Source organism: Pseudomonas sp. S2_A02, assembly GCF_054668495.1.
In genome coordinates this window covers 4,940,634-5,055,976 of record NZ_CP162776.1, presented here as the reverse complement: position 1 = coordinate 5,055,976, position 115,343 = coordinate 4,940,634, and the positions used below count along the sequence as shown (strand labels likewise).

The following is a 115,343-nucleotide window of genomic DNA, read 5'->3' as shown; positions in this document are numbered from 1 at the left end:
TGCTTTCACGGTTATTGGCGAAACTTTCATTCGATGGCCTCTGGCCCCTGCTGCTGGGGAATGCTGGGGTGCTTGGGCTGACGTTGCTCAACGCTCAAGACGACAAGGGAATTTTCCACGCCATAGCCCTGAGCCTTGGCGCCGGGCTGGGTTTCTGGCTGGTGCTGAGTCTGTTCAGCGACTTGCGCCAGCGCACACTCGATAACGATATCCCCCTGCCTTTTCGTGGACTGCCGATCGAATTGATCGGCGCCGGATTGATCGCGGTGGTTTTTCTCGGATTCAGCGGGCTGATCAAAACATGAGTCTGATTCAACGCATCGACGCCCTATTGCCGCAGACCCAATGCGGCAAGTGTGGCCACCCCGGATGCAAACCCTACGCCGAAGGCATTGCCAGCGGCGAACCGATCAACAAGTGCCCACCCGGTGGCAGCGAAACCATCGCGGCCCTGGCCGACCTGCTGAAAGTGCCGGTGCTGGAACTGGACGTCAGTCGCGGTTCGGCACCGGCGCAGATCGCTTACATCCGTGAAGCCGAATGCATCGGCTGCACCAAGTGCATTCAGGCCTGCCCGGTCGACGCCATTGTCGGCGCGGCGAAATTCATGCACACGGTCATCGTCGACGAATGCACCGGTTGCGACCTCTGCGTGGCGCCCTGCCCGGTGGATTGCATCGAGATGCATCCGTTACCGCTGGCCACGGTGCTGCCGATTGTCGGCGGGCTGGCGTTCAGCCTGGAGGAACAACAGGCTCGGGCCGCCAAGCGCAATCACGCGCGACGCCGTTTCGAACAGCGCAATGCCCGTTTGCATCGCGAAGAGCAACAGAAACTCGCCGAACGCCAGGCCCGTGCCCAACGTGCTGTGCAGCCCAGCGAAGTGACGCTCGACCCGGTTCAAGCTGCACTTGAGCGCGTCCGCGCACAGAAAGCCGCCAATGCCGATGCGGCACTGAAAAAGGCCAAGGTCGATCTGGCGATGAGTCGGGCGCAGCTGAACAAATCGCTCAAGGCCTTCGGGCATCCGCCAACCTTCGAACAGCAATCGCAACTGATCGTGCTGCAACAGCAGTTCGAAGCCGCCGAACAGGCGCTGGCGCAACTGGAGATCAGCGCACCGCCGGTCTCTGCGCCACCTGCCCCGACAAAAGATGCCGAGTTGAAACGGGCGAAGATCCAATTGGCCATGCGCCGCGCCGAACTCAAGAAAGCCCAAACAAGCCAAGCGCCGGCCGAACAGATCGAAGCGTTGCAACATGCGCTCAGCGAAGCCGAGCGTCAGGTGGATGCCTATGTCACCCCTTGAATCGGTGGACGAACGCCTTCAGCAAGCCATGAAGCTGGTATTGCTGGCCACTGTGCCGGGGATGCTGATGTTGTTTTGGCTGTACGGCTGGGGCGTATTGATCAACCTGATTCTGACGGCGGCTACTGCACTGGCCGTGGAAGCGGCGGTGTTGCAGTTGCGCAAGCAACCCTTGAAACCGACATTAAGCGACGGCAGTGCGCTGGTCAGTGCGACGCTGTTGGCACTGGCCTTGCCACCTTATTGCCCGTGGTGGCTGACAGTCAGTGCTGCGGCGCTCGGACTGTTTTTCGGCAAGCACTTGTATGGCGGCGTCGGCAAGAATCCGTTCAATCCGGCGATGCTCGGTTTCGCGCTGGTTCTGGTGATGTTTCCCCTGCAAATGACCCATTGGCCGGCATCCCATGGCATGGATTTGTTCGGTGGGTTGCAACAGGTGCTCGGCTTCAGCTTCGGTCAGACACCCGATGCGTGGGCCCAGGCCACGGCGCTGGACAGTCTGCGAATCAACAAAAGCCTGACCATGGAAGAACTGTTCGCCGGCCATCCGGCATTCGGCCATTTTGGCGGCAGAGGCGTGGAATGGGTCAACCTGGCGTTTCTGGCCGGCGGTGCGTTTCTGCTACAGCGGCGGGTATTCAGCTGGCATGCACCGGTCGGCATGCTCGCCAGCCTGTTCATCATCAGCCTGTTGTGCTGGAACGGTACGGGCTCCGACTCTCATGGCTCGCCACTGTTTCATCTGCTCACCGGCGCGAGCATGCTCGGTGCCTTCTTCATCGTGACAGAACCAATATCCGGTGCGAAAAGCCCCACTGCCCGCTTACTGTTCGGCGCAGGCGTGGGGTTACTGACTTACCTGATTCGGACGTGGGGCGGGTATCCGGATGGCGTGGCCTTTGCGGTTTTGCTGATGAACCTCTGTGTACCAGCGCTGGAACGGTTTGCCGCGTCCAGACAGGAGCAGGTTGCCTGATGAACCGAGCGACGAGCGTTGTGATCCTGCTAGTGCTGGCAGGCCTGGGGATGGGCGCGACTTACCTCGTGCAGCACACCAGCGCCGCGCGCATTGCCGCCGAACAACGCCTGATCGACAGCCGTCAGTTACTGGATCTGCTGCCGCCCGACAGCTACGACAATCAGCCACTGGAACACCCCCTCAGCCTCGAAAGCACTCGCCTGGCCAACAGCACACTGTTGGGGGGCTACCTGGCCTCCAAGGCCGGCCAACCGAGCGCTATGTTGCTGCGCAGCCAGACACTGGGCTACGTCGGCGCCATCGACTTGCTGATCGCCATCGACCCCCAGGGCAAGTTAGTGGGGGTCAAAACCCTCAAGCAATCGGAAACCCCGGGGCTGGGAGGCAAGCTCGCCGACTGGCCCAATGCCTGGCTTCAGGTGTTTACCGGCAAGTCGCTAACCGACCCCGATGACAATGGCTGGGCCTTGAAAAAGGACCAAGGGCAATTCGATCAGATCGCGGGCGCGACCATCACCTCAAGAGCGGTGATCAATGCCAGCCATGACGCGTTGCGCTACTTCGATGAACACCGGCAATCGCTGATCGGGAGCAGCGCCCATGAATAAGTCATCGACCCTGCAGAACTCGCTGATGCTTACGCCGCTGATCGGCGTCACTGATTCATTGGTAACGGCCCTGGGCCTGTGGCTGATGTTTGCTCTGGTACTCAGTGTTTACGGTGCGAGCATGGGCATCTTGCGCTCGCGACTGATTCCGGCAACACATTTGCTGGCCTGCCTGCTGCTGGCTGCCACGCTGAGCAGTTGCGCGGAACTTGCCATTCAAGCCTGGTCGCTTCAATGGCACCAGCATCTGGGTTTCTATGCAGGATTGATCGCCTTGCAATGCGTCGTGCTGGAACACAACGGTTTTTTCCAGAGCCCACGGCGGGATCGACTGCGTCTGTGTGGCCTGTTCGGCGCCTTGATGGTGGGCCTGGGTGTGCTGCGCGAGTTCATCGGCAACGGGACTCTCGGTAGCCATCTGTCCTGGATGGCCGGTGCCACGCAACCGGACTGGCAAGGCTGGACGCTGATCGCCGACGGTGGCCTGCATCTGGCCATACTGGCCCCTGGCGGGTTTACTCTGCTGGGACTGCTGATCGCCGCACATCAAGCCTGGACCCGCCGCCCGGCTACCCCACATTGACCGCCTTCGAGGAAACGCATCGCCCATGAATGCCGCAAAACGTCTTGAAATTTTCCGCAGGTTTCACGAAGACAACCCTGAACCGAAGACCGAACTGGCCTATTCCTCGGCGTTCGAATTGCTGATCGCCGTGATTCTCTCGGCGCAGTCGACCGATGTCGGCGTGAACAAGGCCACCGCCAAACTGTTCCCGGTGGCCAATACGCCGGCGGCGATCCATGCCTTGGGCGTCGAAGGGCTGTCGGAGTACATCAAGACCATCGGCCTGTTCAACAGCAAAGCGAAAAACGTGATCGAAACCTGTCGCTTGCTGGTGGAGCGCCATGGAGGCGAAGTGCCGCAGACCCGCGAGGCACTGGAGGCATTGCCCGGCGTCGGTCGCAAGACCGCCAACGTGGTGCTCAATACCGCCTTTCGTCAGCTGACCATGGCCGTAGACACCCACATTTTCCGAGTCAGTAACCGTACCGGCATTGCTCCGGGCAAGAACGTGGTCGAGGTGGAGCAAAAACTGATGAAATTCGTGCCGAAGGAATATCTGCTCGACGCTCATCACTGGCTGATTCTTCATGGGCGCTACGTTTGCCTGGCTCGCAAGCCGCGGTGTGGCAGCTGCCGGATCGAGGATTTGTGCGAATACAAGCAAAAGACCTCGGACGATTGAGGCGCTATTAGTTTTTTTGATTGATCGATTGAAAAAATCTTTTTTACCCGCCGGGAAATTGTCGATATAAGGAGCGCCAAAGGGCAGCCTTAGCCTGGAGTTAACCTTATGAGCACTGGCAAAGAGCAATTGGACGTAGAAGACGACTTCACCCCCGTTGAGGCCGATGACGCAGAACCGGTAGTGGAAGTGGCGAAGACCAACCTGAGCAAACGCCGCACCATCGACAATCTGCTGGAGGAGCGCCGACTGCAGAAGCAATTGGCCGACTACGATTTTGACCTGTGACACTTAAAAGCCTCCCGAAACGGAGGCTTTTTACTAAGTGCCGATCCCTGATAAACGCCCGTTCATCGCGCCTCGTCAAACGCTGGCAGCGTCATACCAGGCCATTGCGTTGGGCCAATTCGATCAGGTCGACCAGTGAGCGAGCATTGAGCTTTAATAAAAGTCGAGTCTTGTAAGTACTAACGGTTTTATTGCTGAGGAACATTCCATCGGCGATCTCCTTGTTTGTCTTTCCTCGGGCTAATTGTTGCAGAACCATCATCTCTCGCCCGGACAAACGATCCACCATATCAGCTTCACTGGCATTCCCAAGACTGGAACGCACGGTATGCAGAGCCTGATTAGGAAAGTAGCTATAGCCTGACAGTACGGCTTTTATTGCACTGAGCAACTCAGTGAGATCTTGTTGTTTGCAGACATATCCGGCGGCACCCGATTGCATGCAACGCATGGAAAAGTGCCCTGGTGCCTGAGAAGTCAATATCAGTACTTTTAGAGGCATCGCCGTTGATGTCAGGCGCGCGATGACTTCCAACCCATCCAGTTTCGGTATTCCAATATCCAGTATGACAATATCCGGCATTAGATCACGGGAAAGTTGTAATGCGTCCACGCCATTATCTGTTTCTGCAATGACTTCGTAGCCATGACGTTCCATTAGCATACGCACCGCAAGACGAATGACGGGGTGATCATCCACGATCAGCACTTTATTCATGGGCAAGTCCAATTTTCGCTGTTCGAATTTTTTAGAGCCCGCACCATAGCCTAGTCGTTTCACCCATGGCATGCCGTCACCCCCGGCCACTCGCAGCGAGAGACATAGCCTACAAACAACGCGGATTATTCCTACAAAAATTCATTGCCACACGAAGAGCCAGAGACTTTACTGGCCCAATATCGCTCAGCGCTTCGACATTTTTTTGTATCGCCTTACAACAAAAAAAACACAAAAACAGGGTTTGATGCCGATAATCCAACACACATCGACTATTGAGCTACCCTTAAAAGTAACGGGCATTTTCCAATACTCTTCGAGACCTGACTCAAACAATCAAGAACAAACTCACACACTGTAACACTTCACTAACAACAGCCCCCTACAAATCTAAAAAAACAAGTAGCCACACCCACCCCTTCACAACAACACAGTTACTATAACAGCCTCCATTATTGGAGCAAAAAAAGAGTTCACCATAACAGCATAAAAACCTAATATATTAGTTATTACCACTCTTACAAACCCATCGAGAGAACACATACTTCATGAGTAGAAAATATGATAAAACTCAGAAAAAAAATCACCAACCCGATGACAATCATCGCAATCTTTGCAGCATTATCTGAAACTTCGGCCGCTGTATCTCTCCCCTTTCTTGATAACGAGGAGAGAGCGCTCTATGTCTGGTTTCTGATTAGCTTCCCCCTTTTATTTACTTTTTCTTTTCTTTGCCACACTCAATTTCAACTATCGGTCGCTTTACGCGCCCTCCGATTTCGAGAAGGAAGAACATTTCATAAAAGCCATGGACAACGCTGATCACTCGGAAAACACCCCATCCAGGGTAACGCACGAAAGCTCGGCGCCACACCATGTGCGCCTGCCTGTTCCCCTAAAGGATCTGCACATCGTTGATGCGCGGTGGATACACAAAAAAATGGCGTTAAGCGCCCTGGTGGAAAGTATTCAGCATCCTCCGGATAATCCTGCACAAGTGATCGTATTTCTCACGTGTACCGACTCGGATAAATTACTGAAGGACAATACACTCAAACATTGGAAACAAATAAAGAAACAGAACAGCTCAACATTCTGTATTTCCTACAACTTGAGTTCACAGGGCGTGACGGTTGTGGGCTAGGTATTGAATGGCCGCACACCAGAAGACAGTCCTTGAAGCTAGATCAAGGACAGGAAGCAGAAGGAACGGTTAGCAGAAACAAGAAGAAAGCGAATACACAATATGCAGCAGCCCCCTTTCAGATGTGTGGCCCTGTCATCGACAGGGCCACACATCCATTACCGACTCAAAGGTCTCAGAAAAGCTTCCGGCCTTTGTTCGCCGCAATGCGCATACGCAAGGCGTTGAGCTTGATGAAGCCCGCCGCATCGGCCTGGTTGTAGGCGCCGCCATCTTCCTCGAAGGTCGCGATGTTGGCGTCGAACAACGACTCGTCGGACTTGCGGCCGGTGACGATCACGTTGCCCTTGTACAGCTTCAGGCGCACTACGCCGTTCACGTGGGCCTGGGAAGCGTCGATCATCTGTTGCAGCATCAGACGCTCTGGGCTCCACCAGTAACCGGTGTAGATCAAGCTGGCGTATTTAGGCATCAGCTCATCTTTGAGGTGAGCCACTTCGCGGTCCAGGGTGATCGATTCGATCGCACGGTGAGCGCGCAGCATGATGGTGCCGCCAGGGGTTTCGTAGCAGCCACGGGACTTCATGCCCACGTAACGGTTCTCGACGATGTCGAGACGGCCGATACCGTGTTCGCCACCGATACGGTTCAAGGTCGCCAGCACGGTGGCCGGGGTCATTTCGACGCCGTCCAGTGCGACGATATCGCCGTTGCGGTAGGTCAGTTCCAGGTACTGTGGTTTGTCAGGAGCGTTCTCCGGGGAGACGGTCCATTTCCACATGTCTTCTTCGTGCTCGGTCCAGGTGTCTTCCAGCACGCCGCCTTCATAGGAGATGTGCAGCAGGTTGGCATCCATCGAGTACGGGGATTTTTTCTTGCCGTGACGCTCGATCGGGATCGCGTGCTTCTCGGCGTAATCCATCAGCTTCTCGCGGGACAACAGGTCCCATTCGCGCCACGGAGCGATCACTTTTACGCCTGGCTTCAAGGCGTAGGCGCCCAGTTCGAAACGAACCTGGTCGTTGCCCTTGCCGGTCGCGCCATGGGAAATGGCGTCAGCGCCGGTTTCATTGGCGATTTCGATCAAGCGCTTGGCGATCAACGGACGAGCGATGGAAGTACCCAGCAGGTACTCGCCTTCGTAAACGGTGTTGGCGCGGAACATCGGGAACACGAAATCGCGCACGAATTCTTCGCGCAGATCGTCGATGTAGATTTCTTTTACGCCCATGGCCTGTGCCTTGGCGCGGGCCGGTTCGACCTCTTCGCCCTGACCCAGGTCAGCGGTGAAGGTCACTACTTCACAGTTATAAGTATCCTGCAGCCACTTGAGGATCACCGAAGTGTCCAGGCCGCCGGAATACGCCAGAACGACCTTGTTTACGTCCGCCATGCCATCACTCCACGGGGTTCTACGGAAAGCCGTCAAGTCTACCGCTCATGCAGGACAATTTACAGAGGCGCGACAGCTTATGACGACGAAGCGACAGATTATGTCGAGCGAGCGACGAATTAGCAGGTTCAGGAGGTCTTCGGGCTGCCCACGGAAGCAGTGGCTGGAGGCGCCGGTTTCTCGGTCGGCGCTACCCGTTCAAGGCGTACGGCTACCCGGCGGTTCTTCGCCCGGTTGGCGGCATTGTTGTTCGGCACTAAAGGATAGCGCTCACCGTGAAAACGCAGGGTGATCTGCGATTCCTGAATACCATTGGCCTTGAAGAAGTCCATCACGGCCAGCGCCCTGCGTCGTGACAGTTCACGGTTGGTCAGGCGATTGCCGCTGTTGTCGGAATGGCCGTCGAGCTCAATGTGATTGACCGTCGGATCGGCTTTCATGAATTCCAGCATGACCTGCAGATGGGCCTTGGCTTGAGCGTCGAGATCGATGCCCTCCCCTGGAAAGCCGACTTCGGACTGCTTCACCTGCTCGAAATTCTGCGGCAGCAACTTGGCCACGCAACCCTGATAGTCACTATAGGCCTTGCTGAATTTGACCGGCAGCAGACGGACTTCAGATACCCGACCGTCGCCCGAGGAGTGTCGAACCAGCGGGCTGCGGCCATCCATCAAACCGCTTATCAGGCGCCCGGCCTGAACTTGCGAGCTGTTGAACAGCACGTTACCACGGCCGATTCGCACCGAGCCCAGGTTGATGTCACCACGTCCCGGTTGCCAGGGCGCAGCGGCCGCAAGCAGGGTTGCCGAACCGCCACCGATCATCGAGTTGTAGGCCTTCAGACGAAATGTTGCCTGCTCGCCGGCGCGACGCACGAACTCACCCGAGCCGAAATCAGTGATCGGTTGAGCCAGGCGGCATTCGAACTTGTCACCTTCGACCGTCCACTCGATGCTCTCCAGACGGGTCTGGAAAGTGAGCGCCATCGCAGGAAGGCTGGCAAACACACTGAGCAAGGCTAAATAACGCTGGCGCACGGGAGGCTCCACTGGCTTCTGCAACAAAAAGACCAACACACATATTTACGGCGTACCTGTTGGATATCGGAAGCTTGCCGTAAAACTTGATAGCGAGTGCCTGGAAGAGTCTTTTCCGGTAGCATTCCCCTGAGTTTGACCCGCCTGGAATCCCCTCATGTCCGACCGCCTGACCCTGCTGCGTCCCGACGACTGGCATATTCATCTTCGCGATGGTGCTGTGTTGACCAATACCGTCGCGGATGTCGCGCGCACCTTTGGTCGCGCCATCATCATGCCCAACCTGGTGCCTCCGGTGCGCAACGCTGCTGAAGCCAATGGCTATCGCCAGCGAATTCTCGCTGCTCGCCCGGCCGGCAGCCGTTTCGAACCGCTGATGGTTCTGTACCTGACCGACCGCACCCAGCCCGAAGAAATACGTGAAGCCAAGGCCAGCGGTTTCGTTCACGCCGCCAAGCTGTACCCGGCCGGCGCGACTACCAACTCGGATTCTGGCGTCACCAGCATCGACAAGATTTTCCCCGCACTCGAGGCCATGGCCGAAGTCGGGATGCCCTTGTTGGTTCACGGTGAAGTCACCCGTGGCGATGTCGACGTTTTCGATCGCGAAAAAATCTTCATCGATGAGCACATGCGTCGTGTGGTCGAGCGTTTCCCGACCCTCAAAGTGGTGTTCGAACACATCACAACCGCCGACGCCGTGCAGTTCGTCAACGAGGCTTCGGCCAACGTCGGCGCAACCATCACCGCGCACCACCTGCTGTACAACCGCAACCACATGCTGGTGGGCGGGATTCGGCCGCATTTCTACTGCCTGCCGATCCTCAAGCGCAATACCCATCAGGAAGCCCTGCTTGACGCCGCCACCAGTGGCAGCGACAAGTTCTTCCTTGGCACCGACTCGGCGCCCCATGCCCAGCACGCCAAAGAAGCGGCTTGCGGCTGTGCCGGTTGCTACACCGCTTATGCAGCGATCGAGATGTATGCCGAAGCCTTTGAACAGCGCAACGCGCTGGACAAGCTCGAAGCCTTCGCCAGCCTCAACGGCCCGCGTTTCTACGGCCTGCCAGTGAACACCGATCGCATCACCCTGGTCCGCGATGAGTGGACCGCCCCAACCAGCCTGCCGTTTGGCGAGCTGACCGTAATCCCGCTGCGCGCCGGTGAAAAACTGCGCTGGCGCCTGCTGGAGGAACACGCGTGAGTGAAGACCATTTCGACGACGAACAGGACGGTAATGGCGGCGGAGGCGGTTCTCGCCATCCAATGGCAGCCAGGTTCCGTGGTTACCTGCCGGTTGTTGTCGACGTAGAAACCGGTGGCTTCAACTCGGCCACCGATGCCCTGCTGGAAATCGCCGCCACCGTGATCGGCATGGATGAAAAAGGCTTTGTGTACCCTGAGCACACCTATTTCTTCCGGGTCGAACCGTTCGAAGGCGCGAACATCGAAGCGGCGGCCCTGGAGTTCACCGGGATCAAGCTTGATCACCCGCTGCGCATGGCCGTGAGTGAAGAAGCGGCCCTGACCGATATCTTCCGCGGTGTGCGCAAGGCTCTGAAGGCCAACGGTTGCAAACGGGCGATTCTGGTCGGGCACAACAGCAGCTTCGACCTGGGCTTCCTCAACGCCGCTGTCGCGCGCCTGGACATGAAACGCAACCCGTTTCACCCGTTCTCCAGTTTCGACACCGCAACCCTCGCCGGCCTGGCTTACGGTCAAACCGTATTGGCCAAGGCCTGCCAGGCAGCGGATATCGACTTCGACGGTCGCGAGGCCCACTCGGCCCGCTACGACACCGAGAAGACGGCTGACCTGTTCTGCGGCATCGTCAATCGCTGGAAACAAATGGGCGGCTGGGAAGACTACAACGACTGATGCCAGTCGCCGGTTTATCCCGCCCATAAAAAAACCGGCCTTATCAGCCGGTTTTTTTATGCCTCGAACGTGCCTTACAGCGCAGCAGCGTTCTCGGTCAGGTAAGCCGCAACACCTTCGGTGGAAGCGGTCATGCCTTTGTCGCCTTTTTTCCAGTTGGCAGGGCAAACTTCGCCGTGCTCTTCGTGGAATTGCAGAGCGTCGACCAGACGGATCAGCTCTTCAATGTTACGGCCCAGCGGCAGGTCGTTGATGATCTGCGAGCGGACAACGCCTTTGTCGTCGATCAGGAACGCGCCACGGAAAGCCACGCCGCCTTCGGACTCAACGTCGTAGGCCTTGGCGATTTCGTGCTTCAGGTCGGCCGCCATGGTGTAGCGAACTTCGCCGATGCCACCATTGTTGACCGGGGTGTTGCGCCAGGCGTTGTGGGTGAAGTGCGAGTCGATCGAAACGGCTACCACTTCCACGTTGCGTGCCTTGAAGTCAGACATGCGGTTGTCCAGAGCGATCAGCTCGGACGGGCAAACGAAGGTGAAGTCCAGTGGGTAGAAGAACACCAGGCCGTATTTGCCTTTGATGGCCGAGGACAGGGTGAAGCTGTCTACGATTTCGCCATTGCCGAGTACGGCCGGTACGGTGAAGTCAGGGGCTTGTTTGCCTACGAGTACGCTCATTGGATATCTCCTGGTGTAATAACGGTGAAGAACAGGGTTCGTATCAGCCTGCCACCTCAGGCGACAGCCCTGTGACACGATCCCCCTTCGCAAAGGCCGACCATCATACACCGCGTTTTTGGCCTGTCCTCAACGGTTTTTTCTGCCAGATGAAAGGCCGCCGTTATATTTTCTTCAGGGAAGGTCTTAGAAGACGCCGTTCGTCAGTCACACGCCTTTATGAAGAAAAGCTTTCAGAAACCACTTTGACAATCATTCTCGTTAACATTAAGATCCATCGCAATTGAGTCACAACCAGCGACGGTTCTCACTTATGTATGTCTGCCTCTGCACTGGCGTCACCGACGGTCAAATCCGCGATGCAATCTATGAAGGTTGCTGCAGCTATCGGGAAGTACGTCAGGCCACCGGCGTTGCCAGCCAATGCGGTAAATGCGCCTGCCTTGCCAAGGAAGTGGTCCGTGAAACCCTGGGCAAACTGCAATCGGCCCAGGCGGCGATCCCCCTTCCCCGCAGAATTTACCGCCGCATAACTATCGTATTTCAAAGAACCGGACTTGATGTCCGGTTTTTTTATGTCTGCAAATCAATCGCTTAGATGCCAGACGCGGAACAAAAACATTCTTATTCCGATTAATTTTCATTTAAGTTTCAATAACTTAGGTTTGACACCCTTAATTACGCGGCTCAAACTCTGCCTTTATAGACAGCTAATACAGGGCAGGACCCCATCATGAAAGGCGACATTACAGTCATCCAGCATCTCAACAAGATCCTTGCCAATGAGCTGGTCGCGATCAATCAATACTTTTTGCATGCGCGCATGTATGAAGATTGGGGCCTGAACAAGCTCGGCAAGCACGAGTACCACGAATCCATCGACGAGATGAAGCACGCGGACAAACTGATCAAGCGCATCCTGTTCCTTGAAGGTCTGCCGAACGTCCAGGACCTGGGCAAGCTGCACATCGGCGAACACACCAAGGAAATGCTTGAGTGCGACCTGAAGATCGAACGCGACGGCCATGCCGATCTGAAAGTCGCTATCGCTCACTGCGAAACTGTCGGTGACTTCGGTAGCCGTGAACTGCTCGAAGACATTCTTGAATCCGAAGAAGAACATATCGATTGGCTGGAAACCCAACTGGGCCTGATCGATAAAGTCGGTCTTGAGAACTATCTGCAATCGCAGATGGGCGAAGAGTAAATGCTACGCCGCTAATCGCGATGCAATAAAAAGCCCCGCTCTCTTTTAAGAGGCGGGGCTTTTTAATGACCGGATTTCAGGCTCACCCTAGAGCAAATGTGGGAGCGGGCTTGCTCGCGAAAGCGGTAGGTCAGTCAACTTATCTGTTGAATGTTGTACCGTCTTCGCGAGCAAGCCCGCTCCCCACAGCGAATCAGGCGTCGGTCTTGTTGGCTGCAGCAGCTTCAACAGCAGCCTTGATCGTCGCTTGCAACGAACCGTCAGCAGACATTTCGGTCATGATGTCGCTACCGCCGACCAGCTCACCACCGACCCACAATTGCGGGAAGGTTGGCCAGTTGGCGTACTTTGGCAGGTTGGCGCGGATTTCCGGGTTCTGCAGGATGTCCACATAGGCAAACTTTTCGCCACAGGCCATGACAGCCTGAGCGGCTTTCGCGGAGAACCCACACTGTGGGGCATTCGGCGAGCCTTTCATGTAAAGCAGAATGGTGTTGTTGGCAATCTGCTCTTTAATCGTTTCGATGATATCCATGGAGCACCTCGGCTGAACTTTCCGACTCAGTGGTCGGCACGGTGGCGCATTGTAACGGAAACCCGAGCGCCATGCTCGGCCTCCCCGACAGTCATGTTCACGCCGCCGCCACGGTCACCGGTACGCCATTCAACGCCGCATTACCCGACAACTCATCGAGCTGACATTCGTCAGTCAAGTCATTGGCGCTGGAGCCGGGTTGGCCGCTGGCAATCGTCATCTGCACACCCGGTCGCGCATGACCCCAACCGTGAGGAAGGCTGACCACACCTTTCATCATATCCAGGCTGGCGATCACTTCAACCTCGATCACGCCGACTCGCGAACTGACGCGCACCCGCTGCCCATCGCAGAGCCCGCGGCTGGTCAAATCGTCCGGGTTCATCAGCAGTTGATGGCGAGGTTTGCCCTTCACCAGACGGTGATAGTTGTGCATCCATGAGTTGTTGCTGCGCACATGACGGCGGCCGATCATCAGCAGCTCATCGGCGGCCGGTGCTTGCAGTACCGCGAAGCGCGCCAGGTCGGCGAGGATCTCGACAGGCGCTGCCTGGACTCGCTGATTGGCCGTTTTCAAGCGTGGCGCCAAGTTGGGTTTAAGCGCGCCCAGATCGATACCGTGAGGATGATCGAACAAGGTCGCCAGCGACAACTTGTGTTCCGAAGCGTCGCCATACAGACCCATCCGCAGCCCTTGGTCGATCATCTGCGCCGGTGCGATAGTCGGTTTCAGTTCCTTGCCGGTCTTGGTCGCAAAGGCTTTGGCCAGCCCCACGAAGATTTCCCAGTCATGCAGCGCGCCTTCAGGCTTGGCGAGGATCGCCCGGTTGAAGCGGGTGACGTTGCGCACCGCGAACATGTTGAACGTGGTGTCGTAATGATCGTTTTCCAGCGCGGAGGTCGACGGCAGGATCAGGTCGGCATAACGCGTGGTTTCATTGATGTACAGGTCGACACTGACCATGAACTCCAATCCATCCAGTGCCTGCTCCAGTTGCCGGCCATTGGGCGTGGACAGCACCGGATTACCCGCCACGGTAATCAGCGCGCGGACCTGCCCTTCCCCTTCGGCGAGCATCTCTTCGGCCAGTGCCGATACAGGCAATTCTCCAGCGTATTCCGGACGCCCGGACACCCGGCTCTGCCACCGGTTGAAATGCCCGCCCGAGGTCGATGCCACCAGATCCACTGCAGGCTCGGTGCACAACGCACCGCCCACCCGATCGAGGTTGCCGGAGACCAGATTGATCAATTGCACCAGCCAATGGCACAGGGTGCCGAAAGCCTGAGTCGAAACGCCCATGCGGCCGTAGCAGACCGCTGTCGGCGCTGCCGCGAAGTCCCGTGCCAATTGACGGATCTGCTCGGCAGGCACTGCGCACAGCGGGCTCATGGCCTCGGCGGTGAAACCGGCGATCGCCTCACGCACGTCATCCAGGCCGTCGACCGGCAAATGACTGTCACAGGTCAAGCCTTCGGCGAACAGGGTATTGAGCAGCCCGAACAACAGCGCCGCATCGCCACCGGGGCGCACGAACAGATGCTGATCGGCAATCGCCGCCGTTTCGCTGCGACGCGGATCGACAACCACCACTTTGCCGCCCCGGGCCTGAATCGCCTTGAGGCGCTTCTCTACATCCGGGACGGTCATGATGCTGCCGTTGGAGGCCAGTGGATTGCCACCCAGGATCAGCATGAAATCGGTGTGATCGATGTCCGGGATCGGCAATAGCAAGCCGTGGCCGTACATCAAGTGACTGGTCAGGTGATGGGGCAACTGATCGACCGACGTCGCGGAAAACCGGTTACGGGTTTTCAACAGGCCGAGAAAATAATTGCTGTGGGTCATCAACCCGTAGTTGTGCACGCTGGGGTTGCCCTGATAGACCGCCACCGCGTTCTGCCCGTGACGCTCCTGAATCGCCGCCAAGCGTTCGGCCACAAGGCTGAAAGCATCTTCCCACTCGATAGGCTGCCATTCGCTGCCTACTCGCAGCATCGGCTGACGCAGGCGATCCGGATCGTTCTGGATATCTTGCAGGGCAACCGCTTTGGGGCAGATATGCCCGCGGCTGAAGGTGTCTTGGGGGTCACCCTTGATCGAGGTGATCTGTACGCCGCTGCCTTCGACCTCGGTGGTCTCGATGGTCAGGCCGCAGATGGCTTCACACAGGTGGCACGCACGGTGGTGGAGAGTCTTGGTCATGGCCAGTCTCTGTTTTGTTCTGGGCGGGCAATATCGGCCGCGGGAACAAAACTATGGCGCGCGACTCGCCCCTTTGCCAGCGACGTTCGTCTTGTGAATCGGCGACTATCAGGCCAGCCGATGGCAGCAAGGGATCAGTTCGATGGCAGACTCGGCGGCGCCTGCAACTGGATCTCCTCGATGGTTTCGATCTGCTCGTGGGCAACATGCACGCCGGTGAGTTCGCCGATCAGTCGCCAATGCTCGTCGAGCCCGGCGCTGATGGTGGCCATGCGGTCGATCATGCGCCGGCCGGCCACCTTCGTGACTTCGTCTTCACTACGCATCAATTCGAAAGACATCGAGGTCATGGAAGCAGTGAGGTGGGTCAGGGAGCGCGCCGTAAGGCCGAGTAGCTCCATCAACAACTGTTCTTTCGATTCCATTCCAAAGGCTTCCTGCGTCGCTCGTGCTCTAGTTATAACCTAGCACCTTGCTTTAGCAAATGTTTCGGACAAGACACATTGCCCGCCAAAGGCCCGAATGACAGGTCAAAAACCGACCGCCAGCGTGTCGCCCGCGTCCTGTTTGATTGCCAAGCCCGGCGAACGCGGTGTACAAATGGTTAGCTGCTGTCAGGAAACAGGCTTCAAAAGCGCTACTGCGGTCTCCCCGTAGCCCCTCTGAAATCCCCTAAACACCGTAGCCTATTGGCGTAACGCGACATTTAATGTCAATATCGCGCCCACCCCTATTTCGTCGCCCCGTGCGGCTTACGCCGCAGGTCTCGCCCGTTTTTCAGTTAAACAAGGCTTTGAGTATCTGCGGTCTGTTGCAAAAAGGTAGTCAATGATGAGCGCAAGGCACTTTCTCTCCCAGATGGATTGCACGCCCGAAGAGCTGGTCAGCGTGATCCGTCGAGGCGTTGAGCTCAAGGACCTGCGTAACCGCGGCGTACTGTTCGAGCCTTTGAAGAACCGCGTCCTGGGGATGATCTTCGAGAAATCCTCGACCCGCACCCGTATCTCGTTTGAAGCCGGCATGATCCAGCTCGGTGGCCAGGCGATCTTCCTGTCGCCACGCGATACCCAATTGGGTCGCGGCGAGCCAATCGGCGACTGCGCCATCGTCATGTCGAGCATGCTCGATGCGGTGATGATCCGTACCTTTGCCCACAGCACCCTGACCGAATTCGCCGCCAACTCCCGCGTGCCGGTGATCAACGGCCTGTCCGATGACCTGCACCCGTGCCAGTTGCTGGCCGACATGCAAACCTTCCTTGAACACCGCGGTTCGATTCAAGGCAAGACCGTGGCCTGGATCGGCGATGGCAACAACATGTGCAACAGCTATATAGAAGCGGCGATCCAGTTCGACTTCCAGTTGCGCATCGCCTGCCCGGAAGGTTACGAACCCAACCCCGAGTTCGTGGCTAAAGCCGGCGATCGGGTGACCATCGTCCGCGATCCGCAGGAAGCCGTGCGCGGCGCGCACTTGGTGAGCACCGACGTCTGGACCTCCATGGGCCAGGAAGAGGAAACCGCCAAGCGCCTGAAGTTGTTCGCACCGTTCCAGGTCAACCGTGCCCTGCTCGACCTGGCCGCGCCGGATGTGCTGTTCATGCATTGCCTGCCGGCCCACCGTGGCGAGGAAATCAGCCTCGACCTGCTCGACGACTCGCGCTCGGTGGCCTGGGATCAAGCCGAAAACCGTCTTCATGCACAGAAGGCCTTGCTCGAATTCCTCGTCCCGCCTTCGTACCACCACGCATGAGCCAGCCATTACTGCTGAACCTGCGCAACCTGGCCTGCGGTTACCAAAACCAGCGGGTTGTGCAGAACCTCAACCTGCATTTGAATGCCGGCGATATCGGTTGCCTGCTGGGGTCTTCGGGCTGCGGCAAAACCACCACCCTGCGGGCGATTGCCGGTTTTGAACCGGTGCACGAAGGGGAAATCCAGCTGGCGGGCGAGACCATCTCCAGCGCTGGTTTCACCCTCGCCCCGGAGAAGCGCCGGATTGGCATGGTGTTCCAGGATTACGCACTGTTTCCGCATTTGAGTGTGGCCGAGAACATCGCTTTCGGGATCCGCAAGCACCCGCAAAAGGATCGCATCACCGAAGAGCTGCTCGAACTGGTCAACCTGAAAAACCTCGGCAAGCGCTTCCCTCATGAGTTGTCCGGTGGCCAGCAGCAACGTGTCGCCCTCGCCCGCGCCCTGGCGCCGGAACCGCAGTTGCTGTTGCTCGACGAACCGTTCTCCAACCTCGACGGCGAATTGCGACGCAAGCTCAGCCATGAAGTACGCGCCATTCTCAAGGCTCGCGGCACCAGTGCGATTCTGGTGACCCACGATCAGGAAGAAGCCTTCGCGGTCAGTGACCACGTGGGCGTTTTCAAGGAAGGTCGCCTGGAGCAGTGGGACACGCCCTACAACCTCTATCACGAACCCCTGACGCCATTCGTGGCCAGTTTCATTGGCCAGGGTTACTTCATTCGCGGTCAGTTGAGCAGCCCGGAGTCGGTGCAGACCGAGCTGGGTGAATTGCGCGGCAATCGTGCCTATACCTGGCCAATCGGTTGTGCCGTGGACGTATTGCTGCGCCCGGACGACATCGTCTATGCGCCGGACAGCCCACTGAGGGCACAGATTGTCGGCAAGAGCTTCCAGGGGGCATCAACCCTGTACCGCTTGCAGTTGCCTACGGGCGCGCAGCTGGAGTCGATTTTCCCGAGTCATGCCGATCATCTGGTCGGTGCTGAAGTGGGCATTCGGGTAGCGGCTGAACACCTGGTGCTGTTCCAGGCGTCCGGCAGTACGGCGGCGCAGATTCCGGTGATCGAATCCGGTGTTCGGCGGTACAGCACCGCCAGTTGACAAAACACGGACTGAATAATGTGGGAGCGAGCCTGCTCGCGATAGCGGTGGATCAGTCAACATCTCTGTTGAATTTGAAACTGCCATCGCGAGCAGGCTCGCTCCCACATTGGACTTTGGTTAACCCAACATCAGTGTTCCGCTTGCGACCAGCGTTGCATTCCCGCCAATACTCACCCGATCCCCTTCCAGCTGGCAAAACAACTCCCCGCCCCGCGCCGAACATTGATAAGCCGTCAAACTCAACTTGCTCAAACGTTGCGACCAATACGGAATCAGGCTGCAATGGGTCGACCCGGTCACCGGGTCTTCGTTGATGCCGATTGCCGGCGCAAAGTAGCGCGACACAAAATCATGCTTGTCGCCCTTGGCCGTCACAATGGCACCCGGCCACGGCAGTTTTGCCAGCGCAACCATGTCAGGCTGGCAATCGAGCACCGCTTGCTCGGACTCCAGCACCACGAACAATTCTTTCGAACCCAACACGTCGACTGTTTTCACACCCAAGGCGCGCTCGACATCCAGGGTCACGCCCACTTCTGTCGGCACGACGGCCGGGAAATCCAGCCACAAGCGCTTGCCCTCACGACTGACACTCAGCGGGCCGGACTTGCAGATGAAGTCCAGCCGTTCGACCGGCTCCTTATAGAGTTCAAACAGAACATAGGCGCTGGCCAGGGTCGCATGGCCGCATAGCGGGACTTCGGTGGTCGGGGTAAACCAGCGGATGTGCCAGACGGCCCCCTCACGAACCAGAAATGCGGTTTCGGCGAGGTTGTGTTCGGCGGCGATCTTTTGCATCAACTCATCGTCGAGCCAGGAATCGAGCCGGTACACCATCGCCGGGTTGCCACTGAACGGCCGATCACTGAACGCGTCGACCTGATGAAACTCTAGCTGCATGCCAGTTCTCCCTTTTTAGGTCGACGAGCATGCAGCCACGAAGAGTCCTTCACCAGTGACAGAACCCATCAATTTCCACCATACAGAGCCGGGCTGAACGCCCGAGGCCCTCTGCTCAGGCGCGACCGATATCGGCGAACTTCGCCTGGGTGTGTTCGGCCAACACGGCGGGCGCCAGTTCAACTTCCAGGCCGCGCCGTCCGGCGCTGACGAATATGCTGGAAAAAGGCCGAGCTGAACTATCAATAAAGGTACGTAGGCGCTTCTTCTGCCCGAGCGGGCTGATACCACCCAACAGATACCCCGTCGAACGCTGTGCAGCCGCAGGATCAGCCATTTCGACTTTTTTCACACCTGCGGCCTGCGCCAGTGCCTTCAAGTCCAGACTTCCGACGACCGGTACCACCGCCACCAACAATTCCCCCTTTTCGCTGGCCGCCAGCAATGTCTTGAACACCTGAGCCGGGTCCAATCCCAGTTTTTCCGCGGCCTCCAGACCATAGGACGCCGCCTTCGGATCATGTTCGTAACTGTGCACGCGATGTTCGGCACGAACTTTTTTCAACAAATCCAATGCGGGGGTCATGGCAACTCCAAACTTGGCGGCAGAAGAAAAATACTGCGCTGGATTCTAGGCCATTGATCGATAAAAGGCTCTATTTCGGCTCTATTTCAAAGGCTTTGCCGGGCTCCTCTGCCGTTCGTCCACGACCGGCCTGCCTGATGAACGATGCGGTCATTCACGTGACTAATAGTTGAAATGTGACCGACAGTTCACTTTCGACCTTTGACAGCAGCGTTTCTTGTCTATATTTTTTCGAATCTGAATACTGTACGAATGTCTCACCGCAGCACCCAGCAGTAAGCCGAGCACAGGATGGGGATCCTGCCTCGGTGAAAATCGCGCTTTGACCATGATGAAAGAAGCGCCAGACAACAACAAAAAAGAGGTTTTCAATGACAACTGCTTTACAACAACCGTCGCTCTCGAGCCAATGCATGGCCGAGTTTCTGGGTACTGCGCTGTTGATCTTTTTCGGTACCGGCTGCGTTGCCGCGCTCAAGGTGGCGGGTGCCAGCTTCGGATTGTGGGAAATCAGCATCATCTGGGGGGTTGGTGTCAGCATGGCGATCTACCTCACCGCTGGCGTTTCCGGCGCGCACCTCAATCCTGCCGTGAGTATCGCGCTGAGCATTTTCGCTGACTTCGAAAAGCGCAAACTGCCGTTCTATATCCTCTCCCAGGTGGCCGGCGCCTTCTGCGGAGCCTTGTTGGTTTACACGCTATACAGCAACCTTTTCTTCGATTTCGAACAAACTCACCAAATGGTTCGTGGCACCCAGGCCAGCCTTGAATTGGCTTCGGTATTCTCCACTTTCCCAAACCCTGCCCTGACCACAGCCCAGGCCTTTTTGGTTGAAGTGATCATCACCGCCATCCTGATGGGCGTGATCATGTCGCTGACCGACGACAACAATGGCCTACCCAAAGGGCCGATGGCACCATTGCTGATCGGCCTGCTGATTGCCGTGATTGGTAGCTCGATGGGCCCGCTGACCGGTTTCGCAATGAACCCGGCCCGTGACTTCGGTCCTAAACTAATGACTTTCTTCGCAGGCTGGGGTGAAATTTCCTTCACTGGCGGGCGCGATATCCCGTACTTCCTGATCCCGATTTTTGCACCGATTGTCGGTGCCTGCCTCGGTGCTGCAACTTATCGCGGGCTGATTGCCCGTCATCTGCCCAGCGCCATACCTGCTACAAAGGATGCAGCACCGGCCATTGACGGCAAACCAAGAACGTCTTGAAACCGTTGGCGCATGATCCTGCCCATTTGGTCCCGCGCCTGATCTCACTTCCTAATTTTCGTCCAAGGCAATCGACATGACCGATATACAGAATAAGAACTACATCATTGCCCTCGATCAGGGCACGACCAGCTCCCGCGCGATCATTTTCGACCGTGACGCGAACGTGGTCTGCACCGCCCAGCGCGAATTCGCACAGCATTACCCGCAAGCCGGCTGGGTCGAACATGACCCGATGGAAATCTTCGCCACCCAAAGCGCCGTGATGGTCGAGGCCCTGGCGCAAGCCGGCCTGCATCACGACCAGGTCGCGGCCATCGGCATCACCAACCAGCGCGAAACCACCGTGGTCTGGGACAAGACCACCGGCCGCCCGATCTACAACGCGATCGTCTGGCAGTGCCGTCGCAGCACCGAAATCTGCCAGCAGCTCAAGCGCGATGGCCACGAGCAATACATCAGCGACACCACTGGCCTGGTCACCGACCCGTACTTCTCCGGCACTAAACTCAAGTGGATCCTCGACAACGTCGAAGGCAGCCGTGAGCGTGCGCGCAAGGGTGAACTGCTGTTCGGCACCGTCGATAGCTGGCTGATCTGGAAATTTACCGGCGGCAAGGTGCATGTCACCGACTACACCAACGCCTCGCGCACCCTGCTCTTCAACATCCACACGCTGGAGTGGGACGCGAAGATGCTGGAAGTCCTCGACATCCCGCGCGAGATGCTGCCGGAAGTTAAGTCCTCGTCCGAAATCTACGGCCACACTAAAAGTGGCATCGCCATTGGCGGTATTGCCGGCGACCAGCAGGCGGCCCTCTTCGGCCAGATGTGCGTCGAGCCAGGCCAGGCGAAAAACACCTACGGCACCGGTTGCTTCCTGCTGATGAACACCGGCGACAAAGCCGTGAAATCCAAACACGGCATGCTCACCACCATCGCTTGTGGCCCGCGCGGCGAAGTGGCCTACGCCCTGGAAGGCGCGGTGTTCAACGGTGGCTCCACCGTGCAGTGGCTGCGTGACGAGCTGAAAATCATCAACGACGCCCACGACACCGAATACTTCGCCAACAAGGTCAAGGACAGCAACGGTGTGTACCTGGTGCCGGCCTTCACCGGCCTGGGCGCTCCGTACTGGGACCCGTATGCCCGTGGCGCATTGTTCGGCCTGACTCGCGGCGTACGCGTGGATCACATCATTCGTGCCGCGCTGGAGTCGATTGCCTACCAGACCCGCGACGTCCTGGACGCCATGCAGCAGGATTCCGGTGAACGCCTCAAGTCCTTGCGCGTGGACGGCGGCGCAGTCGCGAACAACTTCCTGATGCAATTCCAGGCCGACATCCTCGGCACTCAAGTCGAGCGCCCGCAAATGCGCGAAACCACAGCGTTGGGCGCGGCTTACCTGGCGGGTCTGGCATGTGGCTTCTGGGGCAGCCTGGACGAGTTGCGCGGCAAGGCGGTGATCGAGCGCGAGTTCGAACCGACACTGGACGAAACCGCGAAGGAAAAACTCTACGCTGGCTGGAAAAAAGCTGTCAGCCGTACTCGCGATTGGGAACCGCACGAGGGTGCTGAATAAGCCAAGGACCGGACCCAAACAGGGTTCGTCCAAACATCGTGAAACGTAGCGAGCGAAGGGAAGACAAGGCAAAAACAGGCGAGGACGCGGAGTTTACGGGTTTGTAAATCAGCAGTCCGAGCCTGTTTTTAACGCAGTATTTTCGAGCGCAGTAGTTTTCACGTTGTTTGGAAACTGGTAGGGAGCGGATTCCTGCGTCATCATGGGCGAATTTTGCACGGCAGCCCAAAGGAAGCCCCATGAATCTGCCTCCCCGTCAGCAGCAAATCCTCGAACTGGTCCGCGAACGCGGCTATGTCAGCATCGAGGAAATGGCTCAGCTGTTCGTCGTTACACCGCAAACCATCCGCCGCGATATCAATCAACTGGCGGAAGTCAATTTGCTGCGTCGCTACCACGGTGGCGCAGCCTATGATTCCAGCGTCGAAAACACCGCCTACGCCATGCGCGCCGATCAGATGCGCGATGAAAAGCAGCGCATCGGCGAAGCCATTGCCGCTCAGATTCCCGATCACGCCTCGCTGTTCATCAATATCGGTACCACCACCGAATCCATTGCCCGGGCGCTGCTCAACCACAACCACCTGAAGATCATCACTAACAACCTGCACGTCGCTTCGATGCTCAGCGCCAAGGACGACTTTGACGTTCTGCTGACCGGTGGCAACGTACGGCGTGATGGAGGAGTGGTCGGTCAGGCAAGTGTCGACTTCATCAACCAGTTCAAGGTCGACTTCGCCCTGGTCGGCATCAGCGGTATCGATGAAGACGGCAGTTTGCTGGACTTCGATTATCAGGAAGTACGGGTATCCCAGGCGATCATCGCCAATGCCCGGCAAGTGATTCTGGCGGCTGACTCCAGCAAATTCGGGCGCAACGCCATGATTCGCCTGGGACCGATCAGCTTGATCGATTGCCTGGTTACTGACCAGCAACCCTCGCCAGCCTTGGCGCAGTTGTTGAGCCAGCACAAGATTCGGTTGGAAGTGGTTTAACCCCCTTCGAAAACAGCGCGCTCCCTTGTGGCGAGGGAGCTTGCTCCCGCTCGGCTGCGCAGCAGACGCAAATCAGACAATTTGTACTTCCTGAAAACCGCGTTCACCGGTTTTAGGACTGCTTCGCAGCCCAGCGGGAGCAAGCTCCCTCGCCACAAAAGCACTCCCACGCTCATTCAATGTTCGTAAATTTTCCTTTAACCGCCCTTCGATCAGTATTTTCAATCGAAGTTGACTGGCTGCGGGCGTCTTTATGGGCTAGTATTTTCGCAAATGAACATTAATGTTCGAATTCCAATATAGAAATCAAAAGCCTGAGGCCAGCCGATGCCCACTTCTACCTTGCCTTCGCCCCCTCTCGCCGAGGTCTACGATATCGCCGTCATCGGTGGTGGGATCAATGGCGTGGGGATCGCAGCGGATGCCGCCGGTCGCGGTCTTTCGGTGTTCCTTTGTGAAAAGGATGACCTGGCCAGCCACACCTCGTCCGCCAGCAGCAAGCTGATCCACGGCGGCCTGCGCTACCTCGAACATTACGAATTTCGCCTGGTGCGCGAAGCCCTCGCCGAGCGTGAAGTGCTGCTGGCCAAGGCACCGCACATCGTCAAACAAATGCGTTTCGTGCTGCCGCACCGCCCGCACCTGCGTCCGGCCTGGATGATCCGCGCCGGCCTGTTCCTTTATGATCACCTCGGCAAACGGGAAAAGCTCGAAGGCTCGAAAAGCCTGAAGTTCGGCCCGGACAGCGCGCTGAAAAGCGAAATCACCAAAGGCTTCGAATATTCCGATTGCTGGGTCGATGACGCACGTCTGGTTGTGCTCAACGCCATGGCCGCCCGCGAGAAAGGCGCTCATGTCCACACCCAAACCCGTTGCGTCGGCGCCCGTCGCACCAAAGGCCTTTGGCACCTGCACCTGGAACGCGCCGATGGCAGCCTGTTTTCGATCCGCGCCAAAGCGCTGGTGAACGCAGCCGGCCCGTGGGTCGCCAAGTTCATTCGTGACGACCTGAAGATGGAATCGCCGTACGGCATCCGTTTGATCCAGGGCAGCCATTTGATCGTGCCGAAACTATATGAAGGCGAACACGCGCACATTCTGCAAAACGAAGATCAGCGCATCGTGTTCACCATTCCGTACCTGAACCACTTCACCCTGATCGGCACCACCGACCGCGAGTACACCGGCGACCCGGCTGCAGTTGCGATCACTGAAGGCGAAACCGATTACCTGCTCAAAGTGGTCAACGCCCACTTCAAGAAGCAAATCAGCCGCGACGACATCCTGCACAGCTATTCCGGCGTTCGTCCGCTCTGCAACGACGAATCCGACAACCCGTCGGCCGTCACCCGCGATTACACCCTGGCATTGTCGGGCAGTGGCGAAGAGGCACCGTTGTTGTCAGTGTTCGGCGGCAAACTGACGACTTACCGCAAATTGGCCGAGTCGGCGTTGGCGCAACTGACCCCGTACTTCACGCACATCAAGCCAAGCTGGACCGCCAGCGCCCCCTCCCTGGCGGCGAAGACATGACCACTGCGCAGGCCTTGAGCTCGCGGATCCGCGACAAGTTCGACTGGGTGCCCACCGAGATCGCTCGACGCTGGGCCACCACTTACGGCAGCCGCACCTGGCGCATGCTCGAGGGCGTAGAAAACCTCAGTGACCTGGGCGAACACATCGGCGGCGGCCTCTACACCCGCGAAGTCGATTACCTGTGCAGCGAAGAATGGGCGACCACCGCCCATGACATTCTGTGGCGCCGCAGCAAGCTTGGGCTGTTCACCACACCGGACGAGCAGCAGAAGCTGGCTGACTATCTGAACAAGGTTGAGCAGAACCGCAGCAAGATCGAAGCAGCCTGATCGGCAATCCGGTTGAACGAAAGCCCCTGAATCTCACGATTCAGGGGCTTTTTTGTATTCCGAACACATCTCGATCCCCTGTGGGAGCCGGGCTTGCCCGCGATGACGCCAGCACAGTCAATAATAATGTCGACTGATACACCGCTATCGCGGGCAAGCCCGCTCCCACAGGGTTTGAGTAAAACCCAAGATTGTATTCGGTTTTCCGAACGCGACCTGTCGGTCGATTCGGATAACCGGATTACTGATCGTGAAAAAATCACGCCATAAATATTTAATATCCTTATAAATCAATAACTTGATCTATATCGCCTGGCCTGGCACGAGTCATGCTCTACACTCTTGGACGAATGCCTGTTGCGCCAACACTTCAGGAGCCGTCAGGCATTCGAAGCACCAAAAGGCCGATGAACTGGCTCCATAAAAAAAACAATGTCGAGGAAAATTTGATGCGCATCGTTCCCCATATCCTGGGCGCAGCCATTGCTGCCGCTCTGATTAGCACTCCAGTTTTCGCTGCCGAACTCACCGGCACACTGAAGAAGATCAAAGAGTCCGGCACCATCACCCTCGGGCATCGTGACGCTTCCATTCCGTTTTCCTATATCGCGGACGCTTCCGGCAAACCGGTTGGCTACTCCCACGATATCCAGTTGAAAATCGTTGAAGCCATCAAGAAAGACCTGGACATGCCCAACCTCCAGGTCAAATACAACCTGGTCACCTCGCAAACCCGTATCCCGCTGGTGCAGAACGGCACCGTGGACGTCGAGTGCGGCTCCACCACCAACAACGTCGAACGTCAGCAGCAAGTTGACTTCTCCGTCGGCATCTTCGAAATCGGCACCAAGCTGCTGTCCAAGAAAGATTCCCCGTACAAAGACTTCGCCGACCTTAAAGGCAAGAACGTTGTGACCACCGCCGGCACCACGTCCGAGCGCATCCTCAAGTCGATGAACGCCGACAAGCAAATGGGCATGAACGTGATCTCCGCCAAAGACCATGGCGAGTCCTTCCAGATGCTGGAAACCGGCCGTGCCGTGGCTTTCATGATGGACGACGCCTTGCTGGCCGGTGAAATGGCCAAGGCCAAGAAGCCAACCGATTGGGCCGTCACCGGGACTGCACAGTCCAATGAAATCTACGGTTGCATGGTTCGCAAAGGCGACGCGCCGTTCAAGAAAGCTGTCGACGACGCCATCATCGCGACCTACAAGTCCGGCGAGATCAACAAGATCTACGAAAAATGGTTCATGCAGCCAATCCCGCCAAAAGGCCTGAACCTGATGTTCCCGATGAGCGAAGAGCTCAAGGCTCTGATCGCCAATCCGACCGACAAAGCGGCTGACGAAAAGAAATCCTGATTTCTGACTAACCTTATCCCCTGAGAGGGCCTGCGCCCTTTCAGGGATTTGTCACTCCCTGCTGGCATTTCTGGAAACACTCGAACCGGTGGCTGTCGAGCCGCTCGTGTGTGCCTGAACTTCAAGGTTCGGGCGGGAACGGAGCTTCCCCAGGCGGGCATTTGCACATCGAACGAATCCGAGGGGAGACCCTAATGAATTACAACTGGGACTGGGGCGTGTTCTTCAAGTCCACCGGCGTGGGCAGCGAGATTTATTTCGACTGGTACCTCTCCGGTTTGGGCTGGACCATCGCCATCGCCGTCGCCGCCTGGATCATCGCGCTGCTGCTGGGCTCGATTCTGGGCGTCATGCGCACGGTACCGAATCGCATCGTATCGGGCATCGCGACCTGCTACGTCGAACTCTTCCGTAACGTGCCGCTGCTGGTTCAGCTGTTCATCTGGTACTTCCTGGTGCCCGACCTGCTGCCTGCGGACATCCAAGAGTGGTACAAGCAGGATCTCAACCCGACCACTTCGGCCTTCCTCAGCGTCGTCGTGTGCCTGGGTCTGTTCACTACTGCCCGGGTTTGCGAACAAGTACGTACCGGTATCCAGGCGCTGCCTCGCGGTCAGGAATCAGCTGCCCGTGCCATGGGTTTCAAGCTGCCGCAGATCTACTGGAACGTGCTGCTGCCCCAGGCTTATCGCATCATCATTCCGCCGCTTACCTCGGAATTTTTGAACGTGTTCAAGAACTCGTCCGTGGCCTCGCTGATCGGCCTGATGGAGCTGCTTGCGCAGACCAAACAGACTGCCGAGTTCTCCGCCAACCTGTTCGAAGCCTTCACCCTGGCAACGCTGATCTACTTCACGCTGAACATGGGCCTGATGCTGCTGATGCGCGGCGTCGAGAAGAAAGTCGCCGTACCGGGCCTGATTTCCGTAGGGGGTAAATGATGGAATTCGACTTCTCGGGCATCATCCCGTCCCTGCCGGGTTTGTGGAACGGCATGGTCATGACCCTCAAACTGATGGCTCTGGGCGTGAGCGGCGGGATCATCCTCGGCACCATCCTCGCGTTGATGCGCCTGTCCCACAACAAACTGCTGTCGAACCTTGCCGGCGCCTACGTCAACTACTTCCGCTCGATCCCGCTGCTGTTGGTCATCACCTGGTTCTACCTGGCGGTGCCATTCGTACTGCGCTGGATCACCGGTGAAGACACCCCGATCGGCGCGTTCGCCTCGTGCATCGTGGCGTTCATGATGTTCGAAGCGGCGTACTTCTGCGAAATCGTCCGGGCCGGCGTGCAGTCGATCCCCAAGGGCCAGATGGGCGCCGCCCAGGCATTGGGCATGGGCTACGGCCAGATGATGCGATTGATCATCCTGCCGCAAGCGTTCCGCAAGATGACCCCGCTGCTGCTGCAACAGAGCATCATCCTGTTTCAGGACACCTCGCTGGTTTACGCGGTGGGTCTGGTGGACTTCCTCAATGCTTCGCGCGCCAGTGGCGACATCATCGGCCGCTCCAATGAGTTCCTGATCTTCGCTGGTTTCACATACTTCATCATCAGCTTTGCCGCCTCGCAGCTGGTCAAGCGTCTGCAAAAAAGGTTTGCCGTATGATCTCTATCAAGAATGTCAACAAGTGGTATGGCGACTTCCAGGTACTGACTGACTGCAGCACCGAGGTCAAAAAAGGCGAAGTGATCGTGGTGTGCGGGCCATCCGGTTCCGGAAAATCCACCCTGATCAAATGCGTCAACGCGCTGGAACCGTTCCAGAAAGGCGACGTGATTGTCGATGGCACGTCCATTGCCGACCCGAAGACCAACCTGCCGAAACTGCGTTCGCGCGTCGGTATGGTGTTCCAGCATTTCGAACTGTTCCCGCACTTGAGCATCATCGATAACCTGACCATCGCGCAAATCAAGGTGCTGGGCCGCAGCAAGGAAGAAGCCACCAAGAAAGCCCTGCAACTGCTTGAGCGCGTCGGCCTCTCTGCCCACGCCAAAAAGCACCCGGGCCAGCTTTCCGGTGGTCAGCAACAGCGTGTGGCGATTGCCCGTGCGCTGGCGATGGACCCGATCGTCATGCTGTTCGACGAACCGACCTCGGCGCTGGACCCGGAAATGGTCAACGAAGTACTCGACGTGATGGTGCAACTGGCCCACGAAGGCATGACCATGATGTGCGTGACCCACGAAATGGGCTTCGCCCGTAAAGTGGCGGACCGGGTGATCTTCATGGACCAGGGCAAGATCATCGAAGACTGCAAGAAAGAAGAGTTCTTCGGCGACATCAACGCCCGTGCCGAACGTACACAGCACTTCCTCGCGAAAATTTTGCAGCACTAAGGAAGGCACCGCTCCCCAACGTGGGAGCGGGCTTGTGTGGCGATGGGGCTTGCCCCCGTTCGGCTGCGAAGCAGTCGTAAACCCGTTGCATGCGGTTTGACTTCTAAATGCCGGGGCCGCTTCGCGACCCAACGGGGCGATGCGGCGTTCCGACAAGCCCCCTCACCACAGGCCGCTCCCACAGGGGGGCCGTGGGTATATGGATATTTGTGTTGTGGTTGACCCAAGGCATCTGTGATGAAATGCGACTCCACTCTCTATCGCGCCGCGCCGCCATCACTCGCCGTGAAACCCCGTTTGATTCGCCATCTGTTCCTGCCGCCACTGATCATCGCCCTGATGATCGGATTGGGTTACATCGGCTTCTGGGTCAGTGAACACTACGGAATTCGCGGTCTCAGCGAGAACGGCCAGCGTCAGCTGGAACTGCACGCCCGCGCCGTCGAGAGCGAAATCAGCAAGTACACCTACCTGCCCAGCCTGCTGGAACTCGAATCCAGTGTTTCCAGGCTGCTGGCCGACCCGTCTCCAGAACTGCGGCAGACGGTCAACGAATACCTTGAAGGCCTGAACCGGCGTAGCCGCAGTCGGGCCATTTATGTGATGGACACCACCGGTCGCGTACTGGCCACCAGCAACTGGCGCGATGTCGACAGTTATCTGGGTGAAGACCTGTCCTTCCGTGCCTATTTCCAGAACGCCGTGCGCGGTCAGCCGGGGCGTTTCTACGGCATCGGCAGCACCAGCGGCGAACCCGGCTATTACTTGGCTCATGGCCTGGAAGAGCACGGCAAGATCATTGGCGTCGCCGTGGTCAAGGTCCGCCTCGAAGCCATGGAAGAACGCTGGCAACGTGCGCGCCTGGAAGCCTTCGTCAGCGACGAGAACGGCATCATCATTCTCTCCAGCGATCCGGCGCGGCGGCTTAAATCGGTTGTGCCATTGAGCGAGGAAACCAAGGAAAAACTGGCCCGCAGTCTGCAGTACTACTGGTTTCCACTGAACGAACTGCAACCGCTGGCGCGGGAGAAACTCGCCGAAGGCGAGGAAAAACTGACCTTTCCCGCCAACAGCGAATTGATGTCCGATGAAGAGAACATCAGCTACCTCTCGCAAACCCGGCCGCTGAGCGACACCCCATGGAACTTCACCCTGCTCACCCCTTTGCAGGATTTGCGGCGTGAAGCGATCAATCAGGGGATTCTGGTGGCGGTGGCGTTTGCCCTGGTGGCGTTTCTGCTGATCGCCTGGAACGAACGGCGCAAGGTGATCGCCACCCGTCTCGCGGCGCGGGAAGCCCTGCAGGAAGCCAACAATCAACTGGAGCGTCGGATTTCCGAACGCACCACCGACCTGCGTGCCAGCAACGAACGGCTCAAGGGCCAGATCCGCGAACGCCGACAGGCGGAAGAGACGTTGCGCCGCGCTCAGGATGAACTGATCCAGGCCGGTAAACTGGCCGCCATCGGCCAGATGTCCACCAGCATCGCCCACGAATTGAACCAGCCGCTGGCAGCCTTGCGGACCTTGTCCGGCAATACCGTGCGCTTTCTGGAACGCGGTCAGCTTGATGTGGCCAGCACCAATCTCAAGACGATTAACGAACTGATCGACCGTATGGGCCGGATCACCGCCAGCCTGCGTTCCTTCGCCCGGCGCGGCGATGACAAGGGCCAGGCCAGCCTCGGCAAAGCCGTGGACGCCGCCCTGCAATTGCTAGGCGGCCGGATGGAAAGCGCTCATCTGCAATTGCACCGTGACCTCGAAGACGTGCAGGTGCTGATCGACCAGACCCGTCTGGAGCAGATCCTGGTCAACCTGATCGGCAACGCGCTCGACGCCATGCAGTCGCAGCCCCAGCCGGCGTTGTGGCTCGAAGGCGAGGCGTTTGACGGCAAATATCGTCTGCGGGTACGCGACAACGGCCACGGCATCGATGCCGAAGCGCGCAAGCATCTGTTCGAACCGTTCTTCACCACCAAACCCGGCGAACAAGGCCTGGGCCTCGGCCTGACCCTTTCCGCGAGCCTGGCCGCTGCCACCGGCGGGCATCTGGGTGTCGAGCACCCGGCCAGCGGTGGCACCACCTTCGTCCTCAGTTTACCGTTGGTAAGCCCCACTCCCGCCGAGCCGATATGAACAACGACCTTAGTGTGCTGATCGTCGAAGACGACCCCCATGTCCTGCTTGGTTGCCAACAGGCGCTGACCCTGGAAGACATTCCTTGCGTGGGTGTCGGCAGCGCCGAAGAAGCGCTGGAGCGGGTCGGTGATAATTTCGCCGGCATCGTCATCAGCGACATCCGCCTGCCGGGCATTGATGGCCTGGAACTGCTGACCCGGCTCAAGGCCCGCGATCGCAGCCTGCCAGTGGTGCTGATTACCGGCCACGGCGACATTTCCATGGCCGTCGGCGCGATGCAGAAAGGCGCCTACGATTTCATGGAGAAACCCTTCTCCCCCGAACGCCTAGTGGATGTGGCGCGCCGAGCGCTGGAGCAACGCAGCCTGGCGCGGGAAGTGTCGTCGTTACGTCGACAACTGTTCGAGCGCGACTCCCTCGAAGGCCGGATCATCGGGCGCTCGCCGGCCATGCAGAACCTGCGGGAACTGATCGCCAACGTCGCCGATACCTCGGCCAACGTGCTGATCGAAGGCGAGACCGGTACCGGTAAAGAATTGGTTGCGCGCTGCCTGCACGACTTCAGCCGTCGGCACTCCAAGCAGTTCGTCGCGCTGAACTGCGGCGGCCTGCCAGAGAACCTGTTCGAAAGCGAAATTTTCGGCCACGAGGCCAATGCCTTCACCGGTGCGGGCAAGCGGCGGATCGGCAAGATCGAACACGCCGACGGCGGCACGCTGTTCCTCGACGAAGTGGAAAGCATGCCGCTGCCGCTGCAGATCAAACTGCTGCGGGTGTTGCAGGAACGCACCCTCGAACGCCTCGGCTCGAACCAGAGCGTGGCGGTGGATTGCCGGGTGATCGCTGCGACCAAGTCCGATCTGGATCAATCGAGCAAGGCCGGCGAGTTTCGCAGCGACCTGTATTACCGCCTGAACGTGGTAACCCTGGAACTGCCGCCGCTGCGCGAACGCCGCGAAGACATCCTGCAATTGTTCGAACACTTCCTGCAGCAGTCATCCCTGCGCTTCGACCGCGCGGTGCCGGAGCTGGACAATCAGACCCTGTCGACCCTGATGAGCCACGACTGGCCGGGCAACGTACGCGAATTGCGCAACGTCGCCGAACGCTTCGCCCTCGGCCTGCCGGCCTTCAAGAAATCCGGTGCCAGCGGCAGCAACCAGGGCCTGGCCTTCGCCGAAGCGGTGGAAGCGTTCGAACGTAACCTGCTCAGCGACGCCTTGCAGCGCAGCGGCGGCAACCTGACCCAGGCGAGCCAGGAACTGGGGATGGCCAAGACCACGCTGTTCGACAAAGTGAAGAAATACGGACTGAGCCACTGATGGACCTGATGCTCAAAGCAGCTTTGGGCGCGGCAGTGGTGGTGATCCTCGCCATGCTGGCCAAGACCAGAAACTATTACATCGCAGGCCTGGTGCCGCTGTTTCCGACTTTTGCGCTGATCGCTCATTACATCGTCGGCAAGGGGCGTTCGCTGGATGATCTGAAGACCACCATCGTGTTTGGCATGTGGTCGATCATTCCGTACTTCGTCTACCTGGCGACTTTGTATGTGATGGTCGACCGAATGCGATTGGAGGCCTCGCTGGCGGTGGCGGCGGTGGCGTGGTTGATGGCGGCGACGGTGTTGGTCAGTGTTTGGGTTCGCGTCCATGGATAACCCCTCCGTTCTGTAGGAGCGAGGCTTAACTGATCGTTCCCACGCTCCGCGTGGGAATGCAGCCCGTGACGCTCCGCGTCACTGGACGCGGAGCGTCCCTAGAGGCATTCCCACGCAGAGCGTGGGAACGATCGAGCGTGTAACGTCCATTCAACCGTTGACTGTACCGCCCCTGGCTTCACTCATGATCTGGCGAATCGCGCCAACAAACGTCTCCACCGGCTGCCCGCCACTGACGGCGTACTGCCCGTTGAACACCACCGTCGGCACCGAACTCACCCCGCGCGACAACCACAACTGTTCTTCTTCGCGAACCTCTTTGGCGAATTCATCGGACGCCAGAATCGCCTCGGCCCGCTGCCGGTCCAGCCCCACGCTTTCAGCGATCTGCGCCAATTGCCCGTGATCGGAGGGATTGCCTCCCTCGGTGAAATACGCCTTGAACAGTGCGTCTTTCAGGTTGAACTGCAACCCTTGCAACCCCGCCCAATGCAGCAAGCGGTGAGCATCGAAAGTGTTGTAGATACGGCTGTTGCCGTCCGTGCGAAAGGCAAAACCCACCTCGGCGCCACGCGCGCGGATCATTTCGCGATTCTTTTGCGATTGCTCAGGCGTCGAGCCGTACTTTTCGCTGATGTGCTCGGTGATGTTCTGGCCTTCGGGGCTCATCTTCGGGTTCAGTTCGAACGGCTGGAAACGGATCTCGGCCAGGACTTCGTCGCCGAGCAAATCCAGGGCACGGGTCAGGCTATACAGACCGACGGCGCACCAGGGGCAGGACACGTCGCTGACGAAATCGATTTTCAGGGGGGGACTCATCACACACCTCGCAGGCTTGGGTAGCGCCGGAAAGTTTGAACGATACACCCGAAGGCTGAGCCCGTGTGGCAGCCGTTCCACTATCCCTGTGGGAGCCGGGCTTGCCCGCGATGACGGTGCTCAAGACGACATCTGCGGTGACTGACACGCCGCCATCGCGGGCAAGTCGAATCGTCGCACCGCCGCTCCCACAGGTTTTTGGGTGTTTGGGAGAGCGTGTTTAGTTCTGTTTAGCGTTACTTCCTGAAAGCTACAGCGCCTTGCGTCATCGCCTACAACCACGTCAGAATCCGCCGGCTTGTGCGCCTGGAGGCCTGTCGGTAACTTGGTTCGTATCACTGATTCCCAGTGATCGGGTTTAGTAGCCCGGCTAAGTTTATCCACGGTTGCACAAGTGTCATCCAGTCAGGTTTCGACCTGCGCTTGATGGTAGCTGTGCGCATGGCGCCCTCGGGCGCGCCGGGTTTTTGGGTGATCTTACCGGTCTACTAACTTGCGCACAGCTGCCACCCTTCCGTTTAGTAGCGAGACGGGTTGCAGCTCTACTATTAGGAAGAATACCCATGTTTAAGATTACGCCGAACCCACCGGAAACCGACGACGTTTCCCCCTACGAAACCCCAAACTCCAAAAAGCTCAACGAAGCCGCCGACCGCGCCCTCGATTACTACCTCAAACCGGTCATTCCCAAAGACACCCCACGCAAACCCAGCACCCTTTACTCCGTCGCCCCCGACGCCGATAACGAAACCCTGCTGGTCAACGCCTGCGAATCGCTGGCGGCGGCGAGCGTGATGTTGAGTGATTTCGCGGGGATGCTGAACGGCCCGCAGCGCAACACCGTGCTCGGCATCCAGAACTCCGTCATGTTGGGTGAACTGGCGGTGAACCGGATGCTTGATAACTTCGTTCCAACGTAAAACAGCCTCCACTGTAATCGAGGCGCTTTTGTGGCGAGGGGGCTTGCTCCCGCTCGGCTGCGCAGCAGTCGTAAACAGGTCAATGCGGATTACCTGAGACTCAGCAGCCTGTGCAGGATTGGGGCTGCTTCGCAGCCCAGCGGGAGCAAGCTCCCTCGCCACAAGAGCCCGCTCACACAATTGGATTTGGGTGTTACAGAAGATTGTGTTCGGCCACTGGATCGATTTGTGCCCAGTGCGAGGTGTCTTCACGGTGGGCCTGCAAATACGGCAACACCGCCGCCAACAACGGCGCCTTGAACGCTTCTTGAAAACGATGGGCCAGACCCGGAATCAGCTTCAACTGACTGCCGCGAATGTGCGCCGCCAAGTGCACGCCATGCATCACCGGCAACAACGGATCGGCGGTGCCGTGAACCACCAGCGTCGGCACCCGCAATTGATTGAGCAGCGCCACGCGGCTGCGTTCAGCGAGGATCGCCATGATCTGACGCTTCACGCCCTCCGGGTTGAATGCCCGGTCGTAGGATTGCGCCGCCTGCTGCAACAACGCCTGCCGGTCATCGCTCACCGCCGGGCTACCCAATGCCGCCAGCAAATCAGCCTGTTGCTCCAGTGCCACCTCGCGATTCGGCGCGCCGCGTCGCGCGAGTAACTGCACCAGCGCCGCACTCGGCGCCGGCAAACCTTCGGCCCCCGAACTGGTCATCAGCAACGTCAGGCTCTCGACCCGTTGCGGAGCCATGGCCGCCATATGCTGGGCGATCATCCCGCCCATGCTCGCGCCCAGCACGTGGAATTGCTCGACGTGCAAGGCATCCATCAGCCCAAAGGCATCGTCCGCCATGTCGGTCAAGGTGTACGGCGCCGATACCGGCAAACCGAGTTTGTAGCGCAGCACTTCGAAGGTCAGGTTGGCGTCGACAGGCGTCTGCCGCCAGGTCGAGAGGCCAACATCGCGATTGTCATAGCGAATCACCCGAAAACCCTGCTGACACAACGCGACCACCACCTCGTCCGGCCAGTGAATCAACTGCCCGCCCAGGCCCATCACCAACAACAACGCCGGGTCCGAGGCACGGCCAATACTCTGGTACGCCAGGCTCACCTGATCCAGATCGACCCGTTCGGTCGGAACATTGACATCGCAACGAGACGCCGCAAGAGACGGAAAATTGAACAACACAGCGGCCAGAAAGACCGCTGTGGATAAAAATCGTGCACGCATGAAAAACACCGAAACGCAGAACTCCAGTAGAGCGCGAGTCTGATGAAGTTTGTTCAAGCGCGCTGCCACAGTTACGTGACAGTTTGATGAAGAGTGCTGAACGGTAATGTCCGAGACCGAGTCGCCTGCATCGCGAGCAAGCTCGCTCCCACAGGATTGATGCCGTACACAAAATCTGTGTTCGGCCCCTACCCTGTGGGAGCGGGCTTGCCCGCAAAGGCGCCAGATCGGGCGCCGCAGAGTTAAGCCAACTGACTACGCAACTGTCGCGCCGCCGCGACCATGTTCACCAGTGCGGCTTCTGTTTCCGGCCATGCGCGAGTCTTCAACCCACAATCGGGATTGACCCACAACCGCTCTGCCGGAATGCGTTTGACGGCTTTGCTCATCAACTTCACCATCTCGGCCGTATCCGGCACCCGTGGCGAGTGGATGTCATAAACGCCCGGCCCGATGTCGTTCGGGTAGTCGAAGGCTTCGAAGGCCTCCAGCAATTCCATGTCCGAACGTGAGGTTTCGATGGTGATCACGTCGGCGTCCATGGCGGCGATGGACTGGATCACGTCATTGAATTCGCTGTAGCACATGTGGGTGTGAATCTGGGTTTCGTCGCGCACGCCCGATGCACTCAGACGGAAGGCTTCCACCGCCCAATCGAGGTATTCCTGCCATTGCGCCCGGCGTAGCGGCAGTCCTTCGCGGAAGGCGGCTTCGTCGATCTGGACGATTTTGATGCCGGCGTTTTCCAGGTCCACCACTTCATCGCGCAAGGCCAGGGCCAGTTGCTGCGCCTGAATTTTGCGCGAGACGTCTTCGCGCGGGAACGACCACATCAGCATGGTCACGGGACCGGTAAGCATGCCCTTCATAACCTTATCGGTCAGGCTTTGGGCATAGGTGATCCAGTCGACCGTCATTGGTTTCGGACGGCTCAGGTCACCATAGATGATCGCCGGTTTGACACAGCGCGAACCGTAGCTCTGGACCCAACCGAACCGGGTGAACAGGTAGCCGTCCAGTTGCTCGGCGAAGTACTCGACCATGTCGTTGCGCTCGGCTTCACCGTGTACCAGCACGTCCAGGCCCAGGCGTTCCTGGATTTGCACGGCGTGGCGGATTTCGCTGTGCATGGCATCGGTGTAATCGTTGGCCGACAGCTTGCCTTGCTTGAAGGCCTGGCGCGCCAGACGGATTGCTCCGGTCTGCGGAAACGAGCCAATAGTGGTGGTCGGGAACGCCGGCAGTTTCAGCCGTGCCTGTTGTTGTTCGATGCGTTTGGCAAACGGCGAGTGACGCTGGCTGTCTTTAGCGCTGATCGCTTCTATCCGCGCTTGCACCTCGGCTTTGTGGATACGCGGCGATTGGGCACGACCGGCCTGAATCGCACGGCTTTCAGCCAGGGCTGCTTGCACTTTTGGCGCTTGCGGGTCGTTGAGGGCATCACGTAGCACGGCGATTTCACCGCACTTCTGCACGGCAAACGCCAGCCAGCTTTTCAATTCCGGGTCGAGTTTGTCTTCACGGTCCAGGTCCACCGGGCTGTGCAGCAGCGAGCAGGAGCTGCTGACCCACAAGTTATCGCCAAAACGCTCCTGGGCTGGTTGCAGCTGCGCGAGCGCTTGCTCCAGTTCGCAGCGCCAGACATTGCGGCCGTTAACCAGGCCCACCGAAAGAATCTTGTAGGTCGGCAGACGATCCAAAATCTGGCCAAGCTGATCCGGTGCGCGCACCGCGTCGATGTGCAAGCCTTGCACCGGCAGGCCGACCGCCAGGCCGAGGTTGTCTTCCAGGCCACTGAAGTACGTCGCCACAAGTTTTTTCAACGGCGAGTATTGAAGGATGTGATAGGCGCGTTCGAAGGCGTTTTTCCAGGCCTGTGGCAGGTCGAGGGTGAGGATCGGTTCGTCGATCTGCACCCACTCCACGCCTTGGGCAGCGAGGCGACCGAGGATTTCGCCGTAGATCGGCAGCAGGCGCTCCAGCAGGTCGAGTTTGTCGAAGTCATCACCCTTCGCCTTGCCCAGCCACAGGTAAGTCAGCGGGCCGATGATCACCGGTTTGACGTTGTGGCCCAAAGCCTTGGCTTCATCGACTTCATCGAATAGCTGTTCCCAGCTCAGTTTGAACTGTTGATCAGCGCTGAATTCCGGGACCAGATAGTGGTAGTTGGTGTCGAACCACTTGGTCAGTTCCTGAGCATATTGCGCTTTGGTGTGTTCACCGCCGCAGCAGGCTGCGGTAGCACCACGGGCCATGGCGAACAGGGTGTCGAGTGTCGGCAGGCCACGGGAATCCTTGGCACTGTCGAAACGCTCGGGGATGACACCGAAGGTCAGAGAATGAGTCAGTACCTGGTCGTACCAGGCGAAGTCGCCCACCGGCAGCAGGTCGATGCCGGCGTCTTTCTGCAATTGCCAGTGAGTGGCGCGCAATTGGCGGCCGACGCTTTTCAGTGCGTCCTGATCGAGATCGCCCTTCCAGTAGGATTCGAGGGCTTTTTTCAGTTCGCGGTCGGCGCCGATGCGCGGGAAACCAAGTGTGTGGGCCAAGGCCATGGTGAAAGTCCTCCCTATAAAAGATGGTGCTATTGTCGACAGCCCACCCAACATGAGACAAACTCAACCTTTTCGTGTTGATCACAAATTTTCCTCATGGAGCCCCCGGTGCTTGAAATCCGTCACCTGAAAACCCTGCACGCCTTGCGCGAGGCCGATAGCTTGGTGGATGCGGCTGACCGCTTGCACCTGACTCAGTCGGCGCTGTCCCACCAGTTCAAAGAGCTGGAAGAACGCATGGGCATGCCGCTGTTCGTGCGCAAGACCAAACCGGTGCGCTTCACCAGTGCCGGCTTGCGCCTGCTGCAACTGGCCGACGCCACCTTGCCGTTGCTGCGCGGCGCCGAGCGGGACATTGCGCGGTTGGCCGGTGGCACTGCGGGGCGTTTGCACATGGCGATCGAGTGCCACAGTTGCTTTCAGTGGCTGATGCCGACCATCGACCAGTTCCGCGATGCCTGGCCGGAAGTCGAGCTGGACCTGGCCTCGGGTTTCTCCTTTGCCCCGCTGCCGGCGCTGGCCCGAGGCGACCTGGACCTGGTGGTGACCTCCGATCCACTGGAACTGGTCGGGATCACTTACGTGCCGTTGTTCACTTACGAGGCCATGCTCGCGGTGGCTAATCAGCACCGCTTGGCGAGCAAGCCGTACATCGTGCCCGAAGATCTGCTCACGGAAACCTTGATCACCTACCCGGTGGAGCGTGATCGGCTGGACATCTTCACCCGTTTTCTGGAACCGGCCGACATCGAACCGGCACAGGTGCGCACGTCGGAACTGACGGTGATGATGATGCAACTGGTGGCCAGCGGTCGCGGCGTCTGCGGCATGCCTCATTGGGCGCTGCATGAATACAGTTCACGGGGTTATGTGAAGGCCAAGCGACTGGGGGAAAAAGGCTTGTTCGCGACGCTCTACGCCGGGATTCGCGCCGACATGCTGGATGCGCCGTACATGCGCGACTTCTTGCTGACGGCCAAGGACACGTCGTTTTCGACGCTGGATGGGGTTAGTGCTGTCCGATAGAGCGACCTATTCCCTTTAGGAGCGAGCAGCGACAAGTCTAGGATGATCGTTCCCACGCTCCGCGTGGGAATGCCTCAACGGACGCTCTGCGTTCGGCTCTGGAAGGGACGCGGAGCGTCCCGGGCTGCATTCCCACGCAGAGCGTGGGAACGATCAATCGGGGGGGGCAGAGCTCGCGCCACATATGGATCTTGTCGAAGTAGTCTTCGCCGACCCGCACTGCCAGCGGCTCAAGCCCGAATTGCACGAAGCCGCAACGCTGATACAGCTTGAATGCCGCTTCATTGCCGGCGGTGACGGTCAACTGGATCAGCCGCAGCCCCTGATGGGTCTGCGCTTCAGCCAACGCGGCCTGGACCAGTTGATAACCGAGCCCACGCTGTCGAACCGCCCCTGAAACGTACATGCCAAACAACGTCGCCTTGTGTCGGGCCTTTTCCCGAGGTTCGAACGCCAGGCCGACGATGCCCGCCAACTTGCCCTCCTCGAACGCCCCGAACACTATGTCCAGCTTGCTGGTCAGGCGCGATTCCCACCAACTCAATGGCATCACGGCGCGCTCGCGCACGCTGGAAGTGAACGCCTGGGGATGCAAGTCATAGGCCTCAAGCATCAACGCCCGGTAATCCAGAGCATGGCTGGCATCAAGCCGATCAATCCACATCTTCAGGCCGCTCGCCGCTGCTCAAGCATCAAGCGCACCGCCAACCCGGACAGCACGAAGCCCATGAAGTAACGCTGCATCGCCAGCCAGTTCGGATTGTTGACGAACCAGGACGCGATGCCCGCGGCGAACAGCGCGATCAGCAAATTGACGCTGAAGCTCACGCTGATCTGGGTCAGGCCGAGGATGATGCTCTGGGTGAACACCGAACCGTGCTCAGGGGTAATGAACTGCGGAAACACCGACAGGTAAAACACTGCAATCTTCGGGTTCAGGGCGCTGGTGAGAAAGCCCATGGTGATCAACTTGCGCGACGAATCCGCCGGCAGCTGCTGCGCCTCAAACGGCGAGCGCGCACCAGGCTTGACCGCCTGCCAGGCCAGCCACAGCAAGTACAGCGCGCCAGCCCACTTCAATACTTCGTAAGCCATCGGCACTGCCACGAACACCGCGGTCAAACCCGCGGCGGCCGCGAACAGGTGCACTAAAAACCCCGCGACCACGCCGAGCAACGAAGTCACTCCGGCCTTGCGCCCCTGGCAGATAGAGCGAGAGATCAGGTAGATCATGTTCGGCCCGGGCGTGAGCACCATCAGCAACGCCGCGGCGGCAAAAATCAGCAAATCTTGAAGTGGGATCATGGGCATCCTCCGTCCTTGGACGATCAGGCAGTTTCGATCAGTGAGGCTCGATAAAACGGCAAGATCAGGTCCCGTGTCAATGGCGCCAGCGTGATTTCGCCATCAGTGGCTGGATCGATCCAGCGCACCTCTTCGATCTCCGCCGCCGGGCAAACGTGCGAATCGATGGTCAGCTGAAAGAGTTCGGCCTGTACGACATAACCCGGCTCATTGGCGGCCGGTGCCGAGAATTGTCCCAGGTAGGCGGCTTGCGCCGGATCGATGACCAGCCCCAGTTCCTCTTCCAGCTCACGGGCGAGGGCATGGACCGGTTGCTCATGGGGCTCGATCTTGCCCCCCGGCTGCATGAACGCCTGGGTTCCGCGCTTGCGCACCAGCAGGGTGCGACCGTCGGGGCCGATCAGCAGGGCAGCGGCAATGCGGATGAGGCGGGGCGAAGCGGCGGATGAAAGCGTCATGGATCAGGATTGGCCTTGGGTAAAAGCAGCAAGGATCACATGAGGGCCGGTTCTTCGTCACGCCGAAAAAATCTCCCCAGTCCTTCCTGTAGGAGCGAGGCTTGCCCGCGAAGAATGCACCGCGGTTTTTCAGGTACTACGCGTCATCGTTCTTCGCGGGCAAGCCTCGCTCCTACAGGTTATGCGTCTTACTTACGGCCTGAAGGCTCAACTCGTCTCCAGAAGCGCGCCCTCCACTTCCTCCGGCACTTTCACAAAAATGCTGTACTTGGCACTTTCCATCGCCTCGAAAGCGATCAACTTCTCCACCAGCGGCCCATTCAACACCTTGCCGGCATTGAGCAGCAGCATGCCGTTGTCGGCATTGAGATTGCGCGCCAGGATCATGCCCGCCACCAAATCCCGGGTGGCCAGCACCTTGACCGTCGGATCGGCCAGCGTCACGTCGCTCAGATAAGTGGCGCAGACCTGAATGAAATCCTCCACCAGTTCCGGGTCGTAGAGGCGACCGGCGTATTGGCGGATATAGACCAGGGCTTCGTCACTGTTCATCTGTCGTTCGAGGATCAGCCCGCGCTGCAACTCGATGAAATCCACCGCCAGTTTCAGCAACCGTGAACCGAACGGAATCGTTTCACCCTTGAGCCGATCAGGAAAACCGCTGCCGTCCCACCGCTCCTGATGATGCAGGATCAGCCGCGCGGCATCCTTCATCGGATCGAGGGTCATCAGCAGCGATTCACTCTGCTTCGGATAACCCCGATAGCGCTCGCGGTCATTGTGATGCAGCAGGTCCGAGGGCGTGCTCATCATGCTGTCGGTCCAGCTCAACTTGCCGATGTTGTAGAGCGCCGCTGCCATGGTCAGGTCACGACTGGTGCCTTCGTCCAGGCCATGGAGTTTGCAGTACACCCGCACCAGTTCAATGATCTGCCGGTTGGTCTGTTTGGCGGGCGGCAGGCGCAGGTTGGCCAGCAACGAAAACACTTCGGTACCGGTGACATAGCTGCGTTTGAGCTCTTCGTAGGCCAGGTCCAGCATGTCGGCGGTCTGTTGCAGCTCGCTGGTGCGGGCCGCGACGTGTTTTTCCAGGGTGGCGTTGAGCTGCTTCAGTTTCTCGTTCTGATCCCATGTCTCTTGCACCAGACGCAAGCGCTCACGCTCGGAATGCTGATAGGCAAGTGATTGTCGCAGCGTCAGCAGCATTTCCTCATCGTGCCAGGGTTTGCTGATGTAACGATGAATCTGCCCTTCATTGATGGCTTTGATAATGGCCGACGGATCGGCGTAACCAGTCAGCATGATCCGGGTGGTGTCGGGATAGCGCTGGTGGACTTGAGCCAGCAGCGTGGCGCCGTCCATATTAGGCATACGCGCATCTGTCATTACCAGATCGATCGGCTGCTGGGCCATGATCTCCAAGGCCTGGGCACCGCTGGTGGCCAGCAGTACCTCGTAAGGCTGACCGCGCAGCAGGCGGCGCAGACTGTTGAGAATCGACTCCTCATCGTCGACCAGCAATAACTTGGGTTTATCGGTCACAGTCGTGGGGAGTTGCTCTTCCATGGCATTACCTCAAGAAAACGTGTGTCTTTATGGCGCGCGCGGGGCAAACGTCCTGGCGTTCCCGCGCCTGACTTACAGGCTAGATGATTTTCAGCCCGACCCAGGAAATGATTCGTTTCAGTCAACCGGGCGAAGTGCCGGCCGGGCGACTATGCTCAGATCACTCGGATCCAGAACGATACTCGCTCCATCCAGCGATCAGGGAAGGGATACCCTCTATGAGCTCATTGCACCAACCTGCTGTCGGTACAGGCGCATGTCAGTGAATACGCTGCTTGCGCGCATTAATCGGCGGATTCTCATCGTCGATGACACCGCGTCGATCCATGAGGATTTCGCCAAGATTCTCAGCCCGCCATCGATCGAAGACGACAGCCTGATCAGCGCCGAAAACGCCCTGTTCGGTACCTCGGCGTCGGTATCGTTGCAAAGTTTCGTCATCGATTCCGCGTTTCAGGGCCGCGAAGCGCTGGACAAGGTCGAGACGGCGCTGGCGAATGACTCGCCCTACGCGATGGCCTTCATCGATATGCGCATGCCACCGGGCTGGGACGGTCTGGAAACCATTGAACGCTTGTGGCAAGTCGATCCCAAGTTGCAGGTGGCGCTCTGCACCGCGTATTCCGACTATTCCTGGGAAGACATCGCCGAGCGTCTGGAGCTGGGCGATCGCCTGCTTATCCTGAAAAAGCCTTTCGATGCCATCGAAATTCGCCAGATGGCCAGCGCATTGACCGCCAAGTGGCAAATGACCGAAGACGCGGCGCTGAAAATGTCCTTGCTGGAGCTCGCGGTCGAAGAGCGCACCCGGGAGCTGTCCGACGCCAACATCATCGTGCAGAACAGCCCGACCATTCTGTATCGGCTGCGAGGCGAACCGTCGTTTCCGTTGATGTACATCTCCCACAACATCACCAAATACGGCCACGTTGCGGCGGCCCTGGTGGCATCCTCCAACTGGGCGCAGGAGCTGATCCATCCCGACGATCAATCAAAAGTCGATACGGCCATGGCCCGGGTGCTGGACCGCCATGCGGCAGGTGCTTCCATCGAATTCCGGATGCGCACCGGCGACGGCGACTGGCGCTGGGTCGAAAACCGCTATATCCCGGTGCGTGACGATGAAGGCCGCTTGCTGGAAGTCGAAGGCATCATCATCGACGTCACCGAACGCAAACTGGCCGAGGAAAAAATCGCCCTGTTGGCCCGCACCGACGGGCTGACCGGGTTGGCCAACCGCGCGACGCTGATCGAACGGCTGCACCAGGCATTCGCCGCCGCCCGGCGCGGGGCTACACCCTTCGCCATGTTTTACCTGGACCTGGATCACTTCAAACGCATCAACGACACCCTGGGCCACCCGGTGGGCGATCTGTTGTTGCAGGAGGTCGCCAGGCGCATCAAAAACTGCGTGCGCGAAAACGATGTGGTTGCCCGCCTGGGTGGCGACGAGTTCGCGATACTGCAACTGGATGTCGGCGATCCGACCCAATCAGCGGCCCTGGCCGCCAAGGTCCGCGATGCACTGGTGCTGCCCTACTCCCTGGCCGGCAATGATGTGCGGGTCTCGGTCAGCATCGGCATCAGCAGTTACGCGCCGATCAGCTTCAGCGCCGACAGCCTGTTGACCCAAGCCGACATGGCGCTGTATCGCTCCAAGGAAAAGGGCCGCAACCAGTACCACTTCCACTCCGATGAGATCAATCAGGAAGTGGTTGAGCGCATGACCATCGCCAACGACTTGAAAACCGCCATCGAACACGACGAACTCGAACTGCGTTATTGGCCGGAAGTAGACCTGAGCACTGGCAAGATCCTCGGCATGGAAGCGCAGGTCAGCTGGAACCACCCTCAGCGCGGGTTGCTGGAAGCCCAGGCGTTTCTGCCCGCGGCGGAAAAGACCGGCACCATCATCGCCCTCGGTCACTGGGTGCTGGAGCGTGCCTGTCGGCAAATGCGCCAGTGGCGTGACGAAGGCATGGCGCCGCCGGTGGTGGCAATAAAACTGTCCCTGGCTCAGCTCAAGAGCGGTCCCGAGCTGATCTATGATGTGTTGCGCACCACCGCGCGTTGGGAACTGTGCCCGTGGGACTTGCGCTTCGATGTCACCGAAGCGACCCTGGCCCAGACCAAGTGGACGCACAACGACGTACTGCCGCGCCTGCGTGAGTTGGGGGTGAAAATCGCCATCGACGACTTCGGCACCGAATACTCCTCGTTCGATTACCTCAAGACTTATCAGGTCAATCACCTGAAACTCGCCCAGACCTTCATCGACATGGCCGCACGCGACCCGGCCAGTGCAACCACCTTGCGGGCCATCATCAACTTCGCCCGCGAAGTAGGGATCGGCATTATCGCCGAGGGCGTCGAAACCCAGGAGCAACGCAGTTCGTTGATGGCCACCGGCTCACCGATGAACGCCCAGGGTCACTACTTCAGCCAAGCGGTCAGCAGCCAACAGGCCGCCGAGTTGCTGAAGGCCGGGAGCATCGTGCATGCCAGCCACGAAAGCGGAGCGATGCCCGACGACCCGCGGCGTGCCATGGAGGACAAGGAATGAAAACTCCGTTCGCCCAGGCTAACCGGCGCATTCTGATCATCGACGACACGCCTTCGATCCATCAGGACTTTCGCAAGATCCTCGGCCCGGATACCGACGACGAACAAACCATCGCCGGCACAGAAGCAGCGCTGTTCGGCAGCCAGCAATCTACTCGGCTGATATTCCAGCTCGACTCGGCCTATCAGGGCCAGGAAGCGCTCGAACTGGTCAAGCGTGCCCAGGCTCAAGGTCGCCCTTACGCCATGGCGTTCACCGACATGCGCATGCCCCCCGGCTGGGACGGTCTGGAAACCATCGAACAGCTCTGGAAGGCTGATCCTCACCTGCAAATCGCGCTGTGCACGGCCTTCTCCGATTACACCTGGGAAGCCATGGCCGAACGACTGGAGTTCGGCGATCAGTTGCTGGTGCTGAAAAAACCCTTCGACAGCCTGGAAATCCGCCAGATGGCCAGCGCCCTGACCTGGAAGTGGCAGATGGCGCAGGACGCGGCCATGAAAGTGCTGACCCTGGAGCAAACCATCGAGGCCCGGGTCCACGAGCTGCTCAAGGTATCGCACTTGTTGCAGTACGACGTATTGACCGAGTTGCCCAACAGCACCTTGCTGGGCGACCGGCTGAACCAGTCACTGGCGTTGTCCAGACGCCATGACAAACAACTGGCCGTGATGTTTCTGGGGCTCGATCGCTTCAAGCGCATCAACAATGCCTTGGGTCACCCGACCGGTGACGAGATGCTCAAACGTGTCGGGCACAATCTTGTGGCCTGCGTGCGCGAGTCCGACTCGGTGTTTCGTTACGGCTCCGATGAGTTTGTGGTGATCTTGGCTGACATCCACCACCCCCAACAGACCAAGGGCATCGCCGAAAAGCTCCTGAACGCCATAAGCACGCCTCAACACATCGCCGGCCACGACCTGAGCGTGACGGCCAGCCTGGGCATCAGCATCTATCCCGAGGACGGTTTCGATGCCATCGCACTGATCAAAAAAGCCGAAACCGCCATGCGCAACGTCAAGGACAGCGGCCCGAACGATTTCAGCTTTTTCATCGATGAGATGAACCAGCGCGCCCGGGAACAGCAGAGTATCGAGTCGGGTATTCGCCTGGCGCTGGAACGCAACGAATTTGTCCTGCACTACCAACCCAAACTTGATCTGGGCAGCGGCAAGGTGGTCGGCGCCGAGGCTTTGATCCGCTGGCAAAAGCCGGGGCAAGGCTGGGTTTACCCGACAGATTTCATCGGTGTAGCCGAGGACAGCGGCTTGATCGTACCGTTGAGCAAATGGGTGCTCGCCCAGGCCTGTCGACAAGCCCGCACCTGGCAGGCAAAAGGCCTGACGAAGCTCTGCATGTCGGTGAATGTGTCGGCCATCGATTTCCGCCAGCGGGACTTTGTCGAAGGTATAGAGCAGATACTCAAGCAAACCGGTATGGACCCCACATTACTGGAGCTGGAAATTACAGAAGGCGTATTGATGCAGAACGTCGACGCCACGATGCTCGCGCTGAATCGACTCAAGGCATTGGGCGTACGGCTGGCCATCGATGACTTTGGCACCGGCTACTCCAGCCTGAGTTACCTGCAACGGTTTCCCATCGATGTGTTGAAAATCGACCAGTCATTCATTCGTGGCCTGAGCCGCGACAGCAATGACGCGGCTCTGGTCAGCGCCATCATCAGCCTGGGCAAGAGCCTCAAACTGACCGTCATTGCCGAAGGGGTGGAAACCCTCGAACAGTTGAATTTTCTCAAGGCCCTCCAGTGCGAGGAAGGCCAGGGTTATTACTTCAGCAAAGCCGTGGAGCCGGATGCCTTTGTGCAATACCTGACGTCTGTGCAGTCCGCTCCATCCAGCACCAAATGAATGATGTGTAACGACACCCAGGCCCCCTGCGCCAAGGAATCATAAGATGTCGAGCCCCTTCTACTACCTGCTTCTTGCGCCTCTACTCGGATGTTGCCTGATAGCCAACGGCGCACCGCTGGACGAGCCACTCAAACCCTTGCCCGCAGTGCCCCAGCAGAATCCATTGCAAGTTGAACTCGGTCGCCAGTTGTTCAACGAGCCACGCCTGTCGGTCAACAACAGCCTGTCCTGTGCCAGTTGCCATCGCCTGGAAATCGGAGGCGCCGACGACAAAGCATTGTCTATTGGCTTCAAAGGCGATCCCCTGACGATCAACACTCCCAGCGTCTTCAACTCAAGTCTGAATTTCCGGCAATTCTGGAATGGCCGCGCCGATACCCTGGAAACGCAAGCCCACGAAGTGGTGCAGAGCCCCAGCGAAATGGGCAGTCATTGGGAGCATGTCGTTCAGACACTGACCGCCGACCCGGCTTACAAAAGCGCTTTCGCCAAGGCCTACCCGGACGGCGTGACGATGAGCAATGTGCAAAATGCCCTGGCTACTTACGAGCGCACGCTGATCAGCGCCAACTCGCGTTTCGACCAATACCTGTTGGGCAATACCGAGATTCTGACGATCGATGAGAAGTACGGTTACCAACGCTTCAAGGACTACGGCTGCATCGCTTGCCATCAAGGGGTAAACATCGGCGGCAACATGTTCCAGAAGTTCGGGGTCATGGGCGATTACTTCCAGGTGCGGGGCAACCCCACCGAAGCCGATCTGGGCCGCTATCTGGTCACCAAGGCTGAAGAGGATCGCAACGTGTTCAAGGTTCCGAGCCTGCGCAATGTCGCCGTGACCGCGCCGTACTTTCACGACGGCTCGGCCAAGACGCTCGAAGAAGCGGTAGACGTGATGTTCAAGTTCCAGCTCGGTCGCGTGCCCTCTGACCAGGACAAGACCTTGATCATCAAATTCCTCAAGACCCTGACCGGTGAGTGGGGAGGCAAACCTTTATGAAAACATACCACCGTCGCAACCTGGCATTGCTCAGTGGAGTGGCCTTGCTATTGGCCTCGACATTGTTGTTTCTGTACCTCAAATCAAGCTCCGACCAGACCTCGACGTACGCCGAGTCCCGGGGCCTGATCGGTCAGATCAAACAGCTCAATGCGCAGTGGGAAACCGAGATTCTCAAGGCCAGAATTGCCATCAGCCACAATTACGATCCGCTGGTTGCACCGCTGAACGAGATGACCCAGTTGTGGGAGCAATTCGAGACCATGGAGTCCAATCACGGCCGCAATGACCCCATCTGGCATTCCGGCCATGATGCATACCGCGCCGCCGTTAAGGAAAAAACCCGGCTGGTGGAGCAGTTCAAATCCCACAACGCGGTGCTGCGCAACTCACTGGCGTTTTTGCCCACCGCCGAAGACGACATCCAGGAGCCGCTTACCCGGTTGCTCGACGAAGACAAACTGCAACTCCAGAACATTGCCACCGACACCTACGACTTGCTGCTCAGCAGTCTGGAGTTCGCCCAGGTCACCTCCGACGACAGAGCGGCCGACATCCTGGTCGGGCTGAACAAACTGGGGGTGAACAAGGAGCGATTACCGGAGCAGTTTCATAGCCCTATCGATATTTTGAGCAATCACATCGCGCTGATCCTGCGTGAACAGCCGGTGGTCAATCGGTTGCTGGAAAACATCGAAGCCGTGCCTGTGGCCGAACGGCTGGACGACATCACCAATCTGCTGAATCAGGATCAGCAACGCGCCGACGCGGTGGATCGACGCTATCACTTTTACATGCTGGTCTTTTCAACGCTGCTGGTACTGGTGCTGGTGTACCTGGCGATTCGCCTGATGCGCAGCTTCGGCGAAATCAATCGGGTCAACAAAGAACTGCAAACTGCCAACGACGTCCTCGAACAACGGGTCGAAGAACGCACTCGCCAACTCAAGGACACCCAGAGCGAACTGCTCGACACCGCGCGTCAGGCCGGCATGGCTGAAATCGCCACTAACGTGCTGCACAACGTTGGCAACGTGCTCAACAGCGTGAACATCTCGGCCGACCTGGTCACCCGCAAGCTGCGTAGCAGCAAGGCCCAGGGATTGGGCAAGGCGATGCAACTGATCAACGCGCATCAGGACGATCTGGGCATCTTTCTGACCCAGGACGAGAAAGGGAAAATGCTGCCCGGCTACCTGAATCAACTGGTGGAGGCCATTGCCCTGGAACAACAAGGCATGACCGACGAACTCGCGCAACTGAGCAAAAGCGTCGACCACATAAAGGACATCGTCGCCACCCAGCAGTCCTACGCAGGCGCCAACAGCCTGATGGAACCGCTGCACATCAGCGAATTGCTGGAAGACGCCTTGCGAATGAACGCTGGCGCCCTGAGCCGGCATCACGTCACGGTGGTCAAGGAGTACGGCGACGTACCGCAAATCATGGGCGACAAACACCGATTGTTGCTGATCCTGATCAACCTGATCAGCAACGCCAAATACGCCATGACCGACCTCAGCAATCGCCCGCGGCAAATGATCCTTGGGGTGAAAGTCGTCGAGGACACGATCCTGCAAATCAGCGTCAAGGATGACGGCGAAGGCATCGAGCCGGAGAACATGACGCGGATCTTTGCCCACGGTTTTACCACCCGCAAGGAAGGTCACGGCTTCGGCCTGCACAGCTGTGCCCTGGCCGCGATCGAGATGAACGGCCACCTCACCGCCCACAGCGATGGGCCAGGCAAAGGTGCACTGTTCACTTTGCAGATCCCGTTGAAACCGGTCATGGAGGAAGCATGAGCGAACTTTCGAACCGACGCATTCTGCTGATTGACGACACGCCGTCCATCCATGAAGACTTTCGCAAAATCCTCACCCCGACATCGGCGCAGCATGTAGAGCTGGACGAAATGGAGGCCGCGCTGTTCGGCAGCGAAGTGAAGTCCGCCAGCGCCTTGTTCGAACTGGACTCTGCCTATGGCGGTCAGGAGGGTCTGGGCAAACTCATCCAGGCATTACAGGATAACCGCCCCTACGCGCTGGCCTTCGTCGACATGCGCATGCCTGAAGGCTGGGACGGCGCGCAAACTATCGAACACCTGTGGCAGCAAGACCCGCAGCTGCAAGTGGTGGTGTGTACCGCCTATTCCGACTATTCCTGGGATGAACTGCTGGACCGCTTGCACGCCCACGACCGCCTGCTGATTCTGAAAAAACCGTTCGACAACATTGAAGTCCAGCAGATGGCCAACACCCTGCTAACCAAATGGGAAATGACCGAACGTGCGTCCATTCAGATGAGCCATCTGGAGCATCTGGTGGATCAACGCACGACCCAGTTCAAGCAGGCCAGCGAGGCCTTGCAGCGAGAAATCGACGAGCGCAAACAACTGGAAAGCCAACTGGTGCAGTCGGAAAAACTCGCTTCGCTGGGGCAACTGGCGGCAGGCGTCGCCCATGAAATCAATAACCCCATCGGCTTCATTTCCTCCAACCTCGGCGCCCTCGATGGCTACTTCAAGCAACTGCAGGACATGCTCGATGCCTATCGGGAGGCGGAAAAAGCCATTGGCTCAAGCGAGGTCATTGACCGTCTCGGTCAGTTACGTGAACGGGTGGAACTGGACTTTCTGCGCGAAGACATTCCGCTGCTGATCAAAGAATCCAAGGAAGGCATCGGCCGCGTCGGCCAGATCGTCAAAGACCTGAAGGACTTCTCCCGCGTGGACTCCAATCAGGAATGGCAGTGGGCTAATCTGCAACAAGGCATCGAGTCGACCCTGAACATCGTCGCCAATGAACTCAAGTACAAGGCCGATGTGGTGAAGGAGTTTCAAAAGCTGCCCGACATTGAATGCCTGCCGTCGCAAATCAATCAGGTGATCATGAACCTGATCGTCAACGCTTCTCAGGCGATGGGGCCGGAACGGGGCATCATCACGCTACGCACCGGGCTTGAAGGTGAAACGGTGTCGATCGAGGTCGCGGACACCGGAATAGGCATCGAGCCAGACAACCTGCAGAAAATATTCGACCCGTTCTACACCACCAAACCGGTGGGCCAGGGGACAGGGCTCGGGTTGTCCCTGTCCTATGGCATCGTGAAAAAACACCAGGGCGATATTTCGGTGCGTAGCGAAGTCGGGGTGGGCAGCACCTTTCGGGTTGAGTTGCCGGTACGGCAATCGAAAATGGCTGTCTGACCAGCCGAGCAACGGATTGATCTCAATCCGGGCTGTTTTCGATTTTTCTCCAGGCGCAGAATGTCTGCCGCGTAACCATTGTTTGAACGCCAACCTCATCGAGAGGCGGGCTTAACACCAAGGAAGGACACTTTGCTTAAAGTAATCGCTCAAGATTTCATCAAACCCGAATACATTGAAACCGTTCGCCCGTGGTACGCCGAACTGGTCGAGAAGACTCGACTGGAACCTGATTGCATTGCTTACGACCTGTTCATCGATCAAAAAGACCCCGGGCACTTTATCTTCGTCGAACAATGGCCGGATAAGGCGGCGCTGGATGCTCATTGCCAGTCTGAGCATTTTCGGCGTCTGGTGCCGCAGATCAACGGTTACCAGGCGAGGGATTGTATTGTTGTGCTGATGGATGCGTTCTGACGTCAACCTCAAGGGGGGGGGCTGCTGCGCCGAGAATGAACAGACGAGCTTCGCTGTCCCCTTCCTTTAACCTCTGCACTTGCTTCCACTGCTTGGGAAACAATGCGTCATGTTCAGGACGGGCGTAGCCCGTTACCCACCAGATCCTCCTGGCATTCAGTTCCAAGGTTGAAAAATCGTCGAAGAGAATCGAGTGCAAGCGACGGGGAATGAGTGCCCAACCACCGTATTCGGCGGTTCCCCAAAGGGTGCCTGTCGGTGGTTTGAAGGCGTATAACCTCGGTTGAATACCGGTCGAGTTGTAGTACGTGAACGGCAAGTACCAATACAGGTTATCCACGATGATTTCGTCACCCTGACGAACTTCGCGGCCGAGACCTGCGATCACGGCGTCCAGTCTTGCGTCTTTGCGAATGCTTGTCCCGTTCATCTCATCCGTTTGCGCGTAGACCGCCGAAAGCCCGTGTACTTCTGCCAATAAAACCAAAGCCATGGCGACAGCGGCGAGAACGGCGTGACGCTGGCTCCATGCGTCCAGCGCGAGCGCAACGATCAGGGGTAACGCGGCGGCGGCGAACACCAGGTATCTGGCGTTGAATACCGGAACGATCAGCGACACCAGAAAAACGGTGAGCACCGGCACAAAAAAATAGCTCACCAGCAAGACGCTGAAAGGTCGCTCATGGCGCGCCTTGAGCAGCACCGCAGCGGCGCAAACGACGATCAATACCGAGGGCAGCACACGCCATAAAGATGAATAAGTGGTCGAATCCCCCATCATCATCAGCTGCCAAACGAGGGTCAGCGCTGTTTGCCAGGTGAGCGGTGGTATCCACTCGAGCCCGTCCATCCGCAGCAATTGATCGATGAAATAAGGTAGCCACGGCAGGTACAACACAACAATTGCACTGTTGGCCAAGACCCAGGCACGAATGGGTATTGCCGTGGACCGACCGCCATTTCGCACTCGCCACCAACAAAGCCAATGCACCAAAACGCACAGCGCGGCGAAGTAATGAGTGTAGAAAGCAGCCGTCATCAACAGCACGTAAAAAACCGGATAACGCTTTTGATCCGGTGCCTTGATCCAGCAAACCAGCGCCACAGCCGCACCCATCAGCCAGAAGCCGAGCAAGGTGTACATTCGCACTTCCTGGCTATAGCGCACCGACATCGGCAGCAACGCCAACAACACTGCGGCAATCCATGTCGCCTTTCGCGTTGTCACCAGACTCATCAATTTAATGCACAGCAACAGCGTGCCAACATCGGCCAGTGCACTCAGGGATCGCGCAGCCAACACGCCATTGCCGAACAGCAACATCCAGAAATGCAGCAAGACATAGTAAAGCGGCGGATGAACATCCCGAGCTGTCGTGGCCCAGATATACGCAGGCGAGCCCTCGGCCAGCAGCAGGCTGTAGGCCTCGTCGTACCAGATGACCGGCACGGTGATGGAGTGAAACCTTGCGAACAACGCGAGGACGATCACCGCCACCAGACCTGTCCTGTCGGCCATCCGGGATGAAAAACTTTCGGGAGGGATCGAAGAGGTAGTCACCAGGCTCACCACTGCAGCGTGGTGACCGGGGTCGGCTCTTTCATGACGATAAAACCGTAATCGCCCAGCAGATAGATGCGATAGAACTTGCTCTCCACCAGCGGCGAATAACCCTGGTAACCCACCAGGGTCGCGTTACGCCGTTCCCTTTCCACCTCCACATTGGTGATGCCCGCCTTCGGCAGGTTTTCGGCCAGCATGAAGAAGTTGATGTTCAACAGATAATGCAAGACCGGCATCTGCTTGAACGAGCCCGCAGCCCCCACCAGCCAGTGATCGGAGTAACTCACCGACAGGTAAATACGCTTGGCCTCGTGCAGTTGCCGATGGGCCGCAATGTCATGCCCCAGGGAAAACAACGCGCTGGACGCAAAGGTGTTCTGCACCGTCAGCACGCGGCCATAGGCGTAAGACAACGAAAGCATGGCCAGCAGAGGCACCGCCAACAGCATCGGCAGCCGCTCATGAATCGATGCCAGCGCCAGACGGCTCAAATAGAACAACAGCACCAGCAACACCGCGAAACCCATCAAGGTTCTGGCGCCTTCATTGAAGTCGCGGAAAAACAGCGCAGCACCCGACACCAATAAAGTCACGACCGGCACCGTCAGCACGCACACCAGGCCCATCACGATTTTTCTCAGCCCGGTGTCGTGGCGTTCAATCACGTTGCGGGCCAACCCTGCGCTGCCCACCAGGGCACACAACAGCAGCACGGCGAACACCCAAGTGAATCCACCGTGAAACAGCAGCGCGACTTTTTCCAGCACCCGGCCGATGTTGATTTCAAGTTGCAGCAAAGGCGCCGCTACCCAGTTCAGCAATAAGACGCGATCGTGATGCATGTATGGATAGGCCGTGACGCTGTAGATAAACCCGCCGAGCCCTGCCTGCGCGATTTTCCAGCCGATCAATTCGTACCACTGCCGCCAGGCCCATTTGTCATTCGCGCCCCTGAGCAATTCCAGGCAACACAGGCCCAGAAACACATTGAGGCTCACCTGATAGAGCCCCAGCGCCAGCGCAATCAGGAAGGCCGGCACCAGCCATTGCAGAATGCGCGAGGGATGACGAAAAGTGATCGCGTAGATCACTGCCACCAGACTCAAGGCATTGGCCGGCCCGTCGTATTGATAAGACAGGTTCTGCAGGAAGAACGGGTTGTACCAGAGCGGTAACAGCACCAGGCAGCAGGATATCGTCGGCTGCGGGTAGTAATGGAATGTCAGGCTGGTCAACGCCGAGGCCATGGCCAGCGTGGCAATCAACAGCGGCAACGGAAAGATGTTCGGCGCAGCATCGCTGAACGTCAGCAGGTTGTAGAACAGCTCGGTGAACAACCGCCCCTGCCCCGCCCAGGCAGTACCCGCCGACAGCGAGCGCCAGTTGTCATCGATGTAGGGATAGTCCGCGAGGATCAGCGGAATGACATAAATCAGGGTCGCGATCAGGAAAAACAGCCAGACCCGACGACGCCCGAGTTCTTTGCTGAAAAAGTCGTCCAGTCTGCCCATGCTAAAGCCCGATCCGGTCTTTGCCGCCAATGACATCTTTGACCACATAACGCGGCCGGTGCTTGGCTTCGATGTAGATGCGGCCGACGTACTCACCGAGGATGCCGATGCCAATCAATTGGACGCCGCCGAGAAACAGAATGGCCGTCATCAGCGAGGGGTAACCGGGGACGCTGTTGCCGAAGAAAATCTTGTCCAGCACCATGTACACCGCATACAGCACCGCGAAGATAGAAATGCCGCCACCGATGTAAGTCCACAACCGCAACGGCACCGTGCTGAACGAGGTAATGCCTTCCAGTGCCAGGTTCCACAGTTTCCAGCCATTGAACTTGCTGCGTCCTGCCACTCGCCGGGCCCGTTCGTATTCGACCACCGCTGTGGTGAACCCGGCCCAGGACAGAACGCCCTTCATGAACAACTGATGCTCGGGAAGCGCGCGAATCACATTAACCACCTTGCGGTCCATGAGCCGGAAATCCCCGACGTTTTCTTCGATCCGTGTGTAAGAAATTCTGTTCAGCAAATGATAGAAAAGCGATGCGCTGTGGCGTTTCAAATAACTGTCACTGTCACGATTCCGGCGTTTGGCGAGCACCACATCGGCACCCTTTTGCCACTCGGTAATCAACCGCGGGATGACACTGATCGGATCCTGCAGGTCGACGTCCATGGGAATCACCGCATCGCCGGTGGCGTATTCCAGCCCGGCAAACAACGCCGGCTCCTTGCCAAAGTTGCGCGAAAAGTTGATCAGCAATACCTGTTCATCGACCTGTGCCAGCGCCTTGGCTTGCTCAGCCGTCCGGTCGGTACTGCCATCGTTGATGAACACGATCTCGACCTCACACGGGTCAAGTTTCAATTCGCGACGCACCGCCTGATGGAACAGACTGATCGCCTGCTCTTCATTGAATACCGGGACAATCAGCGAAACTTTCACATTTCACACTCCTGAAAACGAAGTGTAGATGTTCGGCAGACGCCCATCAGGGGGCGTTCTGGTGCGCGAACTGCCCGGCAGACCGACGGGCATGGGTTCAATTCGTTCGCTATAGACTGCTGAGACATTCGGTAATATCCAGCCTTTTGCAATTACCCGCGAATCACGCCACCCTGCGCGCCGCCCCCGCTCACGAGCCTGCTGTCATGACGTTTGAACGCGATCACCGAATCGACTTTTTTCGCGGCCTGGCGCTGATCTTCATCTTCTGGGATCACGTGCCGCAAAACCCGCTCGCGCAGTTCACGGTGCGCAATTTCGGTTTCAGCGATGCGGCGGAGATTTTCGTGTTCCTGGCCGGGTACGCGGCCGTGCTGGCCTACGGCAAAATCGCCCGGCGCGACGGTTTCATGGTCGCCACGGTGAAAATCCTGCGACGCGCCTGGGTGCTTTATGTGGTGCATATCTTTTTGCTGGCGCTGCTGATGGGCATCGTATTCTTCGCCAACAGCCACGTGGAAACCCGTGATCTGGTGCAGGAAATGGGCTTGCAATATTTCCTCGGCAATCCGCAGCAGGCGTTGATGGATGAGTTGTTGCTGCGCTTCAAGCCGAACCTGATGGACCCGCTGCCGCTGTATATTTTGTTGCTGCTCGGCCTGCCGCTGGTGCTGCCGATGCTACTGCGCAAGGCTGAATACGTGGTGGGGTTGTCGGTGGTTTTGTACCTGCTGGCGCCATGGCTTCAGTGGAACCTGGCGGGCACCGGCGGTGGCGTGTGGTTTTTCAATCCGATGGCCTGGCAGCTACTGTTTATTCTCGGTGGCGCGGCGGCGATTCATGGGCAAAGGCCTCGGGTGCAACAACCTCGGCAGCTGACTCGGCAGCCGGTTTTTATCGCCGCGTTGACCTATCTGATGGTGACCGGGCTGATCGCAGTGTCGTGGAAGTGGCCGAGCGGGCATGACGCCTTCATGCCCCAACGACTCGGCGAATGGCTCTATCCGATCAGCAAGACCAACCTTTCACCGGCGCGCCTGCTGCACTTCCTCGCCCTTGCCTACGTCACCGCCAGGTTGTTGCCGGGCACGGGCTGGACGCGACACTGGCTGGCGCAACAAAGCTGTCGCATGGGCAGTTATTCGTTGGAAGTGTTCTGCCTTGGTGTGTTGCTGGCGCCGTTGGCTGACATGCTCAATGCCTTGGGCGGGAACACACTGGCAATCCAGATATTCAGTGCACTGCTGGGAGTCGGGTTGATGGCGTTGCTGGGGGCCTGGCTGGATTTCAACAAGCGGTTGAATCGACCAGCTCAAACCGCCGTCGTCTAGACAAGCCATTATGGCGAGGGAGCTTTGTGGCGAGGGGGCAAGCCCCCTCGCCACAAAAGCCCATCACCACAAAAGCTCGCTCGCCACAGAAGATCGCGTCAACCAATAAAAAGCCCCAGTCATCTCGACCGGGGCTTTTTGTATTTCTGGCGTTACAGACTCAAGAAGCCGAACGCACCGCACCTTGCGACACATTGGTCGGTTGCAGCTTGAACACGTAGAACAACACTGTCAGCAGCACCAGGAAAGCAGGCCCGACATACAGTGCCACGCGAGTGTCCGGGAAGTACGCCATCAGGCCAACCACCAGCACCAAAAAGGCCAGTGCCAGGTAAGAACTGACCGGGTACAGCCACATGCGGTATTTCAGGCCGGCACGTTCACTGGCGCTCAGGCCTTTGCGGAACTTGAGCTGGGCCAGCAGGATCATCACCCAGGTCCAGATCGCGCCGAAGGTGGCAATCGCGGTGACCCAGACGAAGACTTTCTCAGGCACCAGATAGTTGAGCAGCACGCCCAGCAGCAAGGCACCGATCGACAGCAGCAGCGCACGACGCGGCACGCCGTTGTTCGAGGTCTTGGCGAAACCGGCCGGGGCCTGGCCATTCTGCGCCAGGCTGTAAAGCATGCGCCCGGTGCTGAAGATGCCGCCGTTGCAGGACGACAGCGCAGCGGTGATCACCACGAAGTTGATGATGCCCGCAGCGGTCTTGATGCCCAGACGCTCGAAGGTCATCACAAACGGGCTGCCCTGGGTGCCGATTTCGTTCCACGGGTAGATCGACAGGATCACGAACAAGGCGCCGACGTAGAACAGCAGAATCCGCCAGAACACCGAGCCGATCGCATTGGGAATGGTCTTCTGCGGGTTCTTGGCTTCACCGGCAGTCAGGCCGATCATCTCGACGCCGAGGTAGGCGAACATCACCATTTGCAGGGACATCAACACGCCTTGCACGCCATTGGGCATGAAGCCGCCATGGGCCCAGAGATTGGAAATCCCCAAGGCGACGCCGTCGTTACCGAAGCCAAAAGCGATCACGCCAATGCCGCCGACCACCATCGCAATGATGGTGACGATCTTGATCAGGGCGAACCAGAACTCGAACTCACCGAAGGCTTTCACTGCGATCAAGTTGATTGAGCCCATGCTGATCAACGCAGCGAGAGCCCAGATCCAGCGCGGCACGTCGGGGAACCAGACGCCCATGTACACCGCCACCGCGGTGATTTCCGCGACGCAGGTCACCAGCCACAGGAACCAGTAGTTCCAGCCGGTCAGAAAGCCTGCCAATGGGCCGAGGTAATCTTGTGCATAACGGCTGAACGAACCGGCGACCGGGTTGTGCACAGCCATCTCGCCGAGGGCGCGCATGATCACCAGGATCGCCAGACCGCCAATGATGTAGGAGAGCATGATGGCCGGGCCGGCCATTTCGATGGCCTTGGCCGAACCCAGGAACAGGCCGACGCCGATACAGGCACCGAGCGCCATCAAGCGAATATGCCGTTCGCCGAGTTCGCGTTTAAGCGGGCCGCCCTGAGCGGTCTCGCCGTGAGGCAGGTGATTGCCGACTGGCATAGGTACAACCTCGTCTTGTTATTGGATGTGACCACCGAGTGTCGAAGCACCGACCGATAAGCCAGCGCTTCTGCGAAACCGGGCCTGCTTCATGGGCAGACACGTCTTGCAGGACCAAAACCTGCAAGATCAGCGGGCGTGCAGTATAAAAATCTTCCGGCAGGGTTTTTCACTCTATAAACCACAACATTCAGCCATAACTCTCGGCAAAAGCGCGGTTTACGGAGGGGCATTACCTGACTTATGTAGGATTATTCGCCACTGAAACGGCGCCGAGTATTGCACAGCAATGGTGCATCGTCATGCCCCTACCTAGGCAGCATTTACCTCTTTGATGCGTCTAGCTCGGCCCTTTCAGACGATACCACTTCTGTGGCGAGGGGAGCTTGCTCCCGCTCGGCTGCGTAGCAGTCGCAAACCCAACACACCGGTTTTACCTGACAGATCACGATTGCAGGGATTGGGGCCGCTTCGCAGCCCAGCGGGAGCAAGCTCCCTCGCCACAAAAGCGCCTGGATCCTTCAGGGATCTCGGAAATTTCAGTCAGAAGTTGCAGCTTCAGCTATGTAAAGAGGGAGCTAAGGTCAAATGAGGATCACTACAAAAGGACGCAAGGAATGCATCCACATCCCAATTCCCATTTGCTACGCCATGGACGCTGTTCAGAAGAGGGTCGAGCCTATCTCATCACTGCGGTTGTGCATCAACGCCGCCGAATATTCACTGATTGGCGGTTGGGGCGCCTGTTGGTCGCCGAGTTCAAGCGAGCCCACGACCAAAAGTGGATCAACTCAATAGCTTGGGTCGTCATGCCAGATCACTTCCATTGGTTGGTACAACTCGAACAACACTCCCTGGCGCAACTCATGCAAGCCACCAAATCCCGCAGCACCCTCACCATCAACCGAGCCTCAAACAATGAAGGGGCTTTCTGGCAGACCGGCTATCACGATCGGGCAATACGCGATAGCGAAGAGCTTCTGCCTTTTGCTCGTTACATTGTTGCCAATCCGTTACGGGCAGGATTGGTCAAGAAAATTGGCGATTACCCACTCTGGGATGCCTGCTGGCTTTGAACTGCGACACAACCTTTGTGGCGAGGGAGCTTGCTCCCGCTCGGCTGCGAAGCAGTCGCAGAACCGGCGAATGGTATTTATCAGACAAACCGCGATGGTCAGGGTTGGGCTGCTTCGCAGCCCAGCGGGAGCAAGCTCCCTCGCCACAGACCACAGACCACAGACCATAGGTCACCAGTCACCAGTCACCAGTCACCAGTCACCAGTCACCAGTCACCAGTCACCAGGAATAGTGCATACCCGATATTTGGTTATTCACAATTTTTTCACCAACGCCAACCACCGTCTAAGCTTCAAACAAGTCCGATCAATCTGCGTGAATGGATCAGTCGACTATGGGCGCTTTGTGGCAAACCGATTCGAGTAAAACTGTGGTTCCGACTGAACGTGTGGATGAAGCGCCTTTACCTGAGAAACCCCGTCGTTCCCGACACGGCTGGGGGGCGTTCTGGTTGTTGCTGCTGATTATCCTGATTGTCCTGGGCCTCGCCGCGGCCAAGGAAATGCGCACCTCCAAGTTTCAGGCGCGGGAAATCAGCAAATATGCCACCTCGCTGAAGTACGAGCTGCAACCCGGCCCCAGCGATGCTATTCGCTATCCTGGCGCAGGCCCGTTCGATCAGCGCTTGGGTTACAGCGCTCTGGATGAATTTCTACCGCGCCTGCTCAAACGCGATTACGTGGTGTCGGCACAAACCCGCTTTTCCCCGGCGCTGATGAAGTACAGCGACAAGGGCTTTTTCGTGCCCTATGCAGAGAAAATCCAGGCCGGGCTGTCGATCACCGATTGCCGCGCGGCACCGCTGTACCAGTTCAAATACCCACAACAACTCTATTCAAGCTTTGCGACAATCCCTCCGCTGGTGGTCAGCAGTTTGCTGTTCATCGAAAACCGCTTTTTGCTCGATCCCCACCAGCCTTTGGCCAACCCTGCCGTGGACTGGCCACGATTCGGTATGGCAGCGTGGTCCCAGGTGGCCAAGTTGTTGCGTCTGCCCGGTCAGTCGGCGGGTGGCAGTACGCTGGCAACGCAGCTGGAGAAATATCGACACTCGCCTGATGGCTTGACGATGTCGGGCGCGGAAAAGATCCGGCAAATGATTTCCGCCAGCGTGCGGGCCTACCAAGCGGGGCCGGAGACCCTCCAGGCCCGGCAAAATGTAGTTCGTGACTACCTCAATAGTGTTCCGCTGTCGGCGGTACCGGGCCACGGTGAAGTGCATGGAATGGCCGAAGGCTTGCGGGTCTGGTATGGCGCCGATTTCAACAAGGCCAATGAACGTCTGGCCAGCCCCGATACGGATCCGAAAAGCCTGTCGGAAAAAGGCTTGGCCCTACGTGAAATGTTGTCACTCATGATCGCTCAGCGTCGCCCTTCTCATTATTTGACCAAGGGCCGTGATGAACTGGCCAGCCTCACCGATAGCCATATTCGCCTGCTGGCACAAAATGGCGTGATTGATGCGCCACTCGCGGCGGCGGCATTGGCCAGCCAAGTGACTTACCGCGACTGGGCCACCCAACCCACCATTCAGCCAATCGAAACCAACAAGGGCATCAGCGTGGCGCGCAGCCGTCTGGCCGGTTTGCTCAACCGTCCGCTGTATGACCTCGACCGCCTCGACCTGTCCGCTACCAGCACGCTGCAAGGCGAACTGCAAACCCAGGCCACCGCGTACCTCAAACATCTGGCCGACCCAACCTATGCAGCGGAAATCGGCCTGATTGGCGAACGTCTGCTCACCCCCACTAGCACCACACAGGTGCGCTACAGCTTCACTCTGTTTGAACTGACCCCGGACGGCTCGCGAGTACGGGTGCAGACCGACAGCACTGACCAGCCGTTCGACATCAATGAAGGCAGCAAGCTCGAACTGGGCTCCACCGCAAAAATGCGCGTGCTCACCACCTACCTGCAGATCATCGCCGAGCTGCATGATAAATACGGGACGATGACCATCCCTGAACTGAAGAAAGTCGACGTCCCCGACCAGGACCGTCTGAGCCGTTGGGCCGTCGATTACCTGATTCAGAACAACGACCGCGACCTGCCGAAAATGCTCGGCGCCGCGCTGGATCGCAAATACTCCGCCAGCCCCGGCGAGGCCTTTTTCACCGGCGGCGGGCTGCACACCTTCGTTAACTTCCGCAAGGAAGACAACGGCCGCCTGCCAACCCTGCGCGATGCCATTCGTGAGTCGATCAACCTGCCGTTCATTCGGCTGATGCGTGACCTGGTGCGCTACACCACCTATTCCGGCCCAAACAGCAGCGCCGAATTGCTCAAGGACGATCGCGACCCTCGGCGCCAGGAATACCTGGCCTCATTCGCCGACAAAGAAGGCACCTCGTTTCTGCTGAAGTTCTGGAAGAAATACCGCAACAAAGACACCCAGGCGCGGCTCGAAACCTTTCTCGACGGCATGCGCCCGACCCCGATTCGCATGGCTGCCGTGCATCGTTATCTATTCCCCCAGGCCGACCAGGAAAGCTTCAACACCTTCGTACGCTCGCACCTCAAAGGCGCCAAACTCAATGAAAAACTGACCGACGAACGCCTCGAACGCCTCTACCTGAGCTACGGTCCCGGAAGCTACGATTTGCCGGACCAAGGCTTCATCGCCAAGGTCCACCCGCTGGATCTGTGGTTGATCGGCTACCTGCTGAGTAACCCCGACGCCAAGTTCAGCCAGATCGTCAAAGCCAGCCAGTACGAGCGTCAGGAAGTCTATAGCTGGCTGTTCAAGAGCCGCCACAAGGGCGCCCGCGACAGCCGCATCCGCACCATGCTGGAGATCGAGGCGTTCCTCGACATTCACCAGCGCTGGCAGAAAGTCGGCTATCCGTTCGATCACCTGGTGCCCTCGCTGGCCACCGCCATTGGCAGTTCCGGCGACCGTCCGGCTGCATTGGCGGAACTGATCGGCACCATCCTCAACGACGGTGTGCGCATGCCGACGCTGCGTATCGACAGCTTGCACTTCGCGGCCAACACACCGTATGAAACCAAATTGATCAACGACCCGGACGTCGGCAAACGGGTCATGCCATCCGAAGTCGCCACGGCCATGCGCGAAGCCTTGTCGCAAGTGGTGGATGCCGGTACGGCCAAACGGGTGTCCGGCAGTTTTGTAACGCCGGATGGCAAACCATTGGCCATGGGCGGCAAAACGGGCACTGGGGACAACCGCATTGAAGCCATCGGTTCAGGCGGACGGATTCTAAGCTCCAAATCCATCAACCGGACGGCGACGTTTGTCTTCTACATTGGCGATTCACACTTCGGCACCTTGACCGCATTCGTGCCCGGGCGCACGGCCGAAGCCTTCAAGTTCACCTCGGCGTTGCCGGTACAGGTGCTCAAAGGCATGGCACCGATTCTCATGCCGTACCTGCAACCCGGCAGCAAAACAGGTTGCTTGCCGACTGAAGTCGCGCGGCGTTAACAGAACGATTACGTTGCACAGGTGGTAATTAATTATTTTCGGCATGGATTATTCCAATGCATTAGCGGTGCAAGCGCTGATCAAGCAACAGGAATTGCGGCTTTTACTTTGGGCCTTGGGCGTTAGGCTGGTGACTCCCATTAACGCTCAAGGTTTTATCAAAGCATGCCTGACTTACATGGACGTATGTCTGAACGAGCGACCTCCGACACTAAAGGTCGCCACTACGAATTGATCAAAAGCCGGATCCATCCGGTTTTCCAACGCGCTTCATTGCGAAATATCCGGGAACTGGGCCGCGCCGAAAAAGCGCCCGCGCCCTGGATCAAGACAGCCTCCGCACTCGATCAATCCCGATTACAAAAAGCCAGCCTCGAACTCTGGTCTTCCCGTAACAAGGCGGATCGGTTTCTCGACGTATTGCAAAACGTTTACGAATTTGCCGAGCCCCTACTCACCGATGCGCTGAAGAAACTGGATATTGATGTCGACATTACAAAAACGTATTTGCACCTTTATCTTCCCAAAGAACGCCCTTGGTATGTCATCGATACGTCCGGGGGTGTCGTCACCCGTACTGTTTCGCTGATCGACGCCGCACTGCACAACTTCGCGCTTGGCGAAACCTGCGAACCGGATTCGGACTTCATCAGTCAGCCCGATCAGCGTGGTCAGTTCGTTGTCTTGCCCATCAAACACAAGCTCTCCATTGCAAGGTTCCAGGCGTTGTGCCGTGAGCTGGACATCGGCGCCCGCTACACCCGATACCTGGAAGAACAGTTATTGCCTCGTGATCGCCTCGCAAAGTATTGGCTCCAAAGCCATATCGTTGACAGCGAGAAAGCCGCTTTCAGAGCCGCCGTGGAGCAGGCAACGATGGCAGGCGATATCGACGCCGATGCCCGCGACATGGTCATTGAAATGCTGGAGGGCCAGCGCAACACCACCTGGAAAGGCAAGCCGGTGCAATTTGCCGACCTGTCCATTCTCGACATCCCCTTGACCGGGATCGTGCTGATCACTGCGAACCTGGCGCAATCGCACGAGGTGATGCCAGTGATCGCTTATGTGCCGCAGGATCCACAACACCCACTCAAGCAATACCCCTCGACCGTCGCGTTCATGGATGAACTGACGCGGCAGTTGCGCGACGACGCGCTTATCGCTTCCACCGGGATGACGTACCGTCAGTTCTTCAGCCGGTTCATCGACCATTCGCAACGCGGGCATTTCTTCGGCGGGCTGCAACAACGTCTGTTCGAGGTCAAATGGCATCGAAAGGAAACGTTCGATCCCGGCCCAAGCTGGCGGGATGTACCGATCGATAACCCGCGATTGAGTGTCGACATTGCGCCGATCACGGGCGAACTCTGGGTACACCTTTATCAAAATAAACTGAACAAGATTCTCAATGACGCGCGGGACATCGCCGTGTCGACCGCCGATACCGATCGCAAGGCGCGGTGGGCCTGGTGGGACAACTTCAAAAAAATAGTCTCCGATATTTTCAATGTCGCGCTGTTGATTGCCACGCCGTTCGTTCCAGGGCTGGGTGAACTGATGCTGGCCTACACGGCGTTTCAATTGACCAATGATGTTATTGAAGGCGCTGTGGACTTGGCCGAAGGACTATGGGCAGAAGCAGCGGATCACATTGTGGGGGTCGTGACGGACGTGGTTCAACTGGCCGCGTTTGCCGCCGGGGCGAGCATCGCCGACGCATTCCGGCTCAAGACTTCTGCATGGGTCGATAGCCTGCAACCGTTGAGCTTGCCCACCGGTGAAACCCGCTTGTGGCACCCGGACATCGAGCCCTACGCCCATCCAGAGCTGTCGCTGCCAACCGATTCCAGGCCCGACCGGCTGGGCCTGCATCGCCATCAAGGTCGGGATATTCTGCCTTTGGAAGGTCGCCACTATGTAACTCGCAAAGATCCGAAAACCGCACAGTATCGACTTGAACACCCTATCCGTCCCGAAGCCTATGCACCGAAACTGACCCATAACGGTCGCGGCGCCTGGCGTCATGAAGGGGAAAACCCGTTGACCTGGGAGGGCCCGAAGCTGATGCAACGGCTGGGGCACATGACCGATGGCTTGAGCTCACGGCAACTGGAAAATATCCGCTTGATCAGCGGCACCGAAGAAGACGCACTGCGGCGCATGCACGTCGAAAACGCTGAGCCCCCCCTGTTGCTGGAAGACACGGTGAACCGCTTCAAGGCGATGGAAGATGTTGCGGCCACGGCCATGCAGATTCGTTCGGGAAGCCCGATAGACCCGTCATCACACTGGTTCGAGCAACTGATCACCGAACTGCCGGGCTGGCCGTCCGACCATGCCTTGAGGGTGTATGAACGATCCGACTTGCTCGGCGCATCCCGTCTGTATGGCAACGCCAATGCCCGGCCAGAGCGGACACTGGAGATCGGGCTGGCGGAAGTGATGGCGGGCAGATTGCCGGAGCGGATCGTCAGGTTTCTCGATGAGCGACAGCTGGAGGCGCTGGTCGGACCGGGATTGTCCAGGCAAGCGAAGGTACAGCGCCTGCGGGATCGCTTGGCCGAGCGGGTCGAAGGGCGCAAGACCGCTATCGCCGATTACACCTATCGCTTTCGCGAACACAGTATCGATCGACGCATTCAAGTCTTGCAGCGCCAATACCCTGAACTGCCGACGATCATCGCCGAACGCCTTGTCGCTAATGCCAGGCCAGACGATCTGCGTATCGTTGCCGAGCAGCAGCGCCTGCCGCTGGACCTCAAGAGCCGCACCCGTGAGTGCGCTTTTGAAACCCGCGCGACACGGGCCTGTGAAGGCTTCTACCAGAACGAACGAATGACCGCCGACACCGAGCGCCTGGCGCTTAACGCGCTGCGTTTGAACAGTGGGATCTTGCGCGATCTGCGCCTGGAAATACGTGACGGCACCGCCGACGGTCCTTTGCGGTGCAGTGTCGGTCCTGACGATGCGCTCAATATTCGAATGCTGTTACGCGACGAACATGGCCGTTATGAGGTTGTTGATGGCCACCATCGCAAGCTTTCCGATGCTGTCGATTTTTATGAAGCACTCCTGCGCGCCATGCCCAAGCAGGCTCGCCGGTCCTTGGGCTATAAACTCGCCCAGGGGCAAGCGTTCAAGCAATGGATAATGGTCAAGTCCCGGCCACCGGCCGAACGCCGCACGCTCTTGCTGGAGCCCTCCATTCGTCCGGTGGCGGAGCTGGAAACGAGCCTGCTGTTGCGCGGCCCCATATTTTCCAAAGAGCCCGTCACCGTTGAGCACGCGGTGAAAAATCTGCATCCACACCTGAGCGAATACGAAGTCGATAATCTTGTCCGTTCCATGCCTCCCGGCATCGATCCTTTTCAGTGGATAAAAAATCAAAAACAACGACTCATAGAACTGCAAAACATCCTTGACGCATGGAAGGTAAAGCACACGCCGTTCGAGCCCGATAACACGCGCCTTCCGCCCAAGGAAGTCATTTTTATCGCTGATCGCCTGATGGAATGCTTACAGCGAAAAGCTCGGGTATTGGGTGAGCGCAGTACTCACTTCGACAAGGGTTATGCACTGGACTTGTCCACTGAATTACAAAGTATGAACCTGGAGCCCTGGTGGAAAAAGCTGCCAGACATCCGCCCTTATCTTGAACAGATCAGCACCTTGAATCTGGATGGGACGCAAATCTCGCCGGGCTCCACGGGGTTATTGAAAGATTTTTCCCGGCTACGCCATCTGAGCGCACGTCGCTGTCAGCTGACCCGCTTGCCAGACAATGTGGCCAGCATGCACCTGCTCGAAACCCTACGGCTGAGCCACAATCATATTGCGCTGAACACCAAGGCGGTCGAGCAATTGAAGCCTCTGACACGCCTGCAAACCTTGCGGCTCGACAACAACCCACTGGGCCAGCCGCCCAATGTCGAGCGCATGCCACGCCTGAAAGTGCTCAACCTTTCAAACACCGGGATCGATACCTGGCCAGACGGACTGGTGAGTAAACATCGTCCAACGGGGTTTTTTCTTGATCTGCGGGATAACCCGATCAAGACCGTCCCCACTGTCGTCAACGGATCAAGGCACGCACTTCTAGTGGCGCGCGCGCGGCTGGACATCGACTCCTTGCACGATATCCAGCGCCAGATCCTGTTCCAGTACCGCGATTCATCGGGCTTGCCGCGCCAGAACACCTATGCCCCTCTGGCCGCCAATGCGCGCGCCAAATGGCCGGTCGATGATGACTCCTCGCTTTGGGGTGCGAACTCGCCTGGCCTGGGGACTTACAGGGCGCAGGCCTGGGACGATCTCATGAATGAGCCGAACAGCGAAGGCTTCTTCAGAATCATCGATAGCCTGACCCATTCGGCCGATTTCAGAGCCGGTGGAGCTACGCGCAAAGCCTTGTCCCGTCGCGTCTGGGAACTGATCGATGCGGTGGATCTGGATACGCCACTGCGCGAAAAACTGTTCCAGACCGCCGAGCAACCCACCACGTGTGCCGATGCCAGCTCCGAAGTTTTCAACAACATGGGCGTGCAGGCGCTCGCCTCACAGGCGTATGCGTATTCGACCTACGCCGCCGAACTGGAAGCCCGGCTGGTGAAATTGAGCAAGGGCGCCGCGCGTTTGCAACGGGTCAACGACATCGCCCGGGCCGATGCACTTTCACGCCCGAGCAGGGCCGAAGAAGTGGAAATTTACCTGGCGTATCAAACCCGCCTGGCATTGCGCCTTGGTTTGCCCTGGCAATCCGAGGACATGCTTTACCGGCAGATCGCCGCCGTGAGCGACAACGCCATCGAACAGGCCTACACCACCGTGTTGGCGCTGGAGGAAGGGGACGGCTTGCTTGACGCCATGCTCGAGCAGCCGTTCTGGGACCGGTACCTGCGCGAGACCCATGACCTGAGATTCCGTTCAGATGATCGGGCGTTCGATGAGAAGTTGCGACTTCTCGAACAACGCAGGGAAGCTGGCGAAATCAATGAGCAGGCCTATTTGGAAAGCCTCAACACGCTGGCTGATGAGAAACTGCAATTGGGACGAACCTTAACCCGAATGCTGCTGGACAAACACGCGCTGTAAACGAGTAACCGGCTCCTGTAGTCCTGGTGTTGCCTTGTCTTCAGGAGCCTGGCTTTTTACCGAGCGTTACATCACAACCGAATCCCAGATAACGGTGATGTTGCCGCTGAACGTGTCACTGAATCCAGGGCGGAACAACGAGTCGATGGAGGCCTGGGTCATCTCGAAACGCAGTGTCCCGCCTTTTCGATCCACATAATGCTTAGGCTGAAAAGGTCCGCGCGGAACGTCGACCTGCAGATAAAACTCCTTGACCGGCACATTGTTGAGCTCGATCCCGTTGGGCAGGGTGAGTATTACGTTTACGACAGCGCTTTCACCGTTCGGACTCCGAAGAGCGCATGCGAGCACGTCCGCTTTAATGCAACGCAACGTGACTCTGAACATCGACGAAGCCGAGATGTAAAACAGTTGGTCGGCGTAGATACGGGTCGGCTTGCGACCGCTCTCGATCCAGGGTTGCCAGCCGCCTTCGGGCTGCAGCGCGACCTTGTTCCCACCCGGTGGCAGGTCTACCTTGAGCGTGTGCTGAACATCCAGTACGAAATCGAGGTCCAGCGAAGTTTGGTCCGGCACCATCGCTTGCCCCATATCGAAGTCTCCACCCCGCCCGACGGAATACGCCAGCGACCCGGTGTAAAGCCCGGTCGACATGCCCATAGGATTGGGCGTGCGCAGCTCATAGGCAAAATCGAAGTACTCGAACACCATGGCTGGAATTTGGAACGCGGGTACCTTGGTACACGCCGCTTGCACTGGCGTCTTCCAGAAAAAACTATAGGACTTATCGCTGTAGCTTCCTACAGCGCTGTACAGACAAGGCGGGGCTGCGTAATCCCAGCTGCCGCCGATGCCACCGATCCAAAGCTTTTGGTGACCTTCAAGTATGTCTGTCACCCCCACCAGACTGGCGGCTGAATGACTCAGTGAATATCTTGAACCCATGCCAGTGATGCGTATTTCGACGGTTTCCGTTTCCTGGGTATCGCGATTGGTGACGGTCAGCTGCCGCCAATCGGCAGGCGCTTTCACCCCTACACCCGAGAGGCCGGGAGAGATGGGGCGAGTGGAGTTGAAACGAATCGGCACCTGGATGCTGAACATCTTTTGGCCCGCGCATTCGGTTGGATGAATCGCGCAATATCCGCTGTTGGGCGTCGTGTTGATGAACATGTTCCTGTTCGGTTGCGCAGGATCCGGCCTGAACAACGCGCGGATCTCCTGGTTCGCCGCCTCTGCCGAGGGCACGCACAGCGTCATCAGCAACGCCAATTTACCGGTCAATTTTTTCAAACATTCCATTCGTGTCATTCCCGATAGATTCGATACTGGGCGCTTCATTCTCCCGGCACTCTGGCGTTGAACAGCAGCAAGACGTTGCCGGCGTAATCACCCGCGCGATATCCGCCGACTGGCTTCACCGGGTCGATCTCCAGCGCCACCCGCTTGCCCGCCGCGGCTTCTTCCCGAGACACGACCTGGCGCATGACAGAACTCAGTTCAACGCCGTTGAACCTGACCCGCAGTGCGATGTCGTCGTCCGGCCTGCCATTCGACAGGTAGGGCGTACTTTCCAGGCGCGCTTCAATCGCGCTGGTGTCGTGGCGCACATCGAAATCCTTGCGCAGACTGCCCAAGGTTGATGTGGGGTAGCTCCAGAGCAGTGGCTGCGGCCGATGAATCCAGTCCGGTTCGGACGGAATGATGTAGAAAGCCCGACTCGGAACCGTCAGCGACACTTCGAACGTATGCTCTTCGCGAGCGGCCCAACTCATGGCGCTCATCAGTCCAGTGATTGCCATCAGTACGACGACGGCGCCTTGCTTGCTCATATTCATTACCTACCCCGCCCATGGAAGCAGCCGTTAGCGGCTAACTACCTTCAAGTCCTGTTTACGTTCGCCTTCGAGCAACTTGAAACGGTATTCACGGCCCTTTTCCTTGTCGAAGCCGAATGATTTACCCGCCAGAACATGGTGTTTAGTGGTGGCTCCACAATCGCTCTCCTTGCTCAATGAACAGTTTTTGAATTCATCGATGACGAGTACCGAGTTGCCGTTGTTGCGCAGTTCGTAACGGCTGTCGGTTTCAGTGATGGCCGTTTCGAAACGGGCGTCTTTGGGTCGCACGAAGAAGATCGTGCCGAACCCGGTCATGACGTTGACGCCGGCGCTCAGGGTCTTTTTGTAGTCTTCGCGCTCTTCGCCGCTGACCACGAATTCGTCCTCCTTTTCCGGCACCACCGGCACGAAACGCACGCGGAAATAACGTTCGCGGTCACGTTCACCCATGTACAGCAGGCGAGTGCCCTGCATACCCTGCGCCGGCACGATCAGCCGCGCGGGGCTGGCCATCAGGCCATTGCGCGACGCCTTGTCAGCGGAGGTCTCGATCGGGATTTCCCGAGATGTACCGTCAGCGTCATACTCGATCTCCAATACGTTGACCTTGACGAAAGCGGTGCTGTCACCGCTGTTGAAGACCCGCTTCAGGTAAGTACTTTTGTCGCCATCCAGATAGTCATAAACAGTGCCGACATTGATTTGCGGCCCGGCGTTAGCCGCCACGCAAAACACACAGAGCATCGACAGCAAAAACAGACGTGTCATGTTTTCAATCTCACAAAATTCGAAAATGGAGGGTTGCGGAGGTTCACACTTCCGAATCCCAGATAATGGTGATACTGCCCCTGAGCGTGCCGCTGAAGCCGGGGCGTATCAGAAAGTCGATCGCGTCCCGCGGCATCTCGAAACGCAGCGAACCTGGCTTGCGATCCAGATAGTGACCAGGCTGAAACGGGCCTACCCACACGTTATTCAACAACGGGGTCTGATTGACCGCCCCACCACCGGGGCCGTTGATGCCTACGGGCAGACTTAGCCGTGTCTCGACCTGTGTGCTGTCGCCGTTTTCACTGCGCAAATAACAGCGAGTACCGCCCAGCGAATCGCACTGCATCATCACGCTGAAGCGCGAAGACGCTGATAGGTGGAAGAGTTGATCGCGGTAGATCCTCGTTGGCTTGCGACCGCTTTCGATCCAGCGATTCCAGCCGCCTTCTGGCTCCAGCGCCACTTTGTTTCCACCCGGTGGCAGGTCGACCTTCAAGGTGTGCTCTACCTCCAGGTTGAAATTGAGCGTCAATACCGAGTCGTCCGGCTGCATGATGTCCCCCATGTCGAAATCCATTCCGGGCCCGACGGTGTAGGTCAGGTCGCCGTAGTATTGGCCCGAAGACATTTTCAGCGGGTTGGGTGTACGCAGTTCGTAGCCAATCTGCACCTGCTCATAGGTAAAGCCCGGGATGCGATAATTGGCCCGGGCGGCACACACGCTCGTTCCGGACGTCAGCCAGAAGAACGTTCTGGCGTCTGGCCACGCATACATGCCTCCGGTACTTCTGCACGGCGATGGCGGTGCCCAGGTCCAGTCGCCCAACAGGCGTATATGCCAGCCGGGCCATGTCGTGGGCTCACCTTCGCCCACCAGGTTTTCCGCCGTATCGGAAAGAATGTAGCGGCCTCCGATCGAGACGATCCGCACTTCGACCTCGGCCTCTTCCTGCGTGTCGGCATGCCGCACACTAAGCCTTCGCCAGTCCCCCGGAACCCGAAACATCGGGGCCCTGCGCGGGTCGTTGTGCCCGGCCTCGATCGCACCGACAGACCGAAAGCCGATCGGTGTCAGCAGAGAAAACAGTTCTCTCTCCTTGCAGAACGCAGGTTGATTCGCGCAATGCCCGGTGACGGGCGTCATGTTGATAAATTCGTTGTGCATCGGGTTTGCCGGGTCGGGGCGGAACACCGCGCGGATATCCATGGTTGCGCCCGATACCGGTTCACCTGCCAGGCTCAACAGCAGCAACACCGTCAGGCCCCCCAGTGAACGTATAGACCTTTTCATCCTCAACCCGCCTTCTGCTCGGTGAAGGTGATATCGGCCAAAGTGTCCGGCGTACACCGCAGGTCACCGATCATTAGCACGTTGTTTTCACTGCGATGCCGGTCGGCCTCAAGACGGAACTGGCACAGCAACTGGTTGCCCTGACGCACTTCCAGCGTCGGCGAACCGGCGTTCATTTCCATCGAGAAGAAACCATCGACCTCCGTCACGCCACGACTGGCGTGGTTGATCACATGGTGACCCTTGAGCGGCTGCCCTTGCGAATCGACCAGCCGGCCCAGCACGGTCAGGGTTTTCATCACCCGCACCTTGCGGTACTCGACCCCACCCTTGTTCAGGTGATAACGGGTGCGGGCCGGTTCGATGGTGGCCGCCGGCACATGGTTGCCTTCAAAATCGAAACTCACCGAGCTGTTCTGGTACGCGGTGATCGGGATGAAGTTGCGTCCCGGCTTCAGCGCCGCGCTGCCGCCGCTGTAATCGTCGGCACGCAGGGCAATGTCATCGATGTCCGACTCCACATCGACAATCAACCCGGCGCCGCGCATCTCATGTTGGCTGGTCAACACCATCTGCTGGCCGCCGAGGACCAGGGTACTGTCCAGGTTGAGGCCGCCGGTAAAATTGCCGTTGTAGGATGAACGTTGAACGAAGCCATCACCATTGATCGCGTCGGTACGAAAGTTGGCGAGGCTGGAAACGCCGACGCCGTAAGTATCGGTGAGCGCCGTCACCGAGACGTTTTGCAGCACGTGATCTTTCAGGTCTTTGCGCCAGCCAATGGAGGCGTTGTTGTCGCGACCGCCGTCCCGGGCCGTGCGTGAACCGATGCTGCCGGTGATCTGCTGTCCAGGCGCACCGAGTGCCAGGTTGACGCTCAAGTCGACGCCGCGATTGCGGTCGTTACCACTGCTGAAACTGCCCGGCCGATCGAACAGCGACAGCCGCCAGTTGCCATCGCTGCCAAACAGGTTAGTGCGCTGGTTCCAGCCCAGATCGAGGCCGACACCTTCGACGTTGCCCTCGCTGTGGGACACCCGGGCATTGATCGTACTTTTGCTGCTAAGCCGATGGTTGAGTGCCAGCGAGGAGTTGCTGGTCTCACCGACGAACACATTGCGCTGGCGCACCCGGGTGCCATCCGGCAGGGTTTCGTAAAGATTGGTGGTGTCCAGCCAGCTGCGGTTGTGGCTGATCACCACGCTGCCGGCGCCATAGTTATAGAGGCTTTGCAAGTCCAGACCGGTGCCGTGGTCCTGTGTCTGGTAGACGTTGGCGTACAGGCTGAGGTGATTGGCCAGGGTCCAGTCGACGGAACTGCCGTATTGCAGTTTTTCGCGAACCTGGCGCGCCGACAGCCCCAGAATGACCCGTGGATGCGCCAGGTAGTTGACCGAGGCCCCGGCCGTGGCGCTGCCGCTGGATTGCTGATCCCAGTTGCTCAACAGTTTGCTTTCTTCCCCGGCAAACAGGTTGTAGCGCCAGCGCTCGTCGAGGTTGCGCCAGTTGTTGGGCTTGTACACCAACTCTTGAGTGCTCGAGGTGATCTGTCCATCCTCGATCAGGCGCACTTCGACTTCATAGATACCCCCCGGCAGCGGTCGGGTGTCGAGGGTCTGCAAACCGGCGGGCACCGACTGGGTATTGATCAACAGACCGTCGCGGTAGATTTCCACCGAGCCCTGGCGATTGGCCGTGACGTAGATCGGATAGACGCTGGGCATCGGACTGTTGATCGCCAGGCTGTCGGAGCTGCCATACATGACGCCGACAGCCGTATCTGGACTGGTGCCGAACGTGCGCGGCTGGCGGGTCAGTCCTTCGGAATTGGGGGTGAAATAGCCCAGACGAAAGAAGCTGCCTTGCAATTCGCGTTGGGTGTAAAGCTCATGGACCGCGTGATAAAGCTTGTCATCCGGACCGCCAAGACGGGCCAGCTGCATGTTGAATGTCTGGCTCCAGTTTCCCAGGCTGGCGCTGGCTTCAAGACCGAAGCGTCCGCCCAGATCCTGTTGCTGGCCACCGTTGAGATTGAGCTGGTTGCGCACCATCAGACCGCTGCTGCCGCCATCAGGCTGCTCGTAATAACGCTTGGCCTCGACGTCGCGCTCAGCGTTTTCGGTGAGGATCGAGACGAGGGAGTTTTCCAGGTTGTAATGCACGGCCAGTACCTGATCCGGACACGAACCGGTGCACGTGCCCAGCGGCACGCCTGGCTTGAGATAACTTGCCCACTTTTCCCGCTCGGCGGGGCCGAAGCGGTTTTCGCTGGTGTCGGTAAATTCAAGCAAGGTAATGCGATCATCGCGAGACAACACCACCATGGCTTCCCCCAGCGGTTGCTGATCGAGTTCTACCCGAACAGCCAGAGGCACATCAAAAAAATGCTCCTCGAAATCTGCCGGCAGACCTTTGGCCTGAGCCAACAGACTTCGCGGTGTTGTACCGGCGGAAGAAACGGGAGCCGCCGCTGCACTGGCACAAAACAACAGCGCAAGCGCAGCCGCGATGGGTGTCATCGGGAACATGAACTCTTACTCTGGTTACGAACGGGTTGGAATCCGGCGGACAGGCCGGGTGGCTTGTCCGCCGGTTAACGCCACTTGAGCAGTTAGCGTTTGTTGCCTTGAAGCTCGATCAAGGCGTAACGACCGGAACAACGGCGTCGAAGGTCATTGCGACCACACCGGTGTAGTCGCCCGGCTGGAAGTTAGTCCCCTTGGCAGAGATCTTCAGCGGTGCGCGGTAATTAGCATCAGATTCGGCTTCACCCACGACCAGTTGTGGAGTGAGCGTCAGCTCCTTGTTATTGAACTCGACTTTCAAATCAATCGACTGACCACCGGAGATCAATTTAGGTGCACTTTCCAGACTGGCGTGAACCGAGCCGTTATTGTTGCGCACGTCGAAGAAACCATTGACTTCTCCCATCTTGCCAGTGGCTGGCCGGAAGCTCATGTCCTGATCCTTGTTGACCAGATCAGGGTCGGTTGGCACCACATAGAAGCCATTGGTTGGCACGTGAGCGATGAGATTGATCGAGTGAGCAGCCTCGCCCGCGGCGAAAGCCATGGAGGATTGAAGAGCCAGAACAGCCAGAGGGGCAGCGATTGCAAGTTTCTTGAACATCATTCAGTACCTGTTTTCTTTTAAAGGTTCGGTTCATTGAAAGTTCAGACAGCTCATAGCCGTAAAGTCCGGTGGCCGTGCGCTTTCAACGCCGGGGCATGATCGACTTATCGATCTGGAAAGTAAGCAGGCAACTTCCCATGAGCTTGTAGTTCAACGACCTCATGACCAGAAGGAAAAAACTGCAAAAATCAAAATATAAAATAGTGACTGTAAGTTACGACCTACATACAGTTTTATTGAAAAAACCAGACAGCAGTTCCAGCCGTTTAACACGGGACTTTTAAGACTTTTGAAATATATGACCAAAAAATTTTAGAGTAATAACTTCAAGATTCTTCACTGGCTGGGCATTCGCAGGAAAGAGAGGCAGGTGATCAATGTCAGTCAGTTAAGGTGCAAAACTTGTGAGAGCGAGCCTGCTCGCGAGACGGCGACATATTCAGCGTCAATGTTGGCTGATCCGCTGCTATCGCGAGCAGGCTCGCTCCCACAGGGGCTGCGGTATGCCACCGCTCGTCGGGATAAATGCGCCCCCCACGGAAAGCGCCTTGATCAAGGCATAAGATATATCTTAAGTTGTATCTAAACACGACGAGAGTAAGCAGAAATGAGAGACCATCATTCCCCCCCACCGCGAACACGGCGATGGCCGCGACGGCTTCGAAAAACGCCCAGGACCCGGCCGCGAGCGCGGTGGACGCGGGCCACGGGTGTTCGCCCCCGGCGACCTGAAATTGCTGTTGCTGGCGCTGATCGCCGAACAGCCGTGCCATGGCTATGACCTGATCCGCCAGATCGAAAGCATGTTCGACGGCGCCTACAGCCCCAGTCCCGGCGTGATCTACCCGACCCTGACCTTCCTTGAAGAAAGCGAAATGATTCTGGGCGATGCCGAGGGCGGGAAAAAACGCTACAGCATCACCGACGCCGGACGTCTGTCTTTAAGTGAACAAGCGATTGCCCTGGACGGCGTGCGCATGCGTATCGAAGTCAGCAAGCGCTCGTTGCGCGGCCATGACCGCCCCGCCGAAATTCACGAAGCGGTGCACAACCTGCGCCATGCCTTGCAAATGCACCATGGTCGCTGGAGCCCGGAAGAAATTCTGCGGGTACGTGATCTGCTCAACAATACGGCCAAAGCCATCGTTGACGGCCCCGCCGTTCAACCCGTTCAGGAGAACGCCGAATGACCGACGTTATCGTGCCATCCCAATCCATTCACCGTGTCAGCCACGAGATCAAGCGCCGTCGTCTGGAAGTACTGCGAGTGGTCGACCTGACCCCGCGTATGCGCAGGATTACCCTGGGTGGCCCAGAGCTGGCTGGCTTCGTCAGCCTCGGAACGGACGACCACGTCAAACTGCTGTTCCCGCAAAACGCTGCGGAACACGCGGCGCTGGAAACCCTGGTACTCGGTGCCGGCAAGGACAACGGGCCGATGCCCGCGATGCGCGATTACACGCCGCGTCGTTACGACCTGGACACGCTGGAGCTGGACATCGACTTCGTGCTGCACGGCGATGGCCCTGCCTCGACCTGGGCCGAGCAGGCCAAACCCGGCCAGTTCCTGCACATCGGCGGGCCGCGGGGCTCGATGATCGTGCCAGACATCTTCGACAACTATTTGCTGATCGGCGACGAAACCGCCCTGCCCGCCATCGCCCGCCGTCTTGAAGGCCTGGCCGCCAATCGGCGTGCACTGGTGATTGTGGAAGTGGAAAACGGCGCCGAACAACAACGCCTGGAAAGCGCAGCCCAGGTCGATGTGATCTGGGTACTGCGTGAAGGTGGCAGGAATAACCTGCTGACCACCGTGCAACAGATCAAGGTGCCCGATGGCAATCTGTATGCGTGGGTGGCGACCGAGTCCAAAGTGTCACGACAGATCCGCCGGGTATTGCTTGATGAGCATGGCCTGAACGAGCAGTTTGTGAAAGCTGTCGGTTACTGGCGACTGGATAACAGTGACGAGGAATGACCGCAACACTGTGATTGCATGCTTTTTGTGGCGAGGGAGCTTGCCCCTCGCCACAGTTCACTTCCGACCTGTGCGCCACCGATCCAATCCAATCACCAGCAGCGCAATCAGCACAAACCCCACCAACAACCCGCCGGCATTGATGAACACCTGTAGATAACCCAGCTTGTCCACATCAATGAACGGATACGGATAAACCGCCAGCAAATGCCCGCGCCATAACGCATAGCCGAAGTACACCAGCGGATAGATCACCCACAGCGCAATGTGCCGCAGCCGCAATGTACCTTTGGGTACACAGAACCACCAATAAACCAGAAACAGCAGCGGCATGACGTCATGCATCAGCTCATCGGCCAGCCATTGCCAGCCTTCGGGGTGCCACAAGTGACGCAACAACAGGCTGTACGCCACACCGACCACGGCGATGCTCACTGCAATCGCGCTACTCACCCACGGCTGCAAAAACCAGCGCCGCGCCGCAGACTCGCGGGACGTCAGTTCACAGGTCAGTACCACTGCCACCAGCGTGTTGGTCAGCACGGTGAAAAAGCTGAAAAAACTCACCAGCCCACCCAGCAGACTGGCCGCAATACTCCAGCGTGAGTAGAGAATCAGGTACATCTGAATGCTCAAACCCACCCAGCCCAAAACCGCAGCCACGGCAACACAACGACGCCTCGCGGCAGAACCTGGCGTCGAGGGTATGACCATGCTCAGACCGGTCGCTTGGTGCGCATCAACTTCACGTACAGGCGTTCGACCTTCTCCCGCGCCCATGGGGTTTTGCGCAGGAACGTCAGGCTCGACTTGATGCTCGGGTCACTCTTGAAGCAGCGAATATCGATACGCTCGGCCAGCCCCGACCATTCGTAATGCTCAACCAGGGCGTTGAGGATCTGTTCCAGCGTCACGCCATGCAGCGGGTTGGTGTTCTGTTCGGTCATGCCGGGCCTTCGAGCGATGAAAGGATGGAAGCCGCGCACCTTAGCGGAGGCCTTCGTGCAGTGGAAGGGCCCCGGACAAAGGCATTCGTCAGAGGCTGAATTAACTGTAGGCGAGTTGGACAGCCTCTGAGGACAAACGTCAGGCGATAGCGCCGTCGGCTCAGTAGTAACGTCGCGGGTCCGAATCGATCAGGCTGGCCAGCTTGGTCAGGGCAAATCTCAATTCGTCCTGACTGGTGGGCGACATCAATACCAAACGCACGCAGCGGGTCATTGCGTTACGTTCGGCCTGGAACTGGGTACCACTGAGGACCAACACGCCATTGGCACGGGCCAGCATGGTGAATTCGTCGCTGGTCCAAGGCTCGGGCAGCGTCAACCAGAGGTGGTAGGAGTACGGCTGGGTCTTGAGTTCGAAATTGGCGAATATTTCCTGAGCGATCGCCTGCCGCCCGGCGGCTTCGTTGCGCTGAATACGGATCAGCTTTTTATCCAACCCCTCGGTGATCACGTTGCTGGCCAACTGGGCGGTCAACGGCGACGGCATCCAGACGCTGCTGCGCACCATCGAGGTCAGGCGCGACAACAGTTTCGGCGGGCTATAGAGATAGCCGATCCGCAAGGCCGGCATGATCGACTTCGACAGACTGGTCAGGTACACCGAACGATCCGGCGCGAACGCCGACAGCGGTTTGATCGACGGGTCGGTGGCCAGAAAACCGTAGATGTCATCGTCCAGGATGATGAAGTCGAACTCTTCGGCCAACGCCGCGATTTGCGCCCGACGCTTTTGCGACATGATCGCGGCCGTCGGGTTCTGGCAGGTCGCCACACAGACCAGCATCGCCGGTTTCTCACGTTGGCACAGTTCGCGCAGCGCTTCGGGAATGATGCCTTCATCGTCCATTGGCACGCCACGCAGACGTCGTTCCAGACCATGGGCCAGGGAAATGATGCCGGGGTAACAAAGCGCCTCGCAGAGCACCAGATCACCGGCATTGGTCAGCGCACTCATCGCGACCATCAAACCATGCTGCGCGCCGGCGGTGATCACCACTTGCTGCCATTGCGCATCAGGCAATGAATGGCGCAGCCACTGCGCACCTGCCTCGCGATGAGCCGGATGCCCACCATCGGGGGCGTAATCGAGGGCACGGGCAAAATCCGTGCTCTTGGCCATGCCCACCAATGCGTCGCGCAACCAGTATTCCAGGGTTTCGCTGTAAGGCTTGATGATCGAAAGATCCAATAATTCGGACTGCCCCAGATTCAGCGGGGCGGCATTGTTGCTGGCCGGCAACTCCAGTTGCTTCTGGTTGAGCACATAGGTGCCACGCCCCACTTCCCCCTGCACCAGACGCCGCCGTTGGGCTTCGCTATAGGCCCGGCTGATGGTACCCGGCGTGACATTCAGCGTAGTGGCCAGTTCCCGCAAGGTCGGCAGACGATCACCTTCGTTCAACACGCCATTGCTGATATCGCGCGCCAACGCGTCGGCAATCGACAAATACATCGGCTGGCCGAACTCGTTTAGCTGAGGAACCCACATGAATGATCGCTGCCCATCGTAGAAATGATGAATATCCGAGCATATCACAGGGAAGTTAGGCAACTTATAAATCGATCCAATCGACAAATTGAGTCGATTGATGTGGTGATTGAATCGAGCAGCACTTTTCGTACAAAATTCTCAACACGAAATATTATTTTCTTAATAATCAAATAGTTAACTTAAAAAAAGCTGACAAACAAACACGATCAGCCAAAAAACATCTCGTCACAGCCCCTCGCGCTATTGAATCAACTCAATTCATTCAAATACACTCATCCCGAATCGAATCAATCGACTCAATCCCACGCCTGAATCACCACGTGCCAGCCACGCCAAGTCGAGACATCATGGACACACTCAGAAAGGATCTATCCCTGTCAGCGATCATCGCAGGCTTCATCGCCGTGATCATTTCCTATGCCGGCCCGCTGATCATCGTGTTTCAGGCGGCTCGGGAAGCGCACTTGCCCGATGATCAGGTGTCGTCCTGGATCTGGGCCATTTCCATCGGCAGCGGCGTGACCGGCCTGTTGTTGAGCTGGCGTCTGCGGGTTCCGGTGATTACGGCTTGGTCAACACCGGGCGCAGCGTTGCTGGTGTCGATGTTGCCCACGGTTTCCCTGCCCCAGGCTATCGGCGCCTATGTGGTGGCTTCGGTGATTATCGCGGTGGTCGGCCTGTCCGGCGCGTTCGACAAACTGATGAGCCGCCTGCCCAAAGCCATCGCCGCCGCCATGCTCGCCGGCATTCTGTTTCGTTTCGGCGCCGAACTCTTCACCTCGATCAAGCTGCAGCCGGCGCTGGTGCTGTCGATGATCTCGGCGTACCTGATCTTCAAACGCTTTTCACCGCGCTACGCCATTCTGTCGGTATTGATTGTCGGCTGCGCCGTGGCGGCCTCGTTCGGTGAACTCAACAGCGGATCCATCAGCATCGATGTCGCCCATCCGATCTTCATTGCCCCGCAGTGGAGTTGGCACGCGATCATCAATATCGGCCTGCCGCTGGCCCTGGTCACCCTGACCGGGCAATACGTGCCGGGCATGGCGGTGATGCGCACCTCGGGCTACAACACCCCGGCGCGCTCGATTATTTCGGTCACGGCCATCGGTTCAATCTTGATGGCGCCATTCGGCTCCCATGGTCTCAATCTCGCGGCCATCACCGCCGCAATCTGCACCGGCCGCGAAGCCCATGAAGATCGCGACAAGCGCTACATCGCCGGGATTGCCTGCGGGGTGTTTTACATTCTGATGGGCACCTTCGGCGCGACCCTGGCTTCGGTGTTTTCTGCCTTGCCCAAAGAGCTGATTGCCTCACTCGCCGGCCTGGCCCTGTTCGGGGCGATCAGCGCCGGGCTGACCGGTGCCATGGCTGACGAGAAGCAACGTGAAGCGGCGCTGATCACCTTCCTGGTCACCGCCTCGGGCATGAGTTTCCTGGGGCTGGCCGCTGCATTCTGGGGGCTGATCTTCGGACTCGTGGCGCATTTCGTACTGACCTACACCAGGCAAAGCAAAGCCACCGCCGTCACCGAGGGCAGCCGACCATGACCGCTCGTTACGACTCCATTGTGGTCGGCGGCGGACTGTCACACGCATCACCGCATCTCGCGCCAGCCTCCGCGGCCGAAGCACTTATCCAAGGAATGATTCCATGAGCCTGCACAATTTCGACCCTGTCATCGCCCGCCTGATCAGCCGTGAACGCAACCGTCAGGAAACCCATCTGGAGCTGATCGCTTCGGAAAACTACGTCAGCGAAGAAGTGCTGGAAGCACAGGGTTCGGTGCTGACCAACAAGTACGCCGAAGGCTACCCGGGCAAGCGCTATTACGGTGGCTGTAAGGTGGTCGACGAGATTGAAAGCCTCGCCATCGAACGCGCCTGCAAACTGTTTGGATGCGACTACGCCAACGTCCAGCCGCACTCTGGCTCGCAAGCCAATCAGGCGGTGTTTCTTGCGGTGCTCAACCCCGGTGACACCCTCCTGGGCATGTCCCTGGCCCATGGCGGGCACCTGACCCATGGAGCCTCGGTGAACTTCTCCGGCAAGTTCTACACCGCGCACGCTTACGGTCTGGAAAAATCCAGCGAAACCCTCGACTACGCCCAGATGGAAGCCCTGGCCCGGGAACACCGACCGAAGCTGATCATTGCGGGTGCCTCGGCGTATTCCAGGACCATCGACTTCCAGCGTTTTCGCAACATCTGCGATGAAATCGGGGCCTACCTGATGGTCGACATGGCGCACTACGCCGGGCTGGTCGCAGCCGGCCTGTACCCCTCGCCGGTTGGCATCGCCGACTTCGTCACGTCGACCACGCACAAAACCCTGCGCGGCCCTCGGGGCGGCCTGATTTTGGCCAAACGCGAATACGCGGCGCTGCTCGACAAGACGATATTCCCGGTTTATCAGGGTGGGCCTCTGATGCACGTCATCGCTGCCAAGGCCGTGGCGTTCAACGAAGCCCTCGGTGATGAGTTCAAGCACTATCAGCAACGCGTCATCGACAATGCCAGGACCATGGCGGACATCCTTACGCGGCGAGGCCTGCGGGTGGTGTCAGGGGGCACCGACTGCCACATGTTCCTGCTCGATCTGCGCGCGATGAACATCACCGGCAAAGAGGCCGAGGCATTGCTTGAAAGTGCCCACATCACCTTGAACAAGAACGCAATTCCCGACGATCCGCAAAAACCTGCGATCACCAGCGGCATTCGCATTGGCACACCTGCCCTGACCACACGGGGCTTCGGTGAAGCCGAATGCGCCGAAGTGGCCAACCTGATTGCCGATCTGCTTGAGCAACCGACCAATGCGGTACTGCTGGAAAAAGTCCGCCGACGGGTGATGCATTTGTGTGAATGTTTTCCGGTCTATCTATTGACTTGACGGCACTGAAACATGCGGGGCGGACGCTTTAGTCCGCCCTTTTTTTGCACGGCCAGATGCTGCGGCGACAGGTCGCAGCCGACTGTTACCAAATCCGAAATGATCCATGTCAATAAAAGCTCTTTCTCTATGTGTTACAGGACATTATCCTTACGCCCGTCCTGCTGAAACGCTTCTCCCCCTGCTTCATCCCGCTGCGTTCAGTCCCCCCTTTAGAAAAAAGACCAAGAATTCCTTCTCTATGCCTGATTTCCATACTCCGCGAGACAGCGCTGTCTTACTCCCTGTGGCCAGTCGAAAAGCCCTGAACCTGATCGGTGGGTTCACCGCATTGAGTCTCGCCACCTGTACCCAGGCTGCACCGGCCTTCGATAGCGATTCGCCGTGGATGCTCGGCGACTGGAACGGCACTCGTACCGAACTTTCGGAAAAGGGCTACGACTTCAAGGTCGATTACACCGGTGAAATGGGCAGCAATCTGCACGGTGGCTACGATAACGACCGCACCGCGCGCTATAGCGATCAGTTCGGCTTTGGCACCCATCTGGACTTGCAGAAGATTCTTGGCTGGGACGACGCTGAATTTCAGCTGACCATCACCGAGCGCAACGGCAATAACATCAGCAACGACCGGATCAACGATCCGCGGGTTGGCGGTTTCACCTCGGCTCAGGAAGTCTGGGGCCGTGGCCAGACCTGGCGCCTGACGCAGATGTGGTATCAGCAAAAATTCTTCGATCAGAAGCTCGACATCAAAGTCGGTCGTTTCGGCGAAGGCGAAGACTTCAACAGCTTCCCCTGCGATTTCCAGAACCTGGCGTTTTGCGGCTCCCAGGTCGGCAACTGGGTTGGCGACATCTGGTACAACTGGCCGGTCAGCCAGTGGGCGATGCGCGTCAAATATCACCTGACGCCGGAGCTCTACGCGCAAGTCGGGGCTTACGAGCAAAACCCGTCCAACCTTGATCGCGATAATGGTTTCAAACTCAGCGGCAGCGGCACGCAGGGCGCGATCCTGCCGGTGGAACTGGTCTGGACTCCGAAATTCAATGGCCTGCCGGGGGAATACCGCGCCGGTTACTACTACAGCAATGCCAAGGCCACCGACGTCTACAAGGACAGCAACGGCCAGCCAGCCGCGCTGAGTGGCGAGGCTTATCGCAGCGCATCGAGCAAGCACGGCGTGTGGCTCGGTGTGCAGCAGCAGCTGACCAGCCGCGCCAGTGACAACTCACGCGGGTTGAGCGTGTTCGCCAACGGCACGATGCACGACAAAAAGACCAACGCCGTCGATAACTACGTCCAGGCTGGTGTCGTCTACAAAGGCTTGTTCGATGCCCGCGCCAGGGACGATATCGGTTTCGCCCTGGCCCGTGTCCACGTCAACCCGGCCTATCGCAAGAACGCCGAAGCGACCAATCAGGCCCGCGCCATCTTCGACTACGACGACCCATCGTTCCTGCCGCCGCAAGACACCGAATACAGCGCCGAACTCTATTACGGCGTGCACGTCACCAACTGGCTGACCGTGCGCCCGAACCTGCAATACATCCGCCACCCCGGTGGCGTGGACAAGGTCGATGACGCGCTGATTGGCGGGATCAAGATCCAGTCGTCCTTTTAAGACTCATGCAAAAAACCTGTGGGAGCGAGCCTGCTCGCGATAGCGGTATGTCAGTCGACATCAATGCTGAATGTTAAGCCGCCATCGCGAGCAGGCTCGCTCCCACAGGGATTGCTTCAACTGAACACTTTTTAACCTGAACCATGCCCGCGCCAGATCGTCATCTACAGTGAACTTGCGCGGGACTACCTAAAACGTCACGGAGAACCACACTATGAGCGCTGATGGTGCTTTCAGTCGAAGCCGTCTGCTGCCGAGCCTGCTCGGTATCGTGCTTCTACTAATGGGCCTGGCCTTGCTGGCCGGGGGGATCAAGCTGAGCATGCTCGGCGGCTCGCTGTATTACCTGCTGGCCGGTATCGGCCTGATGCTGACCGGGGGGCTGCTGCTGGCCGACCGTTATGCGGCGCTGAGCCTGTACGCGGTGGTGCTGTTCGCCAGTACCGTCTGGGCACTGTGGGAAGTTGGCCTGGACTGGTGGCAACTGGTGCCACGTCTGGCGCTGCTCTTCACCCTCGGCATCGTCATGCTGCTGCCATGGTTTCGTCGCCCATTGCGTACCGGCGAATTCAACCCGGTCGGCACCGGTGTGCTGAGCGCTGCCGTGGTCATCGCCGGTATCGCCGCGCTGGCCAGCCTGTTCACCAACCCCGGTGAAATCAAAGGCGAACTGGATCGCGACGCCGTGCCTGGCATGACCAACACCGCGCCGGCCATGCCCGATGGCGACTGGAACTCCTACGGCCGCAGCGCCCATGGCGATCGCTATTCGCCACTGGCACAGATCACGCCGCAGAACGTCAGCAAACTGGTGCCCGCCTGGACCTACCGCACCGGCGACCTGCCGGGCCCGAACGATCCGGGCGAAACCACCGCCGAAAACACCCCGCTCAAAGCCAACGGCATGCTCTATGTCTGCACGCCGCACAGCCAGGTGATCGCGCTGGACCCGGACAGCGGCAAGGAACTCTGGCGTTTCGATCCGAAGCTCTCCACGCAAAACGCGGCGAACTTCAAGGGTTGGGCGCACATGACCTGCCGTGGCGTGACCTATCATGATGACGCCGCCTATGCCTCCGAGCAGAGCCCGACCGGCACTGCCAATGCGCCAGTGACCAGCGTCTGCCCGCGCCGGATCTTCCTGCCGACCGCCGACACCCGCCTGATCGCCCTGAACGCCGACACCGGCAAAATGTGCGAAGACTTCGGCAACGGTGGCCAGGTTGACCTGACAGCCAATATCGGCGGCTTCACCGCTGGCGGTTACTACTCCACTTCGCCACCGGCGGTCACCAAAGACCTGGTGGTGATTGGCGGCCACGTGACCGACAACGTTTCCACCGACGAGCCAAGCGGCGTGATCCGCGCGTTCGACGTGCACACCGGCAAACTGGTGTGGAACTGGGACAGCGGCAACCCGGACGACACCACGCCGATTGCCGAAGGCAAAACCTACACCCGCAACTCGCCGAACATGTGGTCCATGTTCAGCGTCGACGAAAAACTCGGCATGCTCTACCTGCCGATGGGTAACCAGACCCCGGATCAGTTCGGTGGCGCGCGCACCCCTGAATCGGAACTGCACGCCGCCGGCCTGACCGCGCTGGACATCGCCACCGGCAAAGTGCGCTGGCACTTCCAGTTCACTCACCATGACCTGTGGGACATGGACGTCGGCGGCCAGCCAACCCTGATGGACCTGAAAACCGCAGACGGTGTGAAACCGGCGGTGCTCGCGTCCACCAAGCAAGGCAGCATCTACGTGCTGGACCGCAGCACCGGCAAAGCGATCGTGCCGATCAACGAAGTGCCAGTGCCACAGGGCGCTGTCGAAGGTGATCACACCTCACCGACCCAACCGAAATCCGACCTCAACCTGATGCCGCCTCCGTTGAAAGAACGCGACATGTGGGGTGTCACCCCGTTCGACCAACTGATTTGCCGGATCAACTTCAAATCTCTGCGCTACGACGGCCCGTTTACCCCGCCATCGCTGCAAGGTTCGATCGTATACCCAGGCAACTTCGGCGTGTTCGACTGGGGCGGTATCTCGGTTGACCCGGTGCGCCAGATCGCTTTCATGAACCCGGACTACATGGCGTTCAAATCGAAACTGATTCCGGCCGCCGAAATCGCCGCCCAAGGCCCGCGTAAAAGCGAAACCGAAGGCGTGCAGCCAAACAAAGGCGCGCCCTACGGCGTCGTCCTCGAACCCCTGCTCTCACCAATGGGCCTGCCGTGCCAGGCGCCAGCCTGGGGTTACGTGACAGCGGTCGATTTGACCACCAGCAAAATCATCTGGAAGCACAAGAACGGCACCGTGCGCGACAGCTCGCCGGTTCCGATCCCTCTGAGCATGGGCGTTCCCAGCCTGGGCGGCACCTTCACCACCGCCGGTGGCGTAGCCTTCCTGAGCGGCACCCTCGACCAGTACCTGCGCGCCTACGACGTGAAAAACGGCAAGCAACTGTGGCAAGGCCGCCTGCCAGCCGGCGCGCAAACCACACCGATGACCTACACCGGTAAAGACGGCAAGCAATACGTGCTCGTTGTTGCTGGTGGCCATGGATCGCTGGGCACCAAACAGGGTGACTATGTGATTGCGTACAAACTGTCGGAATAAGCGCTAGCGGCAGTTAAAGCAAAGGCGACTCCTGTGAGGGGGTCGCCTTTTTTGTCCTCGATTGGCTTTCTCGCGAAGGCTGCCTGACAGTCGACCAATCCCTCGCAGATGTACACAACCCCCACGTAGGAGCTGCCGAAGGCTGCGATCTTTTGATCTTCTGGCGTCTTCAAGAACACAAGATCAAAAGATCGCAGCCTTCGGCAGCTCTTGCAGGGGATGGGTGACCTGCTCCCACAGCTGATTGTGGTCGTCAGAAATATCGGCGCATGTCCTACAGACGTGGTGATTTTTTGAGAACTTTCCGACATGTTTTGACGGTTGTCGCTCGGAAGTGAGGTGGATAGGCTTTGGGGGTCGCTGCAAATCAGCGACCGGGCGTCGCGGCCTGAATTTTACTTGGTGCTTTTCCATCCCCTATTTGGAGCATCGCCATGTCTACACCAGAAACCGACAACGTTTCGCCCTACGAATCCAACGATTCAAAAAAATTCCACGACGCCGCTAACCGCGCGCTCGACCACTACCTCAACCCATCCGCCCTCAAATCACCCGTGGCCCGCAAGCCGAGCACGATGTATATGGTTGCGCCGGATATCAAAGACGAAGACCTGCTGGCCCACACCTGTGAATCGTTGGCCCAGGCCAGTGTGATGGCCAGTGATTTTGCGGGGTATCTGGAAGGGCCGCACCGGCACACCGCGATGGCGATTCAACAGATCGTCATGCTGGCAGAACTGGCGGTGAACCGGATGCTGGATAACGTTGCCGTGCCGAAGCCTGCGCCACAGAGCTAATCCATTGTGGGAGCGAGCCTGCTCGCGATAGAGGTGTGTCAGTCGACATCAATGTTGGATGACCAATCGTCATCGCGAGCAGGCTCGCTCCCACAGTTTTGGACGGTGTACATCTGCAATAGACAGGTCATACGTTCATGACCTGTCAAAACCCTGAACACACACGCTGAAATATCCAGAGCCATTGAAACCACCCCCCACCTGCCCCATCTAAGACCCATACCCTATTGCGCAGGTGCCCCATGACCGACCAGCAAGAATTCCCCGAAGACCCGAGCGAATACGCAGAAACAGACAACGCCGAACACCACTCCACCGGCAAAGGCCTCGCCCTGCCTGGCCAGAACCTGCCGGACAAGGTCTACATCATCCCGATCCACAACCGGCCCTTCTTCCCGGCGCAGGTACTGCCGGTGATCGTCAACGAAGAGCCGTGGGCCGAAACCCTCGAACTGGTCAGCCAATCCGACCACCACTCCCTGGCCCTGTTCTTCATGGATACCCCTCAGGAAGATCCGCGCCACTTCGATACCAAAGCCCTGCCGGAATACGGCACCTTGGTCAAAGTCCACCACGCCAGTCGCGAAAACGGCAAATTGCAATTCGTCGCCCAGGGCCTGACCCGGGTGCGCATCAAAAACTGGCTCAAACACCATCGCCCGCCCTACCTGGTCGAAGTCGAATACCCGCACCAGCCCACCGAGCCGACCGACGAGGTCAAGGCCTACGGCATGGCGCTGATCAACGCGATCAAGGAACTGCTGCCGCTCAACCCCCTGTACAGCGAAGAGCTGAAGAACTACCTCAACCGCTTCAGCCCCAATGATCCATCACCGCTGACCGACTTCGCCGCCGCGCTGACCTCGGCCACGGGCAGCGAGCTGCAAGAAGTGCTCGACTGCGTGCCGATGCTCAAGCGCATGGAAAAAGTCCTGCCGATGCTGCGCAAGGAAGTCGAAGTCGCGCGCTTGCAGAAAGAAATCTCCGCCGAAGTTAACCGCAAGATCGGCGAGCATCAGCGCGAGTTCTTCCTCAAGGAACAACTCAAGGTCATCCAGCAAGAGCTGGGCCTGACCAAGGATGACCGCAGCGCCGACATCGAGCAGTTCGAGCAACGTCTGACGGGCAAGGTGTTGCCGCCTCAGGCGCAGAAACGCATCGAAGAGGAAATGAACAAGCTGTCGATCCTCGAGACCGGTTCACCGGAATACGCGGTAACCCGCAACTACCTCGACTGGGCGACTTCGGTGCCTTGGGGCGTGTACGGCGAGGACAAACTCGACCTCAAACATGCGCGCAAGGTGCTGGACAAACACCACGCCGGCCTCGATGACATCAAGGACCGCATCCTCGAATTCCTCGCTGTCGGCGCTTATAAAGGCGAGATCAGCGGCTCCATCGTGTTGCTGGTGGGCCCACCGGGCGTGGGCAAGACCAGCGTCGGCAAGTCCATCGCCGAATCCCTTGGCCGGCCGTTCTATCGCTTCAGCGTCGGCGGCATGCGTGACGAAGCCGAAATCAAGGGCCACCGCCGCACTTACATCGGCGCGCAACCGGGCAAACTCGTCCACGCGTTGAAAGACGTCGAAGTGATGAACCCGGTGATCATGCTCGACGAGATCGACAAAATGGGCCAGAGCTACCAGGGCGACCCCGCCTCGGCGCTGCTGGAAACCCTCGATCCGGAACAGAACGTCGAATTCCTCGACCACTACCTGGATTTGCGCCTGGACCTGTCGAAAGTATTGTTCGTCTGCACCGCCAACACCCTGGACTCGATTCCCGGCCCGTTGCTGGACCGGATGGAAGTGATTCGTCTGTCGGGTTACATCACCGAAGAGAAAGTCGCCATCGCCAAGCGCCACTTGTGGCCGAAACAACTGGAAAAGGCCGGCGTGTCCAAAGGCAGCCTGTCCATCAGCGACACCGCTCTTAAAGCACTGATTGACGGCTATGCCCGTGAAGCCGGGGTGCGGCAGCTGGAAAAAAACCTCGGCAAACTGGTGCGCAAAGCCGTAATGAAGCTGCTCGACGAGCCGAAAGCAGTGATCAAACTCGGCCCGAAAGACCTTGAAGCCTCACTCGGTCGACCGGTGTTCCGCAATGAACAAGTGCTGTCCGGCATCGGCGTGATCACCGGGCTGGCCTGGACCAGCATGGGCGGCGCGACCTTGCCGATCGAAGCCACGCGCATTCACACCCTCAACCGAGGCTTCAAACTCACCGGGCAACTGGGGGAAGTGATGAAGGAGTCGGCAGAAATTGCCTACAGCTACGTCAGCTCCAATCTGAAGCAATTTGGCGGCGATCCGACGTTCTTCGACGAAGCCTTCGTCCACCTTCATGTACCGGAAGGTGCCACGCCGAAGGACGGCCCGAGCGCCGGCGTGACCATGGCCAGCGCCCTGCTCTCGCTCGCCCGCAACCAGTCGCCGAAAAAAGGCGTGGCCATGACCGGTGAACTGACGCTGACCGGGCATGTTCTGCCGATTGGCGGGGTGCGCGAGAAAGTTATCGCGGCGCGTCGGCAGAAGATTTTCGAGTTGATCCTGCCGGAGCCTAACCGTGGCAGCTTCGAAGAACTGCCGGATTATCTGAAGGAAGGGATTACCGTGCACTTTGCCAAGCGCTTTGCGGATGTGGCGAAGATTCTTTTCTGACAGAAATGTAGCGCCTGTCGTTGACGTTCCCACGCTCTGCGTGGGAATGCCGCCCGGACGCTCCGCGTCCCATCACAAGCGTGACGCGGAGCGTCACAGGATGCATTTCCACGAGAGCGTGGGAACGATCATCTCCCGCCACACTGTCACACTTTGTCTCATCTTCAGTTATGCTCGCCGTTCGTCGTGAACGCTGGAGCCGCTGATCTTATGTCCCCCACCCGCCTGTTGATCCCCCTCGCCCTCGCCCTGCTGAGCGCTTGCGCCACGCAATCGAAACAGAACGTGACCGTGGAAAAACAAAGCGAATGCCCGGCGAAACTGCACAACGGGCAAAACCTGATCCTGACCCTGCCAAGCAACCCGACCACGGGTTATCGCTGGGCGATCCAGGATTCGGCCGGTGGCGTGTTGCGTGCGCTCAGCCCCGAGGTCTATAGCAACCCGGAAGATGCCGGGATTGTCGGCAGCGCCGGCATTTCAACCTGGCGCTTCCAGGCCTTTGCCACCGGCACTGGTCGCTTGCGACTGACTTATTCACAGCCATGGGCACCGGAAGTTCCGGCCGTGAAAACCTTCGACTGCGCCATCGCGGTTAACTGACCGTGGGCTGGTTGATTCTGGCGTTGATGGGCGCAGTGACCTTTGTTTATGGTCTGAGTGTGCATGCGACGCTGCTCTGCCTGCTGGTCAAACCGATGCCGGTGCTAGCCCTGCTCGGCTGGTTGCACGATGCACCGCCCAGTGACTATCGGCGCTGGATCAGCCTGGGTTTGATTTTCTCTCTGGTCGGCGACGTGTTGCTGGCATGGCCGGGGGATTTGTTCGTGTTTGGCCTTGGGGCGTTTTTGGTCGCGCATTTGGCGTATCTGAAGGCTTATTTGAGCGATTGCCGGCGTCTGGCACTGTTGCTGTTGATCCTCGCGTTGAGCGTGGGCGCGGTGCTGCTGGGGATTCTGATTGCCAATGGCTTGGGACCGCTGCTGATTCCGGTGATCGTCTATGGGCTGGCCATCAGCGCCATGCTCTGGCGCGCCCTGGCCCGACTCGGCACCGACGTACCCAAACGCTCGGCGTTGCTGGCAGCGGCGGGCGCAGTGGCGTTTGTGTTTTCTGACAGTGTGATTGGCATTAACCGGTTTGTGATGCCATTCCATGCCGCGCCTTACGTGATCATCCTCAGCTACTGGCTGGGGCAGTGGGGGATTGCGGCGTCGACTTTTTCTCAATCCGTTCGCCGTCCTCTATAGATCGTTCCCACGCTCTGCGTGGGAATGCAGTCACGGACACTCCGCGTCCCCGCGTTGGATGTGACGCAGAGCGTCATGGGAGGCATTCCCACGCAGAGCGTGGGAACGATCATGGGGTAAACGCGGTTTGTCAGACAACCCGCACATCCCCCCGTCAATTTGGCTAAAATGCCAGCCTTTTCCACCTACGCCGCTGGAACCGCCGTGAGCAAAGAATCCGATCGCCTTTTCGCCCAGCCTTTGACCCAGGTGCCTGACTTCGCCTTTAACGAGGACGTGGTTCGGGTGTTCCCGGACATGATCAAGCGCTCGGTGCCGGGTTATCCGACCATCGTGGAAAACCTCGGCGTGCTCGCCGCGCAATTCGCCCAGCCCAACAGCGTGCTCTACGACCTGGGCTCGTCGCTCGGCGCGGTGACTCAGGCCTTGCGCCGGCACGTGCGCACCGACGGTTGCCGCGTCATCGCTGTGGATAACTCCGCCGCCATGGTCGAGCGTTGCCGCGAGTACCTCAACGGCCAGGACTCGATGTTCCAGGAGTTATTGCCGGTGGAAGTGATCGAAGGCGACATCCTCGCCCTGCAATTTCAGCCTGCCTCGGTAGTGGCGCTGAATTTCACCCTGCAATTCATCGCCCCGGACCAGCGCACCGCGCTGCTCTCGCGCATCCGCCAATCGTTGTTGCCCGGTGGCGCGCTGATCCTCTCGGAGAAGCTGCGCTTCAACGACCCCGAAGAACACGCGCTGCTCACCGACCTGCACGTGGCCTTCAAACGCGCCAATGGCTACAGCGAACTGGAAATCGCCCAGAAACGCAGCGCCATCGAAAACGTCATGAAGCCCGACAGCCTCGAAGAACACCGCGAGCGCCTTCTGGCCGCCGGGTTCTCGAAAGTCGTGCCGTGGTTCCAGTGTCTTAACTTTGCCTCGTTGATTGCCTTGCCATGATTGATCTGTCCCCCCTCGCCCGCCGTCTGGCCGGAACTCCCCTGGCCGAATGGGCCAACACCCTGCAAGCACAACTCGACAAGAAAATGGAAAAAGGTCATGGCGACCTGGAGCGCTGGCAGAGCGCCCTGGACGCGTTGCCGAAGATTCAGCCGAGCGAAGTCGACTTGCTCAACGGTCTGACGCTGGACACCGATTGCGACTTTGAGACCCGCGCGCAAATGCGTACCGCGCTGATGGGTTTGTCGCCTTGGCGCAAAGGGCCGTTCGACCTGTTCGGCGTGCATGTCGACACTGAATGGCGCTCGGACTGGAAGTGGTCCCGGGTAGCTCCGCACCTGGACCTGAAAGGCAAACGCATCCTCGATGTCGGCTGCGGCAACGGTTATTACATGTGGCGCATGCTCGGCGCCGGTGCCGACAGTGTGATCGGCGTCGACCCGAACTGGCTGTTCTTCTGCCAGTTCCAGGCCGTGCAGCGTTACCTGGCCGAGCCCAATGCCTGGCATTTGCCGTTTCCTTTCGAAGACCTGCCGCCGAATCTGGAAGGATTCGACACGGTGTTCTCCATGGGCGTGTTCTATCACCGCCGCTCGCCGATCGAGCATTTACTGGCGCTGAAGGATTGCCTGGTCAAGGGCGGTGAATTGGTGTTGGAAACGCTGGTGATCGAAGGGGATCAGCAGCAGGTGTTGGTGCCGGAAGACCGTTATGCGCAGATGCGTAATGTGTGGTTCCTGCCATCGGTGCCGGCGCTGGAACTGTGGCTGCGCCGCGCCGGGTTCAGCGATGTGCGTTGCGTGGATGTGAGCGTAACCACGGTCGAGGAACAACGCGGGACGGAGTGGATGAAGTATCAGTCGTTGAGCGACTTCCTTGACCCGCAAGATCACAGCAAAACGGTTGAAGGGCTGCCGGCGCCGATGCGCGCCGTCATCGTCGCCCGCAAGTAAAACCCCTATCTCCCAAACAATGGAGATCACTTGTGGGAGCGAGCCTGCTCGCGATGAGGGCCTTTCAGCCAACGAAGATGTTGGATGTTAGTCCGCTATCGCGAGCAGGCTCGCTCCCACAATGGTTCGGTGTTTACTCTGAAGGTTTTGCCCTTCTGGCCTTGAAGAATTCGCTCAACACCGCACTGCACTCCTCCGCCAATATCCCCCCCTCATACAACACCCGATGATTCAAAAAGCCCTGGGTGAAGAACTGCCCCTGGCTTTGCACAATCCCGGCCTTGGGCTCCAGCGCGCCATACACCACCCGCGCGATCCGTGAATGCACGATCAGCCCGGCGCACATGCTGCACGGCTCCAGGGTCACGTAGAGCGTGCTGCCCGGCAGGCGATAGTTGCTGGCAGCTTGGGCCGCGGCGCGGATCGCGACCATCTCGGCATGGGCGCTGGGGTCGTTGCCGCTGATTGGGCAATTGAAACCGCGCCCGATGATTTCACCGTCCTGCACCAGCACCGCGCCCACCGGCACTTCGCCAAGGGCCGCGCCTTGAGCGGCCAGGGCCAGGGCTTCGCGCATGAAATCGCGATCACGGCTGCGGTCGATAATCGCTGCGGGGCGAATCTGACGCATCACGCCACCTCGATGGCGGCCATCAGGCCGGTTTCCATGTGGTCGATCACATGGCAGTGGAACATCCAGACCCCAGGGTTATCCGCCACCAGCGCCACTTGCGCACGCTCGTTCTTGCCCAACAGGTACGTGTCGGTGAAGTACGGGATGACCTTGTGCCGGTTCGAGGCAATGACCTTGAAGCTCATGCCATGCAGGTGGATCGGGTGTTGATACTGAGTCATGTTCTTCAATTCGAAAATATAGCTTTTGCCCTTTTCGAGCTTGGCAATCGGTCGATCGGCGCAGGTCTTGTCGGTGATGTCCCAGGCCTTGCCGTTGATCTGCCACAGGCTTGGCGGCTTGCCGTTTTCGACATTGACCGACACCGAGCCTACCCATTCAAAATTGAAGTTGAGTTTCTCGGCATTGGCCAGGTCCGGCTCAGACACCGGGTTGGCGGGCAGCGCTGGCGGCCACTCGGTTGGCGCATCGGTGTTCGCCACTGAGCGAAAGGTGCCCAGGCGTACCGGGCCATTGCGCAGGGATAACTCTTCGCCGGCCGGCGGTGCCTTGATCGCCAGGCAAATGCGCATGCCAGGACCCAGCCAGTATTCCTTGCCCAGTGGACGCGGTTCAATCGGATTGCCGTCCAGCGCGTAGATCTGCGCTTCGACGCCGGGGATGTTGAGGCGGTACGTCAGCGTGTTGTCGAGGTTGAGCAACCGTACGCGAGTGATCTGCCCAGCGGGCAAGTCGATCACCGCTTGCGAGACCCCGTTGATAGTCGACAAGCCCCCCGCCGTGCCGCCACGGGCCGCTTCGCGAGGAATGCTGAACGCTACAAAAGCGCCCTCCTCATCGACGTGCCAGCTCTTGAGGCTCAAGGTCTTTTCGTATTTGAAACCGGTGGGCTCGCGTTCTTCGATGATCAATGGGCCGACCAAACCGCGACCGAGTTCTTCGCTGCTGTTCACGTGCGGGTGATACCAGTAGCTACCGGCATCGGGCACACGGAATTTATAGTCGAAGTACTCGCCCGGCAGCACCGGCAATTGCGAGACATACGGCACGCCGTCCATTTCCAGCGGCAGGCGGATGCCGTGCCAGTGAATGGTGGTCGCCACCGGCAGATGGTTGATGAAGCGCACCCGCAGCCATTCACCCTGACGCACGCGCAACTCAGTGCCCGGCGCCGACGGGCCGAACGCCCAGGCTTGGGTTGTGTGCCCGGCCACCAGCTCAACGTCCAACGGTGCGGCGATCAGCTCATAGTCGTGACCGGCGTCAGCATCGGCCATTTTGCCCAACCAGTAACGCGACGCGCCACCGGCTCCGACACCAACGACAACAAGACCGGCCAGGCCACCGAGGATTTGGCGACGGGTAAAGGACATGAACTCAACTACCTCACGTATCAACCACAGGCGGGGGCCTGCAAAAGGCGAATACGATACACCTGCGGATGAGAAACAGTAAGGGCAGCGCGGCGGATGGTCACAGTCAGATCATGGCTGACAATGCACCTGTGGTGGGGAACTTGCCCCAATGCCTGTTCGTTAAGAGAAGGACATGCCAAGTGCAGAACCTGTGGCGAGGGGGCTTGCCCCCGTTCGGCTGCGAAGCAGTCGTAAACCATCCAGCACGGTATGTCTGATGAAATGCTACTGCTGGTTTCGGGGCCGCTTCGCTGATCGTTATTTAGTCGCCATCAATCAGCGAATCCCCCTACATCCATTTCCACCTTTCCCGACTTCTTTCCTGATCGATCCCCCGCAAAGTCCCTGCGCCTAATTTTCTGCGCGAGGGATTGCTCATGTTCGAACCGACTTTTAACCCCGCCGTATACCGTTCGGTGCGTTGATGGAGCACATCGCCCGCATCGAGGAGGAACTCGACAACTTTCCGCACACCCTCTCGCTCTATCGCGAACAGCTCAATCACTGGCTCAGCCAGACCGCCGACCAGGCCAGCCACGTGGCGGATCTGCCGTCGCTGATGGGCATGGAGCGGATCATCACATTCGGAAGCTCCAGCACCGTTGTCAGCAGCGGTGACGACGACTTTATCTCCATCGTCGTCCAGTGCCCGAAAGGCGGGATTCTGGAAATCGAGAGCAAGTTCGAATCGGTTTATGACATTCCGTTGGGGAATATTCAGGTCGATGTGATTGCGGAGGATGGGGGTAAGTCGACGCCGGTCACGCTCGATGAAAACGGCAAGGGAACATTCCGAGGGGAAGAGGGCAAGTTCTACCGCGTTCACGTTCAGGGTGAAGTTACTCCGAAGCAAGTCAATGACCTTTTTGATTCCTACAAAGGCCTGACCACCGAGCTGGAAGGCTGGCTACGCAAGGAATGGGAGGGGTTCAAACCGCAATGGTCGCAGTCGACTTTTGCGGCTACCGGTAACGGCATGCTGGCGGGCAGTTGGGCGGCGGTCATCGGTGTTTGGGACAGCCTCAGCCTGCTCTCGGACATTCTTCAGGATCCCCGAAAATTTGCTGAACGGCTGGGCAGCGGCGCCGATGAGTTGGCCAGGCTCGCGGAGACGGCGCCGGAGGTCATAGCCAAAGTCCAGCTGCTGGCCAGTGACGAAGCGGCGCTCTGTTTACTGCTGCGTACGGCGAGTCTCTGGCTGGAAATGCTCCCGCCCAGCGAGATCGCTGGCAACACGGCGGAGGTGACCAGCCAAGTCATTGTTTCGGTGCTGATCGATATTCTGATTGCTTTGGCGTTGGCCTGGACGGGTGTCGGTATACCCGCCGCCAAGGCCTATCTCACACTTCGCGGGATTAAGTACGGGGCGTTGTTGGCTGGCCTTGCGATGCGCTTCGTCGAGGCCACTTTCAATATCCTCAACACCTTCATGAAGTACGTCGACCAGTACAAAGCAGTCGCCGCACGCGGTGTGGCAGCGGGTCTGAAAAAAGGTCGGATGCAACTGCGCTGGGATGCCAAGCGCAACACTACGCTCAAGCAAAACGAACACCACGACAACGTCCCGGATCAAGCAAAAAACCCCAACGGCGACAGTGCCGACTCCGCCAATAAAACTGCCACCAACAAATGCCCGGTGTCGATGGTCACCGGCGAAGAACTGCTGACCCTCTCCGACGGTGCGCTGGACGGCATCCTGCCGTTCGACTTCACCCGGCTCTATCGCACCAGTGCTGCCGAGATCGACTGCGGGCTGGGTTTTGGCTGGAGTCATTCGCTCGCCCATCGGTTGGAAATCGACGGCGATCAGGTTATCTGGATCGACCACGAAAACCGTCGCACCCCGTTTCCATTACCGAGCAGCGAACGCCCGGCGATTCACAACAGCCTGTCACGCGCAGCGATTTATCTCGGCGCTGAACCCGAAGAACTGATCCTCGCCCAGGCCGGCGACGACACGCGGTTTTACCACTTTCACAACGGTCGGCTGACGGCGATCAGCGACGCGTACGACAACCGCCTGCGCATCACCCGCGACCGCCAGCAGCGCATTCAACGTCTCGACAACGGCGCCGGCCGCGCCTTGCTGTTGCGCTATGACCGCGCCCACCTGATTGCCGTCGACTATCAGGTGTTTGTTCCAGCGCAGACCCTCGACGAAGCCTGGCACACCGAGCAGACGCTGGTCAGTTACCACTACGACGAATGCGCTCAGCTGATCGAAGCGAGCAACGCTGCCGGCGAGAGCGAGCGTTACGACTACGACGACCGGCACGTGATTCTGCAGCGGCAACTGGCTGGTGGGGCGAGTTTCTTCTGGGCGTGGGAACGGTCCGGCAAGGCGGCCCGTTGCGTCCGGCACTGGGCGTCGTTTGCGCAGATGGATGCGTGCTACGTCTGGGACGATCAGGGCAGCGTCACGGTTCATAACGTCGATGGCAGCCAAGAGGTTTATGTCCACGATGACCGCGCGCGGCTGGTGCGCAAGGTCGAGCTGGATGGTGGCGAAAACCTCAAGGCCTATGACGATCAGGGTCGGCTAATTGCTGAGCAGGATCCGCTCGGGGCCGTCACCGAATACCGTTACGACGAAGTTGGGCGGTTGGTGGCGCTGATTCCGCCGGAAGACGAGCCGACGGCCTACGAGTATCGCAACGGTTTCCTGCATGCGCGCTATCGCGGCAAAGCGGTGTGGACCTATCAGCGCAATGCTCAGGGGGATGTCACTGAAACCACCGATCCCGACGGCCAGGTCACCCACTATCACTACGACGCTCAGGGGCGTTTGCTGTCGATCCGCTACCCGGACACCAGCCGGCATGTGTTTGTCTGGAATGCCTTGGGGCAGCTGCTCGAAGAGACCTTGCCGGACGGTGGTCAGCGACGCTTTTCCTACGATGCGCTGGGGCGGCAGATTACCCGTCAGGACGAACACGGTGCTGTTACCCAATACCAATGGGATGCCGTCGGCCGACTGGTTCAGACCACGCTGCCTACCGGCGCCACTCGCGGATTCAGCTACAACGCCTACGGCAAGATCACCGCCGAACGCGATGAACTGGGCCGCGTCACCCGTTACGAATACGCCGACGACCTGCACCTGGTCAGTCGCCGGATCAACCCCGATGGCACCCAGCTCAAGTATCGCTACGACAACGCGCAACTGCTGCTGACGGAAATCGAAAACGAATCCGGCGAACACTATCGACTGGACTACACGCCCAATGGCTTGATCCGACAGGAAACCGGTTTCGACGGACAGCGCACCGCGTACGCCTACGATCTCAACGGTCACCTTCTCGAGAAAATCGAGTTCGGTGATGACGGCTCGCAGCTGATCACGGCTTATGAGCGGGACTCGGCCGGACGGTTGCTGGTCAAAATATTGCCCGATGGCATCAAGGTCGGCTACCGCTACGACTCGCTGGGCCGGCTGATCAGCGTCGACGATAGCCACGACCATCCACTGGAATTCGAGTACGACCAACAAGACCGGCTGATCACCGAGCATCAGGGTTGGGGCACATTGCGTTATGGCTACGATGCCTGCGGCCAACTCAAGCGCCTGCGCCTGCGCCTGCCGGACAACAGCAAACTCGACTACCACCACGCCAAGGGCGGCGCGCTGACGGCCATCGACCTCAACGGCGCGCGTCTTACTACCCACCAGTTTTCCTTCGGACGCGAACAAAACCGTCAGCAAGGTCTGCTGCTCAGCGAATATGCCTACGACGACCAGGGCCGTTTGAAGGCCCACGCTGTCAGTCAACAGCAAAAAAACCTCTATCGCCGCGACTATGCCTACAGCCTCAACGGCAATCTCGACCACATCGCCGACACCCGCCACGGCCAGCGCAGCTACCAGTACGACCCGCTCAACCGCCTGACCCGCGTGCGCCACACCCGCGACGACCCAGCGGAAAGCTTCGCCCACGACCCCGCCGGCAACCTGTTGATGCAGGATCGGCCCGGCCCGACGACCGTCAAAGGCAATCGCCTATTGATGCAGGGCGACCGGCACTATGACTACGACGCCTTCGGCAACCTGATTCGCGAACGCCGCGGCACCGCGCAAAAACTCGTCACCGAATACCGCTACGACTGCCAGCACCGGCTGATCGGCGTCACCACCCCGGACGGTCGTTGTTCCAGTTACCGCTACGACGCCTTCGGCCGCCGCATCGCCAAAACCGTCGACGATAAAACCACCGAATTTTTCTGGCAGGGCGACCACCTCGTCGCTGAAAGCAGCCGCGAGCACTACCGCAGCTACGTCTACGAACCCGGCAGCTTCCGCCCGCTGGCCATGCTCGACGGCAAGGGCCCGAAAAAGGCCTGCCCGTTCTACTACCAACTCGACCACCTCGGCACGCCACAGGAACTGACGGATTACGGTGGCGAAATCGTCTGGTCGGCGAAGTACAACGCCTACGGCAAGGTCACGCGTCTGGCGTTCGGTGGGGGCGAGCAGCTCGACCAGCCGCTGCGCTTTCAGGGCCAGTACTTCGACGCCGAGAGTGGTCTGCACTACAACCGGCATCGCTACTATGATCCGGAGGTAGGACGGTATCTGACGCCGGACCCGATCAAGTTGGCGGGTGGGCTGAACCAGTGTCAGTACACGCCGAATCCGACGGGGTGGGTTGATCCGTTGGGGTTGAGCTCGACGAACTGTCCTCCGCCGAAGAATAAGAAAAATGTAGGCTGTCCGGTCCCCGCGGACTCTAGTAATCCCGCCGTAAACCAGGGGGAACCAAAGCTCCCTAAGGCGAAACACCCTGAGCCAAAAACAGAGGAGGAAGCCAAGCGTCAGGTATTAAAGTGGAACAGAGAATACAAAATGCATTCAGTTGAAAAACATGGTCCAGAGATAGACAAAAAAGCTTTGAAGCAGCGGTCGATTGATGGGTCCCATCCGACGAAGAAAGGTGTGAGAGGACCAATCAGGCCAAGCTCCCAGTTCAGTAGCTGGATGATGCAATTTCGTGCAATAAGTTACGCATTGTCCAAAATGCATCGTGATGTGCCTGAGCCGACTGGTTATGACGCCGACCGGAACCCAATCGTGAGAATGGAATTACCCGGAGCAGGACGTGGATACAAGCCTAATGAAAAAAATCGAGATAATCCTCGTTATATAGAAAGTATGGATGGGGCGGAAATTAAATTTGATAAGCGAAATGTGAAACGTCCGTTCACGGCTTTTCCTCGAGAGGTTAAATAAAATGTTGACGCATCCGTTTGTAAATATTCCATTTGAGCCTCGGCTTTCTTACATCCTAAGCGGAATATCAATTTATGATAGAGAAGAAACGCTTGGTGAGGCTTTGTGGATTTATAACCCTAACAAGCAAGACGAAAGAGAGGAAGTAATACGAAAATTTATAATTCCAGATTTTGATTATTTAACCTACAGGCATAGGTTTTTAATTTTTAAGATGCTTGAGGAGATTTTACAGCAATCAGACTTTGATTTTTCTAAGCAGTTTGAAAGTGATTACGAGGATCCCCGGATCCTCGCTTGGGATGAAACCGAAATAGAAAATCCACGTGGTTTTTTTGAAGACGTATATAGGTTGGCAAGTGAAGAGTGGAAAGGTGATCTTCAGAAGGCAAACCTTGAAGATCAATCGACTTGGTAAGGTCAGTTATCTCTGAGGCAGATAGATTTTATGACCGCTTCGTGCTCAATCGCGGGCAAGCCTCGCTCCACAGGATTGAAGTCGTACCCATATTTGGCGGTCTGCCTCGATTCCGTGGGAGCGAGGCTTGCCCGCGATGACGGTCTCACAGGCAGCGAAATTTCCGGGCAAGGTCGTCGGAAGTTTCCTTCAAGTCGTAGCGGTTTCCATGAACTGGTGCGAAGTGAGATCCATGGATAGTCTTTGGCTGTCGCTGCAAATGCAGTGGCAGGGTGTAGGAGCCCTCTCTCATGGTGCAACAGCTTTGTCGTTTGATTGCGGCGCTTAATTCGTGTCCGTAAGATCGTTCGCGGCGGCTGTGCGCAGGACACGCTTCGGCGTGGCCGAGGTTCATGAGTGCTCGGTACTCCTACTCCTGCGCATGGCTGCCACCCAAACCTGTAGGAGGGTGCGTTGGCAGCTCATATTCATACTCATGGAAATTACAAATGACGACGCTAACGCCAGACCCACCCTACGAAAAACCAATTCCCCACCCCAAAAGCCGCTTCATGGCGCTAACCAGCAACTGCACCGATATGCCCACCCTGTTCGTCGATACCCACGCGCCGATCGATATTTTGACCGATGCTGCCAGCTATCGAATTCGCGCCGTCACTCAAGTGCTTGAGAACATGTCCATGCGCGGTTCAGTCGAGTGTGATTCGATGATTCTCAGTGACTTTGCCTTGCTCTGCGCCATTCCGTTACGGGATGGGTGCGATGTGCTGGATGTGATTGGGCGGCGGTTGAGGGCACGGCCTTCGGACTAGAGCCGAGGCTTTTTGTGGCGAGGGAGCTTGCTCCCGCTGGGCTGCGGAGCCGCCCCTAAAACCTGCGATCCGGCTTTATCAGACATACCGCGGTGTTTGGTTTGGCGACTGCGGCGCAGTCGAACGGGGCGAGCCCCAATGCCAGTCAGTTAAGCTGCGGAACCTGTGGGAGCGTGGCTTGCCCGCGATAGCGACCTGTCTGACACATCAATGGCGAATCTACGACTACGACGCCTTCGGTAAACTGATCCGCGAACGTCGCGGCACCCCGCAGAAACTTGTCACCGAATACCGCTACGACTGCCAGCACCGGCTAATCGGCGATCACCCAAGGACGAATTTCCCGGATTCTGACAGATTGGTTTCAGCGGACGGTAAGAGAAGCATTCGATACGGAGCACATGAAATGGGTGGCAAGGAGTAAGCATCATTACCATGAGGAGAAGTAGATACTCCAGTTAAAGGAGAATATTATGAACGTCGAAAATACCGTTGTCCGCGTGCCATCACTGAAGAAACAAGTATGAAAATAACCATAGATCTCGTAACTCTTGTTACCAAAGAAGTTCTAGTTGGGTTTTCAACCAATGTCGGGGCCGCAACCGCAGTTTGGCGTGCTACCCCACCGAAAGGTGGTGAGCAGTATGATGTCGAATTAGAAGTCGATGATGAGTTTGTTTGGGGAGAGAACGCTTGTTCTTCGCTAAATAATGCTCACTCTGTTGGAGTGATGGATGGCATCGTAACTATGACGGGGACTTTGATCTCAAATGATATGGAGGGCGGCGCAGTTATTGATGTGGGTGGGTCAATAATATTTATTGAGTTGATTGGATACGCGGAAGCTGACTCGGCGCTAGTGGATTTAAAGGTTAATAATATGAATGTTTTTCCGACAGATATCTGAAGAGATTCAGTAGTTTTCAATTGTTGTCGCGACAAATAGTTGGGAGGACGAACAGCTACAAATAAATCCGTCCCCTTTTTTGCTATTCTTCCGGTGAAGCAGCTTGTTACCGTTGAGATACGCAGCAATCTGACAGACAGGGACAACCTCCCGTAGAATGCCTTCGTGGCTATGGAACACCTTCCTTCTAAACCTCTAATGACCTAGGGGTTCCGCTCTCCACACCGCGCCTGCTTCTTGCAGGCGTTTTTATATCGGCTGTAGACACGATGCTGCAGCTCGTTCACGACGGCGGCCAAGGGAGAAAATCAAGCATGAATCAGGAGCTGTTCCTGCGTCGCCGTAGCAAAGTTCACGTCCCGATGGGTACTGGCGGTGCCTCGCGCGCTCAGGTCGCGTCGGCTGTCCGGGAAGTCGCGGCGTTCCGATGCGTACTATCAGAGCCTCTGATCGAGCGAATCGGCATGTTGTCAGCGACAGAACTCAAGCACTGGCTGCGCGACATTGTCGGAGTGCTTCGGCGGGAGACTGGCGCTCATGTGCACCACCGGCCGTTTTATCCTGACTTTCCGGAGCAAGTACTGACGGCCTCAGAGGCGGAACTGTATCTTAACGCCGTCATGCACTACCTCACGCTTTGGCGTTTACCACCGACTGAACACTCTCGACCTGCGATGCTTGAAGGCAACTTCATATCCCGCGTTATCGAACCGGGAAGCGTCTCTGAGTTCGAGTCACTGCTCGAGCCGCTGGTTTCATCGCGCACCTCACTTTCCGAAGAGGAAACTGCGGATGTCGTCTGGTTTGTCCGAGAGTACAAAAGCGATGTATTCCGTCTGCTGCCTGAGGTCGTCCCGTTCCGGGAGATCCGTGCACAGCTCGGCGGCGCACTTATCCTGCATGTCGCCAGCGATGCACGGGTGGACGCATTCCTGGAGCGAAACATCGAAACGGCGACTGACGTGCTACGACTCGCGGTCGCGCTGAATGGAGGAGACGTGTCACTGACGACAGCTTCGACACGTTTCACAGCGATGAAGCGCTCGATGCGCCGTCTGCTGTTGCGCCTACTCGACCACATACCCAACGCTGCAGAAGACGTGATGCGACATGCTGAGCGCTGGAAACGCCTGGCTGAAGTACTGCATCCGGGCGACTACGCCGATAAGTACCCACGAGCACTAGCCGCCATCACGGCAGCGCGTCGCAACGAAGCACCAGCTTCATTTGGATCATGTGTCGAAACATTGCTTGCCCAGCGTGACATCGCCAAGCTTACGCCCGTACTACAGAGCCGTCCTGGTGAGTTCGCACGACGGCTGGACGCGACTCTGCGGCGCGCGACGGAACCAGAGTCGGTTCTCGATGCGTTCGAGGCTGTTGCAACACAAGTGTCCTCGCCTGTCCTGCTGCAGTTGCTGGCCCAAGTACGTGCACCGCGCCCCCTGCCCCTGCGGGCATTCACACCGAAAGGTGCATTTGCCAAAGTCTATGGCATCAAGGATCGACGCGAACCTCTCACACCCGGCGTGTTGGCTCGTGCAGCCCGAATCTGCGAGGACGCTCTCGTAATGCGTTTTGCGTCGCTGCCGCCACTAGGCCGCTGTTTCATCGATCCAGCATTACGCGAATACAGGGTGCCGCTGGCGCAGCGCGCCTCATCGAAGTCGCTACGTACGCTGGTGCGGGGCAGTCGGTTGCCTATGCCTGACACACGTTTCATTCGTCTGTTCCTGTGGTGGAAGAATGGCAGTGGACGCACAGATATCGACTTGTCCGCTGCATTTTTCGACGCCAACTTCGTGTTCAAAGAAACGGTCGCGTACTACAACCTGAAGGGTTACGGCGGCTACCACAGCGGCGACATCGTCGATGCGCCCGACGGGGCTTCGGAGTTCATCGACCTCGACCTTGATGTCCTCGTCGAAAAGGGTATCCGCTATGTCGTCACGTCCATCAACTCATACACCGAGCAGCCGTACTGCGATCTCCCAGAATGCTTCGCTGGCTGGATGGCCCGCACCGACACGGCGTCGGGTGAAGTGTTCGAGCCGCGATCCGTGTTCGACCGCATCGATATCGCATCCGACACAGTTATCTGCCTGCCATTCGTAATGGACTTGCAGGAACGACGTATGATCTGGGCCGATCTGGGGCTCACTTCATCTCCACGATGGAACAACGTCGGGAACAACCTCAGTGGGATATCGTTGATGCTGCGGGCTTTGGTGCATACACCACGGCCTGATTTGGAGACTCTGTTCGATTTACATGTACGCGCACGGGGGGAACGAGTGGCTTCGCCGCAGCAGGCACAGGCGGTGTTTGCACCAGATCAAGGGATCACACCGTTCGATACGGATTTGATTCGATCACAGTTTCTCTAATACCTACGCCAGCCTTTGCCGTTCATTGAAAACGACAGCTCTTGCTTCGGAGCTTTCTTTGTTCTGCGCCATTCCGTTACGGGATGGGTGTGATGTGCTGGATGTGATTGGGCGGCGGTTGAGGGCACGGCCTTCGGACTAGCGTCGAGTTACTTTTATGGTGAGTGGGCTTTTTGTGGCGAGGGAGCTTGCTCCCGTTAGGCTGCGGAGCGGCCCCAAAGTCAGCAGCCCGGTTTTGCCAGGCATACCGCGGTGTTTGGTTGGGCGACTGCTGCGCAGTCGAACGGGGCGATGCGGCGTTCCGACGAGCCCCCTCACCACAGGGTTTTGTGGTGGTCTCAGGTTTCTGGGGGCGCTGCGCTGCCCAGCGGGAGCAAGCTCCCTCGCCACAAGGGCAAGATCAAAAGATCGCAGCCTTCGGCAGCTCCTACGGGGGGCTGCATCGGGAGAGGGCCGCGTCGCGACCCAACGGGGCGATGCGGCGGTCCGGCAAGCCCCCTCACCACAAAACTCCGGTTATGGCTGAAGACCGGTAATCAGATGCACAACCCCATCCTCCAGCATCATCACTCCCGGCACCCCTGCCACCGTCAACGCCTGCCGATCCATTCGCGTCATGTCCCGCAATTCCACCCGCACCCGGGTCAGCGCCACCGGCTGTTGCGACTTGAGGTTATCCACACCGCCCAGCGCGGCCACGACATTCGCGGCCAAACCGAAAACAGGCGGAGCCACCACTTTCGGCTCATCCACTACCAGGTCCGGCGTCAACGCTTTCCAGAACGCCCGCTGCATTTTCTCGAACATGCTCAGTTCTCCAGAATCAATGAAGTATCGACCGTCGCCTCATGATGCAGCCGCAATGCCTCGCGTACTTGCTCGGCACTTTCCAGCCCCAGCACTTGCTGGGCGATGGCCTGACAGTCCAGCAAATCCACTTCACGAACCGCCGCTTTGATCGCCGGAATCAACGGCACGCTCACCGACAGTTCATCCACCCCAAGCCCAAGCAACAGCGGCACCGCCAGTTTTTCCGAAGCCATGGCGCCGCACACTCCGACCCATTTGCCATGGGCATGAGCGGCTTTCACGGTATTGGCGATCAAACGCAGTACCGACGGATGAAAGCTGTCGGCTTGACTGGCCAGCCGGGGATGATCGCGGTCCATGGCCAGGGTGTATTGGGTCAGGTCGTTGGTGCCTATGGAAAAGAAATCCACCTCGGGCGCAAACAGATCAGCCATCAGCGCCGCCGCCGGTACTTCGATCATGATTCCCAGTTTCGGCAATTCAGTGAGACCCAATGCCAGCGCCTCTTCTTCAAGTAGCTGACGGGCCAGCCGCAACTCCGACAACTGCGTGACCATCGGCAGCATGACGTGCAGGCGCGCCAGCCCGGCGCTGCTCAATATCGCCTTGAACTGATCGCGCAACAGCTGCGGACGCTCCAGGCACAAACGAATTCCGCGCATGCCCAGGAATGGGTTGGTTTCGCGTTCCATCGGCACATAGGCCAACGGTTTGTCACCGCCGACATCCAAAGTTCGCACCACCAGATTGCGCGCCGGGCCCAGGGCACGGGCGATGGCGCTGTAGGTGGATGCCTGCTCGTCATGGCTCGGCGCGTGATTGCGATCCAGATAAAGAAACTCCGAACGCAACAGACCGACGCCCTCGCCGCCCAGCGCCACGGCCTGTTCGGCTTCGGCCAACGAAGCGATATTGGCGGTGATTTCAAAGTGATGCCCATCGCGGGTACAGGCGGCCAGTCCTGCATTTTCCAGCTCGTAATGCTGGCGTTTTTTTTGTTGCTGACGATTGGCTTGCAACTGCTCAATGGTGGCCAGGTCAGGATCCAGTTGTAGTTCGCCTTTATCGGCATCGAGCAAAACCCGGGTGCCATTGATCAGTGTCAGCACCTGAACTGACAAGCCGCAGATCGCCGGCAAACCGAAGGCCCGCGCCAGAATTGCCACGTGGCTGGTAGCGCCACCGCCGACCGTAGCGAACCCCAGCACCTTGCGCGTGTCCAGGCCAGCCGTCCGGGAGGGCGTCAGTTGCTCGGCAATCAGAATCGCCCCATCCGGCAACTCCATCGCACGATCCTCAACGCCGAGAATCAGCTTGAGCACCCGTTGACCGACGTCGGCCAAATCTGCCGCCCGTTCGGCCAGCAAAGCATTGCCCAGGCTTTTGAACAAGGCTGCCGTCGACTCGGTGGCCGCACGCCAGGCGAAAGCGGCACTTTTGCCGCCGTCGATTAGTGCCAGGGCCTGATCCAGCAGGCCAGGGTCTTCGAGCAGTTCCTGATGAGCCTTGAAGATGTCTGCCTGGGCGTCACCCGTGGCGTTGTCTCGCAACTGCTGCAGGGCCAGAACCGCCGCCGCCAATGCCCCGGACAGATGCTCACTCTCAACCTGGGGATTAACGCCTGACTCGCTCACCTCGAGGGTTTGCTCGGCAATCTGCACCACTTGGCCAAACGCCGACCCCGGCGATGCACAGACGCCGCGCAGCACCTTCAGCGATGAGGTCTCAGCAGCAACTGTCTCCACCTCTGCCATCACCGTCACGACTTCCCCGCAACCGGCGGCCAGCAACTCGGCCAGCGTCTTGATCGCCACTTCGGCATCCGCGCCGGCCGCGCTGACCTGCAGAACGTCACCATGGGCAGTCTGCAAAGCCATGATCGCCACCAGGGATTTGGCGTTCGCGCTGTCCTGCTGTTTATGCAGGCAAATGCTCGCCGAAAAGCCTTTCGCCGCTTGGGCAAACACTGCTGCAGGGCGAGCGTGCAATCCGTTGGTGTTGGGTAGCGTCACCGGTTTGGAGAACAGTGCCTCGCTCTTCTGCGCAATCCCCTCATCGGCCGCCACTTCGGATGGATTCAAACTCAGCAGCGGCTGACCGCTTTCCACCACACCCGTTGCGGGCGCCAGCCAAGTGAACGGCTCACCGCTGACCACCAACATCAAGGTCAACAAACTGCGGGCGTTCAAAGCGATGTAATCGGCATCGAACTCGATCAGCGCCTGCCCCACTGCTACCCGCTGACCTTCCTCCACCAACCGGGTGAAACCCTTTCCAGCCAGGTTCACGGTATCGAGGCCAATGTGCATCAGCACCTGCACGCCATTGTCGTCGGTGATGCTGACGGCATGCCCACTGACCTGCACATTGCTGATCACCCCGGCCAGCGGTGCGCACAAGGTTTGCGAGGTCGGATCGATGCACAGACCGTCGCCGATCACGCGACTGGAAAACACCTGATCGGGAACTTGGTCCAGCGGCATCAGCACGCCGGACAAAGGTGCCAGCAGTTGCAATTGTTGGGGTGTGGCCATGACGTCACCTGCTGTTTTGTTCTTTGAAGTGCTGATGGAGCGCGAGGCTCCGACAGCATCGCTTATTTCCACCAATACTCGACCTGCAATCCGACGTTCGAACCGTGTCGCGCCGTGCCGAAGGCGCCTGTGTCGGACAACGCCGAACCCGCCGCCAATTCATTGGCCGCCCGTTTGGCCGCCTCGTTCCAACTGGCATAGGTGTAATACAGACGCACCTCGGGACGCGCCCAGAATTCCGGGCCCTTGGGCGACCAGGTCGGGGCGAAGGTGAACTTGCTCAGCTTGCGCGTCCCACCCGTGGCGTCGACCTGATCGTGCCCCAGTTCAGTCACCAGTTTGAACTGCTCGGTGATCGCATAGGCCGGGCGAATCCCGAGGGAAATCCAGTTCTGGTCGGCGCCGTCCGGGCGAATGTCTTTCTGGTAGACCGCTTCAACTTGCCCGCCGAAACGCGGCGTCACTTGCCAGTCGAAGAACTCCACAACACGGTAGCTTTTACTGCTGTCGTCCAGCCTCACGTTACCGGTATAGCCCAACCCGGTGCCGGGGCCTTCGCCGTATTGAAAGGCCAGTTTATTCTTGCCGCCCAGAAAGCCCTTCTGCACATGCTGGGTGGTAATCGCCCAACCGCGGTGAGCGTCGCGGCTGTCGGGTTTGTCGATGTAGCTCAGGCCGAATTCCAGTTCGCCGCCGGGGTTGGTATTGAAGCCGGCGACATTGAAATCGTGACGGTTGATGTAGTCCTTCTGGTACAGGTTGTCCTTGCGCGAGAAGGCGTAGCTGTACTTCAGATCGCCGATCAGCACATCTTCGATACCGCCACCGGTGGCGCTCTGGTTCCAGTAGTAGAAGTCGGAAATGTGGATATCGTTCCGCTTGTAATAACGCCGACCGGCCCACAGCGAACCGCCGTTGAGGCTGGGCATGTTCGACCATTGCGCATACAACTGTGGCATGCGCACCGAGCCATTGTCGCCGTTGAACGTCAGGTCTTTGTCGTACTGGTTATACAGCGATGCCATGCCGTCGACGCTGAGCACCGAACCATCGTCCAGGGTGTACAGATCCTGGCGCAGTTCAAGTTCGGCGTATTGCTCGCATTCGTTACCCAAGCGGTATTTGGTCTGCGCTCCCGGCAGCTGAAAACACTGCTGTTTACCACTGTTAACCGAGGTGCCGACGCCGCTGCGCAGGTAACCGGCGAATTCCAGCGCCTGGGCCGACAGTGGTAATGCCAGGCATATGCCCGCCGCTACAAGGCTGCGATTTATCGTTATTTTCAAGAACCACCTCATTATTTTTATTGTGTGATGCAGCAAAATCGGCGCGCAAGACTCCCCCGCGCAGCGTTCTGCGTGTTTTTAAAACGATGTATTTATTGGTTAAGCGTTAGTGGTCGCTCAGGTGCAGAACGAACGACTCATAAGGCCGCAAAAAGACCTGTCGGCTTCGATCCGGACAGTCCGGGTAGTTGCTGATGACCAGACGTTGCGCCATCGCTTCATTGATCACGTCTGGCGGCAGTTCGACTTCGCACGGCGCGCCGTAGAAGTTGTTCAGCACCAGCAAACGCTCGCCATGGCCTTCACGCACATACGCCCAGATTTTCGTGTGCTCAGGCAATAACTGCCGATACACGCCGTCGGACATCAGCGTTTCACTGCGGCGCAGGGCAATCAGCTGACGGTAGTGATGCAGCACCGAATCCGGGTCGTCGAGTTGATGCGCGACGTTGATCTGCGCCACGTTGGCCGGCACGCCGATCCAGGGCTCGACCGCACTGAAACCGGCGTTCGGCTCGGCGTTCCAGTGCATTGGCGTGCGACCGTTGTCCCGGGATTTCTGCATGATCGCTGCCATGTTGTCGGCGTCGCGGCTACCGGCTTCGCGCTTGAGCCGGAAGATGTTCAGGGTTTCGACATCGCGGTACTGATCGATGTGATCGAAGCCCGGATTGGTCATGCCCAGCTCTTCACCCTGGTACACGAACGGCGTGCCTTGCAGGAAATGCAGCGCCGTGCCGAGCATCTTCGCCGACACCACACGATGCTCGCCGTCATGACCAAAACGCGAGACCACCCGTGGCTGATCGTGGTTACACCAGAACAACGCGTTCCATCCGCCGCCAGCCTGCATGCCGGTTTGCCAGTCGGAGAGGATGCGCTTGAGTGCAAGGAAATCGAAATCGGCGCGAACCCACTTTTGCAGGTTCGGGTAATCAACCTTCAGGTGATGAAAGTTGAAGGTCATCGACAGCTCTTTCGACTCCGGTCGCGAGTAGCGAATGCAGTGTTCCAGGCTGGTGGATGACATCTCGCCGACGTTGATCAGGTCATGGCCTTCGAACACTTCACGGTGCATCTGCTGCAAGTAGTCGTGGACGTTAGGGCCGTCGGTGTAGAAGCGCCGACCGTCGCTGTTGTCCTCCGGGAAATCCGCCGGTTTGGAAATCAGGTTGATCACGTCCAGACGGAAACCGCCCACACCTTTGTCGCGCCAGAAACGCATCATCTTGAAGACTTCGGCACGCACCTGGGGGTTGTCCCAGTTCAGGTCGGCCTGAGTGTGGTCGAACAAGTGCAGGTAGTACTGACCGGTCTGGGCCTCGTACTCCCAAGCCGAACCGCCGAACTTGGACTCCCAGTTGTTCGGCTGGTCGCGCCAGATGTAGAAATCGCGGTAAGGGTTGTCGAGGCTGCTGCGGGCCTGCTGGAACCAGGTGTGCTCGATCGAGGTGTGATTGACCACGATGTCGAGCATCAATTTGATCCCGCGCTTGCCGGCCTCGGCGATCAGCAGCTCGCAGTCGGCCATGGTCCCGTAGCTTGGGTCGATGGCGTAGTAATCGCTGATGTCGTAACCGTTGTCGCGCTGGGGCGAACGCAGGAACGGCGTGATCCACAGGCAATCGACACCCAGCCAGTGCAGGTAATCGAGCTTGGCCACGACGCCGAGCAAATCCCCCGTGGGGTTGCCGGCGTGGCTGTGAAAACTCTTCGGGTAGATCTGGTAGATCACCGAACGTTGCCAGTCTTGCATGGCGGGATTCCTTCAGTAAGTTTTGTACTGGGCTTAAGGGCCCTTCGCGAGCAGGCTCGCTCCCACAGTTGATCGCATTTCAATGTGGAAGCGAGCCTGCTCGCGATAGCGATCTATTAAGCGACCCGATACCCAGGCCGGACAATCCTCATGCTCAACCCGCAGGTCAGAACAAACGGTACGACCATGGCAATCACCATCCCGACCATGAACATCGGAATGAATTGAGGAATGATCGAGATGAAACCGGGCAAGCCGCCGACACCGATCGCCGAAGCCTGGACCTTGTTCAGCGACAGGAAGATGCAGCCCAGCGCCGAGCCGATCAGGGCCGCATAGAACGGAAATTTGTAGCGTAGATTGACCCCGAACATGGCCGGTTCGGTGATACCGAAGTAGGCAGAAATCGCCGAGGTCGAGGCCATGCTTTTGTCCCGCACACTGCGGGTCATGTAGAACACCGCCAGTGCCGCGCTGCCTTGGGCGAGGTTGGACATGACGATCATCGGCCAGATGAAAGTGCCGCCCTGGGTGGAGATCAGTTGCAGGTCGACCGCGAGAAACATGTGATGCATGCCGGTGATCACCAGCGGTGCATAGAGCAGGCCGAAAATCGCGCCGCCGACCATGGGCGCCAGGTCGAACAGGGCGACCACGCCTTCGGTGATGAGAATCCCCAGATGGCGGGTCACCGGGCCAATCACCGCCAGCGCCAGCACGCCGGTGACGACGATCGTGGTGATCGGCACCACCAGCAATTGCACCGCGTTAGGCACTCGCGCTCGCAGCCACTTTTCGATGACGCTCATCACATAGGCCGCCATGAGGATCGGCAGGATTTGCCCCTGATAACCGACTTTCTCGATTTGAAACAGACCGAGGATGTCGAAGTACGGCAGGCTCTGCCCCTCCAGCCCAGCCACCGCTTTGCCGTAGTTCCAGGCGTTGAGCAGATCCGGGTGCACCAGCATCAAGCCGAGCACGATGCCGAGGATTTCGCTGCCGCCAAACCGCTTGGCCGCCGACCAGCCCACCAACGCCGGGAGAAACACGAACGAGGTGTTGGCCATCAGGTTGATCAGGCTCCAGAGCCCGTCAAGCTTGGGGTAGGCATCGAGCAGAGTCTTGCCCTCGATGAACATGCCCTTGGCGCCGATCAAATTATTGATGCCCATCAGCAGGCCGGCAATGATCAGCGCCGGCAGGATCGGCATGAACACGTCGGAAAATACCCGCACCAATCGCTGCATCGGATTGATCTTGTCGACGCTTTTCTGTTTGACGTCGGCGATGGTCGAGGCGGCGAGACCGGTTTGCCGGCGCAGCTCGGCGTAGACCTTTTCCACTTCGCCGGGGCCGATCACCACCTGGAACAGACCACCGGTAAAGAATGAACCCTTGACCAGATCGATCTGGTTCAGCGCGGCGCTATTGACCAGTTTCGGGTCCTTGAGAGCCAGGCGCAGCCGTGTGACGCAATGCGCGGCCTGCTCGAGGTTGTCGCTGCCACCGAGGCTGTGCAGCAGCTCAGTGACGATATTCGGATAGTCGTGGCTCATGATTGTCCTTGCGCTGTTGTTTTTTGTTATTGGCAGCACGCCGAAGCGAAAAGTACTCGTCTGTACGAGTTAAAGCAACAACTCGTACAGACGAGTTTTATTTTGTTTACCCTGAACCCGACAAACGGCGACATTTCCTACCTCCGAAGTCAAAGAAACCCAAAGCCGCATGGACAAACCCCTACCCTGCCCTTAAGGTTCGAAACCTTGAGCACAGCGCGGCACAGAGCCATCCCCATGAGTAAATACAACCAGATCTACATCGATCTGCTTGCCAACATCACGACCGAACGTCTGGAACGTGGCGCACGTCTGCCTTCCGAAACCGAACTGATGGACAGCTATCAGGCCAGCCGCGGCACCGTGCGCAAAGCCATCGAGCAATTGCAGGAGCGCGGTTTCGCCCAGAAAGTCCATGGCAAAGGCACCTTCGTGCTGTCGACCAACCCGATCGAATTTCAGCTCGGCGGCATCGTCAGCTTCCAGGAAACCTACCCGCGACTGGGTAACGACGTCAGCACCGAGGTGGTCGAATTCACTCAGATCCCCCTTGAAGGCCCACTGCTCGAACACATCAAGGCTGCAGAAGGCAGCCTGATCACGCGGATCAAGCGCGTGCGGCGAATCGACGGCAAACGGGTGATCCTCGACATCAACCATTTCGTCAGCGACGTGATTCCCGGCCTGTCCCGCGACATCGCCGAACAATCGATCTACGCCTTCATCGAACAGACCCTGCAACTGCAAATCGCCTACGCCCAACGCACCATCGAAGCGGTGCCCCGCAGCAAGGACGACCAGCAACATCTGGACCTCGATGGGCAAAGCCATGTGATCGTGGTTAGTAACCAGACGTTTTTGCAGGATGGCAGGCAGTTCGAGTACACCGAATCGCGACATACCCTGGACAAGTTTTACTTCTCGGATGTGGCCCGGCGCTGAAACGCAAAAGGCCCCGTGAACTCGCGTTCACGGGGCCTTTCATTTGTTACGGACGACCAGCTAAAGCCGGGATCACTCCCACTCTATTATCAACTAGACAAATTCACCCTTTAAATAATGGCCTCAAGATAAACAAAATCCGCAGGCCGGAATATTCTTCATTAGTTCACAGTATTTAAACCCATCATTACGAGTGAAACCGAGACGTTGCATAAACTGAAATTGAAGCACCTGTTCGTTTATTGGGTAATGGTTTTGTAGCCCTCCCACAGGGTCGCCACATCCTGCCATTGCTGCCCTAACATAACCTAGAACTACACCGCCAATGCCGACGTCAATGCCGATGCCTCCACTGCCAAGGTGTGTTATGACAGATGATCATTAGATCCTTTCCCTGTCGTCGGACATTGGCCGGCTTCTATAAAGCCTGGATGGTGATGGTCTGCGCGATTCTCATCGCCTGCCAATCGCCGCGCGAGGCACTGCAACAACTGGCTGAAGAGCACGGCCGACAATTGGAGGTCCTCCGGGGACACGCCTTCCCCCTCGTCATACTTGCGCCGCACACTGCAGAAAAGATGACTCGCCTGCGTGTCTACCTGGAAGGCGATGGCCATTCCTGGGCGACGGCCACTCAACCCAGCCTGGATCCGAGCCCGCACAATCTGTTAGTGCCACGCCTGGCGGTCGATGATCCGACACCGAATGCGTACTTGGCACGCCCCTGCCAGTTCGTCATGGCCGCAGCCTGTCAATCAGCACTCTGGACCAATCGACGATTTTCTCAGGAAGTGGTCACCCGCCTCAGCCAGGCGCTGGACCAATTAAAACAGCGATATGGCAACAGGGAGTTCGAACTAGTGGGGTATTCAGGTGGAGCCGCTCTCGCATTATTGTTAGCGGCGCAGCGCAATGATGTTACCCAGGTGCAAACCCTTGCTGGCAATCTCAGTCCACGTCTATGGGCGACGATGAAAGGACTGTCGCCACTCGACGGTTCACTGGATCCGCTGGACTACCGTAATCGACTCGCCTTATTACCCCAGCGTCATCTCATCGGAGAAGCAGACCTGATTATTCCAGGTAGTTTAGCTGATAGGTACCAACAGGCGCTTGGCTCGCCCCTCTCCCAATGCGTCCATGTACCAGGAGCAAGCCATG

87 protein-coding genes and 5 pseudogenes (2 of these 92 cut by a window edge) are annotated in these 115,343 nt (G+C 58.3%); 56 read left to right on the top strand and 36 right to left on the bottom strand.

Annotated features, from left to right (window positions below; translation table 11 throughout):
• From AB4O41_RS23145 to AB4O41_RS23115, 7 genes are all read left to right on the top strand, one after another.
• Nucleotides 1-305, top strand: the 3' portion of a protein-coding gene (locus AB4O41_RS23145) for an Rnf-Nqr domain containing protein (protein ID WP_460144829.1). It extends 265 nt beyond the left edge of the window; 305 of the gene's 570 nt are visible here — the last part of the coding sequence; its start codon lies off the left edge, out of view; it ends in the stop codon at nucleotides 303-305.
• Nucleotides 302-1,309, top strand: a complete 1,008-nt coding sequence (rsxB, locus tag AB4O41_RS23140) for an electron transport complex subunit RsxB (protein ID WP_460144828.1) — start codon at nucleotides 302-304, stop codon at nucleotides 1,307-1,309. The genes AB4O41_RS23145 and rsxB overlap by 4 nt, the downstream gene beginning before the upstream one ends.
• Nucleotides 1,296-2,285, top strand: coding sequence for an RnfABCDGE type electron transport complex subunit D (locus tag AB4O41_RS23135; RefSeq protein WP_460144827.1), 990 nt, complete (start codon nucleotides 1,296-1,298; stop codon nucleotides 2,283-2,285). Before rsxB ends, AB4O41_RS23135 begins: the two co-directional genes overlap by 14 nt.
• Entirely contained in the window at nucleotides 2,285-2,896 is a 612-nt protein-coding gene (locus AB4O41_RS23130) for an RnfABCDGE type electron transport complex subunit G (RefSeq protein WP_460144826.1), read from the top strand. Before AB4O41_RS23135 ends, AB4O41_RS23130 begins: the two co-directional genes overlap by 1 nt.
• Complete coding sequence (locus AB4O41_RS23125) at nucleotides 2,889-3,479, top strand: Rnf-Nqr domain containing protein (protein ID WP_460144825.1); 591 nt, start codon at nucleotides 2,889-2,891, stop codon at nucleotides 3,477-3,479. Before AB4O41_RS23130 ends, AB4O41_RS23125 begins: the two co-directional genes overlap by 8 nt.
• 25 nt (nucleotides 3,480-3,504) lie before the next feature.
• Nucleotides 3,505-4,143, top strand: a complete 639-nt coding sequence (nth, locus tag AB4O41_RS23120; protein ID WP_253553524.1) for an endonuclease III — start codon at nucleotides 3,505-3,507, stop codon at nucleotides 4,141-4,143.
• Nucleotides 4,144-4,251: 108 nt separating this feature from the next.
• A complete protein-coding gene (locus AB4O41_RS23115; protein ID WP_007898493.1) occupies nucleotides 4,252-4,431 on the top strand; it encodes a PA3496 family putative envelope integrity protein in 180 nt (59 codons plus the stop codon).
• Between the two features lie 91 nt (nucleotides 4,432-4,522).
• Here AB4O41_RS23115 and AB4O41_RS23110 read toward each other — a convergent pair whose 3' ends face one another.
• Nucleotides 4,523-5,149 carry a response regulator transcription factor gene (locus AB4O41_RS23110; RefSeq protein ID WP_123358036.1) on the bottom strand — a complete coding sequence of 209 codons (627 nt, stop codon included), beginning with the start codon at nucleotides 5,147-5,149 and terminating at the stop codon, nucleotides 4,523-4,525.
• A gap of 561 nt (nucleotides 5,150-5,710) precedes the next feature.
• Here AB4O41_RS23110 and AB4O41_RS23105 point away from each other — a divergent pair.
• Nucleotides 5,711-6,293, top strand: a pseudogene (locus tag AB4O41_RS23105) (hypothetical protein).
• A gap of 175 nt (nucleotides 6,294-6,468) precedes the next feature.
• On the opposite strand, the gene AB4O41_RS23100 reads toward AB4O41_RS23105, so the two are convergent.
• The gene (locus AB4O41_RS23100; protein WP_017738284.1) at nucleotides 6,469-7,686 is read right to left on the bottom strand and encodes an argininosuccinate synthase; all 1,218 of its coding nucleotides are present in this window, start codon (nucleotides 7,684-7,686) and stop codon (nucleotides 6,469-6,471) included.
• 128 nt (nucleotides 7,687-7,814) lie between these two features.
• Nucleotides 7,815-8,723 (bottom strand): flagellar protein MotY, encoded by a 909-nt coding sequence (locus tag AB4O41_RS23095; protein WP_460144824.1) that lies wholly within the window; start codon nucleotides 8,721-8,723, stop codon nucleotides 7,815-7,817.
• A 157-nt stretch (nucleotides 8,724-8,880) separates the two neighbouring features.
• Between AB4O41_RS23095 and pyrC the strand changes: the two genes are divergently transcribed.
• Nucleotides 8,881-9,927 (top strand): dihydroorotase, encoded by a 1,047-nt coding sequence (pyrC, locus tag AB4O41_RS23090; RefSeq protein WP_253553537.1) that lies wholly within the window; start codon nucleotides 8,881-8,883, stop codon nucleotides 9,925-9,927.
• Complete coding sequence (gene rnt / locus AB4O41_RS23085) at nucleotides 9,924-10,601, top strand: ribonuclease T (RefSeq protein WP_007898509.1); 678 nt, start codon at nucleotides 9,924-9,926, stop codon at nucleotides 10,599-10,601. Before pyrC ends, rnt begins: the two co-directional genes overlap by 4 nt.
• A gap of 74 nt (nucleotides 10,602-10,675) precedes the next feature.
• Here rnt and AB4O41_RS23080 read toward each other — a convergent pair whose 3' ends face one another.
• Nucleotides 10,676-11,278 carry a peroxiredoxin gene (locus AB4O41_RS23080; protein ID WP_007898510.1) on the bottom strand — a complete coding sequence of 201 codons (603 nt, stop codon included), beginning with the start codon at nucleotides 11,276-11,278 and terminating at the stop codon, nucleotides 10,676-10,678.
• 313 nt (nucleotides 11,279-11,591) lie between these two features.
• On the opposite strand from AB4O41_RS23080, the pseudogene AB4O41_RS23075 reads away from it, so the two are divergent.
• Both AB4O41_RS23075 and bfr read left to right on the top strand, forming a co-directional pair.
• Nucleotides 11,592-11,789, top strand: a pseudogene (locus tag AB4O41_RS23075) (bacterioferritin-associated ferredoxin); the annotation flags it as partial.
• A gap of 222 nt (nucleotides 11,790-12,011) precedes the next feature.
• Nucleotides 12,012-12,485, top strand: a complete 474-nt coding sequence (gene bfr, locus AB4O41_RS23070; RefSeq protein ID WP_019651359.1) for a bacterioferritin — start codon at nucleotides 12,012-12,014, stop codon at nucleotides 12,483-12,485.
• A 193-nt stretch (nucleotides 12,486-12,678) separates the two neighbouring features.
• On the opposite strand, the gene grxD is transcribed toward bfr, so the two are convergent.
• The 3 genes from grxD to AB4O41_RS23055 all read right to left on the bottom strand — a co-directional run bounded on the left by grxD (nucleotide 12,679) and on the right by AB4O41_RS23055 (nucleotide 15,651).
• Complete coding sequence (gene grxD, locus AB4O41_RS23065) at nucleotides 12,679-13,020, bottom strand: Grx4 family monothiol glutaredoxin (RefSeq protein WP_258699311.1); 342 nt, start codon at nucleotides 13,018-13,020, stop codon at nucleotides 12,679-12,681.
• A gap of 97 nt (nucleotides 13,021-13,117) precedes the next feature.
• Nucleotides 13,118-15,226: a molybdopterin oxidoreductase family protein gene (locus tag AB4O41_RS23060; RefSeq protein ID WP_460144823.1), complete on the bottom strand. Its 2,109-nt coding sequence runs from the start codon at nucleotides 15,224-15,226 to the stop codon at nucleotides 13,118-13,120.
• 134 nt (nucleotides 15,227-15,360) lie between these two features.
• Entirely contained in the window at nucleotides 15,361-15,651 is a 291-nt protein-coding gene (locus tag AB4O41_RS23055; RefSeq protein WP_052966158.1) for a hypothetical protein, read from the bottom strand.
• Nucleotides 15,652-16,057: 406 nt separating this feature from the next.
• Between AB4O41_RS23055 and argF the strand changes: the two genes are divergently transcribed.
• Nucleotides 16,058-16,978, top strand: a complete 921-nt coding sequence (gene argF / locus AB4O41_RS23050) for an ornithine carbamoyltransferase (protein WP_460148408.1) — start codon at nucleotides 16,058-16,060, stop codon at nucleotides 16,976-16,978.
• The gene (locus AB4O41_RS23045; protein WP_460144822.1) at nucleotides 16,975-18,084 is read left to right on the top strand and encodes an ABC transporter ATP-binding protein; all 1,110 of its coding nucleotides are present in this window, start codon (nucleotides 16,975-16,977) and stop codon (nucleotides 18,082-18,084) included. Before argF ends, AB4O41_RS23045 begins: the two co-directional genes overlap by 4 nt.
• Nucleotides 18,085-18,204: 120 nt before the next feature.
• Here AB4O41_RS23045 and AB4O41_RS23040 read toward each other — a convergent pair whose 3' ends face one another.
• Nucleotides 18,205-18,987, bottom strand: a complete 783-nt coding sequence (locus AB4O41_RS23040; RefSeq protein WP_460144821.1) for a PhzF family phenazine biosynthesis protein — start codon at nucleotides 18,985-18,987, stop codon at nucleotides 18,205-18,207.
• A gap of 115 nt (nucleotides 18,988-19,102) precedes the next feature.
• Nucleotides 19,103-19,573: a Cys-tRNA(Pro) deacylase gene (gene ybaK, locus AB4O41_RS23035; protein ID WP_460144820.1), complete on the bottom strand. Its 471-nt coding sequence runs from the start codon at nucleotides 19,571-19,573 to the stop codon at nucleotides 19,103-19,105.
• Between the two features lie 371 nt (nucleotides 19,574-19,944).
• On the opposite strand from ybaK, the gene AB4O41_RS23030 reads away from it, so the two are divergent.
• The 11 genes and pseudogenes from AB4O41_RS23030 to AB4O41_RS22980 all read left to right on the top strand — a co-directional run bounded on the left by AB4O41_RS23030 (nucleotide 19,945) and on the right by AB4O41_RS22980 (nucleotide 32,747).
• Nucleotides 19,945-20,796, top strand: a complete 852-nt coding sequence (locus tag AB4O41_RS23030) for an MIP/aquaporin family protein (RefSeq protein WP_460144819.1) — start codon at nucleotides 19,945-19,947, stop codon at nucleotides 20,794-20,796.
• Between the two features lie 76 nt (nucleotides 20,797-20,872).
• Nucleotides 20,873-22,378, top strand: coding sequence for a glycerol kinase GlpK (gene glpK, locus AB4O41_RS23025; RefSeq protein ID WP_237884925.1), 1,506 nt, complete (start codon nucleotides 20,873-20,875; stop codon nucleotides 22,376-22,378).
• A 239-nt stretch (nucleotides 22,379-22,617) separates the two neighbouring features.
• Nucleotides 22,618-23,373, top strand: a complete 756-nt coding sequence (locus AB4O41_RS23020) for a DeoR/GlpR family transcriptional regulator (protein WP_007898523.1) — start codon at nucleotides 22,618-22,620, stop codon at nucleotides 23,371-23,373.
• Between the two features lie 327 nt (nucleotides 23,374-23,700).
• Nucleotides 23,701-25,238: pseudogene (gene glpD / locus AB4O41_RS23015) on the top strand (glycerol-3-phosphate dehydrogenase).
• 449 nt (nucleotides 25,239-25,687) lie between these two features.
• A complete protein-coding gene (locus AB4O41_RS23010) occupies nucleotides 25,688-26,602 on the top strand; it encodes a glutamate/aspartate ABC transporter substrate-binding protein (protein ID WP_008069479.1) in 915 nt (304 codons plus the stop codon).
• Nucleotides 26,603-26,796: 194 nt separating this feature from the next.
• Nucleotides 26,797-27,543 (top strand): amino acid ABC transporter permease, encoded by a 747-nt coding sequence (locus AB4O41_RS23005; RefSeq protein WP_030128211.1) that lies wholly within the window; start codon nucleotides 26,797-26,799, stop codon nucleotides 27,541-27,543.
• Nucleotides 27,543-28,214, top strand: a complete 672-nt coding sequence (locus tag AB4O41_RS23000) for an amino acid ABC transporter permease (protein WP_460148407.1) — start codon at nucleotides 27,543-27,545, stop codon at nucleotides 28,212-28,214. The genes AB4O41_RS23005 and AB4O41_RS23000 overlap by 1 nt, the downstream gene beginning before the upstream one ends.
• A complete protein-coding gene (locus AB4O41_RS22995; protein WP_460144818.1) occupies nucleotides 28,211-28,945 on the top strand; it encodes an amino acid ABC transporter ATP-binding protein in 735 nt (244 codons plus the stop codon). The genes AB4O41_RS23000 and AB4O41_RS22995 overlap by 4 nt, the downstream gene beginning before the upstream one ends.
• Nucleotides 28,946-29,182: 237 nt before the next feature.
• Nucleotides 29,183-31,084: a two-component sensor histidine kinase AauS gene (gene aauS / locus AB4O41_RS22990; protein WP_460144817.1), complete on the top strand. Its 1,902-nt coding sequence runs from the start codon at nucleotides 29,183-29,185 to the stop codon at nucleotides 31,082-31,084.
• Between the two features lie 44 nt (nucleotides 31,085-31,128).
• On the top strand, nucleotides 31,129-32,409 hold the full coding sequence (aauR, locus tag AB4O41_RS22985; protein ID WP_460148405.1) for a two-component response regulator AauR: 1,281 nt from the start codon (nucleotides 31,129-31,131) through the stop codon (nucleotides 32,407-32,409).
• Between the two features lie 8 nt (nucleotides 32,410-32,417).
• Nucleotides 32,418-32,747, top strand: coding sequence for a GlpM family protein (locus tag AB4O41_RS22980; RefSeq protein WP_460148403.1), 330 nt, complete (start codon nucleotides 32,418-32,420; stop codon nucleotides 32,745-32,747).
• A gap of 150 nt (nucleotides 32,748-32,897) precedes the next feature.
• On the opposite strand, the gene AB4O41_RS22975 is transcribed toward AB4O41_RS22980, so the two are convergent.
• Nucleotides 32,898-33,566, bottom strand: a complete 669-nt coding sequence (locus AB4O41_RS22975) for a DsbA family oxidoreductase (protein WP_460144816.1) — start codon at nucleotides 33,564-33,566, stop codon at nucleotides 32,898-32,900.
• A 563-nt stretch (nucleotides 33,567-34,129) separates the two neighbouring features.
• Here AB4O41_RS22975 and AB4O41_RS22970 point away from each other — a divergent pair.
• Nucleotides 34,130-34,486 (top strand): DUF6124 family protein, encoded by a 357-nt coding sequence (locus AB4O41_RS22970; RefSeq protein ID WP_460144815.1) that lies wholly within the window; start codon nucleotides 34,130-34,132, stop codon nucleotides 34,484-34,486.
• Nucleotides 34,487-34,679: 193 nt separating this feature from the next.
• Here AB4O41_RS22970 and AB4O41_RS22965 read toward each other — a convergent pair whose 3' ends face one another.
• Nucleotides 34,680-35,714, bottom strand: a complete 1,035-nt coding sequence (locus AB4O41_RS22965) for an alpha/beta fold hydrolase (protein ID WP_460144814.1) — start codon at nucleotides 35,712-35,714, stop codon at nucleotides 34,680-34,682.
• A gap of 242 nt (nucleotides 35,715-35,956) precedes the next feature.
• Nucleotides 35,957-38,269, bottom strand: a complete 2,313-nt coding sequence (gene metE, locus AB4O41_RS22960) for a 5-methyltetrahydropteroyltriglutamate--homocysteine S-methyltransferase (protein WP_460144813.1) — start codon at nucleotides 38,267-38,269, stop codon at nucleotides 35,957-35,959.
• 108 nt (nucleotides 38,270-38,377) lie between these two features.
• Here metE and metR point away from each other — a divergent pair, with 108 nt between their 5' ends.
• Nucleotides 38,378-39,295, top strand: coding sequence for a transcriptional regulator MetR (gene metR / locus AB4O41_RS22955; RefSeq protein ID WP_007898547.1), 918 nt, complete (start codon nucleotides 38,378-38,380; stop codon nucleotides 39,293-39,295).
• A gap of 169 nt (nucleotides 39,296-39,464) precedes the next feature.
• Here the strand turns inward: metR and AB4O41_RS22950 are convergent.
• From AB4O41_RS22950 to AB4O41_RS22935, 4 genes and pseudogenes are all read right to left on the bottom strand, one after another.
• Nucleotides 39,465-39,959: pseudogene (locus AB4O41_RS22950) on the bottom strand (N-acetyltransferase family protein); the annotation flags it as partial.
• A gap of 2 nt (nucleotides 39,960-39,961) precedes the next feature.
• Entirely contained in the window at nucleotides 39,962-40,600 is a 639-nt protein-coding gene (locus tag AB4O41_RS22945) for a LysE family translocator (protein WP_008012224.1), read from the bottom strand.
• A 23-nt stretch (nucleotides 40,601-40,623) separates the two neighbouring features.
• Nucleotides 40,624-41,058 (bottom strand): NUDIX hydrolase, encoded by a 435-nt coding sequence (locus tag AB4O41_RS22940; protein WP_460144812.1) that lies wholly within the window; start codon nucleotides 41,056-41,058, stop codon nucleotides 40,624-40,626.
• 207 nt (nucleotides 41,059-41,265) lie between these two features.
• Nucleotides 41,266-42,624, bottom strand: coding sequence for an HD domain-containing phosphohydrolase (locus AB4O41_RS22935; protein ID WP_460144811.1), 1,359 nt, complete (start codon nucleotides 42,622-42,624; stop codon nucleotides 41,266-41,268).
• 256 nt (nucleotides 42,625-42,880) lie between these two features.
• Between AB4O41_RS22935 and AB4O41_RS22930 the strand changes: the two genes are divergently transcribed.
• From AB4O41_RS22930 to AB4O41_RS22905, 6 genes are all read left to right on the top strand, one after another.
• Nucleotides 42,881-45,187, top strand: a complete 2,307-nt coding sequence (locus AB4O41_RS22930; RefSeq protein WP_460144810.1) for an EAL domain-containing protein — start codon at nucleotides 42,881-42,883, stop codon at nucleotides 45,185-45,187.
• Entirely contained in the window at nucleotides 45,184-47,058 is a 1,875-nt protein-coding gene (locus tag AB4O41_RS22925) for a putative bifunctional diguanylate cyclase/phosphodiesterase (RefSeq protein WP_460144809.1), read from the top strand. The genes AB4O41_RS22930 and AB4O41_RS22925 overlap by 4 nt, the downstream gene beginning before the upstream one ends.
• A gap of 46 nt (nucleotides 47,059-47,104) precedes the next feature.
• Nucleotides 47,105-48,064: a cytochrome-c peroxidase gene (locus tag AB4O41_RS22920; RefSeq protein WP_460144808.1), complete on the top strand. Its 960-nt coding sequence runs from the start codon at nucleotides 47,105-47,107 to the stop codon at nucleotides 48,062-48,064.
• The gene (locus AB4O41_RS22915) at nucleotides 48,061-49,869 is read left to right on the top strand and encodes a DAHL domain-containing protein (protein ID WP_460144807.1); all 1,809 of its coding nucleotides are present in this window, start codon (nucleotides 48,061-48,063) and stop codon (nucleotides 49,867-49,869) included. Before AB4O41_RS22920 ends, AB4O41_RS22915 begins: the two co-directional genes overlap by 4 nt.
• Entirely contained in the window at nucleotides 49,866-51,272 is a 1,407-nt protein-coding gene (locus tag AB4O41_RS22910; RefSeq protein ID WP_460144806.1) for an ATP-binding protein, read from the top strand. The genes AB4O41_RS22915 and AB4O41_RS22910 overlap by 4 nt, the downstream gene beginning before the upstream one ends.
• 132 nt (nucleotides 51,273-51,404) lie before the next feature.
• Nucleotides 51,405-51,689, top strand: a complete 285-nt coding sequence (locus AB4O41_RS22905) for a putative quinol monooxygenase (RefSeq protein ID WP_460144805.1) — start codon at nucleotides 51,405-51,407, stop codon at nucleotides 51,687-51,689.
• Here AB4O41_RS22905 and AB4O41_RS22900 read toward each other — a convergent pair.
• From AB4O41_RS22900 to AB4O41_RS22890, 3 genes are read right to left on the bottom strand one after another with little or no spacing between them, the layout of a single operon-like run.
• A complete protein-coding gene (locus AB4O41_RS22900) occupies nucleotides 51,637-53,208 on the bottom strand; it encodes a glycosyltransferase family 39 protein (protein WP_460148402.1) in 1,572 nt (523 codons plus the stop codon). The two genes, AB4O41_RS22905 and AB4O41_RS22900, sit on opposite strands and share 53 nt — an antisense overlap.
• A 47-nt stretch (nucleotides 53,209-53,255) precedes the next feature.
• Nucleotides 53,256-54,764, bottom strand: a complete 1,509-nt coding sequence (locus AB4O41_RS22895; RefSeq protein WP_460144804.1) for a glucosyltransferase domain-containing protein — start codon at nucleotides 54,762-54,764, stop codon at nucleotides 53,256-53,258.
• A gap of 1 nt (nucleotide 54,765) precedes the next feature.
• Nucleotides 54,766-55,707 (bottom strand): glycosyltransferase family 2 protein, encoded by a 942-nt coding sequence (locus tag AB4O41_RS22890; RefSeq protein ID WP_460144803.1) that lies wholly within the window; start codon nucleotides 55,705-55,707, stop codon nucleotides 54,766-54,768.
• A 206-nt stretch (nucleotides 55,708-55,913) separates the two neighbouring features.
• Between AB4O41_RS22890 and AB4O41_RS22885 the strand changes: the two genes are divergently transcribed.
• Nucleotides 55,914-57,038, top strand: coding sequence for an OpgC domain-containing protein (locus AB4O41_RS22885; RefSeq protein WP_460144802.1), 1,125 nt, complete (start codon nucleotides 55,914-55,916; stop codon nucleotides 57,036-57,038).
• Nucleotides 57,039-57,198: 160 nt separating this feature from the next.
• Here AB4O41_RS22885 and AB4O41_RS22880 read toward each other — a convergent pair whose 3' ends face one another.
• Nucleotides 57,199-58,620 (bottom strand): amino acid permease, encoded by a 1,422-nt coding sequence (locus tag AB4O41_RS22880; RefSeq protein ID WP_217854363.1) that lies wholly within the window; start codon nucleotides 58,618-58,620, stop codon nucleotides 57,199-57,201.
• 617 nt (nucleotides 58,621-59,237) lie between these two features.
• Between AB4O41_RS22880 and AB4O41_RS22875 the strand changes: the two genes are divergently transcribed.
• The 3 genes from AB4O41_RS22875 to AB4O41_RS22865 all read left to right on the top strand — a co-directional run bounded on the left by AB4O41_RS22875 (nucleotide 59,238) and on the right by AB4O41_RS22865 (nucleotide 68,236).
• Nucleotides 59,238-59,696, top strand: a complete 459-nt coding sequence (locus tag AB4O41_RS22875) for an REP-associated tyrosine transposase (protein ID WP_460144801.1) — start codon at nucleotides 59,238-59,240, stop codon at nucleotides 59,694-59,696.
• A gap of 335 nt (nucleotides 59,697-60,031) precedes the next feature.
• The gene (locus AB4O41_RS22870) at nucleotides 60,032-63,142 is read left to right on the top strand and encodes a transglycosylase domain-containing protein (RefSeq protein WP_460144800.1); all 3,111 of its coding nucleotides are present in this window, start codon (nucleotides 60,032-60,034) and stop codon (nucleotides 63,140-63,142) included.
• 165 nt (nucleotides 63,143-63,307) lie between these two features.
• The gene (locus tag AB4O41_RS22865) at nucleotides 63,308-68,236 is read left to right on the top strand and encodes an NEL-type E3 ubiquitin ligase domain-containing protein (RefSeq protein WP_460144799.1); all 4,929 of its coding nucleotides are present in this window, start codon (nucleotides 63,308-63,310) and stop codon (nucleotides 68,234-68,236) included.
• 66 nt (nucleotides 68,237-68,302) lie between these two features.
• Here the strand turns inward: AB4O41_RS22865 and AB4O41_RS22860 are convergent, their stop codons facing one another.
• The 6 genes from AB4O41_RS22860 to AB4O41_RS22835 form a co-directional block, all read right to left on the bottom strand.
• Nucleotides 68,303-69,538: a hypothetical protein gene (locus AB4O41_RS22860; RefSeq protein WP_460144798.1), complete on the bottom strand. Its 1,236-nt coding sequence runs from the start codon at nucleotides 69,536-69,538 to the stop codon at nucleotides 68,303-68,305.
• Nucleotides 69,539-69,573: 35 nt separating this feature from the next.
• The gene (locus AB4O41_RS22855; protein ID WP_218430095.1) at nucleotides 69,574-70,068 is read right to left on the bottom strand and encodes a CS1 type fimbrial major subunit; all 495 of its coding nucleotides are present in this window, start codon (nucleotides 70,066-70,068) and stop codon (nucleotides 69,574-69,576) included.
• A 33-nt stretch (nucleotides 70,069-70,101) separates the two neighbouring features.
• Entirely contained in the window at nucleotides 70,102-70,845 is a 744-nt protein-coding gene (locus AB4O41_RS22850; RefSeq protein ID WP_460144797.1) for a molecular chaperone, read from the bottom strand.
• 43 nt (nucleotides 70,846-70,888) lie between these two features.
• The gene (locus AB4O41_RS22845) at nucleotides 70,889-72,139 is read right to left on the bottom strand and encodes a hypothetical protein (RefSeq protein WP_460144796.1); all 1,251 of its coding nucleotides are present in this window, start codon (nucleotides 72,137-72,139) and stop codon (nucleotides 70,889-70,891) included.
• Nucleotides 72,140-72,141: 2 nt separating this feature from the next.
• Nucleotides 72,142-74,667 carry a CS1-pili formation C-terminal domain-containing protein gene (locus AB4O41_RS22840; protein WP_460144795.1) on the bottom strand — a complete coding sequence of 842 codons (2,526 nt, stop codon included), beginning with the start codon at nucleotides 74,665-74,667 and terminating at the stop codon, nucleotides 72,142-72,144.
• Nucleotides 74,668-74,776: 109 nt separating this feature from the next.
• Entirely contained in the window at nucleotides 74,777-75,271 is a 495-nt protein-coding gene (locus AB4O41_RS22835) for a CS1 type fimbrial major subunit (protein WP_460144794.1), read from the bottom strand.
• 607 nt (nucleotides 75,272-75,878) lie between these two features.
• Between AB4O41_RS22835 and AB4O41_RS22830 the strand changes: the two are divergent.
• Nucleotides 75,879-76,461 (top strand): annotated as a pseudogene (locus AB4O41_RS22830) (PadR family transcriptional regulator).
• Nucleotides 76,458-77,249: a siderophore-interacting protein gene (locus tag AB4O41_RS22825; protein ID WP_460144793.1), complete on the top strand. Its 792-nt coding sequence runs from the start codon at nucleotides 76,458-76,460 to the stop codon at nucleotides 77,247-77,249. The pseudogene AB4O41_RS22830 and the gene AB4O41_RS22825 overlap by 4 nt, the downstream one beginning before the upstream one ends.
• 57 nt (nucleotides 77,250-77,306) lie before the next feature.
• Here AB4O41_RS22825 and AB4O41_RS22820 read toward each other — a convergent pair whose 3' ends face one another.
• The 3 genes from AB4O41_RS22820 to AB4O41_RS22810 form a co-directional block, all read right to left on the bottom strand.
• A complete protein-coding gene (locus tag AB4O41_RS22820; protein ID WP_460144792.1) occupies nucleotides 77,307-77,963 on the bottom strand; it encodes a Pr6Pr family membrane protein in 657 nt (218 codons plus the stop codon).
• A gap of 2 nt (nucleotides 77,964-77,965) precedes the next feature.
• Entirely contained in the window at nucleotides 77,966-78,196 is a 231-nt protein-coding gene (locus AB4O41_RS22815) for a VF530 family protein (RefSeq protein WP_007941719.1), read from the bottom strand.
• A 160-nt stretch (nucleotides 78,197-78,356) separates the two neighbouring features.
• A complete protein-coding gene (locus AB4O41_RS22810; protein WP_460144791.1) occupies nucleotides 78,357-79,745 on the bottom strand; it encodes an aminotransferase-like domain-containing protein in 1,389 nt (462 codons plus the stop codon).
• Between the two features lie 350 nt (nucleotides 79,746-80,095).
• Here AB4O41_RS22810 and AB4O41_RS22805 point away from each other — a divergent pair, with 350 nt between their 5' ends.
• From AB4O41_RS22805 to cmoB, 10 genes are all read left to right on the top strand, one after another.
• A complete protein-coding gene (locus AB4O41_RS22805) occupies nucleotides 80,096-81,301 on the top strand; it encodes a benzoate/H(+) symporter BenE family transporter (protein WP_460144790.1) in 1,206 nt (401 codons plus the stop codon).
• A 103-nt stretch (nucleotides 81,302-81,404) separates the two neighbouring features.
• Nucleotides 81,405-82,643: a serine hydroxymethyltransferase gene (glyA, locus tag AB4O41_RS22800; protein ID WP_460144789.1), complete on the top strand. Its 1,239-nt coding sequence runs from the start codon at nucleotides 81,405-81,407 to the stop codon at nucleotides 82,641-82,643.
• A gap of 241 nt (nucleotides 82,644-82,884) precedes the next feature.
• A complete protein-coding gene (locus AB4O41_RS22795) occupies nucleotides 82,885-84,267 on the top strand; it encodes a carbohydrate porin (protein ID WP_460144788.1) in 1,383 nt (460 codons plus the stop codon).
• Nucleotides 84,268-84,481: 214 nt separating this feature from the next.
• A complete protein-coding gene (locus tag AB4O41_RS22790; protein ID WP_460144787.1) occupies nucleotides 84,482-86,890 on the top strand; it encodes a glucose/quinate/shikimate family membrane-bound PQQ-dependent dehydrogenase in 2,409 nt (802 codons plus the stop codon).
• Between the two features lie 434 nt (nucleotides 86,891-87,324).
• Nucleotides 87,325-87,687, top strand: a complete 363-nt coding sequence (locus tag AB4O41_RS22785) for a DUF6124 family protein (protein WP_460144786.1) — start codon at nucleotides 87,325-87,327, stop codon at nucleotides 87,685-87,687.
• 242 nt (nucleotides 87,688-87,929) lie between these two features.
• Nucleotides 87,930-90,347: an endopeptidase La gene (lon, locus tag AB4O41_RS22780; protein WP_460144785.1), complete on the top strand. Its 2,418-nt coding sequence runs from the start codon at nucleotides 87,930-87,932 to the stop codon at nucleotides 90,345-90,347.
• A gap of 210 nt (nucleotides 90,348-90,557) precedes the next feature.
• The gene (locus AB4O41_RS22775; RefSeq protein WP_460144784.1) at nucleotides 90,558-90,950 is read left to right on the top strand and encodes a protease inhibitor I42 family protein; all 393 of its coding nucleotides are present in this window, start codon (nucleotides 90,558-90,560) and stop codon (nucleotides 90,948-90,950) included.
• 2 nt (nucleotides 90,951-90,952) lie between these two features.
• Complete coding sequence (locus AB4O41_RS22770; protein WP_460144783.1) at nucleotides 90,953-91,597, top strand: lysoplasmalogenase; 645 nt, start codon at nucleotides 90,953-90,955, stop codon at nucleotides 91,595-91,597.
• A gap of 168 nt (nucleotides 91,598-91,765) precedes the next feature.
• A complete protein-coding gene (cmoA, locus tag AB4O41_RS22765; protein WP_258616964.1) occupies nucleotides 91,766-92,545 on the top strand; it encodes a carboxy-S-adenosyl-L-methionine synthase CmoA in 780 nt (259 codons plus the stop codon).
• A complete protein-coding gene (cmoB, locus tag AB4O41_RS22760; RefSeq protein ID WP_460144782.1) occupies nucleotides 92,542-93,498 on the top strand; it encodes a tRNA 5-methoxyuridine(34)/uridine 5-oxyacetic acid(34) synthase CmoB in 957 nt (318 codons plus the stop codon). Before cmoA ends, cmoB begins: the two co-directional genes overlap by 4 nt.
• 133 nt (nucleotides 93,499-93,631) lie before the next feature.
• On the opposite strand, the gene tadA is transcribed toward cmoB, so the two are convergent.
• Nucleotides 93,632-94,129, bottom strand: coding sequence for a tRNA adenosine(34) deaminase TadA (tadA, locus tag AB4O41_RS22755; protein ID WP_460144781.1), 498 nt, complete (start codon nucleotides 94,127-94,129; stop codon nucleotides 93,632-93,634).
• Nucleotides 94,129-95,505: a multicopper oxidase family protein gene (locus tag AB4O41_RS22750; RefSeq protein WP_460144780.1), complete on the bottom strand. Its 1,377-nt coding sequence runs from the start codon at nucleotides 95,503-95,505 to the stop codon at nucleotides 94,129-94,131. The genes tadA and AB4O41_RS22750 overlap by 1 nt, the downstream gene beginning before the upstream one ends.
• A gap of 466 nt (nucleotides 95,506-95,971) precedes the next feature.
• Between AB4O41_RS22750 and AB4O41_RS22745 the strand changes: the two genes are divergently transcribed.
• The 5 genes from AB4O41_RS22745 (at nucleotide 95,972) to AB4O41_RS22725 (ending at nucleotide 105,295) form a co-directional block, all read left to right on the top strand.
• Nucleotides 95,972-100,771 (top strand): RHS repeat-associated core domain-containing protein, encoded by a 4,800-nt coding sequence (locus AB4O41_RS22745; protein ID WP_460144779.1) that lies wholly within the window; start codon nucleotides 95,972-95,974, stop codon nucleotides 100,769-100,771.
• A 1-nt stretch (nucleotide 100,772) separates the two neighbouring features.
• Nucleotides 100,773-101,189: a hypothetical protein gene (locus AB4O41_RS22740; protein ID WP_460144778.1), complete on the top strand. Its 417-nt coding sequence runs from the start codon at nucleotides 100,773-100,775 to the stop codon at nucleotides 101,187-101,189.
• Nucleotides 101,190-101,677: 488 nt separating this feature from the next.
• A complete protein-coding gene (locus tag AB4O41_RS22735) occupies nucleotides 101,678-102,001 on the top strand; it encodes a hypothetical protein (RefSeq protein ID WP_460144777.1) in 324 nt (107 codons plus the stop codon).
• 523 nt (nucleotides 102,002-102,524) lie between these two features.
• The gene (locus AB4O41_RS22730; RefSeq protein WP_460144776.1) at nucleotides 102,525-102,908 is read left to right on the top strand and encodes a hypothetical protein; all 384 of its coding nucleotides are present in this window, start codon (nucleotides 102,525-102,527) and stop codon (nucleotides 102,906-102,908) included.
• A 314-nt stretch (nucleotides 102,909-103,222) separates the two neighbouring features.
• Nucleotides 103,223-105,295: a TerD family protein gene (locus AB4O41_RS22725; RefSeq protein ID WP_460144775.1), complete on the top strand. Its 2,073-nt coding sequence runs from the start codon at nucleotides 103,223-103,225 to the stop codon at nucleotides 105,293-105,295.
• Nucleotides 105,296-105,811: 516 nt separating this feature from the next.
• On the opposite strand, the gene AB4O41_RS22720 is transcribed toward AB4O41_RS22725, so the two are convergent.
• From AB4O41_RS22720 to treP, 5 genes are all read right to left on the bottom strand, one after another.
• On the bottom strand, nucleotides 105,812-106,102 hold the full coding sequence (locus tag AB4O41_RS22720; protein WP_460144774.1) for a PTS transporter subunit EIIB: 291 nt from the start codon (nucleotides 106,100-106,102) through the stop codon (nucleotides 105,812-105,814).
• 2 nt (nucleotides 106,103-106,104) lie between these two features.
• On the bottom strand, nucleotides 106,105-108,639 hold the full coding sequence (ptsP, locus tag AB4O41_RS22715; protein WP_460144773.1) for a phosphoenolpyruvate--protein phosphotransferase: 2,535 nt from the start codon (nucleotides 108,637-108,639) through the stop codon (nucleotides 106,105-106,107).
• 62 nt (nucleotides 108,640-108,701) lie between these two features.
• Nucleotides 108,702-109,925, bottom strand: coding sequence for a carbohydrate porin (locus tag AB4O41_RS22710; RefSeq protein ID WP_460144772.1), 1,224 nt, complete (start codon nucleotides 109,923-109,925; stop codon nucleotides 108,702-108,704).
• Between the two features lie 106 nt (nucleotides 109,926-110,031).
• Complete coding sequence (treC, locus tag AB4O41_RS22705; protein WP_460144771.1) at nucleotides 110,032-111,681, bottom strand: alpha,alpha-phosphotrehalase; 1,650 nt, start codon at nucleotides 111,679-111,681, stop codon at nucleotides 110,032-110,034.
• 116 nt (nucleotides 111,682-111,797) lie between these two features.
• Complete coding sequence (gene treP, locus AB4O41_RS22700) at nucleotides 111,798-113,240, bottom strand: PTS system trehalose-specific EIIBC component (protein WP_460144770.1); 1,443 nt, start codon at nucleotides 113,238-113,240, stop codon at nucleotides 111,798-111,800.
• Nucleotides 113,241-113,477: 237 nt separating this feature from the next.
• Between treP and treR the strand changes: the two genes are divergently transcribed.
• On the top strand, nucleotides 113,478-114,182 hold the full coding sequence (treR, locus tag AB4O41_RS22695; RefSeq protein ID WP_460144769.1) for a trehalose operon repressor: 705 nt from the start codon (nucleotides 113,478-113,480) through the stop codon (nucleotides 114,180-114,182).
• A 437-nt stretch (nucleotides 114,183-114,619) separates the two neighbouring features.
• Nucleotides 114,620-115,343, top strand: partial view of an alpha/beta hydrolase gene (locus AB4O41_RS22690; RefSeq protein ID WP_460148401.1) — the 5' portion only. It continues 116 nt past the right edge of the window; only the first 724 of its 840 coding nucleotides appear in the window; the start codon lies at nucleotides 114,620-114,622; its stop codon lies beyond the right edge, outside the window.

What these genes read in the sequence shown, in the direction of transcription:
- AB4O41_RS22790 (WP_460144787.1), top strand. Translation starts at nt 84,482, where the DNA reads ATGAGCGCTGATGGTGCTTTCAGTCGAAGCCGTCTGCTGCCGAGCCTG.
- treP (WP_460144770.1), bottom strand. Translation starts at nt 113,240, where the DNA reads ATGAGCCACGACTATCCGAATATCGTCACTGAGCTGCTGCACAGCCTC.
- AB4O41_RS22870 (WP_460144800.1), top strand. Translation starts at nt 60,032, where the DNA reads ATGGGCGCTTTGTGGCAAACCGATTCGAGTAAAACTGTGGTTCCGACT.
- aauS (WP_460144817.1), top strand. Translation starts at nt 29,183, where the DNA reads ATGAAATGCGACTCCACTCTCTATCGCGCCGCGCCGCCATCACTCGCC.
- AB4O41_RS22915 (WP_460144807.1), top strand. Translation starts at nt 48,061, where the DNA reads ATGAAAACATACCACCGTCGCAACCTGGCATTGCTCAGTGGAGTGGCC.
- AB4O41_RS22900 (WP_460148402.1), bottom strand. Translation starts at nt 53,208, where the DNA reads ATGGCCGACAGGACAGGTCTGGTGGCGGTGATCGTCCTCGCGTTGTTC.
- AB4O41_RS22970 (WP_460144815.1), top strand. Translation starts at nt 34,130, where the DNA reads ATGTTTAAGATTACGCCGAACCCACCGGAAACCGACGACGTTTCCCCC.
- AB4O41_RS22735 (WP_460144777.1), top strand. Translation starts at nt 101,678, where the DNA reads ATGACGACGCTAACGCCAGACCCACCCTACGAAAAACCAATTCCCCAC.
- metE (WP_460144813.1), bottom strand. Translation starts at nt 38,269, where the DNA reads ATGGCCTTGGCCCACACACTTGGTTTCCCGCGCATCGGCGCCGACCGC.
- treR (WP_460144769.1), top strand. Translation starts at nt 113,478, where the DNA reads ATGAGTAAATACAACCAGATCTACATCGATCTGCTTGCCAACATCACG.
- AB4O41_RS22730 (WP_460144776.1), top strand. Translation starts at nt 102,525, where the DNA reads ATGAAAATAACCATAGATCTCGTAACTCTTGTTACCAAAGAAGTTCTA.
- AB4O41_RS23110 (WP_123358036.1), bottom strand. Translation starts at nt 5,149, where the DNA reads ATGAATAAAGTGCTGATCGTGGATGATCACCCCGTCATTCGTCTTGCG.
- AB4O41_RS22820 (WP_460144792.1), bottom strand. Translation starts at nt 77,963, where the DNA reads ATGGTCATACCCTCGACGCCAGGTTCTGCCGCGAGGCGTCGTTGTGTT.
- AB4O41_RS23060 (WP_460144823.1), bottom strand. Translation starts at nt 15,226, where the DNA reads ATGACCAAGACTCTCCACCACCGTGCGTGCCACCTGTGTGAAGCCATC.
- AB4O41_RS22885 (WP_460144802.1), top strand. Translation starts at nt 55,914, where the DNA reads ATGACGTTTGAACGCGATCACCGAATCGACTTTTTTCGCGGCCTGGCG.
- pyrC (WP_253553537.1), top strand. Translation starts at nt 8,881, where the DNA reads ATGTCCGACCGCCTGACCCTGCTGCGTCCCGACGACTGGCATATTCAT.
- AB4O41_RS23045 (WP_460144822.1), top strand. Translation starts at nt 16,975, where the DNA reads ATGAGCCAGCCATTACTGCTGAACCTGCGCAACCTGGCCTGCGGTTAC.
- ptsP (WP_460144773.1), bottom strand. Translation starts at nt 108,639, where the DNA reads ATGGCCACACCCCAACAATTGCAACTGCTGGCACCTTTGTCCGGCGTG.
- bfr (WP_019651359.1), top strand. Translation starts at nt 12,012, where the DNA reads ATGAAAGGCGACATTACAGTCATCCAGCATCTCAACAAGATCCTTGCC.
- cmoA (WP_258616964.1), top strand. Translation starts at nt 91,766, where the DNA reads ATGCCAGCCTTTTCCACCTACGCCGCTGGAACCGCCGTGAGCAAAGAA.
- tadA (WP_460144781.1), bottom strand. Translation starts at nt 94,129, where the DNA reads ATGCGTCAGATTCGCCCCGCAGCGATTATCGACCGCAGCCGTGATCGC.
- AB4O41_RS22775 (WP_460144784.1), top strand. Translation starts at nt 90,558, where the DNA reads ATGTCCCCCACCCGCCTGTTGATCCCCCTCGCCCTCGCCCTGCTGAGC.
- AB4O41_RS23135 (WP_460144827.1), top strand. Translation starts at nt 1,296, where the DNA reads ATGTCACCCCTTGAATCGGTGGACGAACGCCTTCAGCAAGCCATGAAG.
- treC (WP_460144771.1), bottom strand. Translation starts at nt 111,681, where the DNA reads ATGCAAGACTGGCAACGTTCGGTGATCTACCAGATCTACCCGAAGAGT.
- glyA (WP_460144789.1), top strand. Translation starts at nt 81,405, where the DNA reads ATGAGCCTGCACAATTTCGACCCTGTCATCGCCCGCCTGATCAGCCGT.
- argF (WP_460148408.1), top strand. Translation starts at nt 16,058, where the DNA reads ATGAGCGCAAGGCACTTTCTCTCCCAGATGGATTGCACGCCCGAAGAG.
- AB4O41_RS22840 (WP_460144795.1), bottom strand. Translation starts at nt 74,667, where the DNA reads ATGTTCCCGATGACACCCATCGCGGCTGCGCTTGCGCTGTTGTTTTGT.
- AB4O41_RS22740 (WP_460144778.1), top strand. Translation starts at nt 100,773, where the DNA reads ATGTTGACGCATCCGTTTGTAAATATTCCATTTGAGCCTCGGCTTTCT.
- AB4O41_RS22745 (WP_460144779.1), top strand. Translation starts at nt 95,972, where the DNA reads ATGGAGCACATCGCCCGCATCGAGGAGGAACTCGACAACTTTCCGCAC.
- AB4O41_RS22835 (WP_460144794.1), bottom strand. Translation starts at nt 75,271, where the DNA reads ATGATGTTCAAGAAACTTGCAATCGCTGCCCCTCTGGCTGTTCTGGCT.
- AB4O41_RS23005 (WP_030128211.1), top strand. Translation starts at nt 26,797, where the DNA reads ATGAATTACAACTGGGACTGGGGCGTGTTCTTCAAGTCCACCGGCGTG.
- AB4O41_RS23020 (WP_007898523.1), top strand. Translation starts at nt 22,618, where the DNA reads ATGAATCTGCCTCCCCGTCAGCAGCAAATCCTCGAACTGGTCCGCGAA.
- AB4O41_RS22805 (WP_460144790.1), top strand. Translation starts at nt 80,096, where the DNA reads ATGGACACACTCAGAAAGGATCTATCCCTGTCAGCGATCATCGCAGGC.
- AB4O41_RS22865 (WP_460144799.1), top strand. Translation starts at nt 63,308, where the DNA reads ATGCCTGACTTACATGGACGTATGTCTGAACGAGCGACCTCCGACACT.
- nth (WP_253553524.1), top strand. Translation starts at nt 3,505, where the DNA reads ATGAATGCCGCAAAACGTCTTGAAATTTTCCGCAGGTTTCACGAAGAC.
- AB4O41_RS23115 (WP_007898493.1), top strand. Translation starts at nt 4,252, where the DNA reads ATGAGCACTGGCAAAGAGCAATTGGACGTAGAAGACGACTTCACCCCC.
- grxD (WP_258699311.1), bottom strand. Translation starts at nt 13,020, where the DNA reads ATGGATATCATCGAAACGATTAAAGAGCAGATTGCCAACAACACCATT.
- AB4O41_RS22975 (WP_460144816.1), bottom strand. Translation starts at nt 33,566, where the DNA reads ATGAGTCCCCCCCTGAAAATCGATTTCGTCAGCGACGTGTCCTGCCCC.
- AB4O41_RS23130 (WP_460144826.1), top strand. Translation starts at nt 2,285, where the DNA reads ATGAACCGAGCGACGAGCGTTGTGATCCTGCTAGTGCTGGCAGGCCTG.
- AB4O41_RS22785 (WP_460144786.1), top strand. Translation starts at nt 87,325, where the DNA reads ATGTCTACACCAGAAACCGACAACGTTTCGCCCTACGAATCCAACGAT.
- AB4O41_RS23055 (WP_052966158.1), bottom strand. Translation starts at nt 15,651, where the DNA reads ATGGAATCGAAAGAACAGTTGTTGATGGAGCTACTCGGCCTTACGGCG.
- AB4O41_RS23010 (WP_008069479.1), top strand. Translation starts at nt 25,688, where the DNA reads ATGCGCATCGTTCCCCATATCCTGGGCGCAGCCATTGCTGCCGCTCTG.
- lon (WP_460144785.1), top strand. Translation starts at nt 87,930, where the DNA reads ATGACCGACCAGCAAGAATTCCCCGAAGACCCGAGCGAATACGCAGAA.
- AB4O41_RS22720 (WP_460144774.1), bottom strand. Translation starts at nt 106,102, where the DNA reads ATGTTCGAGAAAATGCAGCGGGCGTTCTGGAAAGCGTTGACGCCGGAC.
- AB4O41_RS22850 (WP_460144797.1), bottom strand. Translation starts at nt 70,845, where the DNA reads ATGACACGTCTGTTTTTGCTGTCGATGCTCTGTGTGTTTTGCGTGGCG.
- AB4O41_RS22965 (WP_460144814.1), bottom strand. Translation starts at nt 35,714, where the DNA reads ATGCGTGCACGATTTTTATCCACAGCGGTCTTTCTGGCCGCTGTGTTG.
- AB4O41_RS23100 (WP_017738284.1), bottom strand. Translation starts at nt 7,686, where the DNA reads ATGGCGGACGTAAACAAGGTCGTTCTGGCGTATTCCGGCGGCCTGGAC.
- AB4O41_RS22810 (WP_460144791.1), bottom strand. Translation starts at nt 79,745, where the DNA reads ATGTGGGTTCCTCAGCTAAACGAGTTCGGCCAGCCGATGTATTTGTCG.
- AB4O41_RS22930 (WP_460144810.1), top strand. Translation starts at nt 42,881, where the DNA reads ATGTCAGTGAATACGCTGCTTGCGCGCATTAATCGGCGGATTCTCATC.
- AB4O41_RS22925 (WP_460144809.1), top strand. Translation starts at nt 45,184, where the DNA reads ATGAAAACTCCGTTCGCCCAGGCTAACCGGCGCATTCTGATCATCGAC.
- AB4O41_RS22825 (WP_460144793.1), top strand. Translation starts at nt 76,458, where the DNA reads ATGACCGACGTTATCGTGCCATCCCAATCCATTCACCGTGTCAGCCAC.
- AB4O41_RS22860 (WP_460144798.1), bottom strand. Translation starts at nt 69,538, where the DNA reads ATGGAATGTTTGAAAAAATTGACCGGTAAATTGGCGTTGCTGATGACG.
- AB4O41_RS23080 (WP_007898510.1), bottom strand. Translation starts at nt 11,278, where the DNA reads ATGAGCGTACTCGTAGGCAAACAAGCCCCTGACTTCACCGTACCGGCC.
- AB4O41_RS22945 (WP_008012224.1), bottom strand. Translation starts at nt 40,600, where the DNA reads ATGATCCCACTTCAAGATTTGCTGATTTTTGCCGCCGCGGCGTTGCTG.
- ybaK (WP_460144820.1), bottom strand. Translation starts at nt 19,573, where the DNA reads ATGACCCCCGCATTGGATTTGTTGAAAAAAGTTCGTGCCGAACATCGC.
- AB4O41_RS22725 (WP_460144775.1), top strand. Translation starts at nt 103,223, where the DNA reads ATGAATCAGGAGCTGTTCCTGCGTCGCCGTAGCAAAGTTCACGTCCCG.
- AB4O41_RS22980 (WP_460148403.1), top strand. Translation starts at nt 32,418, where the DNA reads ATGCTCAAAGCAGCTTTGGGCGCGGCAGTGGTGGTGATCCTCGCCATG.
- AB4O41_RS22855 (WP_218430095.1), bottom strand. Translation starts at nt 70,068, where the DNA reads ATGAGCAAGCAAGGCGCCGTCGTCGTACTGATGGCAATCACTGGACTG.
- AB4O41_RS22750 (WP_460144780.1), bottom strand. Translation starts at nt 95,505, where the DNA reads ATGTCCTTTACCCGTCGCCAAATCCTCGGTGGCCTGGCCGGTCTTGTT.
- AB4O41_RS22895 (WP_460144804.1), bottom strand. Translation starts at nt 54,764, where the DNA reads ATGGGCAGACTGGACGACTTTTTCAGCAAAGAACTCGGGCGTCGTCGG.
- AB4O41_RS22845 (WP_460144796.1), bottom strand. Translation starts at nt 72,139, where the DNA reads ATGAAAAGGTCTATACGTTCACTGGGGGGCCTGACGGTGTTGCTGCTG.
- AB4O41_RS23030 (WP_460144819.1), top strand. Translation starts at nt 19,945, where the DNA reads ATGACAACTGCTTTACAACAACCGTCGCTCTCGAGCCAATGCATGGCC.
- AB4O41_RS22880 (WP_217854363.1), bottom strand. Translation starts at nt 58,620, where the DNA reads ATGCCAGTCGGCAATCACCTGCCTCACGGCGAGACCGCTCAGGGCGGC.
- AB4O41_RS23125 (WP_460144825.1), top strand. Translation starts at nt 2,889, where the DNA reads ATGAATAAGTCATCGACCCTGCAGAACTCGCTGATGCTTACGCCGCTG.
- AB4O41_RS22910 (WP_460144806.1), top strand. Translation starts at nt 49,866, where the DNA reads ATGAGCGAACTTTCGAACCGACGCATTCTGCTGATTGACGACACGCCG.
- rsxB (WP_460144828.1), top strand. Translation starts at nt 302, where the DNA reads ATGAGTCTGATTCAACGCATCGACGCCCTATTGCCGCAGACCCAATGC.
- AB4O41_RS22935 (WP_460144811.1), bottom strand. Translation starts at nt 42,624, where the DNA reads ATGGAAGAGCAACTCCCCACGACTGTGACCGATAAACCCAAGTTATTG.
- AB4O41_RS23040 (WP_460144821.1), bottom strand. Translation starts at nt 18,987, where the DNA reads ATGCAGCTAGAGTTTCATCAGGTCGACGCGTTCAGTGATCGGCCGTTC.
- AB4O41_RS22875 (WP_460144801.1), top strand. Translation starts at nt 59,238, where the DNA reads ATGCATCCACATCCCAATTCCCATTTGCTACGCCATGGACGCTGTTCA.
- AB4O41_RS23000 (WP_460148407.1), top strand. Translation starts at nt 27,543, where the DNA reads ATGGAATTCGACTTCTCGGGCATCATCCCGTCCCTGCCGGGTTTGTGG.
- glpK (WP_237884925.1), top strand. Translation starts at nt 20,873, where the DNA reads ATGACCGATATACAGAATAAGAACTACATCATTGCCCTCGATCAGGGC.
- AB4O41_RS22940 (WP_460144812.1), bottom strand. Translation starts at nt 41,058, where the DNA reads ATGACGCTTTCATCCGCCGCTTCGCCCCGCCTCATCCGCATTGCCGCT.
- AB4O41_RS22815 (WP_007941719.1), bottom strand. Translation starts at nt 78,196, where the DNA reads ATGACCGAACAGAACACCAACCCGCTGCATGGCGTGACGCTGGAACAG.
- AB4O41_RS22995 (WP_460144818.1), top strand. Translation starts at nt 28,211, where the DNA reads ATGATCTCTATCAAGAATGTCAACAAGTGGTATGGCGACTTCCAGGTA.
- cmoB (WP_460144782.1), top strand. Translation starts at nt 92,542, where the DNA reads ATGATTGATCTGTCCCCCCTCGCCCGCCGTCTGGCCGGAACTCCCCTG.
- AB4O41_RS22920 (WP_460144808.1), top strand. Translation starts at nt 47,105, where the DNA reads ATGTCGAGCCCCTTCTACTACCTGCTTCTTGCGCCTCTACTCGGATGT.
- AB4O41_RS22795 (WP_460144788.1), top strand. Translation starts at nt 82,885, where the DNA reads ATGCCTGATTTCCATACTCCGCGAGACAGCGCTGTCTTACTCCCTGTG.